The 115343-nt window shown below is 59.9% G+C and carries 91 protein-coding genes and 1 pseudogene (2 of these 92 only partly in view); 48 read left to right on the forward strand and 44 right to left on the reverse strand.

Going from position 1 to position 115343, the window contains the following annotated elements; genetic code table 11:
• Nucleotides 1-882 carry the 3' portion of a FecR domain-containing protein gene (locus tag AB4N82_RS04580; protein ID WP_032886417.1) on the forward strand. The gene continues 60 nt to the left of window position 1, outside the view, so only the last 882 of its 942 coding nucleotides appear in the window; its start codon lies beyond the left edge, outside the window; it ends in the stop codon at nt 880-882.
• A gap of 91 nt (nt 883-973) precedes the next feature.
• Complete coding sequence (fecA, locus tag AB4N82_RS04585; RefSeq protein ID WP_122764776.1) at nt 974-3313, forward strand: TonB-dependent Fe(3+) dicitrate receptor FecA; 2340 nt, start codon at nt 974-976, stop codon at nt 3311-3313.
• A gap of 176 nt (nt 3314-3489) precedes the next feature.
• Here fecA and AB4N82_RS04590 read toward each other — a convergent pair whose 3' ends face one another.
• On the reverse strand, nt 3490-4362 hold the full coding sequence (locus AB4N82_RS04590; RefSeq protein WP_122755636.1) for a LysR family transcriptional regulator: 873 nt from the start codon (nt 4360-4362) through the stop codon (nt 3490-3492).
• Between the two features lie 104 nt (nt 4363-4466).
• Here AB4N82_RS04590 and AB4N82_RS04595 point away from each other — a divergent pair, with 104 nt between their 5' ends.
• The gene (locus tag AB4N82_RS04595; protein ID WP_122764775.1) at nt 4467-5978 is read left to right on the forward strand and encodes an MFS transporter; all 1512 of its coding nucleotides are present in this window, start codon (nt 4467-4469) and stop codon (nt 5976-5978) included.
• 50 nt (nt 5979-6028) lie between these two features.
• On the opposite strand, the gene AB4N82_RS04600 is transcribed toward AB4N82_RS04595, so the two are convergent.
• Together AB4N82_RS04600 and AB4N82_RS04605 are read right to left on the reverse strand one after the other, a co-directional pair.
• Nucleotides 6029-6439, reverse strand: coding sequence for an HPF/RaiA family ribosome-associated protein (locus AB4N82_RS04600; protein WP_027604683.1), 411 nt, complete (start codon nt 6437-6439; stop codon nt 6029-6031).
• Nucleotides 6440-6652: 213 nt separating this feature from the next.
• A complete protein-coding gene (locus AB4N82_RS04605; RefSeq protein WP_095183904.1) occupies nt 6653-7600 on the reverse strand; it encodes a LysR substrate-binding domain-containing protein in 948 nt (315 codons plus the stop codon).
• 137 nt (nt 7601-7737) lie between these two features.
• On the opposite strand from AB4N82_RS04605, the gene AB4N82_RS04610 reads away from it, so the two are divergent.
• The 3 genes from AB4N82_RS04610 to AB4N82_RS04620 all read left to right on the forward strand — a co-directional run bounded on the left by AB4N82_RS04610 (nt 7738) and on the right by AB4N82_RS04620 (nt 11077).
• A complete protein-coding gene (locus AB4N82_RS04610) occupies nt 7738-9114 on the forward strand; it encodes an L-serine ammonia-lyase (RefSeq protein WP_122764774.1) in 1377 nt (458 codons plus the stop codon).
• A gap of 60 nt (nt 9115-9174) precedes the next feature.
• Entirely contained in the window at nt 9175-10464 is a 1290-nt protein-coding gene (locus AB4N82_RS04615; RefSeq protein WP_122755633.1) for a serine/threonine transporter, read from the forward strand.
• A gap of 298 nt (nt 10465-10762) precedes the next feature.
• On the forward strand, nt 10763-11077 hold the full coding sequence (locus tag AB4N82_RS04620; RefSeq protein WP_032886408.1) for a DUF3509 domain-containing protein: 315 nt from the start codon (nt 10763-10765) through the stop codon (nt 11075-11077).
• Here AB4N82_RS04620 and AB4N82_RS04625 read toward each other — a convergent pair.
• Nucleotides 11074-11562 carry a phosphate-starvation-inducible protein PsiE gene (locus AB4N82_RS04625; RefSeq protein ID WP_057724703.1) on the reverse strand — a complete coding sequence of 163 codons (489 nt, stop codon included), beginning with the start codon at nt 11560-11562 and terminating at the stop codon, nt 11074-11076. The genes AB4N82_RS04620 and AB4N82_RS04625 overlap by 4 nt on opposite strands.
• A 248-nt stretch (nt 11563-11810) precedes the next feature.
• On the opposite strand from AB4N82_RS04625, the gene AB4N82_RS04630 reads away from it, so the two are divergent.
• Entirely contained in the window at nt 11811-12071 is a 261-nt protein-coding gene (locus AB4N82_RS04630; protein ID WP_003171979.1) for a YebG family protein, read from the forward strand.
• A 54-nt stretch (nt 12072-12125) separates the two neighbouring features.
• Here AB4N82_RS04630 and AB4N82_RS04635 read toward each other — a convergent pair whose 3' ends face one another.
• Entirely contained in the window at nt 12126-13145 is a 1020-nt protein-coding gene (locus tag AB4N82_RS04635; RefSeq protein WP_032886406.1) for a Glu/Leu/Phe/Val dehydrogenase family protein, read from the reverse strand.
• A gap of 185 nt (nt 13146-13330) precedes the next feature.
• On the opposite strand from AB4N82_RS04635, the gene AB4N82_RS04640 reads away from it, so the two are divergent.
• Nucleotides 13331-14134, forward strand: coding sequence for a SirB1 family protein (locus AB4N82_RS04640; protein ID WP_032886404.1), 804 nt, complete (start codon nt 13331-13333; stop codon nt 14132-14134).
• A gap of 24 nt (nt 14135-14158) precedes the next feature.
• Here AB4N82_RS04640 and AB4N82_RS04645 read toward each other — a convergent pair whose 3' ends face one another.
• From AB4N82_RS04645 to hmgA, 4 genes are all read right to left on the reverse strand, one after another.
• Entirely contained in the window at nt 14159-15529 is a 1371-nt protein-coding gene (locus AB4N82_RS04645; protein WP_122764772.1) for an MFS transporter, read from the reverse strand.
• 96 nt (nt 15530-15625) lie between these two features.
• Nucleotides 15626-16261 (reverse strand): maleylacetoacetate isomerase, encoded by a 636-nt coding sequence (gene maiA / locus AB4N82_RS04650; protein WP_122764771.1) that lies wholly within the window; start codon nt 16259-16261, stop codon nt 15626-15628.
• Between the two features lie 12 nt (nt 16262-16273).
• A complete protein-coding gene (fahA, locus tag AB4N82_RS04655) occupies nt 16274-17560 on the reverse strand; it encodes a fumarylacetoacetase (RefSeq protein WP_099601174.1) in 1287 nt (428 codons plus the stop codon).
• 3 nt (nt 17561-17563) lie between these two features.
• Nucleotides 17564-18847 carry a homogentisate 1,2-dioxygenase gene (hmgA, locus tag AB4N82_RS04660; RefSeq protein WP_460104515.1) on the reverse strand — a complete coding sequence of 428 codons (1284 nt, stop codon included), beginning with the start codon at nt 18845-18847 and terminating at the stop codon, nt 17564-17566.
• A gap of 120 nt (nt 18848-18967) precedes the next feature.
• Between hmgA and AB4N82_RS04665 the strand changes: the two genes are divergently transcribed.
• Nucleotides 18968-19747 carry an IclR family transcriptional regulator gene (locus tag AB4N82_RS04665; RefSeq protein WP_032886396.1) on the forward strand — a complete coding sequence of 260 codons (780 nt, stop codon included), beginning with the start codon at nt 18968-18970 and terminating at the stop codon, nt 19745-19747.
• A 1-nt stretch (nt 19748) separates the two neighbouring features.
• On the opposite strand, the gene dacB is transcribed toward AB4N82_RS04665, so the two are convergent.
• From dacB to AB4N82_RS04700, 7 genes are all read right to left on the reverse strand, one after another.
• Entirely contained in the window at nt 19749-21194 is a 1446-nt protein-coding gene (dacB, locus tag AB4N82_RS04670) for a D-alanyl-D-alanine carboxypeptidase/D-alanyl-D-alanine endopeptidase (RefSeq protein WP_122764973.1), read from the reverse strand.
• A 242-nt stretch (nt 21195-21436) separates the two neighbouring features.
• Nucleotides 21437-23854, reverse strand: a complete 2418-nt coding sequence (locus tag AB4N82_RS04675; protein WP_460104517.1) for a TonB-dependent siderophore receptor — start codon at nt 23852-23854, stop codon at nt 21437-21439.
• Between the two features lie 108 nt (nt 23855-23962).
• Nucleotides 23963-24898 (reverse strand): glutathione S-transferase family protein, encoded by a 936-nt coding sequence (locus AB4N82_RS04680; RefSeq protein ID WP_122764769.1) that lies wholly within the window; start codon nt 24896-24898, stop codon nt 23963-23965.
• A gap of 76 nt (nt 24899-24974) precedes the next feature.
• The gene (locus AB4N82_RS04685) at nt 24975-25250 is read right to left on the reverse strand and encodes a GIY-YIG nuclease family protein (RefSeq protein ID WP_122764768.1); all 276 of its coding nucleotides are present in this window, start codon (nt 25248-25250) and stop codon (nt 24975-24977) included.
• 36 nt (nt 25251-25286) lie between these two features.
• On the reverse strand, nt 25287-25757 hold the full coding sequence (locus AB4N82_RS04690; RefSeq protein ID WP_032886392.1) for a nuclear transport factor 2 family protein: 471 nt from the start codon (nt 25755-25757) through the stop codon (nt 25287-25289).
• Nucleotides 25758-25853: 96 nt separating this feature from the next.
• On the reverse strand, nt 25854-26489 hold the full coding sequence (locus AB4N82_RS04695; RefSeq protein ID WP_032886391.1) for a response regulator: 636 nt from the start codon (nt 26487-26489) through the stop codon (nt 25854-25856).
• Nucleotides 26490-26695: 206 nt separating this feature from the next.
• On the reverse strand, nt 26696-27052 hold the full coding sequence (locus AB4N82_RS04700) for a hypothetical protein (protein WP_050442825.1): 357 nt from the start codon (nt 27050-27052) through the stop codon (nt 26696-26698).
• A 521-nt stretch (nt 27053-27573) separates the two neighbouring features.
• Between AB4N82_RS04700 and AB4N82_RS04705 the strand changes: the two genes are divergently transcribed.
• The 8 genes from AB4N82_RS04705 to AB4N82_RS04740 all read left to right on the forward strand — a co-directional run bounded on the left by AB4N82_RS04705 (nt 27574) and on the right by AB4N82_RS04740 (nt 35242).
• A complete protein-coding gene (locus tag AB4N82_RS04705) occupies nt 27574-28197 on the forward strand; it encodes a DUF1120 domain-containing protein (RefSeq protein ID WP_122680330.1) in 624 nt (207 codons plus the stop codon).
• A gap of 44 nt (nt 28198-28241) precedes the next feature.
• A complete protein-coding gene (locus tag AB4N82_RS04710) occupies nt 28242-28856 on the forward strand; it encodes a DUF1120 domain-containing protein (protein ID WP_095183894.1) in 615 nt (204 codons plus the stop codon).
• A gap of 30 nt (nt 28857-28886) precedes the next feature.
• Nucleotides 28887-29507 (forward strand): DUF1120 domain-containing protein, encoded by a 621-nt coding sequence (locus tag AB4N82_RS04715; RefSeq protein ID WP_122764766.1) that lies wholly within the window; start codon nt 28887-28889, stop codon nt 29505-29507.
• Between the two features lie 69 nt (nt 29508-29576).
• A complete protein-coding gene (locus tag AB4N82_RS04720; RefSeq protein ID WP_122752437.1) occupies nt 29577-30200 on the forward strand; it encodes a DUF1120 domain-containing protein in 624 nt (207 codons plus the stop codon).
• Between the two features lie 28 nt (nt 30201-30228).
• Nucleotides 30229-30924 (forward strand): fimbria/pilus chaperone family protein, encoded by a 696-nt coding sequence (locus AB4N82_RS04725; RefSeq protein ID WP_122752436.1) that lies wholly within the window; start codon nt 30229-30231, stop codon nt 30922-30924.
• Nucleotides 30925-31007: 83 nt separating this feature from the next.
• Entirely contained in the window at nt 31008-33455 is a 2448-nt protein-coding gene (locus AB4N82_RS04730) for a fimbria/pilus outer membrane usher protein (protein WP_122764765.1), read from the forward strand.
• A gap of 3 nt (nt 33456-33458) precedes the next feature.
• Entirely contained in the window at nt 33459-34577 is a 1119-nt protein-coding gene (locus AB4N82_RS04735; RefSeq protein WP_460104523.1) for a DUF1120 domain-containing protein, read from the forward strand.
• A gap of 17 nt (nt 34578-34594) precedes the next feature.
• Nucleotides 34595-35242 carry a DUF1120 domain-containing protein gene (locus AB4N82_RS04740; RefSeq protein ID WP_122764764.1) on the forward strand — a complete coding sequence of 216 codons (648 nt, stop codon included), beginning with the start codon at nt 34595-34597 and terminating at the stop codon, nt 35240-35242.
• Here AB4N82_RS04740 and AB4N82_RS04745 read toward each other — a convergent pair.
• The 5 genes and pseudogenes from AB4N82_RS04745 to AB4N82_RS04765 all read right to left on the reverse strand — a co-directional run bounded on the left by AB4N82_RS04745 (nt 35239) and on the right by AB4N82_RS04765 (nt 40874).
• A pseudogene (locus tag AB4N82_RS04745) lies at nt 35239-36504 on the reverse strand (CynX/NimT family MFS transporter). The gene AB4N82_RS04740 and the pseudogene AB4N82_RS04745 overlap by 4 nt on opposite strands.
• Before the next feature lie 200 nt (nt 36505-36704).
• Entirely contained in the window at nt 36705-37469 is a 765-nt protein-coding gene (locus AB4N82_RS04750) for an amino acid ABC transporter ATP-binding protein (RefSeq protein WP_003171943.1), read from the reverse strand.
• A gap of 11 nt (nt 37470-37480) precedes the next feature.
• Nucleotides 37481-38578, reverse strand: coding sequence for an amino acid ABC transporter permease (locus AB4N82_RS04755; RefSeq protein ID WP_032886381.1), 1098 nt, complete (start codon nt 38576-38578; stop codon nt 37481-37483).
• Nucleotides 38579-38588: 10 nt separating this feature from the next.
• Nucleotides 38589-39770, reverse strand: coding sequence for an amino acid ABC transporter permease (locus AB4N82_RS04760; protein ID WP_032886379.1), 1182 nt, complete (start codon nt 39768-39770; stop codon nt 38589-38591).
• Nucleotides 39771-39842: 72 nt separating this feature from the next.
• A complete protein-coding gene (locus AB4N82_RS04765; protein WP_010212954.1) occupies nt 39843-40874 on the reverse strand; it encodes an amino acid ABC transporter substrate-binding protein in 1032 nt (343 codons plus the stop codon).
• Nucleotides 40875-41221: 347 nt separating this feature from the next.
• Here AB4N82_RS04765 and AB4N82_RS04770 point away from each other — a divergent pair, with 347 nt between their 5' ends.
• Nucleotides 41222-41878, forward strand: a complete 657-nt coding sequence (locus AB4N82_RS04770; RefSeq protein ID WP_122764763.1) for an alpha/beta hydrolase — start codon at nt 41222-41224, stop codon at nt 41876-41878.
• A 96-nt stretch (nt 41879-41974) separates the two neighbouring features.
• Nucleotides 41975-43438 carry an ATP-dependent RNA helicase RhlB gene (gene rhlB, locus AB4N82_RS04775; protein ID WP_177326431.1) on the forward strand — a complete coding sequence of 488 codons (1464 nt, stop codon included), beginning with the start codon at nt 41975-41977 and terminating at the stop codon, nt 43436-43438.
• A 131-nt stretch (nt 43439-43569) separates the two neighbouring features.
• Here rhlB and moaE read toward each other — a convergent pair whose 3' ends face one another.
• From moaE to AB4N82_RS04800, 5 genes are all read right to left on the reverse strand, one after another.
• On the reverse strand, nt 43570-44019 hold the full coding sequence (moaE, locus tag AB4N82_RS04780; RefSeq protein WP_032886375.1) for a molybdopterin synthase catalytic subunit MoaE: 450 nt from the start codon (nt 44017-44019) through the stop codon (nt 43570-43572).
• Between the two features lie 2 nt (nt 44020-44021).
• Nucleotides 44022-44264, reverse strand: a complete 243-nt coding sequence (gene moaD / locus AB4N82_RS04785; protein WP_032886374.1) for a molybdopterin converting factor subunit 1 — start codon at nt 44262-44264, stop codon at nt 44022-44024.
• The gene (gene moaC / locus AB4N82_RS04790) at nt 44261-44734 is read right to left on the reverse strand and encodes a cyclic pyranopterin monophosphate synthase MoaC (protein ID WP_032886373.1); all 474 of its coding nucleotides are present in this window, start codon (nt 44732-44734) and stop codon (nt 44261-44263) included. The genes moaD and moaC overlap by 4 nt, the downstream gene beginning before the upstream one ends.
• Nucleotides 44735-44823: 89 nt before the next feature.
• Nucleotides 44824-46218 carry a PhoH family protein gene (locus AB4N82_RS04795; RefSeq protein ID WP_032886372.1) on the reverse strand — a complete coding sequence of 465 codons (1395 nt, stop codon included), beginning with the start codon at nt 46216-46218 and terminating at the stop codon, nt 44824-44826.
• A gap of 347 nt (nt 46219-46565) precedes the next feature.
• Nucleotides 46566-47690, reverse strand: coding sequence for a polysaccharide deacetylase family protein (locus tag AB4N82_RS04800; RefSeq protein WP_122752431.1), 1125 nt, complete (start codon nt 47688-47690; stop codon nt 46566-46568).
• 119 nt (nt 47691-47809) lie between these two features.
• Between AB4N82_RS04800 and yaaA the strand changes: the two genes are divergently transcribed.
• The 13 genes from yaaA (at nt 47810) to AB4N82_RS04865 (ending at nt 65912) form a co-directional block, all read left to right on the forward strand.
• Nucleotides 47810-48589 (forward strand): peroxide stress protein YaaA, encoded by a 780-nt coding sequence (gene yaaA, locus AB4N82_RS04805; RefSeq protein ID WP_095183885.1) that lies wholly within the window; start codon nt 47810-47812, stop codon nt 48587-48589.
• An 873-nt stretch (nt 48590-49462) separates the two neighbouring features.
• Nucleotides 49463-50779, forward strand: coding sequence for a nucleotide sugar dehydrogenase (locus AB4N82_RS04810; RefSeq protein ID WP_095183884.1), 1317 nt, complete (start codon nt 49463-49465; stop codon nt 50777-50779).
• 83 nt (nt 50780-50862) lie between these two features.
• Nucleotides 50863-52344, forward strand: coding sequence for a mannuronan synthase (gene alg8, locus AB4N82_RS04815; protein WP_032886367.1), 1482 nt, complete (start codon nt 50863-50865; stop codon nt 52342-52344).
• A gap of 37 nt (nt 52345-52381) precedes the next feature.
• Nucleotides 52382-53548 carry an alginate biosynthesis protein Alg44 gene (locus AB4N82_RS04820; RefSeq protein WP_032886365.1) on the forward strand — a complete coding sequence of 389 codons (1167 nt, stop codon included), beginning with the start codon at nt 52382-52384 and terminating at the stop codon, nt 53546-53548.
• A gap of 131 nt (nt 53549-53679) precedes the next feature.
• Nucleotides 53680-55062, forward strand: a complete 1383-nt coding sequence (gene algK / locus AB4N82_RS04825; RefSeq protein WP_122764762.1) for an alginate biosynthesis TPR repeat lipoprotein AlgK — start codon at nt 53680-53682, stop codon at nt 55060-55062.
• Nucleotides 55059-56543, forward strand: a complete 1485-nt coding sequence (locus tag AB4N82_RS04830; protein WP_032886361.1) for an alginate export family protein — start codon at nt 55059-55061, stop codon at nt 56541-56543. The genes algK and AB4N82_RS04830 overlap by 4 nt, the downstream gene beginning before the upstream one ends.
• On the forward strand, nt 56543-58111 hold the full coding sequence (algG, locus tag AB4N82_RS04835; RefSeq protein ID WP_032886358.1) for a mannuronan 5-epimerase AlgG: 1569 nt from the start codon (nt 56543-56545) through the stop codon (nt 58109-58111). The genes AB4N82_RS04830 and algG overlap by 1 nt, the downstream gene beginning before the upstream one ends.
• An 11-nt stretch (nt 58112-58122) precedes the next feature.
• A complete protein-coding gene (locus AB4N82_RS04840) occupies nt 58123-59571 on the forward strand; it encodes an alginate O-acetyltransferase (RefSeq protein WP_032886487.1) in 1449 nt (482 codons plus the stop codon).
• 8 nt (nt 59572-59579) lie between these two features.
• Complete coding sequence (locus tag AB4N82_RS04845; protein ID WP_122764761.1) at nt 59580-60689, forward strand: mannuronate-specific alginate lyase; 1110 nt, start codon at nt 59580-59582, stop codon at nt 60687-60689.
• Nucleotides 60690-60907: 218 nt separating this feature from the next.
• Nucleotides 60908-62440, forward strand: a complete 1533-nt coding sequence (locus tag AB4N82_RS04850; RefSeq protein ID WP_032886355.1) for an MBOAT family O-acyltransferase — start codon at nt 60908-60910, stop codon at nt 62438-62440.
• A gap of 11 nt (nt 62441-62451) precedes the next feature.
• A complete protein-coding gene (locus AB4N82_RS04855) occupies nt 62452-63639 on the forward strand; it encodes an alginate O-acetyltransferase (protein ID WP_122764760.1) in 1188 nt (395 codons plus the stop codon).
• A 16-nt stretch (nt 63640-63655) separates the two neighbouring features.
• Nucleotides 63656-64312: an alginate O-acetyltransferase AlgF gene (locus tag AB4N82_RS04860; protein ID WP_032886353.1), complete on the forward strand. Its 657-nt coding sequence runs from the start codon at nt 63656-63658 to the stop codon at nt 64310-64312.
• A 148-nt stretch (nt 64313-64460) separates the two neighbouring features.
• The gene (locus AB4N82_RS04865; RefSeq protein ID WP_032886351.1) at nt 64461-65912 is read left to right on the forward strand and encodes a mannose-1-phosphate guanylyltransferase/mannose-6-phosphate isomerase; all 1452 of its coding nucleotides are present in this window, start codon (nt 64461-64463) and stop codon (nt 65910-65912) included.
• A 202-nt stretch (nt 65913-66114) separates the two neighbouring features.
• Here the strand turns inward: AB4N82_RS04865 and AB4N82_RS04870 are convergent, their stop codons facing one another.
• The 6 genes from AB4N82_RS04870 to AB4N82_RS04895 form a co-directional block, all read right to left on the reverse strand.
• Nucleotides 66115-68472 carry an RHS repeat domain-containing protein gene (locus AB4N82_RS04870; RefSeq protein WP_241089527.1) on the reverse strand — a complete coding sequence of 786 codons (2358 nt, stop codon included), beginning with the start codon at nt 68470-68472 and terminating at the stop codon, nt 66115-66117.
• A 347-nt stretch (nt 68473-68819) separates the two neighbouring features.
• The gene (locus tag AB4N82_RS04875; RefSeq protein WP_122764758.1) at nt 68820-71594 is read right to left on the reverse strand and encodes an RHS repeat domain-containing protein; all 2775 of its coding nucleotides are present in this window, start codon (nt 71592-71594) and stop codon (nt 68820-68822) included.
• Nucleotides 71595-71596: 2 nt separating this feature from the next.
• Nucleotides 71597-76147 carry a SpvB/TcaC N-terminal domain-containing protein gene (locus tag AB4N82_RS04880; protein ID WP_122764757.1) on the reverse strand — a complete coding sequence of 1517 codons (4551 nt, stop codon included), beginning with the start codon at nt 76145-76147 and terminating at the stop codon, nt 71597-71599.
• Nucleotides 76144-78720 carry a Tc toxin subunit A-related protein gene (locus AB4N82_RS04885; protein ID WP_460104535.1) on the reverse strand — a complete coding sequence of 859 codons (2577 nt, stop codon included), beginning with the start codon at nt 78718-78720 and terminating at the stop codon, nt 76144-76146. Before AB4N82_RS04885 ends, AB4N82_RS04880 begins: the two co-directional genes overlap by 4 nt.
• Before the next feature lie 80 nt (nt 78721-78800).
• Complete coding sequence (locus tag AB4N82_RS04890; RefSeq protein ID WP_460104537.1) at nt 78801-80933, reverse strand: neuraminidase-like domain-containing protein; 2133 nt, start codon at nt 80931-80933, stop codon at nt 78801-78803.
• Nucleotides 80934-80966: 33 nt separating this feature from the next.
• On the reverse strand, nt 80967-84896 hold the full coding sequence (locus tag AB4N82_RS04895) for a Tc toxin subunit A (protein WP_122764755.1): 3930 nt from the start codon (nt 84894-84896) through the stop codon (nt 80967-80969).
• A 191-nt stretch (nt 84897-85087) separates the two neighbouring features.
• Between AB4N82_RS04895 and AB4N82_RS04900 the strand changes: the two genes are divergently transcribed.
• The 5 genes from AB4N82_RS04900 (at nt 85088) to AB4N82_RS04920 (ending at nt 88863) form a co-directional block, all read left to right on the forward strand.
• A complete protein-coding gene (locus AB4N82_RS04900; protein ID WP_095183880.1) occupies nt 85088-85552 on the forward strand; it encodes a multidrug transporter in 465 nt (154 codons plus the stop codon).
• 14 nt (nt 85553-85566) lie between these two features.
• The gene (locus tag AB4N82_RS04905; RefSeq protein WP_122764754.1) at nt 85567-86379 is read left to right on the forward strand and encodes an SDR family oxidoreductase; all 813 of its coding nucleotides are present in this window, start codon (nt 85567-85569) and stop codon (nt 86377-86379) included.
• 91 nt (nt 86380-86470) lie between these two features.
• A complete protein-coding gene (locus AB4N82_RS04910) occupies nt 86471-87826 on the forward strand; it encodes an AAA family ATPase (protein WP_122764753.1) in 1356 nt (451 codons plus the stop codon).
• Nucleotides 87819-88448 carry a retron system putative HNH endonuclease gene (locus AB4N82_RS04915; RefSeq protein WP_122764752.1) on the forward strand — a complete coding sequence of 210 codons (630 nt, stop codon included), beginning with the start codon at nt 87819-87821 and terminating at the stop codon, nt 88446-88448. The genes AB4N82_RS04910 and AB4N82_RS04915 overlap by 8 nt, the downstream gene beginning before the upstream one ends.
• Before the next feature lie 13 nt (nt 88449-88461).
• Nucleotides 88462-88863, forward strand: coding sequence for a DUF4440 domain-containing protein (locus tag AB4N82_RS04920; protein WP_099601160.1), 402 nt, complete (start codon nt 88462-88464; stop codon nt 88861-88863).
• Between the two features lie 100 nt (nt 88864-88963).
• On the opposite strand, the gene AB4N82_RS04925 is transcribed toward AB4N82_RS04920, so the two are convergent.
• From AB4N82_RS04925 to AB4N82_RS04940, 4 genes are read right to left on the reverse strand one after another with little or no spacing between them, the layout of a single operon-like run.
• Nucleotides 88964-89824 (reverse strand): efflux RND transporter periplasmic adaptor subunit, encoded by an 861-nt coding sequence (locus tag AB4N82_RS04925; RefSeq protein ID WP_095183877.1) that lies wholly within the window; start codon nt 89822-89824, stop codon nt 88964-88966.
• A gap of 10 nt (nt 89825-89834) precedes the next feature.
• Entirely contained in the window at nt 89835-90035 is a 201-nt protein-coding gene (locus AB4N82_RS04930; RefSeq protein ID WP_032886341.1) for a DUF1656 domain-containing protein, read from the reverse strand.
• Nucleotides 90025-92202, reverse strand: a complete 2178-nt coding sequence (locus AB4N82_RS04935; protein ID WP_032886340.1) for an FUSC family protein — start codon at nt 92200-92202, stop codon at nt 90025-90027. The genes AB4N82_RS04930 and AB4N82_RS04935 overlap by 11 nt, the downstream gene beginning before the upstream one ends.
• Nucleotides 92203-92212: 10 nt before the next feature.
• Nucleotides 92213-93724 (reverse strand): efflux transporter outer membrane subunit, encoded by a 1512-nt coding sequence (locus tag AB4N82_RS04940; protein WP_122764751.1) that lies wholly within the window; start codon nt 93722-93724, stop codon nt 92213-92215.
• A 182-nt stretch (nt 93725-93906) separates the two neighbouring features.
• On the opposite strand from AB4N82_RS04940, the gene AB4N82_RS04945 reads away from it, so the two are divergent.
• The 5 genes from AB4N82_RS04945 (at nt 93907) to AB4N82_RS04965 (ending at nt 98393) form a co-directional block, all read left to right on the forward strand.
• Nucleotides 93907-94875 carry a LysR family transcriptional regulator gene (locus AB4N82_RS04945; protein WP_027604744.1) on the forward strand — a complete coding sequence of 323 codons (969 nt, stop codon included), beginning with the start codon at nt 93907-93909 and terminating at the stop codon, nt 94873-94875.
• 213 nt (nt 94876-95088) lie between these two features.
• Complete coding sequence (locus AB4N82_RS04950) at nt 95089-96063, forward strand: 2-hydroxyacid dehydrogenase (protein WP_032886485.1); 975 nt, start codon at nt 95089-95091, stop codon at nt 96061-96063.
• Nucleotides 96064-96152: 89 nt separating this feature from the next.
• Nucleotides 96153-97055 (forward strand): chemotaxis protein CheV, encoded by a 903-nt coding sequence (locus tag AB4N82_RS04955; RefSeq protein WP_032886338.1) that lies wholly within the window; start codon nt 96153-96155, stop codon nt 97053-97055.
• 3 nt (nt 97056-97058) lie between these two features.
• A complete protein-coding gene (locus tag AB4N82_RS04960) occupies nt 97059-97541 on the forward strand; it encodes a GNAT family N-acetyltransferase (RefSeq protein ID WP_122764750.1) in 483 nt (160 codons plus the stop codon).
• A gap of 108 nt (nt 97542-97649) precedes the next feature.
• On the forward strand, nt 97650-98393 hold the full coding sequence (locus AB4N82_RS04965) for a YkgJ family cysteine cluster protein (protein ID WP_122764749.1): 744 nt from the start codon (nt 97650-97652) through the stop codon (nt 98391-98393).
• Nucleotides 98394-98421: 28 nt separating this feature from the next.
• Here the strand turns inward: AB4N82_RS04965 and AB4N82_RS04970 are convergent, their stop codons facing one another.
• Both AB4N82_RS04970 and AB4N82_RS04975 read right to left on the reverse strand, forming a co-directional pair.
• Entirely contained in the window at nt 98422-99195 is a 774-nt protein-coding gene (locus AB4N82_RS04970; RefSeq protein ID WP_095183873.1) for a transporter substrate-binding domain-containing protein, read from the reverse strand.
• A gap of 166 nt (nt 99196-99361) precedes the next feature.
• Entirely contained in the window at nt 99362-99595 is a 234-nt protein-coding gene (locus AB4N82_RS04975) for a hypothetical protein (RefSeq protein ID WP_032886334.1), read from the reverse strand.
• A 213-nt stretch (nt 99596-99808) separates the two neighbouring features.
• On the opposite strand from AB4N82_RS04975, the gene AB4N82_RS04980 reads away from it, so the two are divergent.
• The 6 genes from AB4N82_RS04980 (at nt 99809) to AB4N82_RS05005 (ending at nt 109301) form a co-directional block, all read left to right on the forward strand.
• Entirely contained in the window at nt 99809-100975 is a 1167-nt protein-coding gene (locus AB4N82_RS04980; protein WP_032886333.1) for an efflux RND transporter periplasmic adaptor subunit, read from the forward strand.
• A complete protein-coding gene (locus AB4N82_RS04985; protein WP_460104545.1) occupies nt 100972-104061 on the forward strand; it encodes a multidrug efflux RND transporter permease subunit in 3090 nt (1029 codons plus the stop codon). Before AB4N82_RS04980 ends, AB4N82_RS04985 begins: the two co-directional genes overlap by 4 nt.
• A gap of 8 nt (nt 104062-104069) precedes the next feature.
• Nucleotides 104070-104747 carry a heavy metal response regulator transcription factor gene (locus tag AB4N82_RS04990; protein ID WP_032886331.1) on the forward strand — a complete coding sequence of 226 codons (678 nt, stop codon included), beginning with the start codon at nt 104070-104072 and terminating at the stop codon, nt 104745-104747.
• Entirely contained in the window at nt 104737-106101 is a 1365-nt protein-coding gene (locus tag AB4N82_RS04995) for a heavy metal sensor histidine kinase (protein ID WP_122755608.1), read from the forward strand. The genes AB4N82_RS04990 and AB4N82_RS04995 overlap by 11 nt, the downstream gene beginning before the upstream one ends.
• 287 nt (nt 106102-106388) lie before the next feature.
• Nucleotides 106389-107717: an OprD family porin gene (locus tag AB4N82_RS05000; protein WP_099601153.1), complete on the forward strand. Its 1329-nt coding sequence runs from the start codon at nt 106389-106391 to the stop codon at nt 107715-107717.
• Nucleotides 107718-107804: 87 nt separating this feature from the next.
• On the forward strand, nt 107805-109301 hold the full coding sequence (locus AB4N82_RS05005; RefSeq protein WP_099601152.1) for a sensor domain-containing diguanylate cyclase: 1497 nt from the start codon (nt 107805-107807) through the stop codon (nt 109299-109301).
• 154 nt (nt 109302-109455) lie between these two features.
• Here the strand turns inward: AB4N82_RS05005 and lpxC are convergent, their stop codons facing one another.
• The 6 genes from lpxC to murC all read right to left on the reverse strand — a co-directional run.
• Entirely contained in the window at nt 109456-110367 is a 912-nt protein-coding gene (gene lpxC / locus AB4N82_RS05010; protein ID WP_003171886.1) for a UDP-3-O-acyl-N-acetylglucosamine deacetylase, read from the reverse strand.
• A gap of 112 nt (nt 110368-110479) precedes the next feature.
• Nucleotides 110480-111685: a cell division protein FtsZ gene (gene ftsZ, locus AB4N82_RS05015; protein WP_095183868.1), complete on the reverse strand. Its 1206-nt coding sequence runs from the start codon at nt 111683-111685 to the stop codon at nt 110480-110482.
• Between the two features lie 66 nt (nt 111686-111751).
• Complete coding sequence (gene ftsA / locus AB4N82_RS05020) at nt 111752-113014, reverse strand: cell division protein FtsA (RefSeq protein ID WP_032886326.1); 1263 nt, start codon at nt 113012-113014, stop codon at nt 111752-111754.
• 15 nt (nt 113015-113029) lie between these two features.
• Nucleotides 113030-113899 carry a cell division protein FtsQ/DivIB gene (locus AB4N82_RS05025; protein WP_032886325.1) on the reverse strand — a complete coding sequence of 290 codons (870 nt, stop codon included), beginning with the start codon at nt 113897-113899 and terminating at the stop codon, nt 113030-113032.
• A 4-nt stretch (nt 113900-113903) separates the two neighbouring features.
• Nucleotides 113904-114860: a D-alanine--D-alanine ligase gene (locus tag AB4N82_RS05030; protein WP_099601151.1), complete on the reverse strand. Its 957-nt coding sequence runs from the start codon at nt 114858-114860 to the stop codon at nt 113904-113906.
• Nucleotides 114857-115343: the 3' end of a UDP-N-acetylmuramate--L-alanine ligase gene (gene murC, locus AB4N82_RS05035; RefSeq protein WP_032886323.1), read on the reverse strand. 959 nt of this gene lie beyond the right edge of the window; 487 of the gene's 1446 nt are visible here — the last part of the coding sequence; the start codon falls outside the window, past its right edge; its stop codon occupies nt 114857-114859. Before murC ends, AB4N82_RS05030 begins: the two co-directional genes overlap by 4 nt.

Genomic DNA, 115343 nt, shown 5'->3' on the forward strand with positions numbered 1-115343 from the left:
GGCGCGCTCAACCCACGCCAACAGGCCGCCTGGCAACACTGGCTGAATGCCCACAGCGAGCACCAGCGCGCCTGGGACCATATCCAGCGCGTTAACCAGCGCCTGCGCGGCATGCCCTCGCCCCTGGCTCACGCCGCGTTGAATGCGCCGACGTCTACCAGCCGGCGGCAGGCGCTGAAGTTGCTGTTGATCCTCGGCGCTGGCTCGGCAGCCGCCTGGAGCCTGCGCCAGCAGCATATTCTGCCGCCCCTGACCGCCGACTACCGCAGCCCGGTGGGCCAACGCCGCAAGGTGCAACTGGCCGACGGCAGCCAGTTGCAGCTCAATACCGGCAGTGCCGTAGATGTACATTTTGATGGCCAGCAACGGCTGATCCGACTGCTCGAAGGCGAGATCATGCTGAACGGCATCGCCGGCAACACGCCATTGCGCGTCCTTACCGGCCAGGGCCTGCTCAGCAGCCAAGCGGCGCGCCTGAACGTACGTCAGTTCAACGACCACACCCAGCTGGCGGTGCTCGACGGCCAAGTCGAGGTGATGCCCAACACCTACAGCGGCCTGCCGCTGACAGTCGAAGCGGCGCGCCAAGTCAATTTCACCCGCAAAGGCTGGGACACCCCGCGCCCCACCGACGCCAACAGCGGCGCCTGGGCCGACGGCATGCTGGTGGCTGCACACATGCGCCTGGAAGATTTCCTCGGCGAACTGGGCCGCTATCGTCGCGGCCAGGTCAATTGCGATCCGCAGGTTGCCAATTTATTGATCTCCGGCAGCTACCCGCTGGACGACAGCGAACGCATTCTCAACCTGTTGGAAGTCAGCCTGCCGGTGAAAGTGCGGCGCTTTACCCGCTATTGGGTGACAGTGCAGGCGCGCGCCTGAAATTATTTTATGTACCTGTGAGCCGTTTTCCACACCTCGCGTGACAGAGAAGGAAAGCCACCTTGATCCTTCCTTCTCAGGACCGCTCTTCATGCCCCAGCAGCCGACCCTAATCGCCCGCACCTTGCGCCAACTGTTACTGGGCGCCTGCCTCAGTTTCGCAGTATTGCCCCCGGTGATGGCCGCCGACCCCAAGCCTTATCACATTGCCCCGACGTCGCTGGAAGCGGCCCTCAATCAGTTTGGTCGCGAAGCCGGCGTATTGATTTCCTTCGGTTCCGAAATCACGGCGGGCATGCAGAGCCGTGGTTTGTCCGGCAGCTACAGCACCACCGGAGGCCTGCAAAAACTGCTGGAAGGCACAGGCCTGGAGGCCCGCCCTGAAGGTGACAACGCCTTCAGCCTGCAACCGGTAAACGCACCGGCTGCGGTAGAGCTGGCGACTTCCAGCGTGGTCGGCGACTGGCTCGGCGATGCGGCACAAACCAATGTGTTCGAACACCCCGGCGCCCGCGATGTGATCCGCCGCGAAGAGTTCGAACGCCAAGGCGCCACCCAAGCCAAGGACGTGCTCAACCGCATCCCCGGCGTCAACGCTCCGGACAACAACGGCACCGGCAGCCACGACATGGCGCTGAACTTTGGCATTCGCGGACTCAACCCGCGCCTGGCGTCGCGCTCCACCGTATTGATGGATGGCATCCCCGTGCCCTTCGCGCCGTATGGCCAGCCGCAACTGTCCTTCGCACCGATCAGCATGGGCAACATGGACGCGGTGGACGTGGTACGTGGCGGCGGCGCCGTGCGTTACGGCCCGCAGAACGTCGGCGGCGTGGTCAACTTTGTGACCCGCGCGATCCCGGATGCGCCAACGGTCAAGGGCGGCTTGCAGACTGAAACCAGCCCGTCATCCAGCCATGACGGTTTCAAGACCGCCGGCAACCTGCTGGCCGGCGGCACGGCCGACAATGGCCTTGGCGGCGCGATTCTGTATTCCGGCACCCGGGGTGGCGACTGGCGCGAAAACAGCAACACGCGCATCGACGATTTGATCCTCAAGGGCAAATACCAGCTCGACGACGCCAATAGCTTCAACGCCATGGCGCAGTACTACGAAGGCCAGGCCGATATGCCCGGCGGTTTGAACGTGGCGAACTACAAGGCCGATCCGTACCAGTCCACCCGCCCCTACGACAAATTCTGGGGCCGCCGCACGATGTTCAACGTCGGCTACCGCTACGAACAGGATCGTCGAGAATTCACCGTCAACAGTTTCTTCACCAAGACCCTGCGCAGCGGTTATCTGGACCAGGGCACGTTCCTGTCGCTGTCCCCGCGTGAGTATTGGGTGCGCGGCGTGGAAACCCGTTTCGCCCAAGGCTTTGACCTCGGCCCGACCAGCCATGAAGTGGGCGTCGGCTACCGCTACATCAACGAAGCCGGCCACGAGTTGCGCTACCGCACGCCGATTTCAGCCAACAACCAGCAAATCCCCACGACTGACAGCCGCAACGACCGCGACACCCGTGGCGGCACAGAAGCCAATGCGTTCTTCGTCGATGACCGGATTGATATCGGCAAGTGGACCATCACCCCGGGCATTCGCTACGAGATGATCGAGTCCCAGCAGAGCAATAATCTGACCAACGTCAAATACAAAGGCGACTACAACACCGCGCTGCCGGCGTTGAACGTGCTCTATCACCTGACCGACGACTGGAACCTGTATGCCAACACCGAAGGTTCATTCGGCAGCGTGCAGTACAGCCAGATGCCCAACCGCGTCACCAGCGGTGAAGTCAAACCGGAAAAAGCCCGCACCTGGGAACTGGGTACCCGCTATGACAACGGCACCTTGCGCGCGGAGATCGGTGCGTTCCTGATCAACTTCGATAACCAGTATGAAAGCAACCAGACCAACGACTCGGTAATCGCCCGGGGTGAGACACGCCACCAGGGTATCGAAACCAGCGTCAACTACGCCCTCGATGGTTTGAGCCCGGCGTTGGCCGGTTTCGATGTGTACGCCACCTACGCCTACGTCGACGCCACCATCCGCGAAGACGGCCCGAACAAAGGCAACCGCGTGCCCTTCTCGTCCAAGCACAAAGGCACCCTCGGCGTGGGTTACACCGAAGGGCGCTGGAAACTCAATGTGGACAGCAGCTACCAGAGCAGCCAGTTCGCCGATAACGCCAACACCGAGGCCGAGACCGCCGACGGCGCCAACGGACGCATCCCCGGCTACATGCTGTTCAGCAGCCGCGCGGCCTATGATTTCGGCCCGCAACTGTCGGACTTGAACGTGGCGGTCGGCGTGAAGAACATCTTCAACAAGCAATACTTCACGCGCTCGTTTGACGATAACAACAAGGGCAAATACGTCGGTGAGCCACGCACGGTGTACGTGCAGACCTCCATCGCGTTCTAACTGCCCAAGCAACACACCACCTGTGGCGAGCGGGCTTGCCCCGCGTTGGACTGCGTAGCAGGCCCGGCCTTTTCAAACAAAGAGCTGGGGTCGCTTCGCAACCCAACGCGGGGCAAGCCCACTCGCCACAACAAACCCGTTTGCCTTAATAGCATGCTCGCCCTGACCCGCCGGTTCTAACTGCCCGCCAGGCAACTGGGGGTGGCTTCGACCAATGCATCGATTGCACACCGTGTCTTGGCCGGCATATGCGTGGCAGTGGGCCAGATCACATGGATGGGCGCAGGTTGCTCGCGATAGTCGGGCAATACTGCGACCAACTTCCCACGCAGCACATAGTGCGCAATCAACCAACTCGGCAACCAAGCCAGGCCGACGCCCGCGATGGCGGCATCGGCAACAGCCTGGAGGTCGTCCATCATTAACGGCGAGGCCACGCGATTGCGGTGCGGGGTGCTGCTGCGGTAGGCGATGCCGCGATGGCCGGCAAGGTCTTCGATGCATTCAATCGGCCCAACGCGCTGCAAGTACGCCGGTGACGCCGCCAGTCCCACGGCCTGCTCGCCCAGCCGACGCGCACTGAGGCGGTCGGTGTCGGGGAGCGGGCCGATCCGCACGGCGACGTCGAAGCCTTCCTGTGCCAGGTCCACCAGCCGATCGGCGAAGCTGATCTCGATTTCCAGTTCCGGATAACGCGCCATCAATCCCCACAATGCCGGGGCCGCGTAGTGGTGCCCGAAGGCCAGCGGCAAGCTGGCCCGCAAGCGGCCGCGTGGCTGTTGCCGGCCGCTTTCCAGCACCGATTCGGCAGCCTCGAGCTCCGCCAATGCCCGCAGGCAATGTTCGTAGTACGCCTGGCCGTCCTCGGTCAAACGCTGGCGGCGGGTGGAGCGCTGCAGCAGGCACGTGCCCAAGCGTGCCTCCAATCGCGCCAGGCCCTTGCCAACCGCCGAGCGTGTGAGATTCAGGCGTTCGGCGGCCTCGGTCAGGTTGCCGCTTTCGACGATTTGCAGAAACAGCTCAACGCCATCAAAACGCGGTGTGGCCATGGTTCTATTGTCGCCCTTGATTCCCCTATTAGCAGAAAACTTATCACGAATAACGAACCCTATTCCCCTGAAAATATCCCGATACCCATCCACAGGAGAATCCCATGCCACCCGTCGCCACGTTAACCGCCACCAGCCGCCCGCGCACCGCCAGGAATGGGCTGGCCCTCACTGCCGTGTGCCTCGTCGCGCTGATGTTCGGCCTGGAGATTTCCAGCGTCCCGGTGATCCTGCCGACGCTCGAGCGAGAGTTGGGCACGGGCTTCCAGGACGCCCAATGGATCATGAACGCCTACACCTTGGCCTGTACCAGCGTGCTGATGGCGGCGGGCACATTGGCGGATCGCTTTGGCCGTCGCCGCATGCTGGTGTTATGCCTGTGGGTGTTTGGCCTGGCCTCGCTGGCCTGTGGGCTGGCCGAGGAGGCTTCGCTGCTGATCACGGCGCGGTTTGTTCAGGGCATCGGTGCCGGAGCGATGATGATTTGCCAGTTCGCCATCCTGTCGCACCTGTTCAGCGAACCGGTAGCACGGGCACGGGCCTTTGCAATATGGGGCGTGATTGCTGGCGTGGGCCTGGGCTTCGGACCGATGATCGGCGCATTGATCCTGGCGGTGGCGGATTGGCGTTGGGTGTTCCTCGTGCACGTGCCGCTCACCCTGTTCACCCTGGTGCTGCTGCACATCAGCGTGCAGGAGTCCCGCGACCCGGCCGCCCGTCGCCTGGACATCGCCGGTATGCTCACCTTGACCGTGTCGGTGTTTGCCCTGGTGTACTTCATCACCCAAGGCAGCGAGCACGGCTTCGGCGCACCGGCCATGCTCGGTTGGGCGGCGTTGTCGGTGCTCGGCTTGCTGCTGTTCATCGCGGTCGAGCTTCGCAGTGCACACCCAATGTTCGACTTCTCGGTGTTCCGCATCCAGCGTTTCAACGGCGCGTTGATGGGCTCTATCGGCATGAACTTCAGCTTCTGGCCGTTCATGATCTACCTGCCGTTGTACTTCCAGGCGGGCCTGGGTTACGACACCTTGACCACCGGCGCAGCCCTACTCGCCTACACCTTGCCGACCTTGCTGGTGCCGCCGCTGGCCGAGCGCCTGGCGCTGCGCTATGGCGCCGAACGCATCATCCCCCTGGGCCTGGGCCTGATGGGCGCGGGCTTTCTGGCCATGGCCGCCGTCAACGGCGCCGAGCACCCACGTATTGAGCTGGTGCTGCTCAGTTGCGTGATCGCCGGCGTAGGCCTGGCGCTGACCAACTCGCCCACCACCAACACCACCACTGGCTCGGTGTCGGCGGATCGCGCAGGCATGGCCTCAGGCATCGACCTCAGTGCGCGGCTGATCACCCTGGCGCTCAACATTGCCCTCATGGGGTTGGTGCTGTTGCTGGGGATCAGCCATCACCTGGCCGAGGTGCTGCCCCCTGCCACGGCAATGGATTGGCCGGTTATCAGTCAAAACATTGCCGCAGGAAAACTCGAGTCAATGGGGCTGACAGTCAACGACGCTCAGGCAGCACTGCGCCACGGCGCCGGTTGGGCGATGCTGTTTGCCGGGTTGGGTGCTGGCGGGCTGGCGATGCTGAGCCGGTATTTTTTCCGACGCAGGCGCTAAACGAAAACGGGCCTGCAGATGCAGGCCCGTTTGAGGGGGTCAAAAGAAAGTTAGCCGTTGATGACAGCGTTTTCGTTTTCCAGGAATTCCTGTTCCAGCGCGTCTTCATTCACTTTGTTGATTGGCTGGTTTTTCGCGGCAGCGCGGGGCTTGCCTTGCAGTCTGCCAAACAGATGCTCCAACGCGTGGTCCAGCTTGGTGGCCGCACTGTCGATCGCTTGTTCCAGGGTATCGCCCTTGGCGGATACCGACAGTGGTTGATGGCCTTTTGGCCGCGCTTCCAGGCGGCAACTTAAATCGTGGGGACCGGGCTTGTCGCCGTTCTCATCCCGCAGATAGACCTCCACTCGGGTCAGGTCTTCTTCATAACGTTCGAGCGTGCTCTCAATGGTAGTACGTACCCACTCCTCCAGTCGGATGCTGCTTTCAATATGGTTATCGCTATTGACTTGGATTTGCATAGTTCTTCCCTTATTTCAGCTAGCTCGCGAGAGGTCACAAACTGCAACACCGGGGTGGTGAAACCATGACCTCTTGATTACACAATTGAGCAGCCAGACGAACAATTCAACCCCTTTGCAAAGATAAATCCTACATTACAAATTAAGCCTGACTACGGGCAAAAACGCTGTTAGGGTGGGGAGTTAGTTACATCTTCTTACGCTCTGTAAACGTCATAATTGCCCCTCTCCCAACGGGTGCAATCCGCGAAAAATCCCCGCTTCCTCTACCAGCCAGTCATGCACCGCGCGCACGCCCGGATGGCTCAGTGCGCCTGGCGCATACAGCAGCACATAGCGCTTGTGGTTGGGCACCGCGAGGCCGAACGGCACGATCAAGGTGCCGCGCTCCAGCTCATCGTTGAGCAAAGTACGCCGCGCAATCGCCACGCCCATACCGGCGATGGCGGCTTCTATGGTCAAGTGGTTGCGGTTGAAGGTGTGGCCGCGGCGAACATCGGCGTCGTGGTAGCCAATTGCATTCAGGTAAAACTCCCACTCGGCATACTCATAACTCCCACGCCAGGCGGTGATGTCGTGCAGCAGCGGGAAATGCACAAGGTCGGCCGGGCCATGCAAGGGCGGACGACCGCGCAATAGGCTTGGCGCACACACCGGAAATATCTGCTCATCCAGCAAGGCTGTGGATAACAGCCCAGGGTAGCTGCCGTCGTTCAAGTCGATAGCCAGGTCGAAGTCCCCCTCATGCAGGGCAATGCTGCTGTCCTCGGCAACCATGCGCAGTTGGATGTCCGGAAAGCGTTGCTGCAAGCGTGGCAAACGTGGGGTGAGCCACTTGCCAAGAAACGACGGGATCGAGCGTAGGCGCAAGGTGCCGCTGATCATCCCCGCATCGAGCCGCTGCAATTCGGCATCAATGCTGCCGTAAGCCTCCCCCACCGTAGCCGCCAACCGCTGCCCCTCCGCACTCAACTCCACACCCCGCGCCCGTCGATGGAACAGCCGAAACCCAAGACGCTCCTCCAACTGGCGGATTTGTTGGCTCACCGCCCCCGGTGTGATGTGCAGTTCTTCGGCGCAGCGGGTGAACGAAAGATGCCGCGCAGCGCAGGAAAACACGTGTAACCAGACATAAGTCTGGCCATGGAGAGGGCGAGCCATAGGGTTTAGTCCTGCTAAAGGGTGTCTTAGGATAATTCGTTGGTCAGTGCCGATCCAGAGGCTCAGTATCGCGCCAATTGCGCTCGTCCTACAAAACATGGCAGCGATTCCTACTCCATTGCTTGTAAGGGTTTAGCATGGCTATCAGTGTTTTTGATCTATTCAAGGTGGGCATCGGCCCGTCCAGCTCCCACACCGTCGGCCCCATGCGGGCAGCGGCGACCTTCGCCCAAGCCCTGACCGACCAGCGATTGCTTACCGACACCCGACGGGTTGAAGTGCGTTTGTACGGCTCGCTGTCCGCCACCGGCGTCGGCCATGCCACCGACCGCGCCTGCGTAATGGGCCTGATGGGTGAATGGCCGGACCGTATTGACCCCACCTCGATCAACAGCCGTATCCAGCAACTGCGCGAGACCGACCGCTTACTGCTGGCAGGCACCCAGGACATTGCCTTCAACTGGCACACCGATCTCCTGCTGCTGGAAGAAAGCCTGCCCTACCACCCCAACGCCATGTCCCTACACGCCTATGGCGACAGCGGACTGCTTAGCGAGCAGACGTATTACTCGGTGGGCGGTGGTTTCATCATCGAAGCTGCCGAAGCAGCGTCAGGCATTGCGCCGACCAGCGATGTTGAATTGCCCTACGACTTTTCCAGCGCCGTCGAACTGCTGGCCTTGTGCAACAAGCACGGGCTGCGCGTTTCAGAGTTAATGATGGCCAACGAGCGCGCGTGGCGCAGTGACGAACAGATTCGCAGCGGCCTGCTGCATATCTGGTCGGTGATGCGCGAATGCGTGGAGCAAGGCCTGCGCGATGAAGGCATCTTGCCCGGCGGCCTAGATGTGCCACGGCGCGCGGCGAAATTGCACCGCAGTTTGTTGGAAATCGGCAAACCCAATGTCATCACCTCGACCTTGTCGGCCATGGAATGGGTCAACCTGTTCGCCCTTGCCGTCAACGAAGAAAACGCCGCCGGCGGACGCATGGTCACCGCACCCACCAACGGCGCGGCGGGGATCATCCCGGCGGTGCTGCATTACTACATGAAGTTCAACGCCGACGCGTCCGACGACGACGTGGTCAATTTCTTCCTGGCCGCCGCCGCCGTCGGCATCCTGTGTAAGAAAAATGCGTCGATCTCCGGTGCCGAAGTCGGCTGCCAGGGCGAAGTCGGCTCGGCCTGCGCCATGGCCGCCGCCGGCCTTGCCGACATCCTCGGCGCCACCCCCGAACAACTGGAAAACGCCGCCGAAATCGGCCTGGAACATAACCTCGGCCTGACCTGCGACCCGGTCGGCGGCCTGGTGCAAGTGCCGTGCATCGAGCGCAACGCCATCGCGGCGGTCAAGGCCATCAACGCCACGCAAATGGCCCTGCGCGGCGACGGCAAACACTTCATCTCGCTGGACCGGGTGATCCGCACCATGCGCGATACCGGCGCCGACATGCATGACAAATACAAAGAAACTTCACGGGGCGGCCTGGCCGTGAGCTGGGTGGAGTGCTGAGGAGCATTCCCTGACTGCCCCAACGTGAGCCCGCGCAAAAATAATAACGAGGCAATAACGATGACCGATGTACGTACACCTGCTGCCGAAAATCCTGTTGAGGTAGAAAACACCGTAACAACCGGCTGGACCAAGCACGACACCACTTGGATGCTCGGCCTCTATGGCACCGCCATCGGCGCAGGCACTTTGTTCCTGCCGATCAACGCCGGCGTCGGCGGCTTCTGGCCACTGATCGTGCTGGCGTTGCTGGCCTTCCCGATGACCTTCTTCGCCCACCGTGGGCTGACGCGCTTTGTACTGTCAGGCACATCCGGCGACATCACCGAAGTGGTCGAAGAACATTTCGGCGTCGGTGCAGGCAAGCTGATCACTTTGCTGTACTTCTTTGCGATCTTCCCGATTTTGTTGGTGTACAGCGTCGCGTTGACCAACACCCTGGGCAGCTTTATGGAACACCAACTGCACATGACACCGCCGCCCCGGGCGATCCTGTCGCTGGTGCTGATCCTGGGTTTGATGGCGATTGTGCGCTGTGGCCAGGGCGTGATCGTCAAGGCCATGAGCGTGCTGGTGTACCCGTTCGTCGCCGCCTTGCTATTGCTTGCGCTCAGTCTGATTCCCAACTGGAACGGCGCGTTTTTCGCTTCTGCCAGTGAGGGCATGCCGCTGCCCGTGTTCTTCAAGACCCTGTGGCTGGCTATCCCCGTGATGGTGTTCTCGTTCAACCATTCGCCGATCATCTCCGCGTTCGCCGTCGACCAGAAACGCGTGTACGGCCCGCTGGCCGAGCGCAAAAGCAGCGGCATCCTCGCCACAGCCCACGGCATGATGGTGCTGACGGTGATGTTCTTCTGCTTCAGCTGCGTGCTGGCTCTGTCACCGGCGGACCTGGCGGCAGCCAAGGCGCAGAACATTTCGATCCTGTCGTACCTGGCCAACCACTTCCAAACCCCTGTGATCGCTTACGCCGCGCCGTTGATCGCGCTGGTGGCCATTACCAAATCCTTCCTTGGCCACTACATCGGCGCCAGCGAAGGCTTCCAGGGCTTGATCGTCAAATCTCTGCGCGGGCGTAACCGCTCCCTGTCGTCCAAGTGGCTGGAACGTAGCACCGCCCTGTTCATGGTGCTGACCTGCTGGGCCGTGGCCACCTTCAACCCAAGCATCCTGGGCATGATCGAAACCCTGGGCGGGCCGATTATCGCGTGCCTGTTGTTCCTGATGCCGATGTACGCGATCCAGCGCGTGCCAGCCTTGCGCCAGTATTCGGGCCAGGTGTCGAATGTATTTGTGGTGGTGATCGGCGTGATTGCGCTGTCTGCGATCGTTTTCTCTGTACTGCCCTGAAACAGGTCACCGATTTCAATAACAACCCAAAACAATTGTGGGAGGGGCTTGCTCCCGATAGCGGTCCTTCAGCCAATAAATGCTCGGCTGAAGGACCGCTATCGGGAACAAGCCCCCTCCCACATTGGGATCCCGGTGCCTGGAAAGCCGCTGTACGGCACGCCCCTTGCTGTACAGCTGATGAGGTAAACGGAATTTGTACAACCTCAGCGACGGAGTGGCCGGTGGTCAGGAGACGCGAACTAATCACGACACCGGTCGTCAATGACTGCATGTTCTTATCAGGCGGTAACGCACCATGGACAATCCTTTTCAGATCATCACCGACACCTTCACCCCAAAATACCGCGTCAACCTGAGTATTCAACGGCTGGACGGCAGCATCATGCTCACCCTCTCGAATGAGGATGGCGTGGTGGCCAAGCGCATGATCAGCGCCGCACAACGCAACGACCCGCAACGGCTCAAACGCCTGGTGCAAAGCATCCAGTTCGGCATTGCCATCGAGCAAGGCCACAGCGCCATGGAGATCCTGGCGGTGATGACGGATGGCGATCACAAATTATTGCAGCGACCGCCCACCCGCCCCCTGCCCTTCAGCGTCGGGCTTTAAAGCTCGCCCTTCTCGGTTTCCAGGCTCGCCTCGCCCTTGCGACGCGGGCCTTCGACCTTCACCGACGGGAATGCCGACGAAGCGTAACGCACCACCAGAATCGCGAACGCCAACAGCAAAATCCCACCGCACAGGTAGATGATGCCCACGTCTGGCGGATTGTGGTGGGACACGTTGGAGATCAGCAGACGCGTCAGCGCAGTGATTGCCACGTAGATCAGGAAGCGCACTGGCATGTGGTTGGTCTTGAAATAAATCCCGACCATGGCGCCCAATTCCAGATAGATGAACAGCAGCAAGATGTCATCGATCTTGATGTGTCCGTTCTCCAGCATCCCCAGAAATTCCATCACCGCCGCCCAGGCGGTCACCGCACCAATGGCGAACAGCGCCAGGTAGTGGAACGACTCCACAAACAGATTGCCCAGCGATTCAGCCAGCCCATGGACTTGCTGGCGCAGCTTTTCGGCCCAGTTGATTTTCACGAGGGTACTTCCTTAGGTCGATTCGACCGGATAATGCGGGTTGGACGTGACGGTTGTTCTGCATGCAGAAAAAAGGCCAGAGGCAGGGATAAGATGATGGCGGGGTGACATGAGACACGCCAAACCTGTATTTACGGGCTACATTAAAAAACTGCTACCCAAACCACACGGTTTGGCTTACCCTTTTAGCTGTATATAAATACAGTAGTCGCAAAAGACAACTATCGTGAAGGCATGTGAGGTGGTGAATGGCCGTCGAAGTGGTATACCGCAGCAGCCGAGATCTGGAGCGTTTGTTCATGGATAAAGCCGAAGCTGACCGTCATGACAAAATGCTTGAACTCGCTGAGTTGCTGGCAGAAGTGTTGCAAAAAGCCGTGCCGTCCCTGAGCGAGCAGCAGGTGGAAGAAGCCGGGATCTACATGGCGAAGAATCGCGATGTATTTGCCAAGGCGTTCAAGAGCCAACCGGATGCGTTGTCCGAGTTGCTCAACGCAGCGGCGGAATAAAGTCCGAATTGAACAGGCCCTGAATCAATGATTCAGGGCCTTTTTAATGCCTGATCATCCGTAAAGCAGGCGCTCGGCGAGTTCATCAGCCACACGTGCTGGGGAGCGTTTTTCCGCCTGGGCGTGGGCGTAGATTTCGGTCAGGCGTTTGCCGATGTTGGACAGGTGCGCGGTGATGGTCGGCAGTTCGGCGCCGCTGTGCTTGAGGGCAACATATATCAAGCCACCGGAGTTGATCACATAGTCCGGGGCGTAGAGGATGCCGCGCCCTTCCAGTTGGTCGGCCACTTGCAGGTTGGTCAGTTGCGCGCTGGCGGACCCGGCCACGGCGGCGCAGCGCAGTTGCCCGACGCTGGTGCGGTTGAACACTGCCCCAAGGCCACAGGGCGCGAGGATGTCACAGGGCGTGCTGAGCAAGGCGTCGTTGGCGATGGGGTGCGCGCCCAGTTGTTCCATGGCCAGTTGCACTTTGCCGTGGTCGATGTCGCTGACCAGCAATTCAGCGCCGGCGGCGTGAAGTTGTTCAGCCAGTGCGTAACCGACGTTGCCCAGGCCCTGGATTGCCACGCGCAGCCCTTCAAGGTTGTCGCTGCCCAGGCGGGCCATGGCAGTGGTGCGAATACCGGCGAACACGCCCATGGCCGCATGGGGCGATGGATCACCGGCGGCGGTGGTGCTGGTAACGAAGCGAGTGTGCTGGGCGATGCAATCCATATCGGCCACCGAGGTGCCACTGTCGACAGCGGTGATGTAGCGGCCGTCGAGTTGTTCCACACAACGCCCAAAGGCTTCAAACAGCGCCGCACGGTTTTCCACATGGGCGGGGCGCAGGATCACCGCGGTGCCGCCACCCACCGGCAACCCGGCCAGGGCGGCCTTGTAGCTCATGCCCTGGGCCAGCCGCGCAGCATCGGCCACGGCGCTTTCGTCGTCGGGGTAAGCGATATATCGACAGCCGCCCAAGGCAGGCCCCAGGCGGCTGTTGTGAATGGCGATGACCGCCTTGAGCCCCGTGACCGGGTCGACGCTCAGGTGCAGCGATTCAAGGCGGGTGCTGTGCATGAGAGCAAACATCGTCAAGCTCCCGAATCACTTCTGGTGTCGCCAAGTATAGGCTTGCGGTAGAAAACTGCCGAAGTGCACTGGAATAAGCCGCCCGGTTTTGCAGGGCTTGCGACATAAGCGCGCGGGAAATTTCTTAAGGCACTGGACGGATATTCCCAGCAAGGCTAAAACGAGGGCATCCGCCGGAGAAAGCAATGAAGCCCCGCCAAGCCTTTTTCGCCTGCCTGCAACGTTCGCCGCCGGCGCTGTTCGAAGCGGCGTTATGGATCGCCGCCGAGCACGATCCTTTGGTGAAGCCGCTGGAGATCCTGCAGAACCTGACCTCACTGCAACAACAGATCAGCCTGAGCATGCCCATGTTGCCAGCGGATGAACTGGGTCAACCGCTGCTGCGGTGCATGAATGACCTGGGGTTCGCCCAGGATGACTTCACACCGCTGCGCCCCGCCGCCGCCCTGCTGGACAAGGTGCTACAGCGCAAACGCGGGCAGCCCTTGGCCATGGGGTTGATTGCCATGGAGTTGGCACGACGCCTGGATATTCCGATGGTTGGCGTCAATTTCCCTGGGCACTTCCTGCTGCGAGTGCCCGGTGCCGATCACCTGCTGGACCCGTGCGGCGGCCGACGCCTGTACCCCAACGATTGCCGAGAGCTGCTGCAACGCCAATATGGCCCCAACCTCACGTTGCAGGCGGACCACCTGCACACCGCCGATCCGCGTTCGATCCTGCAAAGGCTTTCGCGCAACCTGCGCCAATTGCATCTCTCCAACGACAACCCGCTGGCCGCCCTGGTAGACGCCGAGCGCGTGCTGGAACTGGGCAGCGCCAACGCCGCCGACTACCTCGCGCGGGCCAGTCTGTATCAACGCCTGGACTGCCCCAACGCCGAGCGCTTTGACTTGGAACACGCCCTGATGCTCAGCGAAGACCCGATCCAACGCCTGCGCCTGACCGAGCGCCTGGGGCACCTGCCGCCCAACTCAGTGGTGCATTGAATAGCGTGACCATCGGGAGAATCCTCAGTGATTCGCCGGCGCTTTCAGAATATCGCCAGGCAGGGGGCTTACAGGCGCATCGCGCCCTGGCGAACGCACCTGAATAATCAACAATGCCGCCATCAAAGCCGGAATCGCGCAAAAGAAGAAAATCTGCTGCACCGGAATATGCATCGCCAGCAACATGCTGCCAAACAGCGGCCCCAGGATCGAGCCGAAACGCCCCACGCCCAACGCCCAGCCCGTACCGGTGGCGCGCACGTGTGCGGGGTAGAAATTGCTGGCGAAGGCATTGAGGGTCAGTTGCCCACCGATGATGCAGAACCCGGCCGCAAACACGCAGGCCACCAGGTAGCGCGGGTTGTCGTGGTTCAGCCCCAGCAGAATGGTGCACACCGCCGCTGCCGCCAATACGCCAGACAGCAGGCGCACCTTGCTTTTGAGCCGGTCGGCAAACCAGGCCATGCCGATAGCGCCCAAGGTGCCGGCGAACAGAAACATCGACGTCACCAGGTTGGCTTCCTTCAACGCCAGGCCGCTCTCCAACAGCAGCGACGGTAACCAACTGATCATGAAATACAGCAGGATCAGGCTGACAAAAAAGGTCGACCAAATCAGCACGGTCGGACGCGCATAGCCGTTGCGAAACAGCTCCACCACCGTCAGTTTGCTGCCCTGTTCTTGCAGGTTTTCTGCCGCGCTCGCCAGCGGCGGCTGCCAGTCGGGCAGCATACGCCCGGTCACTTTGCGCAATCGCACGTACGGTGGAGCATCTCGTAGCAAGCGCGGCAAGGACTCAGGCAACAGCCACACCAGAAACGGAAACAGCAGCAACGGCGTGACGCCACCGGCCAGGAAAACCGCCTGCCAGCCGAAGTTGTCGATAAACCCCGCCGCCACGAACCCACCGGCCGCACCGCCGAACGAGAAACCACACGCCGCTAAGGTCACCATCAAGGTGCGCAGGCGCGGTGGGGAATACTCCGACATCAACGCCATGGCGCTGGGCATCGCACCGCCCATGCCGATACCGCAGATAAACCGCGCAGCCATGAGGGAAGTCAGTGAGTTGGCGAACACCATCAGCAGGGTCAGGCAGGCATAGATCAACACGCAGCCCAGCAGGATGCGCCGCACGCCAAATCGGTCAGCCAGAGGCGTTACCAGCAGCGAGCCCAATGTGAGCCCCAACAGGTTGGCGCTGAACACGGGGCCGAACGCGGCTTTTTCCAATCCCCAATCCGACGCCAGGGCCGGCACCACGTAACCTAGCACCTGGGCATCGTAGCCATCGGTGACCAGTAGCAGCGCCAGCAACAGGAGGATCAACCACTGATAGCGCGACACCGGACGGGCGTCGAGTGCCGCGCGAAAGCTGGCAATCTGATTGTGCATCGCAAGGTACCTGTTTATTTTTATTTGAAGTGACACAAATCCAATGTGGAAAGGGGCTTGCTCCCTCTCACATTGGGTTCTGTGCAAACCTGAACATCACGGGGTATCAGGTTGATTCGCGGGATGGGCCTGAATAAACGCCGGATGCTGCGCCGCCAACCCGGCCACCCGCCCAATGTGCGGATAAGCCGCCAACGGCACCTTGAAGCGCTCCGCCGCATAGAGCTGGGGAATCAGAAACGCATCCGCCATCCCAGGCTGTTCGCCAAAGCAAAACCCGGTATCGCCAATCAACTGTTCCACCGCGCCCAGCCCCTGGCTGATCCAGTGGCCGATCCACTCCAACACCTTGGCCTCATCGTGCCCCCATTGGCGCAGCAGGTTCTGGGTGCTGGAGTTGTGCAGCGGGTGGATATCACAGCCGATGATCGACGCCACCGCGCGCTCGTGCGCGCGGGTGGCCAGGTCTTTGGAGAGCAGCGGCGCCTGTGGATAACGTTCGTCCAGGTACTCGATGATCGCCGGCGACTGAATCAACAGCTCGCCGTCATCGGTGCGCAAGGCCGGCACACGGCCTTGCGGGTTGATAGCCAGGTACTCCGGCTGACGATTGGCACCGCCTGCCGGGGCCAACAGGTTCACCGGTATCGCCGTGAAATCCAGGCCCTTGAGGGCCAAAGCGATACGCACCCGGTACGACGAAGTGGAACGATAGTAGGTATAGAGTTCCATCACCCTGCCCTCTTAACGTGCGGCGACCACAGTGCCACGGCATTCGCCGAAGCCGATGGAGGCGAACCCTTCGCGGGTGCAGCGGGCACGCAGGATGACTTCATCACCATCCTCCAGGAACCTGCGCACTTCGCCCGACGGCAATTCGATGACCTTCTTGCCGCCTTCGGTCATCTCCAGGAGGCTGCCGAACTGCCCGGCCTCAGGGCCGGACAAAGTGCCGGAACCGAACAGATCACCCGCCTGCAACTGACAGCCGTTGACGCTGTGGTGTGCCACCAACTGCGCGACGGTCCAGTACATATGCAGGCTGTTGCTCAGGGCCAGGCGATGGGCCGGCAATTTCTGTTCGCGCATGGCAGCGGTGGTCAGCAGCACTTCCAGTTCGATATCCAGCGCACCGGCTGCCTGATCACGTTTATCCAGCAAGTACGGCAGTGGTTGCGGGTCGCCCTCGGGACGAGCGGGTTGCGCCTTGCGGAACGGCTCCAGCGCTTCGGCCGTGACGACCCAGGGCGAAATCGTGGTGATGAAGCTTTTCGACAGGAACGGCCCCAGCGGCTGGTATTCCCAGGCCTGAATGTCCCGCGCGGACCAGTCGTTGAGCAGGCAGAAGCCGGCGATGTGCTCGGCGGCATCGCCGATGGCAATCGAGTCGCCCATGGCGTTGCCCTGGCCGATCCAGATGCCCAGCTCCAGCTCGTAGTCCAACCGTGCACAGGGGCCGAAGGTCGGCTCGGTCTGGCCAGCGGGCAGGGTCTGGCCCTTGGGACGGCGCACATCGGCGCCGGAAGCACGAATGGTCGAAGCGCGGCCGTGATAACCGATCGGCACGTACTTGTAGTTGGGCAGCAAAGGGTTGTCGGGGCGGAACAGCTTGCCGACGTTCTGCGCGTGCTCGATGCCTACATAAAAGTCGGTGTAGTCGTTGATCCGGGCCGGCACATGCATCTGGCAATCGGCGGCAAGGTGCAGCACCTGCGCCTCACGCGCTTGCAGCGGGCTGCCTTCACCGAGCAACTCCAACAGGCGTTCCCGCAGGGCAACACGCGGGCCACGGCCCAGTTCGAAAAACGCGTTCAACTGCCCGCCCGCTGTCGCTTCAACCGCTCGGCGTGCCTCACCTTCGAATGCATCCAAAGCGGCCTGCAGGTCGAAAATATAGTCGCCAATCGCCACGCCACTGCGGGGGGCCGAACCGTTGATGCTGAACACGCCCAGTGGCAGGTTCTGCAGTGGAAAGTCGCGGTGACCGTTGGCGCAGGCCACCCAGCTGCGGGTAGAAGTGGGCTGAGTCATGGGTTATCTCCGGTTCGGGTTGAAGGTGTTGGGCAGCGAGGCCCAGCACGCGTCGTAAGCAGGTTGTAGTTGCGGGCAGTCCAGGGCGAACTGAGTGGGACGCAGCACTTGGCTGGTCTCGAACATGAAGGCCATGGTGTTATCGATCTTGTGCGGCGCCAACTCGACGTTGATGGCCTTGGTGCAGGTCTCGCCGTCCGGACCGTGAGCGCTCATGCAACTGTGCAGTGACGCGCCGCCCGGCAGGAAGCCTTCGGCCTTGGCGTCGTAGGCGCCCTGGATCAGGCCCATGTATTCGTTCATCAGGTTGCGGTGGAACCACGGCGGGCGGAAGGTGTTTTCGGCCACCATCCAGCGTGGCGGGAAGATCACGAAGTCGAGGTTGGCCAGGCCGTGCACGCTGGTAGGCGAGGTCAACACGGTAAAGATCGACGGGTCCGGGTGATCGAAACTCACGGTGCCGATGGTATTAAAGCGGCGCAGGTCGTATTTGTACGGCACGTTGTTACCGTGCCAGGCGACCACGTTCAGCGGTGAATGGTCGAGTTCACAGGCCCACAGTTCACCGAGGAATTTCTGAACCAGGGTTGTAGGCTGCTTCAGGTCTTCGTAGTGGGCAACCGGAGTGAGGAAGTCGCGTGGGTTGGCCAGACCGTTGCTGCCAATTGGGCCAAGGTCCGGCAGACGCAGCGGCGCGCCGTGGTTTTCCGCCACATAACCGCGTGCGTGCGCATCCAGCAGTTCGACGCGGAATTTAAGACCGCGCGGCAACACCACGATTTCCAGCGGCTCAACATCCAGCACACCGAGTTCGGTGGCGACACGCAAGCGGCCCTGCTCGGGGACGATCAACAGTTCGCCATCAGCATTGAAGAACACGCGTTCCATCGAGCGATTGGCACGGTAGATGTAGATGCTGATGCCTGAAGGCTTTTCTGACCCGGAGTTAGCCACCATCCCAACAAGGCCGTCGATGAAGTCCGTCGACTCACTCGGAATATCCAGCGGGTTCCAGCGCAGACGATTGGGCGTCACCGCGCCCAACGGGCCACCGGCCAGTTGCCGTTCCAATTTGACGAACGCCGGGTGATTGGCCGACGGCTGGATGCGGTACAGCCAAGTGCGGCGGGCTTCGCTGCGCACCATGGTGAAGGCAGTGCCGGAGAACAGTTCGGTATACAACCCGTAGGGCGCTTTTTGCGGGGCGTTCTGGCCGACCGGCAATGCGCCGGGAAGTGCTTCGCTGGCGAATTCGTTGCCGAAGCCCGAAAGGTATTCGAGGTTCATGGAGCATCCTCTGTACGGAAGTTGTTTTTATCGTAATCGAGTTACGCATAACGTAATTTGATCACTATCGACCGTCAAGCTATAAAGACGCCCATTCATCTCTCGGATCCTCGCCCTTCCATGGAAAAGCCTCGCGACACCGGTAAACAAAAAGTCCGCTCGGCCGAAGTGGGCACCGATATCCTCAAGGCCCTGGCCGAGTTGTCGCCCGCCACGTCGCTGTCGCGCCTGGCCGAACATGTGCAAATGCCGGCAAGCAAAGTTCACCGCTACCTGCAGGCGTTGATCGCGTCGGGTTTTGCCGAACAGAACACCGCCACTAACCACTATGGCCTGGGCCGCGAAGCGCTGCGGGTGGGCTTGGCGGCGCTGGGCAGCATGGACGTGCTGAAAGTCGGCGCGATGCCCCTGGCCGAGTTGCGCGATGACTTGAATGAAACCTGCTTTTTAGCGGTGTGGGGCAACCAGGGCGCGACCGTGGTGCACATCGAACCGGCGGTGCGTGCGGTTACGGTGGTGACGCAGTTGGGCTCGGTATTGCCGTTGCTCAGTTCGTCCACCGGGCTGGTGTTCAGCGCGTTCCTGCCAACGCGGGAAACCGTGGAATTGCGCGAGCGTGAGATCCAGGCCGGTATCGCCCATGCCCTGGCGGACGACCAAACCTACGCCACCACCTGCGAGCAGATCCGCAGCCGTGGCCTGCACTTTGTGCATGGCCTGCTGATGCCGGGGGTGGACGCGCTGTCAGCGCCGGTGTTCAACGCGGTCGGGAACGTGGCGGCGGTGATGACCGTGGTCGGCCCCACCTCGCTGTTCCACGCCGACGAAGATGGCCCGGCGGCGCAGCGTCTGCTGGCGGCGACCCAGGCCGTGAGTTGGCGGATGGGCTATCAACCCTGAGCTAGTCGTGCCATTGAGTCAGGGCCTGCACGACACGGTTCTCCAACGCGCGGATGGGCGCGGCGTCACTCACGTAGTTATTGCTGATCATCGAGAACACCAGGCGCCGCCCCTCGGCATCGGTGATATAGCCGCTCAACGATGACACGCCGGCCATGGAGCCGGTCTTGGCGTGCAGGTTGTTTTCAGCTGCGGTGCCGCGCAAGCGATAGCGCAGGCTGCCGCCGGTCATACGGTCGGCGTTGCCGGCAATCGGCAAGGCGTTGTACCAGGTCTCGAACCACGGTTGTTTCGCGGTCGCGAGCAGCAGGTCCGTGAGGTTCTGCGACGACATCAGGTTACGCCGCGACAAACCCGAGCCGTCCACCTGGACCAGCGTCGACGGGTGCATGCCCTGGCGTTTCATAAACGCCGCTACCGCTGCCACACCCGCCTGCGCTGTGCCCGCGTTGGCGGTCTTGCGCCCCATGGCTTTGAGCAACGCCTCGGACATGTTGTTGTTCGAGAGTTTGAGTAGCGGCGTGATCAGTGCCTGCAACGGTGCCGACTGATGCTCCGCCAGCACCCTGGCCGTCGCCGGGCTTGCACCGCCAATCACCCTGCGCCCCATCACCTGGATGCCCTGCTGCGCCAATGCCTGCTCGAACAGATTGGCCACCAGTTGCGTCGGCTCCCACACACTGACCCACTGCCGGCTTTGTTTGCCCGGCGCCAGCGCGCCAGTGAGTTGCAGCACGTTGGTGCCGTGCTGACGAGTGATGCCATAGCTGTTGCCGGGGCCGCTGATGGCGCGGTTACTGAGTTGTACGTAATCAGTAGGCGGGCTTATAGAAACATTCACCGGCTGGCCGGAAATGACCGACGCCTTGGCCGTGACGATCAAGGTGCCCGCGTCAAAATCCGTATTGGGCGATACCGTCAGCGCGGAAATCTGCGCACCGTAGTAGGTGCTTTCGTCATCCTGGGCCCAATCAACGCCCAGGCGCTCGGCGTCGAACCAGGTGTCGTCGAACACCAAGTCACCCTGCACCTGGCGCACGCCCTGGCTCGCCAGTTGGGCGGCCAATGCCTGGTAGTCGGAAAACTGTGTGGTCGGGTCGCCAAGGCCACGCAGGTACAGGTTACCGGTCAGGCGCTCACCTTGTTGCGGGCCGTCGCTCAACAGTTGCGTGGAGAACCGATACTGGGGCCCCAGCACATCCATTGCCGCCGCCGTGGTCAGCAATTTGAGGTTGGACGCGGGAACCAGGCGTGTGCGCGGGTTGTGCTGATACAGGGTGCTGCCACTGCGGGCGTCGCGCACCATGACGGAAACCGTGGCGCCGTTGAGGACAGGATCGGCCAGCAGGTGATCCAGTGTTGAAGGCGTGGACGGCGGCGAAACACTCGCACAGCCGCCCAGTAAAACGCTCAGGCACAGCAGGTGTAGCCATCTTCCAAAGTGCATCAGTACCGTGTTCCGCAAAGCCATTAATGGCCGCAACGCTAACAGCTCCGTACCTTTGTGGCGAGCGGGCTTGCCCCGCGCTGGGTGGCAAAGCCGCCCTTACTGATGCCGCCGCGTTCTTTCAGGAACACCGCAGAGTCTGTTTTGGGACTGCTTCGCAGCCCAACGCGGGGCAAGTCCGCTCACCACAGGAAGCCTGCCCACCACAAGGAGCACACTTGCCATAGGGAGCCCGTCAGGTTTTAGAACTCCAGGGTACTGGACACCGACACCTGCCGCGCATCACCAATGGACACAAACAACCGGCTGGCCGCGGAGGTGTAGTAGGTGCGGTCGAACATGTTCTTCACGTTGAGCTGGAACTTGACCTTCTGCCCTTCGATCTTGGTGTCGTAGGTGGCAAACGCGTCGGCCACGGTGTAACCCGGCAGATCGAAATCGTTGGCGGCGTCGCCGGCGCGTTCGCCGACGTAGCGTGCACCCGTGCCCACGCGCAGTTGATCGCCACCAAAAATGCTGCCGAAGTCATAGGCCACCGACAGCGAGCCGGTGTGCTTGGCCACGTTTTGCAGGCGGTTGCCTTGCAGGGTCGGGTCTTTGTCCTTGATGTCTTCGGCGTCGGTGTAGGCGTAGCTGCCGATCACGCTCCACTTGTCGGTCAACTGGCCGCTGGCATGCAGTTCCAGACCACGGGACCGCACCTGGCCAGCGATGCTGTAGATGGTGTTCGCGAGGGATCCCACCGACACCAGTACGTTGCGCTTGTCGATATTGAACAGTGCCGCGCTGGCTGTGATACGTCCTGGAATATCGAGCTTGGCGCCAAACTCCCACGACTTGGATTCTTCTGGCGTAAGGTCACCGGTCAGCGTGCTGCCATCGGCCAGGGCGGCGATGGTGGAGTTGGGTTTGAACGACTCGGTGTAGCTGCCGTAGAACGACAACTCATCGGTGTAGCGATACACCAGCCCCGCACGCGGCACCCAGGCCTGGCCGTTGCCATTGGTGTTGGCCTTGAACGGCACGCCTTTGCCGGCGTATTGGTCGTACATCTGGTAGCGCGCGCCCGCGACAAAAATCCACTGGTCGGTGAGATGAATCGCGTCCTGGAAGAACAGCGAGTCGCTGCGCAACAGGTCGGTCTGGGCGCTGTCGGCGGCGCTGACCGTGGTGCCCGCGACTTCGTTACCGTACACCGGGTTGTTGTAGTTGAACGTCGTGCGCGAGGCCTGGCGAATCAGGTCGGCGCGGTAGACCTTGCGGTACTCATCGTCCATGCCGAATACCAGATCATTCTGCAGGCCGAACACATTGACCTTGCCTTCCAGGCTGACGGTGGTGAAGCGGTCGGTGGTGATCGCGCCCTGAGTGCCGTCCATCTTGCGGGTCAGGGTTCCATCCGTGTTCACCGCGCTGACGCGCACTTGGCTGGCGTCGTAGGTTTCGCGATTCCAGCTGTAGCCGAAGTGGGCTTTCCAGTCGTCGTTCAGGTCGTGGTCGGCTTCGAAGCGGTAAAGGTCGGAGCGGCCTTCCATGTTGTTGAACGGTTCATCCAGGCGCCGGGTGGATGGAATGTCCAGCGGATGATTGGACTTGTCGATGGCGGTGCCACGGTCGAACGGCGAGAGAAACTCGCGGTGTTCGTAGGCGAACAAGAGCTGGGTGCTGTCGCCGTACCAGGCCAGGGACGGCGCGACCAAGGTCTCGCGGTGGGTGCCGAAATTGCGCCAGTAGTCCTCGTCTTCATGATCGACGATCAGCCGATAGGCCAGGCCCGAGTCACCGATGGGACCGGTGGTGTCGAGGCCGCCACCGCTGCCGTTTTTGCCGTTGCCAAAGGTCGAGCCGCGCACGGTCAGGGCAGTGGATTGGGTCAGTTCGGGCTTTTTGCTGACGATGTTCACCACGCCCCCCGGATCCTGGATGCCATACAGCAGCGACGACGGGCCCTTGAGCACTTCGACACGCTCCGCCGTGGCATTCAAGGCGCGGCCCTGCACCACCGGCATGCCGTCACGCATGATCGAGCCGTTACGGTTGTCGCCAAAGCCGCGCAGCATCACGGCGTCCTGGGTGCTGGCCAAGGTGTTGGCCTGGGTGATGCCGCTGATGTTGCCCAGGGCGTCATCCAGGTTGCGTGGGGTCTGGTCGCGCAGCACTTGGGCCGGCACCACGTTGACGGTTTGCGGGGTTTCCAGCAGCAGGGCACGGGAGCGCATCACCGAACTGGTGGGTGGCGGCTGGTAGCTGGCGCTGTCCTGGGTTTGGCCGACGCCACTGATGGTGGTAGCGCCAAGGTTGACTGCGCCATCGGTCGGCACCGGCTCAAGCGCCAACGTGCGGGCGTCGATCTGGCGGAAGGTGAAGCCGGAGTTGCCCAACAAGCGTTGCAGGGCCTGGGTCGCGCTCATCTGCCCGCTCACGGCCGGGGCGCTGAGGCCGTAGGGCGCTTCATCGGTGTAGATCACGCTGATTCCGGTGACCCGGCTGAAATCACTCAGAGCCTGGGGCAGCGGTTTGGCAGCCAGGGCAAACGTGAACTGAGCGCTTTGCTGCTCCTGCGCCTGAGCCACGCAAAGGGGCAGCAAGGCCAACCCCGATACCGCCAATACCGAGGCTCCCAGCCACTGTTTAACCAAACCGCCCGCCGTCGACTTCATGCTGTGAGAACCCGTGTAGAAAACGCTGTTAATGCGAATAGATCGCAGTTTCAAGCACTACACGGATGGGCCACCGGTTTACCTCACGTTTATTTGCAAATATTTTTCTTATTGCGCCTGAATGCGAAAACCAAAGCGCGGGAAGTGCACGTGCACGGTGCCGCCACGCGGGTCGGTGCGGCGCAGGATCAGCTCTTCGCGCCCGGCAAAGAGCAATTCGCCGGCGACCGGGTCGACGCCGTAGTCGATGGCGCCGATGGTCACCTGCTGGCCGGCCTTGACGCCATTCAAGTCCTCGAACACCTCGTCCGGCAGCGGCGCCGGTGTGGCGTCGCGCGCAATCTCCAACGCCTGCTCGGCAGTCATCTGGCTGGACGTGCCGTGACCAAAACCAAGCACACGCCCCAGCCACGCAGATACGGCCGGATACGCGTCTACCAACGGCGCGGTTACCGGCGTGGCCTTGAGGAACCACAACGGATGGGCCATAGCAAAGTCGGCAATCGACGGCTCGCCAAACAGGAAGTCCCCCGACTCACGCTGCAGTTGCTGCTCCAGCCGCGCCATGATCGCCGGCCATTGGTGCTTGGCCAGCTCAGTCGGCAGCTTGCTCGCGGTGCCGCCACTGAACAGCGCGGCGCGGTCGGCAAGAAACGCCTTGATCGCTTCCGGTGGCAGCTTGCCAAAACGCACCGCCACCGATTCTGGCTGGAACACCAGGCTCACCGCGTGGGCAAACACCACGCTGTCGGCCCAGGTGGCGAAGGTTTGGGTGATCATTTCCTGGCCCAGCGGGAACAGCGCCGGCGCAGCTTTTTCCTGCTCAAGGCGACGGGCGATCAAGGCGGTGTCGCAATAGATATCGGCGCCCACTTGCAGCACTGGGGTTTTGCGATAGCCGCCGGTGAGGGCCGTCAGGTCCGGCTTGGGCATCACCGGCGAGATATGCACCGAATGCCAGGACAAACCTTTGAAACCCAGCAGCAGCCGAGCTTTTTCCGCGAATGGAGAGGTTGGGTAGTGGTGCAGGATGAGTTCAGACATGCCGGGGTCCACTTGGAAAAATGAACCCGCAGCTTAGCGCGCAACGGGCTATGGCGGCGTGATGGGAACCCATCAGTCAGATCAATGAGCCCTGCGCCGCCAAACACTCCTTGGCACTCTTCTTCAGCTTCTTGATCAACCGCTCCTGGCGCAGCGCCTCGCCCTTGCTTGCGCATTGCTCGGTGTAAACCAGCGCCACGGCCGGGCTGGACAGGAAGAACCGCGCGCCCTTGCCGCTCTGGTGCGTGGCGAAGCGGCGCAGCGGATCATTGCTGATGCCGCAATACAGCGAGCCATTGGCGGCGCGCACCAGGTAGACGAACCAGGGCTTGGGTGGAGAAAGATCAGTCACAGGTCATGTCGGCAAGCCAGAGGAGCGCCAATCTTATCAACGCCCGGCCTGAAATGCCTTGAGGCCTTTGCGTGCCTGGGCGCGGACGGCATTTTTCAAGGCCGGCGACCAGCCCAGCAACAGGCCTTTGATGCCCAACGCCTGGCGCGACCAGCGCCACAGGTCGAAGTGGTCGTGGTGCTCACAGATCTTGCCGTCGCGGAACACGAACCGCGCGCCGATATCGTTGACCACGGTGTTGCCGGTGGCACTGAACAGGTAAGTCGCCACCCAATGCGCACTGCCGGTGGTGTCATCGCTGCGTACATGGTCGAACGTCAGGGAGAAATCCTTGGCCCGCGTGGTCAGCATGCGCCACATGTCGCCCGCATCACGGCCGCGCAGTTCGCCGAAGGCCGGGTCGCTGAACACAACGTCGTCGGTGTAGCAGGCGGCCATGGCCTCGGCGTCCAGGCGCTGGAAGGCGCTGTAAAACTCAGTAATCAAGGCGTTGTGGGCATCACTCATGGGCAGCTTCCAAACCTGGGGTTGTAGGCCGCTCAAGATAGTCTGCGCACCGGCAAAACTCTATCGGCATTTGCACAGGTGATGACGGCCCAAACCCTAGGGCACCATGCCGCAACTGCGGGCGTAGGCGAACAGGTCGACGTCGGTGGAAATGCACAGCCGGCTCATGGCCGTGCTTTTCTGTTTGCTGATCGTGGAAATACTGCGATTGACCCGCGCGGCGATCTGGCTGACGGTCATACCGCTGGCGAGCATGCGCACCACTTCGCGTTCCTTGCTCGACAATTGCGGCTGTTGCGACTGATCCCCCGTGCCAGCCTCCTCCATCTGCGCGCGCAGGCATTCACTGGCGAAGGTCTGGCCCTTGATCACGGTGCTGATCGCAACCGGCAGCTCCCGGGCCGACGCGCTCTTGGCGACGATCGCCCGCGCGCCATGGGCGAACGACGCACGCAGCGTCGCGACATTGGCAAACATCGTGACCAGGATCACCGGCAAATCCGGATACTGGCGGCGTAACAGGCCCAGCAGTCCGTAACCGTCCGCCTGCTGACCGCCCGGCATGGCGAAGTCGGTCACCAGCACATCACAGGCGACGGTCTCCAATAACCGGAGCAATTCATCGGGCCCATCGGCCTCGCCAACCACTTTGCATTTACCGCCCGCCTCAATCACCACCCGTTGGCCGATACGCACAATGGGATGATCGTCGGCAACAATTACACGAAGCATAAATACCCACGAATGATGGCAAAATGAATTCGCGCAAAAATACCCCTGTCCAAGCGGCTCAACAACTACCTGACGTGACACGTTTCGGACCGCGCCCAGCAATTGATAGCCAATAACTTCATGCCTACAAGATAAAAAGAAATTACCTACATCCAAAACCTAGTACACATCCGAACAGCATCTTGCGAACTTCCAGGCAGCACTATTCATAACCGACTCAGATAACGGATGTAGACATGCAAGTTGCGCTGAAACGCTTGCAAATGCGGGGTACTGGCCAAGACGCCTCGGGCTTTGACATGCGCGATCAGTTGCTCGCCACTCAATTCCAGGTCAGCGCCCCCCACGAACGCCAGACTCCCCACCAAACGGTGCAGGCGCTCTACCACCAATGGCGCATCGGCGCTGGCCCGGGCCTGGTCAAGCAAAGCGTCATCTTCCCGTGCTTCATTGATCAGGCTCACCAGCACGCGGTTCACCACCTCATCACTGCCGAAAATCTCGATCAGGCTGCTGCGTGTCGGCCAGGCGGTATGGCGCGCACCATCAGCGGGGCCCTCCATCAACGGTGGCGAGAGTAAAGGTGTCAACTTCAGGACAGGTACTGGATTAAAAAATACCCTTGTCACCAGACTCACCTCAATGCGCTTACATTAATTTTCAAGCCCATGGGTTCTCGGCACACATCGTGAGTGGGTGAAAGGCTTTAACAGCCAACCGAGAACAACGTGCGACACTTGCGTGACACTCACATGACCATTAATAAGCAGCGACAAATAACGGTTTACCTATGAACCTGGCGATACAACAACTACGAAAAACACCAACTTTCCTACAAATTTGATCATTAATTCCCACGCACTTAGGTAGGAATAACGCCGGCCAGGATTGTCGTAAAAGTTGTATTTCCCCGCCCCCGCCCGGCAGCTAAATTGCCGTCACCCCGCAAAGAGGGAATGGACTTGCTGCCACCGGCGAGCCCAATCAAACACAACCAGCCGCCCTGATCATCGTCCTCCTTGAAAGATCGGACGATGCCGTGTGCGCGCCTTTATCAGCCAGCCCTGTAGTGGAATGTATTGAAATGAACAAATCCCTGACCCTGTTGAGCTCTGTCCTGCTGCTCGCCAATGCGCTGCCGACGTTTGCCGCCAGCAGCGTGGACATGACAGTAACGGGCGTAATCACGCCCAGCGCCTGTACGCCCAGCCTGCCGGGAGCTGTCGATTTCGGAAAGATCTCAGCCAAAGACCTGAATGCCGACGCCCAAACCCGGCTTCCTGACCAAACCATAAAACTGTCGGTCAGTTGCGAGGGTTCGACACTGTTTGCCATCACGCCCTTCGACAACCGCACCGGTTCCTCTACCCAAAACAGTGCTTTTGGCCTGGGCCTGATCAACGACACCGAGAAACTGGGCAGGTATTACCTGAGCATGCGCAACCCTGTGGCCGACGTCGCCTCAACCTTGCTGAGTTCGCGCGGCGAAGGTCGCTGGGGAGAGCTGTATGACGACGATGCGGTTGTGCCTAACGCCTTGATCGCACTGGGTAGCTTCGACGCTACCAACGGCTGGCTGCCGCACCCACTGCAAGACATGAGTGTGGAAGTGGTGCTCAACACCGCCATCGCGCCGGCCAAATCTCTAACACTCACCAACGAGGTGCAGTTGGATGGTTCGGCGACCTTTGAAGTGAAGTACCTGTAACGCCCACCCAACGTCCTTCCACCCCGCTCAATGGTGATTGCCCTATGAACCTATGTGCCACTCGCACTGCGCTGCTATTGCTGTTCACTCCCGTCGTGTTTGCCTCCAGCAATACCGACCTCAGCGTGAGCGGCACGATTACGCCCAGCGCCTGCGCGCCGCTGATTTCCGATGGCGGCATGGTCGACTTCGGAAAAATGTCGGCAAAGTCGCTCAATGCCGACCAGCACACCTCCCTGCCCAACCAAAGCATGCATGTGAGTGTGCGCTGTGAAGGCCCCACTTTTTTCACCCTCAACACCATCGATAACCGCGCCGGCACGTCGGCCAACCATGATCGGTGGCATGGCTTGGGGATGACGCCCAATGACGAAAAAATCGGTGGGGCAAGCTTTCACCTTTACACCCCCGTTGCGGATGGCGTCGCGGTACGCATGATTAATTCAGAGGATGGCGGCGTCACCTGGAGACCCGCCAATGAGTTGAATCACCTGTGGCTGACCACGATTGCGAAAAGCGGTGAAGAGACGCCCATCGCCGCCCAGGAGTTTGACGCCGAGATCCGTCTGTATACCCACGTTGCCCCTTCGGAACGCTTGACCCTGTTGGACGAAGTCCCCATCGACGGTCACGCCACCATCCAACTCAAGTACCTGTAATTACCCATTATCGAAAGGAATCAGTTCGCCATGAAAACCCTGCTCAGTACCGTCGCAGCCAGCGTGATGCTGGTGACCGGCGCGACCGCCTTCGCAGCCTCCACCGTCGACCTGGCGGTCAAGGGCCTGATCGTTCCCAGTGCCTGCACGCCCAGCCTATCCGGCGGCGGCATCATCGATCACGGCAAAATCTCCGCCAAGGACCTGCGCCCGAACAACCCCACGCTCATCGGCACGCACACCCTGATTATCGAAGTGAATTGTGATGGTCCGACCACGTTTGCCCTGAACTCAATCGATAACCGGGCAGAATCGGCACTGATGAGCACGCTGTTCGGCCTGGGCCTGATCAACGGCACGCAAAAACTGGGGTGGTTCACGCTGATTCTGCAGAACGCCATCGCCGACGGCGCCCCAGTGAAAACCATCGCCTCCGGTGATGGCGGCAAGACGTGGTACGAAGAAAGGTTCTGGGACCCAGGCCTCTACATGTCGGTGGCAGCCACAAGTGACACCTCGACGCCAGTACCCGCCACGGAATTGGTGGCTGACCTGCAGGTGAACACCTCGATCGCCCGCACCGACGGCCTGGACCTGACCAACGAGGTCACCCTGGATGGTTCGGCCACCCTGGAAGTGAAGTACCTGTAACGCCAGGGCGACCATGCCCAGGCATGGTCGCCTTTACGTACGGCCACCGTCCTCCAGCCAGTGATCCCCATGAACCTGCAGCCCAATCTTTTTGCCGTCCTGCTCACACTGACGTTCGCCGCACCGACAAGCGCAGCATCGATAGTCGACGTCACGGTGACCGGCAGGCTCACCCCGGACGCCTGCCACGTCGAGCTGTCGGAAGAAGGCATTGTCGACCACGGCAAGATTCCCACGCATACCCTCAACAGCGATGAATTCACCGTGCTGCCAAGCCAGCTACTGGAACTCTCCGTGCAATGCGCGCGGCCCATGCTGTTTGCGCTGGCGGGCATCGACAATCGCGCGGAATCAGCACTGACGCCGGATGTTTTCGGCCTGGGTCGAAATATTCATGCCCCCGATGAGCGCATGGGCAGTGTGGCGCTTTTCTATCGCAACCCGGTGGGCGATGGGCAGCCCATGCAGGTGCTGGTGTCCACCGATGGCGGTGAAACCTGGGCCGCGCGGCCCGACGCCGAGCCAAAGGCCTATGCCGGTTTCGCGCTACCGGGTGACCGTCAGCCGGATTTCATCCGCCAACTGGACGCCCAATTGCACGTAGAAACGTCCATCAACTTTTCAAACTACCTGACCCTGGATCAAGAGGTGCCCTTGGACGGGTCGATCGTCCTGGATCTGCGCTACTTCTGATTCTTCTTTTGCCCAATGGAACCCCGTCATGACGACGTTACTTTTGAACATCGCGGCCCTGACACTTCTGTTCAGCCTGAATGCCAGGGCCGACGGAATGGTCCCCGACACCTCCGTGGTGATCGTGCATGAAAGCGAGGGCGAGGCCAGTGCTTCGGTGACTAACACCGACAGCCAACTGGCCCTGCTGCACGTCACCCTCGAAAACATTCCGGAAGACACAGAGCCGTTGTTGGTAGTCACTCCCCCGCTGGCACGCGTCGACCCCGGCAAATCGCAACTGGTGCGTTTCATTTTGCAGGCGCAGCAGCCGCTGATGACGCAGCGGCTCAAACGGGTGATTTTCGAAGGCATGCCCACCGGCCGAGCCGCCACCAAAGCAGGGCATGCCCGCGTCGGCGTGACCGTGCGCCAGAACCTGCCGGTGATCATTCATCCCGAAGGGCTGGCGCCCAATCGCACGCCCTGGACCGGTTTGACCTGGGCCCTTGAGAACAACCAATTGCAGGTCAGTAATGACACGCCGTATGTGGTGCGACTGGCCCAGGAACTGAGCCTGCTTCCGGGTAACGGCAAGGCGATGCTGCCGCGCACCTACGTGTTGCCGGGCGAGCGATTGCGTGTACCGGTAACCGGCACCGGCGCCCAAACTGTCCGGCTGCAACCGGCCACCCTCTATGGCTTCGCGGTGGCCGCCTACGAAGCCCCTATCACCGTGCTCTAACGAAAAAAACAGACGCTCGCGCCTGTAAATACGAAGTGACGGCGCAATGACCGTCACCGCGACGCACAGACGTCCAACACTTAATGCCTTTGGTAAAAACAGTCGTGAATGATCGTGACGGCAAAGCCGTGCCCGCCGCACCCACCCACCTTGCCCTGCCGGCGTGGCTGTTAACCTGCGCCCTGCTCCCTGAAGTGACCTGGGCCGATGCCGATTCCGGTTTCGATTCCAAGACCCTGAGCCAGCGCGGCATTGATCCGCAACTGGCCAGCCTGCTGCTGGAAGCTCCGCGCTTTACCGCTGGCAAACACGCGGTGACGCTGCGGGTCAACGGCCAAAACCGTGGTCGTCTGCAAGCCCGTTTCGATCAACAGGGTGCTCTGTGTTTCGACCGCACGTTACTGGACGCCGCCAACCTGGTGATCCCGGACGACAGCGGCAAATGCCACGACTTTCTCGCCCAATTTCCCCAGAGCCTGATCGAACCCGACCCGGCCACCCTGACGGTGTCGCTGGTGGTGCCGACCGAGGCCCTGCGACCGCTGAAGCAGGATGTCTCGGGGTATCAGGCCGGCGGCGTCGCGGCCTTGCTCAACTATGACCTGAGCGGTTTCTACAATCAGTTGGGCGATGACACCAACCGCTTCGGCTCGGCCAATACCGAAGTTGGCTTCAACGCCGGCGACTGGATCGTGCGCAGCCGCCAGGTGCAGACCTGGCAGGACGGCCTGTCGCGCAGTACCCACCTGGAAGCCTACGCCCAGCGCACCTTCGCCCAGCATCAGGCGGTGCTGCAAGCCGGGCAGATCAGCCTCTACAACCCGGTGCTGTCCGGGGCGCAGATCAATGGCGTGCAGGTGTTCACCGAGCAGGCACTGCTGGACCAGGAGCAAGGTGCGACCATCGAGGGCATCGCCAACAGCCCGGCGCAGGTCGAAGTGCGGCAGAACGGCGCGTTAATCCACTCAACGGTAGTCCCCGCCGGCCCGTTCGCCTTGCGCGATGTGCGGCGCTTGAACACCCGCTCGGACGTCGAAGTGACTGTTCGGGAAAGCACCGGCGAGGAGCGCCGTTTTACCGTGCCGGCAGCGATGCTTGGCCTGGGCCTGCCGGCAGCCGGTTATTCGGTGGGCGCAGGTCGCGTACGCAATATAGGTGACGCCAAAGGCGATGACCCCTGGGTTGTCAGCGCCGGCTGGAACGGCGCCGTGCACCCGCAAGTCTCGGTGGGCGGCGGCCTGCTCGCGGCCAGCGAATATCGCGGCGTGGGCGCAAGCCTGGCCTGGCTGCCAGGGCTCGACAGCCAAGTGCAACTGGCCAGCCAGTTCTCCGATGCGCAGTCCCACGACAAGGCCCAAGGCATGCAGACCGACCTCGCATGGTCCCAGCGCCTGGGTGAGCAATGGTCATTCAGCGCGGCCAACTCCTGGCGCACGCCGGGCTATCGCGATCTGGAAGAAACCACTTACGACACCCAACCCGACCACCATCGCCGCTCACGTTACCGCGACCAGCAAAGCGTCACACTCGGCTGGTCGCACCCATCGCTAGGGGCGTTCAGCGCCGGGGTGTCGCGTTCCAGCAATTTTGACGATGAGACCAGCAGCCGTGCCCTGGCCTCGTGGGGCACCAGTGTGGGCGGCGTATCGCTGTCCGCCAGCGCCGAATGGCAGATGGGCGGTCGCCAACAGCAGGACAACGCGGTGTACCTGAACCTCAGCCTGCCCCTCGGCGAGCGTCGCCGGGGCCGCGCGTGGGTGCGCAATTCGGGAGGCGAGCATCGCTCGGGAGTCGGGCTCAACGAGCAGATCGACGATCAACTCAGCTACCGCGTCAGCGCCGAATACGACACCCGCGACCGCCAGGTCGAGACCACCGTCGGCGTGTCCACCCTGCCCCGCTACAGCCAGTTGGACCTGAGCTACAGCCGCAGCGACAGTGAACGTTCAAGCTACCAAGGCGGCGCTCGCGGCGCCGTGGTGGCCCACCGCAGCGGTCTGACCTTCTCGCCGTATCCCGTGCGCGACACGTTCGCACTGGTGTCAGTGGGCGACATGAGCGGCATCAAACTCAGCACCCCCAGCGGCCCGGTCTGGACCGACTGGCAGGGGCAAGCGGTGGTGTCCCAGGTCAACGCCTATGGCCGCAGTCCGGTCGAAGTGCAGACCCGTTCGCTACCGCGCAATGCCGACATCAACAACGGCCTGGCGATGATTTCGGCCGGGCGCGGTGCGGTGGATCGTGTCGAGTTCGGCGTGGCGCTCACCCGTCGGTTGCTGCTCACCGCACGCACTGATCAGGGCCAACCGCTGCCGCGCGGCGCGGTGGTAAGCACGGCCGAGGGCGAGTTCATCACCCTGGTCCAGGATGGAAGCCAGGTATTCCTGCCCAACGTGCTGGAGCACACCACGCTGTGGGTCAGCAACGCCGACATCGGGCGCTGTGAACTGCGCTTCGACCTGCCGACCAAGCCCGACCCCACGGTGTATTTCGAAACCGCCGACGCCCGCTGCCATACCCCTGGAGAATGACCGATGCCCATCCTGAGAGTTGCCTGCCTGCTGCTGATAGTGTCCAACTGCGCCCTGGCCGCGGATGAATGCCAGTTAAACCTCAGCGAGGCGCGCCTGGATTTCGGCTCGATGAACCGCGCCGCGCAGCACGACAGCGCCCCCCAGCGTCTACTCGGCGAGCGCCGTCTGAGCCTGACACTCAACTGCGCGCAACCCGGCGACATGAGCCTGTTCTATCGCGCTGTCGCCGCAAGTGCCGAGCGCCTGCAATTCACCAAGCACGGCAGCTACGCCATACAGGTCAGCGACGGAATGCTGGATGGCCAGGCGGTCAACCTAGGGTTGCTGCCCGCCAACGGTCAGCCGCCCGTGGCCACCGGCGCCGCACTCGGCTGGCGGCCGGGGCACGGGATCGCCCCGATGCTCAACGGCACACCGCTGACCGGCAAGCATTTCACGCTGCAACTGAGCGTGAGCGCCTGGGCCGATGCTGCCGCCACACGCGTGCGGGACGCGACCACTTGGGAAGTGACCGGCCGCGTCTCCCACCCGCAAAGCGAGCGAGAGCTGACCCTGCAAGCGCACTTCGCCCCTGTGGCGTGCGTGCCGCTATTGTCCAATGGCGGGCTGGTGAATTACGGCAGGCTGCTGGCCAAGGACTTGAGCGCCACCAGTGAAACGCCGCTGCCCACGCGGACCTTGCAGTTTTCCGTGAGCTGCGACGCCGCCACGCCCTTCGCCCTGAAGATGCATGACAACCGCAACGGTTCCGCCACCGGCGGCACCGATGAAACCGCCTACGGCCTGGACGTGGACTACAGCCACAACAAGATCGGGCGCTACTACGTGAACATCGACCCGGCCGAGTTCAGCGCTGATGCCCTCGGCCCGCTGTATCGCACCGACTCCACCAGTGGTGGGGCGGCGTGGAGCAGCTCCAGCCCGCGCCAAATCCCCATCGCCGCCAACAGCCTAATGGGCTTTACCGACCGCACCGCCAGCACGTTGGGGCCGGTGCCGATCCAGAACCTCTCCGGCACGCTGCGCATCAAGGCCTACCTGGCGCCGATGGAATCGCTGGACTTGCGCAACATGGTGCACATCAACGGCGCCGGCACCCTCGAAATCATTTACCTGTAACCCAAGGGATCAGCCTCATGAAAACGCACAACATCGCCCTTCTTTCCCTGCTGCTGGCCGCAGGCACCGCCGCTCAGGCGGCCTCGCAGGTGGATCTGGCGGTCACAGGCCGTCTCACGCCCACCGCCTGTACGCCGCTGCTGTCCAACGGTGCAGTCATCGACTACGGCAAGATCTCCCATCAGGACCTCAACGTGGACAAGGGCACGCGTCTGCCCATCAAGCCGTTGCAAGTCAGGATTGCCTGCAACGGCGCGAACCGCTTCGCCTTGCGCATGCGGGACAATCGTGACGGTTCGGCGATGGTCAACAGCGAGATTTACTACGGCCTGGGCTTGGACCATAGCGGTAACCGCATCGGTCTGTACTCGATGGCCTTCGACCCGCGCCAGACCATCGTCGACGGCAGCACGCTGGTGTATGGCACCGAGTCCACCACCGGTGGCCTGGCCTGGCGCACTGCCAACCTCAACCCGATCAACATCGGCGCCAAGAGTTACCTTGGGTTCACGGACATCGCCGGCAGCACGGCGGGCCCTTCGGCGATTCAAGAATTGACCAGCACGGTGCAGGTCGAGACCGTGATCAACGCCACGCAAAACCTCGACCTGAGCCGCGACATCGCGCTCGACGGCCTCGCCACGCTGGAGGTGGTGTACCTCTAGATTTTCTCGCTGGTCACCTGCACATACCGCGCCCGCCCGGCGCCAAGGCCCGCGGCGATCGCACCGACACCAAGCACCGCGAAGATTCAGCCAATGGCCGACCAGCCGCCGGTCCAGTCATGCACCAGGCCCACGGCCAATGGGCCGAGCGAGGCCAGGGTGTAACCGAAGCCCTGGGCCATACTCGACAGGTTGGCCGCCACGTGGGCATCAGGGGAACGCAGCACGATCAGGGTCAACGCCAGGCTGAACGTGCCGCCCTGCCCCAGCCCAAGCAAAATCGCCCAGCCCCACAAGCCATCGAGCGGTGCATAGAGGCAACCGAACAGCCCGCCGAGGGTCAGCAGCATCACCACCACAATCGCCAGGCGCTGGTCCTTGCCCCGGGTGGCCAGCCACGGCGCGGCCAGCGAACTGACCAATTGCACAATGATCGAGCCGGACAGCGCCAACCCGGCCTCGGTGGCGCTCAGGCCACGACCGATCAGGATCGACGGCAGCCAGCCAAACACGATGTACGCCAGGGACGATTGCAGGCCCATGTACAAGGTCACCTGCCAGGCCAGTGGGTCACGCAGCAAGCCCTTGACCCGGTACGCCACCTGATGCGCGCCCTGTTTATGCCCGACCTGGGGCAACCAGAACACGGCCGCCATCAGCGCCGGCAAGATCCAGAAGCCCAGGCCTATCGGCCAACTGTCGCCGAAGTAATGACTCAACGGCACCGTTGCGCCTGCCGCCAGCGCCGCGCCCAGGCACAGCGCCATGGTGTACACGCCGGTCATGGCGCCGGCCTGTCGAGCGAAATCACGCTTGACGATGCCTGGCAACAACACGCCGATAATCCCAATGCTTGCGCCGGCAATCAGACTGCCGGCGAACAGGCCCACTTCGCCGAACGAACTGCGTAGCAGGATGCCCGCCGCCAGGCTCAACAGAATTCCCAGCACCACGCGCTCGGCGCCAAAACGCCGCGCCAGGATCGGCGCCAGGGGCGCGAAGAGCCCCAGGCACAACACTGGCAACGTGGTCAGCAGACCGGCCCTGGCGGCTGACAAGCCCAGGCTGCTGGACACTTCACCGAGCACCGGCGCCATGCTCGACAGCGCCGGACGCAGGTTCAACGCCACCAGGACCAGGCTCAGCAGCAACAACCAAGGGCGGTTCAGCGGCGCGGGCGCCTGCTGCACGATGTCGTCGTCTGCTTCGGCGTCGATCAACAGTTCTTCAAGTTCAGTCGTGCGTTTGGCTTCAAGGTTCATGGATCAACTGGGCGCCGAGGATGGCGTAGAAGGAGTGGTACAACTCGCTCAAGGCGGGGTTGCGCGGTTTGTCCAATCATTGGATGAATTTGCCCACAGGCTATTCGGACTTTCCTACGAGGGCAAGGCAACGGTTTTTTTGAACAGGCAAAAATAAACCCGGCGCCAGGCCGGGTTTATGGTTAAGCATCACCTGTCGATCAATGCAGAATCTGGCTCAAGAACAACTTGGTCCGATCGTTCTGCGGGTTGTCGAAGAAGTCATTCGGCGCCGCTTGCTCAACGATTTCGCCTTTGTCCATGAAGATCACGCGATTGGCCACGGTGCGGGCAAAGCCCATTTCGTGGGTTACGCACAACATGGTCATGCCGTCTTCAGCCAGGCCGATCATGGTGTCGAGTACTTCCTTCACCATTTCAGGGTCGAGGGCCGAGGTCGGTTCGTCGAACAGCATGATTTTCGGCTTCATGCACAGCGCCCGGGCAATCGCCACACGCTGTTGCTGGCCGCCGGACAGTTGCCCCGGAAACTTGTGGGCCTGCTCCGGAATGCGCACGCGCTCCAAGTAGTGCATGGCGATTTCTTCGGCCTTGCGCTTAGGCATCTTGCGCACCCACATCGGCGCCAGCGTGCAGTTCTGCAGGATGGTCAGGTGCGGGAACAGGTTGAAGTGCTGGAACACCATGCCGACTTCACGGCGGATCGCTTCGATCTGCTTGAGGTCGTTGGTCAGTTCCACGCCATCGACCACGATGCGGCCTTGCTGGTGCTCTTCCAGACGGTTGAGGCAGCGGATGGTGGTGGACTTGCCCGAACCCGACGGGCCGCACAGCACGATACGCTCGCCCTGCTTGACGTTGAGGTTGATGTCTTTCAACACGTGGAACTGGCCGTACCACTTGTTGACGCCCTGCATCTGGATAATGCCTTCAGGGCTCACAGGCTGTTTGATTGCTTCGCTCATAACAACAACTCCTAACGCTTGTGGCCTGTGTCGAGCTTGTGTTCCAAATGAATGGAATAGCGCGACATACCAAAACAGAAAATCCAGAACACCAGGGCGGCGAACACGTAGCCTTCAGTGGCCATGCCCAACCATTTCGGGTCGGCGGCGGCTTGCTTGACACTGTTGAGCAGGTCGAACAGGCCGATGATGATCACAAGGCTGGTGTCCTTGAACAACGCGATAAACGTGTTGACGATACCGGGGATCACCAGCTTCAAGGCTTGCGGCAGAATCACCAGGCCCATGCTGCGCCAGTAACCCAAGCCCATCGCTGCAGCCGCTTCGTACTGACCTTTAGGGATCGCCTGCAAACCACCACGCACCACTTCGGCCACATAGGCCGACTGGAACAGGATCACGCCGATCAACGCCCGCAGCAGCTTGTCGATGCCCATGCCTTCAGGCAGGAACAGCGGCAGCATCACCGAGGACATGAACAGCACGGTGATCAACGGCACGCCGCGCCAGAACTCGATGAACGTCACGCAGATCACACGAATTGCCGGCATGTTCGAACGCCGTCCCAGCGCCAGCACGATGCCCAGAGGCAAGGCGCCGGCGATACCGACGGTGGCGATCACCAGGGTCAGCATCAGGCCGCCCCACTGGCTGGTCGCCACGTTGGTCAGGCCGAAGATCCCGCCGTGCAACAGGAAGAACGCAATGATCGGGTACAGCACCAGAAAGCTCAGGCCGTAGATCGCCTTGCGTTGGAAACGCGAGATGAACAACGGTGCCACGCCAACGATGGCCAGCCACACGGTCAGGTCTACACGCCAGCGCAGGTCGCCGGGGTAGTAGCCGTACATGAACTGCCCAAAGCGCTGTTGGATGAACACCCAGCAGGCGCCTTCTTTCGTGCAATCGGCGCGGGTCGTCCCAACCCAGTTGGCGTCGAGGATGGCCCAGTGCAGGATCGGCGGCACCACCAGGTAGATCAGGTAGAACGCCAACAGCGTCAGCAGGGTGTTGAGCCAACTGGAAAACAAGTTGGCGCGCATCCATGCCACCGGCCCGAAGACTTTGCTCGGCGGCGGCATATCAGGTTTGAAAGTATGCGTACTCATGGGCGTTTCCTCACCGCTCGATCAGCGCAATGCGCTTGTTGTACCAGTTCATCAGCAGGGAAATGCTGATGCTGATCGCCAGGTACACGCTCATGGTGATGGCAATGACTTCGATGGCCTGGCCGGTCTGGTTGAGCACCGTGCCGGCAAACAGCGAAACCATTTCCGGGTAACCGATACCGGCGGCCAACGACGAGTTTTTCGCCAGGTTCAGGTATTGGCTGGTCAGCGGCGGAATGATCACCCGCAGGGCTTGCGGGATGATGACCTTGCGCAGCGTCGGCCCAGGGCGCAGGCCCAGGGAGCGCGCAGCTTCGGTCTGGCCGTGGCTGACGGACTTGATGCCCGAACGCACGATCTCGGCGATAAACGCTGCCGTGTACACGGTAAGCGCCAGGGTCAGCGCCAGCAGCTCAGGGATCAGCACCCAGCCGCCGACAAAGTTGAAACCTTGCAGCGTGGGCATTTCCCAGTGCAGCGGTGCACCGAAGATCAGGGCGCACAACGCCGGGATCACGAAGAACAGCGCCAGGCCCGCCCAGAATTTGTGGAACGGAACGCCGGTGGCTTCAAAGCGTTTGTTGGCCCAACGCGCCATCGCCACGATTGCCACGATCGCCACCACCACACTGGCCACGAACGGCCAGAACCCATCAGCGGCAAGCGCTGCCGGCATATTCAGGCCACGGCTGCTGACAAAGAAGGTGTCGCCGAAGTTATGGCTGTTACGCGGCCCCGGCATGGTCAGGAACACCGCGAAGTACCAGAACAGGATTTGCAGCAGCGGCGGAATGTTGCGGAACACTTCCACATACACGGTCGCCAGCTTGTTGATCATCCAGTTCGGCGACAGACGCGCCACGCCAATGATGAAACCGAGCAAAGTCGCCAGGACCACGCCGATCACGGTCACCAGCAAGGTATTGAGCAAGCCGATTACAAAGACGCGGGCATAGCTGTCCGATTCGGTGTAGTCGATCAAATGCTGCGCGATGCCGAACCCGGCACTGCGCTCAAGAAAGTCGAAACCCGAGGTAATGCCTCGGTGCTGAAGGTTGGTCTGGGTATTGTCGAAGAGGTACCAGCCCAGCGAGATCACCGCCACAATCGTGATGATCTGGAAGAGCCACGCACGCACTTTGGGATCGCTGAAGCTGAGCTTCTGCTTTGGTGCGCCGATTTGATTTTGCATGAAGTGCCCCGGAAAGAATGGAACAGAACATCACCCGGCGGTTGGCCCACCGGGTGACAGAACCATCAGCGATCAGCGCACAGGGGGTGCGTATTGAATGCCGCCGTTGTTCCACAGTGCGTTCAGGCCACGGTCGATTTCCAGCGGGGTGCTCTTGCCGAGGTTGCGCTCGAACACTTCGCCGTAGTTACCGACTTGCTTGACGATCTGTACGACCCAGTCTTTCTTCACTTTCAGGTCTTTGCCGTATTCGCCGTCAGCACCGAGCAGACGTGCAACGTCCGGGTTCTTGGTGGATTTGGCTTCAGCTTCAACGTTTTTGGAAGTGATGCCGGCTTCTTCAGCGTTGAGCATGGCGTAGCCAACCCAGCGCACGATGGCCAGCCACTCGTCGTCGCCGTTACGCACGACTGGGCCCAGCGGTTCTTTGGAGATGGTTTCCGGCAGAACCACGTAGTCCTTCGGCGCGGCCAGCTTGCTGCGCTGGGCGAACAGTTGGGACTTGTCGGAGGTCAGTACGTCGCAACGACCGGATTCCAGCGACTTGGCGCTTTCGTCGGAGGTGTCGAAGGTGATCGGGGTGTATTTGAGGTTGTTGCCACGGAAGTAGTCGGAAACGTTCAGCTCGGTGGTGGTACCGGCCTGGATGCAGATGGTTGCACCGTCCAGTTCCTTGGCGCTTTTTACGCCCAGCTTGTTGTTAACCAGGAAGCCGATGCCGTCGTAGTAGGTGATGAAGCCTGGGAATTTCAGGCCCATGCCGGCGTCGCGAGAGCTGGTCATGGTGGTGTTACGGGACAGAATGTCGACTTCGCCAGACTGAAGCGCGGTGAAACGCTCCTTGGCGTTCAACTGGCTGAACTTGACCTTGGTCGCGTCGCCGAACACAGCAGCAGCGACAGCGCGGCAAACGTCAGCGTCGATCCCGAGGATCTTGCCGCTGGCATCCGGTACCGAGAAACCCGGCAAGCCGTCACTCACGCCGCATTGCACGAAGCCTTTCTTCTGCACGGCGTCCAGAGTGGCGCCAGCTTGGGCGAAACCACTGACACCCAGTACAGCGGCCGCGGAAACGATGGCCAGGGTGGATTTCAATACCTTCATTCAAACCTCCAAATACGCTCTTGTTGTGTCGGAGCTCGAACCTCAGCGCACCCTTATGAGGCGATATTGACCCGTGTTGGTTTTTTTTAGGGTCAAGCGGCATGAGGCTGTCGCAGTAATTCCAGCGGCTATCCCATAAACGGCAGTCACTGATAGTGTTACCGTCCCGGGATAGTTCTGACATCGACCTACACATAGCAAGCGCCGTACCAGAGTGGTGGCTGAGTCGTTTCAGCCCATGGTCAATAGGAAAAGATTCAACCTTGCGACATTCTCTTAACAGATCAACCTATGACGCACCGTTCCGTCGCACTTAATCGGAGCGCACGCACATTTATGGAGCAAACATGACCGAACCCTTGATTCTTCAGCCCGCCAAGCCCGCAGACGCCTGCGTAATCTGGTTGCATGGCCTGGGTGCCGATCGCTACGACTTTTTGCCGGTGGCCGAAGCGCTGCAGGAAAGCTTGCTGACGACGCGCTTTGTATTACCCCAAGCGCCGACCCGCGCGGTGACTATTAATGGCGGCTACGAAATGCCGAGCTGGTACGACATCAAGGCCATGAGCCCGGCCCGTTCGATCAGCCTGGAAGAGCTGGATGAGTCTTCCAGAATGGTCACCGATTTGATCAAAAACGAAAAAAGCAGCGGAATAGACGCCTCGCGAATTTTCCTCGCCGGTTTTTCCCAAGGTGGCGCGGTGGTTTTCCACACAGCGTTTACCAAATGGCAGGGTGCCTTGGGAGGCGTCATCGCCCTCTCCACCTACGCGCCCACTTTCAGCGATGAGCTGGAATTGTCCGCCAGCCAGCAGCGCATTCCCGCTCTGTGCCTGCACGGCCAGCACGACGAGGTGGTGCAGAACGCGATGGGCCGTACGGCTTACGAACACCTGAAGAGCCGTGGTGTCACCGTGACATGGCAGGAATACCCAATGGGCCACGAAGTGTTACCTCAGGAGATACACGATATTGGCGCCTGGTTGAGCGCTCGCCTAGGCTGATACTCCGCATTTATGTAGCCGTATGACAGACACACTACGCCGCGCCCGATTCTTGCATTACACTGCCCGGCGTACATTCCTTAACCAATTAATGAGATCACCGTGCTCAAAGCACTTAAGAAGATGTTCGGCAAAAGCGAGGCTGAGCCGCTCGCGCCTGTCCCCAGTGCTCCTGTCCCCGCCTCCGGCAGCCGCAATGACGGCCAACAGCCCGACCGGACCGCTCCTATCGCGCAGCCGAAGACGCCGCCGGTGACATCGCCCGAACAGGCAACCCCTCAGGCTGAAGCCGCGCCCGCCCCCAAGCCTCGCCGGGAACGCGCCCCTAAACCGCCGGTGATCCCATGGAAACTCGAAGACTTTGTCGTCGAGCCCCAGGAAGGTAAAACCCGTTTCCACGACTTCAAACTGGCCCCGGAACTGATGCACGCCATCCAGGACCTGGGCTTCCCGTACTGCACGCCGATCCAGGCGCAGGTATTGGGCTTCACCCTTGCCGGCAAAGACGCCATCGGCCGTGCCCAGACCGGCACCGGCAAGACCGCCGCGTTCCTGATCTCGATCATCACCCAGCTGCTGCAAACGCCGCCGCCGAAAGAGCGCTACATGGGTGAACCGCGCGCGCTGATCATCGCCCCGACCCGGGAGCTAGTGGTGCAGATCGCCAAGGACGCCGCCGACCTGACCAAATACACCGGCCTTAACGTGATGACCTTCGTCGGTGGCATGGACTTCGACAAGCAGCTCAAACACCTCGAAGCCCGCCACTGCGACATTCTGGTAGCGACCCCTGGCCGCCTGCTGGACTTCAACCAGCGCGGCGACGTGCACCTGGACATGGTCGAAGTGATGGTGCTGGACGAAGCCGACCGCATGCTCGACATGGGTTTCATCCCGCAAGTGCGCCAGATCATTCGTCAGACCCCGCCGAAAAACGAGCGTCAGACCCTGCTGTTCTCCGCGACCTTCACCGAAGACGTGATGAACCTCGCCAAGCAGTGGACCACCGACCCGTCCATCGTCGAGATTGAAGCGCTGAACGTCGCCAGCGAAAACGTCGAACAGCACATCTACGCGGTGGCCGGTGCCGACAAGTACAAACTGCTCTACAACCTGATCAACGACAACGGTTGGGAGCGCGTGATGGTTTTCGCCAACCGCAAAGACGAAGTACGCCGCATCGAAGAGCGTCTGGTACGTGATGGTGTCAACGCCGCGCAACTGTCCGGCGATGTGCCGCAACACAAGCGCATCAAGACACTGGAAGGCTTCCGCGAAGGCAAGATCCGCGTGCTGGTGGCCACTGACGTGGCGGGCCGTGGGATTCACATCGATGGCATCAGCCACGTGATCAACTTCACCCTGCCGGAAGTACCGGACGACTATGTGCACCGGATTGGCCGTACTGGCCGTGCGGGCGCAGCGGGTGTGTCGATCAGCTTTGCCGGGGAAGATGACTCGTATCAGTTGCCGTCGATCGAGACGTTGCTGGGTCGCAAGATCAGCTGCGAGACACCGCCGACGCACTTGCTGCGAGCTGTAGAACGCAAGCGCCCGTAAGCTGAAACCCGGTCAAAAATGTGGGAGGGGGCTTGCCCCCCGATAGCAGTGGATCAGTCGATACCTAAATTGACTGACACACCGCTATCGGGGGCAAGCCCCCTCCCACATTTGGTTCTGTGTTCGGCTGGCTACTTCCAGCGATCCGCTGCAGCGTGGTCGCTGTCCCGCCCTTCCACCCAGCGCGCACCCTCACTGGTATTTTCCTTCTTCCAGAACGGCGCTCGCGTCTTCAAGTAATCCATCACAAACGCACAAGCATCAAACGCAGCCTGGCGATGGGCACTGGCTGCCGCGACAAACACAATCGGCTCACCCGGCTCCAACGCGCCGACGCGGTGCAATACGTCCAGCTTGAGCAACGGCCAACGCTGCTCTGCTTCCACGGCGATCTTGGCCAGGGCCTTTTCGGTCATACCGGGGTAATGCTCCAAGAACATCCCCGATACGTCGCGACCATCATTGAAGTCGCGTACATAACCGACAAAACTCACCACCGCGCCCACGCCCACGTTGGCCGCGTGCATTGCGTTAACTTCAGCACCGGGATCAAACGCCTCAACCTGCACACGGATGGCCATGCTCAGCCTCCGGTCACGGGCGGGAAGAAGGCAACTTCGTCTCCGGCGTGTACCGGTTCGTCGAGACTGCACAACTCCTCATTGCGGGCGCACATCAGACTTGGCTCGTTGAGGACTGCAAACTCCGGGTCACTGGCCAGCGCCAGGCGCACGGCATCCACGGTGGCAAACTCACCTTCCATCTCCAGCGAATCGAAGCCCACCGATTCGGCGTAGCGCGCAAAAAACAGGACGTTAATACTCATACTTGATCCGCCTTGAAATGCCCGCTCTTGCCGCCCAGCTTTTCCAGCAGGCGAATACTTTCGATGGTCATGCCGCGATCCACGGCCTTGCACATGTCGTAGAGGGTCAGCGCAGCGACGCTGGCTGCCGTCAATGCTTCCATCTCCACGCCGGTTTGCCCGGACAGCTTGCAGCGCGCCACGATATGCACCGCGTCCTCGCCATCGGCACTCAGTTCGACCTTGACGCCGGTGAGCATCAGCGGATGGCACAGGGGGATCAGATCACTGGTTTTTTTTGCTGCCTGGATCCCGGCGATGCGGGCCACGGCAAACACGTCGCCCTTGGGATGGGCGCCGTCGACAATCATTTGCAGGGTGCTTGGCAACATGCGCACCCGCGCTTCAGCCACCGCCTCACGGAACGTCACGGACTTGTCGGTGACGTCGACCATATGGGCGCGACCTTGGGAATCGAGATGAGTCAGCACAGCGATACTCCTGATCAGGAGCCGCGATTGTAAACCCAACACACAACAAAATGTGGGAGGGAGCAAGCCCCCTCCCACACTGACCGCATTTACAAATGAGACTCTGCGTATTCAGCCAGGATCGAACGTGGAACACCCTGCAGCGCAATGTGCACGCCGTTCGGGAAGTCTTTGAAGCGTTCAGTCAGGTAGGTCAGCCCGGAGCTGGTCGCGGACAGGTAAGGGGTGTCGATCTGTGCCAGGTTGCCCAGGCACACCACTTTGGAACCAGCGCCGGCACGGGTGATGATGGTTTTCATCTGGTGCGGCGTGAGGTTCTGGCATTCATCGATCAAAATCAGGCTCTGCTGGAAGCTGCGACCTCGGATGTAGTTGAGGGATTTGAACTGCAACGGCACTTTGCTGAGGATGTAGTCGACGCTGCCATGGGTGTTTTCGTCATCCATGTGCAAGGCTTCGAGGTTGTCGGTGATCGCCCCGAGCCACGGCTCCATTTTTTCCGCTTCGGTGCCGGGCAGGAAGCCAATTTCCTGGTCCAGCCCCTGCACGGAGCGGGTGGCGATGATGCGGCGATAGCGCTTGGTCACCATGGTCTGCTCGATGGCGGCAGCCAGGGCGAGGATGGTTTTACCGGAACCCGCAGCGCCGGTCAGGTTGACCAGGTGGATGTCCGGATCGAGCAGCGCATACAGCGCCAGGCTCTGGTAGATGTCGCGCGGTTTCAGGCCCCAGGCTTCCTGGTGCAACAGGGGTTCCTGATGCAGGTCGAGGATCAGCAGCTTGTCGACCTGGATCTCTTTGATCCAGCCCACGAAGCCCTGTTCGTCGATGATGAATTCATTGATGTGCACGGCCGGCAGGTTGTCGATCAGTTGTACCTGGTGCCAGGTGCGGCCATGGTCCTGACGGGTTTCGACCTTGCTCACGAGGTCCCAGAAGGAACCGGTCACCGTGTGATAACCACGGGACAGCATTGAAACGTCATCGACCAGTTGGTCGGTGCTGTAGTCCTCGGCCGCGATCCCACACGCTCGGGCCTTGAGGCGCATATTGATGTCTTTGGTCACCAACACCAGGCGCAAGTCCTTGTCACGCGCGTGCAGGTCGATCAATTGGTTAATGATTTTGTTGTCGTTGAGGTTTTCCGGCAGCAGGCTGTTGGGCTCGCTGCGCTTGCTCATCAGAATCGACAGCAAGCCCTTGGGCCCGCTCTTGCCACGCTGGATCGGCACGCCGACTTCAACGTCCTCGGGTGACGCTTCGCCCAGGGTCTTGTCGATCAGGCGGATGGCCTGGCGGCATTCGGCGGCAACGCTGTGGTGCCCACTTTTGAGTTTGTCGAGTTCCTCAAGCACGATCATCGGGATGGCGACGTGGTGCTCTTCGAAATTGAGCAGTGCGTTTGGATCGTGGATCAATACGTTGGTATCAAGCACATAAAGGATTGGCTGGTCGGAAGAAGGGGTGCGTCCATGATCATCCATACTCGGTCACCTTTGTGGGAGCCAGTCGACGCAATACCACGACAGTGCTGCGCCTTGATTCGACCACCGACTGCACCTGAGTGACGTCAAGCGCAGTGCCCACATGAGGAGTCTTGGAAGACGCCACCTGTGTTGCAGGTTTCGGCGATCTGACTTCGTAATACCGCAAAACCCATGACAGGAAAAAGCACTTTGACGCTTTTTTGAAGTTTATTTTTCAGGATGACGAATAGCACTAGCCGAGTGCCATGCACCCCGTTAAAGTCGGAAGTCCGCCTGCATCGAAATGTCGCACAAAATCACCCCGAAAACGCCTCATACCCAACAGGGCCGGGCACTTCATCTTTTTAACGAAATGCTTCCCGGCAGTCCTGCCAACCCAAGCCACTCTGCGCCGTTGCCTGTAGCAACAGCGGCAATGCCACCCGCGCTTTGTCTTGAGTGTCGTGAAACACAATCACCCCTTTGCGCCATAGCAACATCAGTGTGAGCACGCGCTGCATCGACTCCTCGGCCTTGAGCTTGCCTGGATCATCCTGGGAATCGATGTCCCACAACGCCACCTGCAAACCCTGGGATTGAAAGAAGCCCTGACTGTCCGCGCGGCGCTGGCCGTACGGTGGGCGGAACAGCGGCACGTAGTTTTCCGGCATCAGGTTCTGTACCAACGACGCACTGCGGGTGACGGAGCTCTGCCAGTCCACCCAATGGCTGTGGGAGCGGTACTGCCAACCCTGGGTGCCGACGCATTGGCCTTGGTACAACGCCTCCACTTGCGCGGCGGAACTGCGCTCCACACGGGTTTGCAAGCTGCTGCCGAGGGCAAAGAACGTTGCGTTCATCTTCTGCTTGCGCAGGTAGTCGGCGAGCCAGTCGGTATTGCCGCTGACCGGTGCAGGGCCGCCGTCGAACGTCAGCAGGAACAGGCGGTCGTTGAATTCGTCGCCATTGCGCTCATGGTCGCCAAACCGAGCAACTTCGCTGCTGATCTGCGGGAAAAGCGCGGCCTTTCTCAGCAGTTCGTCCAGGTAACGTTCATGGAAGGTATGGCTGGGGGCGGCCCAACCTATATAGAAGGAGTCTTGGCTGACTTCGAACTTGCCGGCCTGTTCGCGCAGGTCGTCCATGTTTTCCACCAGGTAGCAGAACGAGGCATCCACCTCGCAGCTCTGCTGGGCGACGGTGTAGTTTTCCAGCAGGCGTTGCCAGAGCTGGCGGCGCAGGTCGTCGATGGCGGCCTGGTTGATGATCCTCAGGCCCAGGCGCTGCTTGAGCGCCGCGTCATCCAGGGACTCACTGGCCAACAGGCTGCGGGCGAACATCAGGATTTCGGCGCGCGAGGCTACGTCGAACAGCGCAGGGCTGCTGAGTTTTTCAGGCCAGGTGCCACGGTCCAGGCTGGCTACATCCACCGGTGCCGCCTGGGCATTCAGGCACAGCAGGCAAGCCGACAACAAAAGCGCTATTCGCACGCAGGGTCTCCCTCTCCAGAGTCACCGGCCATCATAGCGGATCGCGCCTATCGCCATCATAGGTGGAGTCAAAACGCCCGAGCCCCTAGAATCCCCCCACGATTACAGGAGACGACTTCATGCTGACGGTGATTTCCCCCGCCAAAACCCTCGATTTCGAATCAAAACCGGCGACCCCACGCTTCACCCAGCCGCAGTTCCTGGACCACTCCCAGGAATTGATCGAGCAACTGCGTGAGTTCAGCCCAGCGCAAATCAGCGAACTCATGCACGTCTCCGACAAAATCGGCGGCCTCAACGCCGCACGTTTCGGCAGCTGGACCCCGGCTTTCACCCCCGAAAACGCCAAACAAGCCTTGCTGGCATTCAAGGGCGACGTGTATACCGGCCTCAACGCCGACACCTTCACCGATGCCGACTTCAGCTACGCCCAGGACCACCTGCGCATGCTCTCGGGCCTTTACGGCCTGCTGCGCCCTCTGGATCTGATGATGCCGTATCGCCTGGAGATGGGCACCAAACTGGCCAACGCACGTGGCAAGGACCTGTACGCCTTCTGGGGCACGCGCATCAGCGAATGGCTGAACGAAGCCCTGGCCGAGCAAGGCGATGACGTGCTGCTCAACCTGGCGTCCAACGAGTACTTCTCGGCGGTCAAGCGCACAGCCCTGAACGCGCGGATCATCAACACCGAGTTCAAAGACCTGAAGAATGGCCAATACAAGATCATCAGCTTCTACGCCAAAAAGGCCCGGGGCATGATGAGCCGCTTTGTGATTGAAGAACGCATCAACGATCCCGCCAAGCTCAAGCAGTTCGATGTGCAGGGTTATCGCTTCAATGCGGAGCAGTCCAAACCGGACAACCTGGTGTTTTTGCGCGATCACGCACCGGAATAAAGCTCTCAACAGCACCGATGTTCAAATGTGGGAGGGGGCTTGCTCCCGATAGCAGGGTGTCAGTCACTGATTGGGTGACCGATACACCGCTATCGGGAGCAAGCCCCCTCCCACATTTTTATCTGCGTTGAATCCGATAAACGCCAACGTTTTGACGTCAAAAAATATCCTGTCGCATTCCTAACGTTTCTTTCACTCGACATTTCTAAATTTTTTTCGTAGTGGCACCACTTTTTTAAAACACTAGTGGCACAAAACTATCTCTCCAAGCCAACTCCCTATAACTACTGGCCCAAATAGCAAGTGCTATCAATATAGTACTAGTGCCATCCCTCCTAATATTTCAAGAAATTTCAGCGCTCTAGATAGGCGGTCTGGAACTTCGTCCCAAAGCACGGCTCATACCACCGGTAACGAAATTCTCTGTTTCTGTAGGAGATGACTTACATGGCGACCAACGGAAGTAGCGAAGTTGTCATATTAAACTTTGACTCATTGGTCATATTGCCAACCGATTAATTAAGAGCGGCGACAAGGATGATTTGCTTCTCCCTATAAGGCCAGGGCTAAGCCTCCCCTAATGGTCAGTGACATAACCCAAGGCATTGATATTTAAAGGCTTGCCGCCTCTATCAAAGCCCTGCGGCACTGGCGCCAGGCCCTTCTCCCAGGAAGGCCGGCTGCATTTGAGGGCAGGTCCCAACAATAAGGCCAAGTTGCGCACAACTTGAGTGCAATCGTTAGTCACTCATTATTCAACATGCCTGTACGCGGTAAGTCGGCGTCTATTCGCCTAACTTTCGTGGCATTTGTGACGCTTGCAAACATGAACTCCGGCCATTAATTGGCATGATTAACACAGAGGTAAATGCGATGCGCATCAGCATATTTGGTCTAGGTTACGTTGGCGCAGTGTGTGCCGGTTGCTTGTCTGCCCGTGGCCACGAAGTGGTAGGCGTAGACATCTCCAAGGATAAGATCGACCTGATCAACGCTGGCAAATCGCCAATCGTTGAACCGGGTCTGGGCGAGCTGTTGAGCCAGGGTATCGAAACCGGTCGACTGCGCGGCACCACCAACTTCGCCGACGCCATCCGTGATACCGACCTGTCGATGATTTGCGTCGGTACGCCGAGCAAGAAAAACGGCGATCTGGAACTCGACTACATCGAAGCCGTGTGCCGCGAGATCGGTTTTGTCCTGCGTGACAAAGCCACCCGCCACACCGTCGTCGTACGTAGCACCGTACTGCCAGGCACCGTGGCCAACGTGGTAATCCCGATCCTCGAAGACTGCTCCGGCAAGAAAGCCGGCGTCGACTTCGGTGTCGCGGTCAACCCGGAATTCCTGCGTGAATCCACCGCCATCGCCGACTACGACTTGCCACCGATGACCGTCATCGGCGAGTTCGACAAAGCTTCCGGCGATGTCCTGCAATCCCTGTACGAAGAACTCGACGCACCGATCATCCGCAAGGACATCGCCGTTGCCGAGATGATCAAGTACACCTGCAACGTGTGGCACGCCACCAAGGTGACCTTCGCCAACGAGATCGGCAACATCGCCAAGGCCGTCGGCGTCGATGGTCGTGAAGTGATGGAAGTGGTCTGCCAGGACAAGACCCTCAACCTGTCCCAGTACTACATGCGCCCAGGCTTTGCGTTCGGCGGCTCGTGCCTGCCAAAAGACGTGCGCGCCCTGACCTACCGCGCCAGCACCCTGGACGTGGAAGCGCCGCTGCTCAACTCGCTGATGCGCAGCAACGAGTCCCAGGTGCAGAACGCCTTCGACATCGTTGCCGGCCACGACAAACGCAAAGTCGCCCTGCTGGGCCTGAGCTTCAAGGCCGGTACCGACGACCTGCGTGAAAGCCCGCTGGTAGAGCTGGCAGAAATGCTGATCGGCAAAGGTTTCGACCTGAGCATCTACGACAGCAACGTCGAGTACGCCCGTGTCCACGGTGCGAACAAAGATTACATCGAAGGCAAGATCCCGCACGTGTCGTCCCTGCTCAACTCGGACTTCGACGACGTGATCAATAACTCCGACGTGATCATCCTCGGTAACCGTGACGAGAAATTCCGCGCCCTGGCGCAGAACGCACCGCACGGCAAGCAAGTGATCGACCTGGTGGGCTTCATGTCCAAAGCCACCTGCGCGACCGGTCGCACCGAAGGCATCTGCTGGTAACAGCAACGGCAAGTTTCAGGCGGCGCGCGTTTCCATCCCCAGCGCTCGCCGCCTGAAACCTCCTTCACCTTCGGAAGATGCTTATGTCCAAGTTAAAACACGTACTACTGCAATCCGCCGGCTGGCTGTTCTTCCTCAGCCTGCTGATGGGTCTCGCCCTGCTGTTGCCGGCGAGTACGTTCGACTCCGAGTCGAAGAATTTTATTTTCCTGATTGGCGCCGTCGGTATCTGGCGCTATTCGATGGGTGCTACGCATTTCTTTCGCGGCATGCTGTTCTTGTACGTGGTCTACCCGCACCTGCGTCGTAAAGTGCGCAAGCTGGGCAAGTCTGCCGACCCGTCCCACGTGTTCCTGATGGTTACAAGCTTCAGGATCGATGCGCTGACCACCGCGCAGGTCTACAGCTCCGTGATCCGCGAGGCCATCGAATGCGGCTTCCCCACCACCGTGGTCTGCTCGCTGGTGGAAATGTCCGATGAGCTGCTGGTCAAGAGCCTCTGGGAGAAGATGAACCCTCCAGAGCACGTGAAGCTCGACTTCGTGCGCATCGCCGGCACCGGCAAGCGCGACGGCCTGGCCTTCGGTTTCCGCGCCATCTCCCGCCACTTGCCGGACGACCGCGCCGTGGTGGCGGTGATCGATGGCGACACCGTGCTTGCCGAAGGCGTAGTGCGCAAAACCGTGCCGTGGTTCCAGCTGTTCGGCAATGTCGGCGGCCTGACCACCAACGAGTTCTGCGAAGTACGCGGCGGCTACATCATGAGCGAGTGGCACAAACTGCGCTTCGCCCAGCGCCACATCAACATGTGCTCCATGGCCCTGTCCAAGCGCGTGCTGACCATGACCGGTCGCATGTCGGTGTTCCGTGCCAGCGTGGTCACCGACCCGGGCTTTATCGCCGACGTGGAAAGCGACTCGCTGCAACACTGGCGCCTGGGCCGCTTCAAGTTCCTCACCGGCGACGATAAGTCCAGCTGGTTCAGCCTGATGCGCTTGGGCTACGACACCTTCTACGTGCCGGACGCCGCGATCAACACCGTGGAACACCCGCCGGAAAAGAGCTTTATCAAGGCCAGCCGCAAGCTGATGTTCCGCTGGTACGGCAACAACCTGCGCCAGAACTCCCGCGCCCTCGGCCTGGGCGTACGCCGCCTCGGTCTGTTCACCAGCGTGGTGCTGTTCGACCAGCGCGTGTCGATGTGGACCTCCCTGCTCGGCCTGACCGTGGCGATTATCGCCACCTTCAAATACGGCGGCGCGTTCATCCTCGCGTACCTGCTGTGGATCGGTATTACCCGCCTGATCCTCACGCTGTTGCTGTCGTGTTCCGGCCACAAGATCGGCCCGGCTTACCCGGCGATTCTCTATTACAACCAGATCATGGGCGCGCTGGTGAAGATCTACGTGTTCTTCCGCCTTGATCAACAGTCCTGGACTCGCCAGGACACCAAACTGACCCGCGATTTGGCCAGCTTTCAACGTTGGTTCAACACCTGGTCGTCTCGGACCATGACCTTCTCCGCCGGCAGCATTTTCGTCGCCGTGTTGCTGATGATGGTCTGACCCTGCCAAGCCTGAATTAACTAGGAAATCGAAAATTATGAACAGCCAAGCAAACGTCAATGTTGTCCACGAATCCGAAGCCCAACGCCAACACGCACGGGTAAAAATCCCGGCCAAATTGCGCTTCTTCGGCAATGACGGCAAACCCACCGAGGCGCGGGTTCTGGACCTGTCCGCCGGTGGCCTGGCATTCACTGCAACCCAACCGCTCAACGTCGGTGAAGTGCACAAGGGCCGCCTGCAGTTCGTGATCGATAACCTCGGTCTGGCGATGGACGTCGAATTGCAGATCCGCTCTTACGACCGCCAGAGCGGCCGTACCGGTTGCCAGTTCCAGAACCTGGAACAGCAGGATATTTCCACCCTGCGCCACCTGATCACCTCGCACTTGTCCGGCGACATCGTGTCCATGGGTGACGTGCTGGCGACCCTGCAACGCGACAACTTCACCAAGGCGCGCAAGGTCAAGGACAGCGGCAGCGGCATGACCGCACTCGGTCGCCTACGTGCAGTGACGTTCAGCGCGGGGATCTTCATCGTGGGCCTGGCGGCGTTCGGGTTTGTCTTCAAGTCGGTGTACGGCATGTACTTCGTCAGCCACGCCCAGGCCGGTCTGGTCAGCGTGCCGGGTATGAACGTGACGATGCCGCGCGACGGCACCGTGCAAAGCCTGCTCAAAGGTGACGCGATCGCCGCCAAAGGCGCGCCGCTGGCGACCTTCAGCACCAGCATGCTGGATGTGCTCAAGGGCCATTTGGACGAAGACCAGCTGCAACCGGCCAAGGTTGAAGAACTGTTCGGCAAGCAAATGACCGGCACCCTGACCTCGCCGTGTGATTGCGTGGTTGCCCAGCAAATGGTCGCCGACGGTCAGTACGCCAGCAAAGGCGATGTGATCTTCCAACTGGTGCCACGCGGCGCTCCGGCCAACGTGGAAGCGCGTTTCACCTATCGCCAGTTCGGCGACGTGCGCCCAGGTACGCCAGTGAGCTTCCAGGTTGCCGACGAAGACCAAGTGCGTACCGGCACCATCGTCAGCAGCACCAGCCTGAACAGCGCCGATCTGTCCTCCGACATCCGCGTACAGATCAAGCCTGATGCACCGCTGGACAGCGCATTCGCCGGCCGCCCGGTGGAAGTCACCAGCGACCGCGGCCCATCGCTGAACTGGCTGATCGATAAAGCCATGGCTGCCGGACTGTAAGCGAGGAGATGCCTGTGATGACGCGCCTAAAAACACCGCAATCCCTGTGGGAGCGGGCTTGCTCGCGATGGGATCAGCGCGGTTTGCCTGACGGACCGGGTCGCCTGTATCGAGAGCAAGCCCCCTCCCACATGGGTTCGGTGGCGTTGCTGGCTATTGCGGTGAGCCTCGCCGGTTGCGCCGGCCTGCCCGACCAACGCCTGGCCAATGAAGCGCTTAAGCGTGGCGACACCGTCACCGCGCAGCAGAATTACCAGCAACTGGCAGAACTGGGTTACAGCGAGGCCCAAGTGGGCCTGGCCGATATCCAGGTAGGCACCCGCGATCCGGCGCAAATCAAACAGGCCGAAGCCACTTACCGTGCAGCGGCGGACACTTCGCCGCGCGCCCAGGCTCGCCTGGGGCGCCTGCTGGTGGCCAAGCCTGGCTCCACCGAAGCCGAGCACCATGAAGCTGAAGGCCTGCTGAAAAAAGCCTTTGCCAATGGTGAAGGCAACACCCTGATTCCACTGGCGATGCTGTACCTGCAATACCCGCACAGCTTCCCGAATGTGAACGCCCAGCAGCAAATCAGCAAATGGCAGGCCGACGGTTACCCGGAAGCCGGCCTTGCCCAAGTGCTGCTGTATCGCACCCAAGGCACCTACGACCAGCACCTGGATGATGTGGAGCGCATCTGCAAAGCCGCGCTGAACACCACCGATATCTGCTACGTCGAGCTGGCCACGGTCTATCAGAAACAAGCCGCGCCGGAAAAACAGGCCGAATTGCTCAAGCAGATGGAAGCCGGTTACAGCCGTGGCACCGTCACTGCCCAGCGCGTCGACAGCGTCGCCCGTGTGCTCGGCGATGCCACCCTTGGCACGCCGGACGAAAAAACCGCCCAGGCCCTGCTGGAAAAAATCGCCCCTGGCTACCCGGCGTCCTGGGTCAGCCTCGCGCAACTGCTCTACGACTTCCCGGAACTGGGCGACGTCGACCAAATGATGAAGTACCTCGACAACGGCCGCGCCGCCGACCAGCCTCGCGCCGAACTGCTCCTGGGCAAGCTCTACTACGAAGGCAAGTGGGTACCGGCCGATGCCAAGGCCGCCGAAGCACACTTCGAAAAAGCCGTGGGCAAGGAAGTCGCTGCCGATTACTACCTCGGCCAGATCTACCGCCGTGGCTACCTCGGCAAGGTCTACCCGCAAAAAGCCCTGGACCACTTGCTGACCGCGGCGCGAAACGGCCAGAACAGCGCCGACTTCGCCATCGCCCAACTGTTTTCCCAAGGCAAGGGCACCAAGCCCGACCCATTGAACGCCTATGTCTTCAGCCAATTGGCCAAAGCCCAGGACACCCCGCAAGCCGTTGAGCTGGCCACCCAGCTCGAAGCACCGCTGACGCCGGAACAACGCGCCCAGGGCCAACGCCTGGTGCAACAGGAACTGGCCGCCCGCGGCACCCTGGCCCAGAGCACGTTGCAACTGCACGCCCTGGATGAAGAAGACGACGGCGAGGAATCCCTATGAAGCTCAATCCATTCGTCAAGGCCGGTATTGGCCTGACCTTCGCCCTGCTGTGGTCGTGCCCGACCCTGGCCGCGCTGACCGAAGCCAAGAACTTCGGCCTGGAAGTGAAAATCACCGGCCAGTCCGAAGATGACCGCGACCTGGGCACGCAAAAAGGCGGCGACGTCAACGGCGTCGGTATCGACCTGCGCCCGTGGATCTACGGTGAAAGCGGCAACTGGAGCGCCTACGCCATGGGCCAGGCGGTTGCATCGAGCGACATCATCGAGACCGACACCCTGCAACAGTCGGCCGACGACGAAAACCAGCAAACCACCAACAACGACCGCAAGACCAAGAAGAACTACTTGGCGATGCGCGAATTCTGGGTCGGCTACAGCGGCTTCACGCCCTACCCTGGCGAGATCCTCAAACTCGGTCGCCAACGCCTGCGCAATGACGACGGCCAATGGCGCGACACCAACATCGAAGCGCTGAACTGGACCTTCGACACCACCTTGCTCAAAGCCAACGTGGGCGTCGCCGAACGCTTCAGCGAATACCGCACCGACCTCAAGGAACTGTCGCCTGTCGACAAGGACCGCCAGCACCTCTACGCCGACGCCGCTTACCAGTGGACGCCAGGTCAGTGGATCGGCCTGCGCGGTCATCACACCCATGACAACGGCAAGCTCGACTACCCGGAACCGGGTCAACCCACCGACTCGTTGGACAAGCGCGAAAACGGCGACCTGACCTGGCTCGGCATCGAAGCCAACAGCGACGCCTACAACTGGCGCAACACCAACACCGTCAACTACTGGGCGAGCGTGACGGGCATGCGTGGCGACCGCGACAAAGTCAACGCGTTGAAGTCCGACGGTTCGAGCCCCGATCAGGCCAAGCGCAGTGACAATCTCAGTGGCTGGGCCACCGATATCGGCGTGCGCCTGCGCCTCGACCCGCAGTGGCAAGTGGGTGCGGCTTACTCCCGCGCCAGCGCCGATTACGAGCAGAACGGCCTGCAAAGCAACCGTTCGAACTGGACCGGTACTCAGTCCCGCGTGCACCGCTTCGGCGAAGCGTTTCGCGGCGAGATGAACAACATGCAGTCCATGAGCCTGTTCGGGTCCTGGCAGTTGCGCGAGGACTACGACGCCAGCCTGGTGTACCACAAGTTCTGGCGCGTGGATGGCAACAAGCCGGTGAGCAGCAACGGCATTGCCGCGCTGGATAACACCACCGACGCCGCCGGTGACATCGTCGCCAGCACCTCCTTGCCACTGGCCGACGGCAAGAAAGACCTCGGTCAGGAGATGGACCTGGTCGTCACCAAGTACTTCAAGAAAGGCCTTCTGCCGGCCGCGCTCAGCCAGTCGGTTGACGAACCTTCGGCCCTGGTGCGTTTCCGTGCCGGTGTGTTCAAACCGGGCGACGCTTATGGCAGCAAAGTCGACTCCTACATGCACCGCGCCTTTGTCGACGTGGTCTGGAAATTCTGATGGGAGCCTGCGCAATGAATGCTCAAAGCCTACTCGTCGCGGCAATGCTGATGGCCAGCGCCACAGCGTTCGCCGATACGGCGGCCAAGGCGCCGACCATCGCCAAGGAACTGCAACAGGCCAAGACCTACACCATTTCCAGCCCGCCTACGGCGCCGCTGGAAATGGCCAAGCCGACCCTGCCGGACCTGTCGGGCTACACCGCCGCCGCGATGGAAAAGAAGATCGTGCGCAGCAAGCCCGGCAAAATCAGCATCCGCCGCATGATGCAGGAAGACGCCCTCAAGGACTTTATCGGCGGCGACAACAAGATGGCCGAATGGGTGGTGCGCCAACACGGCATTCCACAGGCGATCTTTGTCGACGACGGCTACATGAACCTCAAGGACTTGCTGGGTAAAGTGCCCAAGCAGTACTTCAGCGAAACCTCGCCGGGTGTGTTCCTGGCCAAGTTGCCGATCGTGGTCGGGCGCAAAGGCATCCTGGACATCGATAACAAGACCCAGGAGCTGCGCCTGTCCCAACAGGCCGGTTCGTTCCTGATCAACGACGGCCAGTTGTTTGTGCGTGACACCAAAATCACCGGTTGGGACGAAAAGGCCAACGGCCCGGCGCTGTTCAAGTCGCCGAAGGAATTCCGCCCGTTCCTGCTGGCCTGGGGCGGCACCGAGACGTACATCTCCAAGACCAAGATGGCCAGTTTCGGCTACGCCAACAGTAAGTCGTACGGGGTGAGTATTTCCCAGTACACGCCGAACATGGCCAAGGTGCTCAAGCGCCCTGAACCGACCGGCTGGATCATCGACTCCGAGTTCTCGGACATGTGGTACGGCTTCTACTGCTATGAGACCACGGGCTTCGTGATCAAGGGCAATACCTACAAAGACAACATCGTCTACGGCATTGACCCCCACGACCGCTCCCACGGCCTGATCATCGCGGACAACACCGTCTACGGCACAAAGAAGAAGCACGGCATCATCATTTCCCGAGAAGTGAACGACAGCTTCATCTTCAACAACCGCAGCTACGACAACAAGCTTTCGGGCCTGGTGATCGACCGTAATAGCGTCAACAACCTGATCGCCGACAACGAGATCTACCGCAACCACACTGACGGCATCACCCTCTATGAGAGCGGCGACAACCTGTTGTGGGGCAACAAGGTGATCAGCAACCGTCGCCACGGCATTCGTGTGCGTAACAGCGTGAACATCAAGCTGTACGAAAACACCTCGATGGCCAACGGCCTGACCGGCGTGTACGGCCACATCAAGGATTTGACCGACACCGACCGCGACATCGCCCTCGACCCATTCGACGCCAAGGTCTCGCTGATCGTGGTCGGCGGTGAGCTGGCAGGGAACGGCAGCGGGCCGCTGTCCATCGACTCGCCGCTGAGCATTGAGCTGTATCGCGTGTCGATGCTGGCGCCGACCAAATCCAGTGGCATCAGCTTCTCCGGCGTCCTAGGCGAACGCCAGGAAGAAATTCTCGACCTGCTGGTACGCCAGCAGAAAGCCGTGCTGATCGACCCTGTCGAACGCCAGACCGAAATGCAGGACTGAGGATGACCCTTATGCACCCACACATGATCAAACTGCTGAGCCTCTCGGGTCTGACCCTCGGCCTGCTCGCGGCCAGCCAGGGCGTACGCGCCGACGAACTGAAGGCACCGACCTTCACCGCCGAACCGTGCTGCAGCCTGTGCCCGGCCGCCCATGACGCGAAGAACTACACCACGCGCTACCAGCAGAACTTCACCACCCTGGTAGAAGCCCAGGGCGACTGGCTGTTCCGTACCCAGGAAGACTTGCGCACCGAATTCGACACCAGCCCCGCCGGCTACAAACGCATGCAACAACTGCACGATGCGTTCAAGGCCAAGGGCGTGGAACTGGTGGTGGTCTACCAGCCGACCCGTGGCCTGGTGAACCGCAACAAACTCAACCCTGAAGAGAAAGCCAAGTTCGACTTCGACAAGGCCCTGGGCAACTACAAAACCATGCTCGGCCGTTTCGCCAAGATGGGCTACGTGGTGCCGGACCTGTCGCCGCTCACCAATGAGCAACTGCCGGATGAACTGCCGGCCCACGATTTCTACTTCCGTGGCGACCAGCACTGGACCCCATACGGCGCCCAGCGCACTGCGAAAATCGTCGGCGCCAAAGTGCGTGCGATGCCTGAGTTTGCCGATATTCCGAAGCGTGAATTCGAGACCAAGCGCTCCGGGCGCATGGGCAAGACCGGCACCCTGCACAACATGGCCGGGCAATTGTGCGGCACCAGCTACGCGATCCAGTACATGGACCAGTTCACCACCGAGCCCAAGGGCGAAGCCGGTGACGGCGACCTGTTCGGCGACTCGGGCAACCCGCAGATCACCCTCGTGGGCACCAGCCACAGCGGCAAGAACTACAACTTCGCCGGCTTCCTGGAGCAGGAAATCGGTGCCGACATTCTCAACGTGGCCTTTCCCGGCGGCGGCCTGGAAGGTTCGATGATCCAGTACCTGGGCAGCGAAGAATTCCAGAAGACCCCGCCGAAAATCCTTATCTGGGAATTCTCGCCGCTGTATCGCCTGGACCAGGAGACCATCTACCGCCAGATGATGTCGCTGCTCGACAACGGCTGCGAAGGCAAGACCGCGCAGATGACCGCGAGCACTACATTGAAACCCGGCAAGAACGAATTGATGGTTAACAGTTCGAACAAAGACCTGCGCAACGCCAACCATCAGGTTGATATCCGCTTCGCCGATCCATCGGTGAAAACCTTGCAAGCCACCCTCTGGTACATGAACGGGCGCCACGAGGACATCAAGATCGAGAAACCCGAAACATCCGATACAGACGGGCGTTTCGCCTTTGAACTGCGCACCGATGAAGACTGGGCCTCGCAGAACTTGCTGGCCGTGGAAGTGCAGGGCCCCGAAGCGGGCGCTGCCGCGCAGAAGGTCGAAGCGAAAATTTGCACACGCAACGTATTCCCAAGCGGCGGTCAGAAGACTGCCTCACTCGGGCAATGAGGTTACTTATGCAGAAGTTATGGATTCCATCGTTGCTGGGCCTGGCGATCTTCGCCGGCTCGGTCAACGCCGCCGCCCCACTGCGTCCGCCCCAGGGCTACTCCGCACCAATCGAAGCGTTCAAGACGGGCGACTTCAAGGAAAACTGCGACACCATGCCGACGCCCTACACCGGGCCTCTGCAGTTTCGCAGCAAGTACGAAGGCTCCGACAAGGCCCGCTCCACGCTGAACGTGCAGTCGGAAAAAGCCTTCCGTGACAGCACGGCCGACATCACCAAGCTGGAAAAAGACACCAGCAAACGCGTGATGCAGTTCATGCGTGACGGTCGCCCGGAGCAGCTTGAATGCACCTTGAACTGGCTGGTGTCGTGGGCCAAGGCCGATGCGTTGATGTCCAAGGACTTCAACCACACCGGCAAGTCCATGCGCAAATGGGCACTGGGCAGCATGGCTTCGGCCTATGTGCGTTTGAAGTTCTCCGACTCGCACCCGCTGGCCAATCACCAGCAGGAATCGCAGCTGATCGAAGCCTGGTTCAACAAACTGGCCGACCAAGTGGTGAGCGATTGGGACAATCTGCCCCTGGAAAAAACCAACAACCACTCTTACTGGGCCGCCTGGTCGGTGATGGCTACGTCCATCGCCACCAACCGTCGCGACCTGTTTGATTGGGCGGTCAAGGAATACAAGGTCGGCGTGAATCAGGTCGACGACCAAGGCTTCTTGCCCAACGAATTGAAGCGTCAGCAACGCGCCCTGTCGTACCACAACTACGCCCTGCCGCCGCTGTCGATGATCGCCAGTTTTGCCTTGGTCAACGGTGTTGATCTGCGCCAGGAAAACAACAGCGCGCTCAAACGCCTGGGCGACAAAGTGCTGGCCGGGGTCAAGGATCCGGAGATCTTCGAACAGAAGAACGGTAAAGAGCAGGACATGAAGGACTTGAAGCAGGACATGAAATTCGCCTGGCTCGAACCCTTCTGCACCCTCTACACCTGCGCGCCAGATGTGGTGGAGCGCAAACACGGGATGCAGCCGTTCAAGACCTTCCGCCTCGGGGGTGACCTGACCAAGGTCTACGACCCGTCGCACGAAAAAGGCAACAAAGGCAGCTGATGGAACACGGTTAGAAATGTGGGAGGGGGCTTGCTCCCGATGGCGGTGTAACAGTCGCCCTCTGTGTTGAATGACACACCGCTATCGGGGGCAAGCCCCCTCCCACACTTGAACCGCGCTTGCCAGTGAAATTGTTGTACCGCCCCCCCGTCTTTTCGTGGGGGGGGGTTTGGGGGGGCTGCGGCCCTTGACTGTTGGTTAAACATGGAGAGATCGGGATGGTTTTCTCGTCCAATGTGTTCCTGTTTCTGTTCTTGCCGATCTTTCTCGGCTTGTACTACTTGAGCGGGCAACGCTATCGCAACCTGCTGCTGCTGATTGCCAGCTACGTGTTCTACGCCTGGTGGCGAGTGGACTTCCTGGCGCTGTTCGCGGCGGTGACGCTGTGGAACTACTGGATCGGCCTCAAGGTCGGTGCAGCCGGCGTGCGCACCAAGCCGGCCCAACGCTGGCTGCTGCTGGGCGTGGTGGTCGACCTGTGCATCCTCGGCTACTTCAAGTACGCCAACTTCGGCGTCGACAGCATCAACGTGATGATGAAGTCAGCCGGCCTGGAGCCGTTCATCCTGACCCACGTGCTGTTGCCGATCGGGATCTCGTTCTACATCTTCGAGTCCATCAGCTACATCATCGACGTGTACCGTGGCGACACTCCGGCGACGCGCAACCTGATCGACTTTGCGGCATTCGTGGCGATCTTCCCGCACTTGATCGCCGGCCCGGTATTGCGTTTTCGCGACTTGGCTGACCAGTTCAACAACCGCACCCACACCCTCGACAAGTTTTCCGAGGGCTGCACGCGGTTCATGCAGGGTTTCATCAAGAAGGTCTTTATCGCCGACACCCTCGCGGTGGTGGCCGACCATTGCTTCGCCCTGCAAAACCCGACCACGGGCGATGCCTGGCTCGGCGCGCTGGCCTACACCGCGCAGCTGTACTTCGACTTCTCCGGCTACAGCGACATGGCCATCGGCCTGGGCTTGATGATGGGTTTCCGCTTCATGGAAAACTTCAAGCAGCCGTACATCAGCCAGTCGATCACCGAGTTCTGGCGCCGCTGGCACATCAGCCTCTCTACCTGGCTGCGTGACTACCTGTACATCACTCTGGGCGGCAACCGTAAAGGCACGCTGACCACCTACCGCAACCTGTTCCTGACCATGCTGCTCGGTGGCCTGTGGCACGGTGCGAACATCACTTACATCGTGTGGGGTGCCTGGCACGGCATGTGGCTGGCGATTGAAAAAGCCATTGGCCTCAATACCGCGCCGCGCAGTTTCAACGTCCTTCGCTGGGCCTTCACTTTCCTGCTGGTGGTAATGGGCTGGGTGATCTTCCGCTCCGAAAACCTGCACGTCGCCGGCCGTATGTACGGAGCGATGTTCAGCTTTGGTGAGTGGTCGCTGTCGGAACTCAACCGCGCCAACCTCACCGGCCTGCAAGTGGCAACCCTGGTGGTGGCGTACGCAACCTTGGCGTTCTTCGGCCTGCGCGATTTCTACACCAATCGTCCTGCTGAAAAAACCAAGCCTGTCGACCCAAGCCTGATCAAGGCGGTACCCGGCGACAACCCCGGCAGCATCCACCAGCCAGGTTTCACCGTTGGCCAGGACGCCGCCGTGCAACCGGCCTACTGGACCGCTGACTGGCCACGCTACGCCATGCGCGCTGCGGTGCTGCTGCTGTTCGTGGCGTCGATTCTCAAACTGTCGGCGCAGAGTTTCTCGCCGTTCCTTTACTTCCAATTCTGAGGGAGCCGACCATGACCCGTTCATTACGCGTCCTCTATATCAGCCTGTTCATGGTGCTGCTGTTGGCCCTGGGCGCCTGGTCGCTGCGTAGCTTCTTTGGCTTCAGCACCAACGCCGAGGCCACGGTGCTCAACGGCCGCTGGACCAAGGCCGTCGAGACTCACTACGACGACGAGTTCCCGATCAAGCGCCTCGGCACCAACCTCTGGGCGGCGCTGGATTACAAGCTGTTCAATGAAGGCCGCCCTGGCGTGGTGCTGGGCCGCGATCACTGGTTGTACAGCGACGAGGAGTTCAACCCCGCCGTCAACGAAGACCAGAACCTGCAAGGCAACTACGCGCTGGTCGAAGGCGTACGCCAGAAGCTTAAAGCCCAAGGCATCCAACTGGTGATGGCGATCGTGCCGGCCAAGGTGCGCCTGTACCCGGAACACCTGGGTGAAGTAAAACCGGCGAGCATCCACGCCAATCTGTACCAGGACTTCCATGCCCGTGTTGCCGCAGACAACATCCCTGCTCCCGACCTGCTCGGCCCGTTGCAACAGGCCAAGTTGAGCGGTAAGCAAGTGTTCCTGCGCACCGACACCCACTGGACACCGGACGGTGCCGAAGTCGCCGCCAAGCAATTGGCCAAGACGATTGCCGACAAGACCCCGCTGAGCGGCGAGCCACAGCGCTTTGTCACCGAGGCTGAAAAGACCGAGCCACACAAAGGCGACCTGCGTCTGTTCCTGCCCCTGGACCCGCTGTTCGAAAACCTGATGCCGCCCAAAGAACCGCTGGAAAAACGCGTCACGCACCTGGCCGAAACCAAAGGCGACGACGCGCTGTTTGCCGACAGCGAAACCCCGGTGGCACTCGTGGGCACCAGCTACAGCGCCAACCCGAACTGGAACTTTGTCGGTGCGCTCAAGCAAGCCTTGGGCAGCGACGTCATCAACTACTCCGAAGACGGCCACGGCCCGATCCTGCCGATGCTCAGCTACCTGAAAAGTGATGACTTCAAGAACAGCCCGCCACAGGTGCTGATCTGGGAGTTTCCTGAACGTTATCTGCCCGTAAACAACGAAATCGGTGATGCCGACCCCGCGTGGGTTGCGCAACTTAAACAAGCCGGTTCGCGCCAACAGAACATGGCACTGAACACCCCAGCTATTAAAAATCAGAAATCCGAGACGCCCGACCGGGCGCAAAACTGAAAGAGAGGTAACTCACATGACTTTCACTACAACTCCTCGTCGTCTCGCTAAAACCCTGGCTATTGCTGCCGGTCTGAGCTTCGTATCCCTGTCCGCCTTCGCCGGTGGTGATGCCGCGCTCTACGGCCCTACCGCGCCAAAAGGTTCGAGCTTCGTACGTATCTATAACGCCAGCAACCAGGAAGTCAGCGCTACCGTCGGCAACACCAATCTCAACGAGGTTGCGCCACTGGCCAGCAGCGACTTCAGCTTCATGCCGGGCGGTGACTACAGCGCCAAGGTTGGCAGCCAGAGCCTGCCGGTCAAACTCGCCGCCGATCACTACTACACCTTGGTCAACAGCGGCAGCGGCCAACCTCAACTGATCGAGGAACCGCCGTTCAAGAACAAGCAAAAGTCTCTGGTGCGCGTGCAGAACCTCAGCGACAAGGCCCTGACCCTGAAGACCGCCGATGGCAAGACTGATGTGGTCAAGTCGGTGGCTGCCAAAGGCCGTGGCGAGCGCGAAATCAACCCGGTGAAAGTAAGCCTGGCGTTGTATGACGGTGACAAGAAAGTCGGCGATGTGAAGCCGGTTGCGTTGGAACGTGGTGAAGCGGCGGTGCTGTATGTCACCGGCTCGGGTTCGAGCTTGTCGCCAGTTTGGGTCAAGCGCCCGGTGTCGACCCGCTGATTAGCTTTTGAAATTGACGCTCCCCCTTGTGGGAGCGGGCTTGCTAGCGAATACGGTGGTTCAGTAACAGATGTGCTGACTGAATCACCGCCATCGGGAGCAAGCCCCCTCCCACAGGCTCTGACCCAATTGATTCAAGGAGAAACACATGATCCCAGTAATCCTTTCCGGTGGTAGCGGCTCACGTCTTTGGCCGCTTTCCCGCAAACAGTTCCCAAAACAATTCCTGGCCCTGACCGGTGAGCACACGCTGTTCCAGCAAACCCTGGAACGCCTGGTGTTCGAAGGCATGGACTCCCCGATCGTGGTCTGCAACAAGGACCATCGCTTCATCGTCAACGAGCAACTGGCCAACCGTAAACTGGAATGCCAACGCATCCTGATGGAACCGTTCGGTCGCAACACCGCGCCGGCCGTGGCCCTGACCGCGATGATGCTGGTCAACGAAGGCCGTGACGAGCTGATGCTGGTGTTGCCTGCCGACCACGTGATCGACGACCAGAAAGCCCTGCAACGCGCCCTGGCCCTGGCCACCGTGGCTGCCGAACGTGGCGAGATGGTGCTGTTCGGTGTACCGGCGACCCGTCCGGAAACCGGCTACGGCTACATCAAGTCCACCAACGATTCACTGCTGCCCGAAGGCGTTAGCCGCGTGCAGCAGTTCGTGGAAAAACCCGATGAAAAACGCGCCGTCGAGTTCGTCAAAAGCGGCGGTTATTTCTGGAACAGCGGCATGTTCCTGTTCCGCGCCAGCCGCTTCCTGGAAGAGCTGAAAAAGCACGATCCGGACATCTACGACACCTGCGTGCTGACCCTGGAACGCAGCCAGCAAGATGCCGACACCGTGTCCTTCGACGAAGCCACCTTCGCCTGCTGCCCGGACAACTCCATCGACTACGCCGTGATGGAAAAAACCCAACGCGCCTGCGTCGTACCGCTGAGCGCCGGTTGGAGCGACGTGGGTTGCTGGGCTTCGCTGTGGGCGGTCAACGATAAAGACGCCAACGGTAACGTCACCAAGGGCGACGTGGTAATCCAGGACAGCAAGAACTGCATGATCCACGGCAACGGCAAACTGGTGTCGGTGATCGGCCTGGAAAACATCGTCGTGGTGGAAACCAAGGACGCGATGATGATTGCCCACAAGGACAAGGTCCAGGGCGTCAAGCAGATGGTCAACACCCTCAACGAACAGGGCCGCAGCGAAACCCAGAATCACTGCGAAGTCTATCGTCCGTGGGGCTCCTACGACTCGGTGGACATGGGCGGTCGCTTCCAGGTCAAGCACATCTCGGTCAAGCCGGGCGCCTGCCTGTCGCTGCAGATGCACCACCACCGCGCCGAACACTGGATCGTGGTGAGCGGCACTGCCGAAGTCACCTGTGACGAGAACGTGTTCCTGCTCTGCGAGAACCAGTCCACCTACATCCCGATCGCCTCGGTGCACCGCCTGCGCAACCCGGGCAAGATCCCGTTGGAGATCATCGAAGTGCAATCGGGCAGCTACCTGGGCGAAGACGATATCGAGCGTTTTGAAGATATCTACGGTCGCTCGACGCCGGTTGAACGTGGCGTGTCGGTGAAAACTATCGCGCAGTAAAACAGTCGTACAAGAAGCCCTCACCCAGCCCATTGCGTCCCCTATCCGCAGTGGGTTGGGTGGGGGCTTTTTTCTGCAACCCTTGCCTTCTCCCCAACCATTGCATCGTCTACGCCGTCATGGAAAAACCCAGCGCGCCTGTGTGGTGGTAGATACATCCGGCTATTCAGCGCATGCCTCGCAAGCACGTTGAACGCTAGAACTAAGCCTTTTGTTTTCTAACCCGCGTCCAGGTTTCACCAATTTTTTTCCACAGTGCTGAACGTGATGGATTCAGTTTCATTTTTCCCGGTTCATCGTCGATCGTTTCAAATCCAAAATAAGAATAAATATTCTTGCTCGCGTCGCCAGCATTGTCCGAGCCAGCACTGACGTCGATCAATGTGACAACACCTTCGAGGCCTGCCCGTTCAGACTCGTTGACAGCGTGCTCAATCAAGAGAGCGCCGTTCCCTCGCGTCTCGATGTCGGCAGCTACCGTCTCAATTTTCTTTGCGTTGCTTTGTACGTCAAGGGTCAATGACATGACGCCAACCGGCTGCCCCTCGTCATTTTTCAATACGTATTTATCGCCAGCCCGAGCATATTCGCTAAACATAACGGCTGCCTCGTTGGCTCTTTTTACTTTTTCAGCAGTGTCTTTTATAAGCGTTTCCAAACTCGCCTTTTCATTCTGTACCGCCTCTTTTTGCAAATTTTTCTTGCCACTATTGTTGATCTTCTTCAGGTCGGCCTCTGCGGACTTCTTCCTTTTATTCTCGACCTTCGCTAGCCCCTCCATTCGCGTCACCAAACCCTCTGATATTTCCTTGAATTCATAATCATCCACTTTCTCCGGCACCTGCGGAAGCAACCCCTGCCGGTCAATTAACGTACAAGGGTTGTTTCTGACAAATCGAAAATAATTCAACCCATCAATATTCCCCGCTGGATCGGGGTTGATCCAGCGACTCAACCACGGTGCGTAATAGCGCAAGCCGTAGTAATACAACCCCGTTGCATCCCGCTCCTGACCCGAATAGCGCAACGTGCGATAACTTTCTTCGCTCGAATCCCCACGTTCGGTGTACGCCGTACTGCCGAACGGATGATAAGCCTCCCGACTGACGACCTTGGCTTGGCTGTCCAATTCAAGCGAACAGGATCCCAGGTGATCACTGAGGTTGTAGCGGTACTGATCGTTGGCAAGCTGTCTGGGCGCAGGCGTGTTCCAATGCAGCACCTGAACCGTAATGCGCCCGGCTCGGACGGCGATGACATTCAGGCTGGCGCCATCGACGTTACGTATTTCCAGCCCCGGTAAATACCGGGTATCGCTGACCACCGCGCGGGCATTGGTTTGCAATGAGCGGACCTTGCGCTGGCGCATGCCATCGGCACCGTAGACGTACTGCTCCAGATCGTTGAGCGGCGACTCACGCGTCACGGGCGTGACTTGATGAAGCTGATTACGGCTATCCCACGTCAATTGACGCCCAGGCTCTATCTCCAGCAGGTTGCCGTTGTGATCAAACGCTGCGGCGATTTCAGCGTCTGTGGGTGGTGCTCCGTTGCGTTCAGGTAGACAGCGGTTACTGTGCTTCGCCGCAGTCAGGACGCGACCATGTTGTTGCGGCCCGTGATGGATCAACTCAAGCAGATTGCCGCTCTCGTCATAGCGATAGGTTTGAAGGTAGTTGCCCACGGCCTGGCGATCTCCGATGGCGTAGGGTCCCTTGTTAGCCGCCCCCGCTTCCCACCCGGTCGCACTTATCAGTTGGTAAAGGCTGTCGTAGATGTAGCAGTTGATCGGTTCGATACGCTGGTTCGCGAAATATCGAAGCGGCAGGGCTTTGTTCTCGATACTCAGGAGGTTGCCCACCGGGTCGTAGTCGTAGTTCAAATCCTGCAGCACGTCATCGTTCTCACGACTGGCCCGCGAACACAGCAACCGGCCGTCCCAGGGACGATATCTCCATTCACTGACGACACCGTTACCCAAGGTTTGCCGCTCGACCTGACCTGCTGCGTTGTAGTCAATGCGACTGACCAACTGGGGTTGCGGCTCATTGCTCAGGTGCAGCCAGACATCGCGCAGCAGACCATCAACCGTCTGGTTGAACTGCTGACGATTGCCTAGGGCATCGGTCTGGACTATTAGCTCGCCCAAGGGATTGAACTCAAAAGCACTCTGAGCCCCAGCCCCAGGCTCCAGCAGGGCATCACGTTCATGGACCGGCATCGGCCAGTCCGGCGTCTGCAGCCCTTGCAAAAAGTGCTGCTGCTGATCGAGCACAGCGCCCGTTAAACCCAACTCATTAAAGTGCCGCGTCCCAGCAGGGTCATCTTGCCGAATCAATCGGCCGCATTGGTTGTGGTCGGCAAAAACCTGGCTGGCGGGGCCGTAAGACCAGCGTTCGGTGCAGGCCGATCCTCCAGCGGACGTGAGCTCGAAGACCTCAACCGGACGCAATTGATCGTCGTACTCAGTCCGACGTTGACTCCCCCGACCATCCCACGTCTGCACAGACTGCCCGGCCTCGGCGAACAGATTGACCCTTAACCCTGCGTCAACGCTCACGGTACTCAGGGGATTACCGGATAGCGAATAAACCGTCTCAAGGTTAGCTGGCCCAGCTGCCAAGCGTGGGTCCCACTGTGCCACCAACCGGCCTGCTGCATCATATGAGTTGCGATCTACGCGGGGGGTTGCGGGCGCTGAAGGGACGCTTCGGCAATAGTGCACTGTATGAATCAGTAACCCGCGTGGCTCGACCACATTAAGGCTAGGTGTTTGCTGGTGCATAGATAGGTCCATCGCCACATGACTCCCTGCGCTGTGCTGCTTCCCATCCACGCATCCCAACTGCCATCTCAATGCTCGTAGATGCTGTGCATGGGGGCCGCGTAAACAAGTTCCACATAAACTTAAAAAACGGCCCTGCGTCGGCGCCCAGCGCCTGAAGTGCTACGCTCAGGCACTGGCGAAGGAGGGGGCGTCAAAACCTGCATATCACTTCGCGCGCGCAGCTCACGTTCTAGCGCTTGCCTTAACCGCGGTGTCGTCGAGGGGTTTGCAATGAACGCACTTGCTATATCCCTCTTAAACTCGGTAGGAAGTTGATAAAACATATTAACCCTATCTTTATTAAGTTCGAACGACTCCTTATTAGTCCGCCCCACCTCTGCACCACCACTCACCGCACGTGAAGAACGCCCCAAATCCAGAAAACCTAAGCGATCAACGATATTATCTGCTGAAGCTATTAAGCCCATCTTATTGGTATTCAATGAGCGCGACGCACCATAAATCATGCTGGTATCATGATTTTGTATAACCTCATGAAATTCTAACTTATCAAGTCTTAAGTGCGAGAGATCATTCAGCGTAAATCCAACCAGTTGCTCTTCTCGTTCACCCAACTTTCGCATCAACTGAACATGCGCCACCCTCAAAATGCCATCGGCATCTCTTTCGCTATGCACGATGGGGCGCCCTTGGTCATGCATGTCGCCCTCGTATTCAGCGGCCCAATCACTTCTGATTTCTCTATCGCGCCTCGTCACAGACAACGGGTAAATATCCACCTGACCGGTCTCAAGATTGACAACGCCCGAGAAAGAATTACCTGACTGGGACCGACTTAAATAAAACTTCGAAGCCTCGCTCAGCGCCAGCGCTGGGAAATCGAAATTTACAACTACCTGTCCTTTTACGGGTGTTTCATTTGAAAACCTGGAATCTTTGAAGTGATAAATCATGTCCCCTTGCAAATCGACATATACAACAGGGCTATTACGTAGGAAACAATAAAGATTCAGCCCATCAATATCACCCGCAGGATCTGGGTTCAGCCATCGCTGTAACCACGGAACGTAATACCTGAACCCATAATAATAAAGACCTGTCACATCTTGCTCTTTCCCCGAATAACGCAACGTGCGGTAACTCTCTTGGCTCGAATCCCCCCGGGCAATGAACGCCGTAGTACCAAAGGGATGATAGACCTCTCGACTGATCACCCTGGCCGCACTGTCCAACTCCAGCGAGCAGGAACCCAAGTGGTCAGCAAGGGTGTAGCGGTACGAGTCGTTAGCGAGCTGTCGGGGCGCAGGACTTTCCCAATGCAGCACTTGCACACTGACGCCTGCGGCCTGGACAGTGATTACCTGCAAGACAGCGCCATCGGTAATACGTGTTTCCAAGCCTGGTAGATAGCGGGTCTCGTGGATCAGGAGACGGGCATTGGTGTGCATTGAGCGCACCTTGCGTTGGCGCATGCCATCCGCACCGTAGACGTACTGTTCGACATCGTTGAGCTGCGATTCACGTGCCAACGATGTGACTTGATGCAGCTGGTTGCGCACGTTCCAGCGCAAGTACGGGCCGTTATGCAAGGCCAGCAGGTTGCCGTTGTGGTCAAATCCAGCGGCGATTTCCGCTTCGGTGGGGGGAAGGCCATCCTGTTCAGGCAGGCATCGATTGCTGTACTTCGCGGCTGTCAGCAAGCGGCCATGTTGCTGCGGGCCATGATGAATCAGCTCCAGCAAGTTACCGCCGGTGTCGTAGACATAGGTCTGACGGTAAGTGGCCACAGCCGTGAGGTCTTCGCGGTGACCAGGGCCCCTATTGTCGCTACCAGCCTCCCAACCTGTGGCCTCGATCAATTGGTAACGACTGTCGTAGATATAGCGGCGGATCGGCTCGATACGCTGGTTGGCAAAGAAGCGCACCGGCAACGCCTTGTCTTCAAGACTGATGATGTTGCCCACCTGATCATAAACGTAGCTCAAGTCTTGCAGCGCTTCACCATTAGAGCGCTGCGCGTGCAGTCGTATGAGTCGGCTGCTGTGTTCGTCGTAGTACCATTGGCTGATCACACCGTTGTCAGAAACCTGTCGCTCTATCTGCCCATGAGCGTCGTAGCCGATATCCCTTACCAGGCGTTTAGGTTTGACCTCCCCCTTGAGCAGCAGCCCAACCTCACGCAATTGACCATCGACTGTTTGCTGAAACTGCTGGCGATTACCTCGGGCATCGACTTGCGCCGTCAGCTCACCCAGGGCGTTAAAGTCAAAGGCTGTGAGCGCCCCAGCAACTGGCTCCAGCAAGCTATTGCGGTCGTTCAACGATAGCGGCCAATCCGGCTCATCAAGCGTTTGCAGAAAATGCTGACGCATCGCCAGACACTGGCCCGCCACACCGTATTCCTCGTACAGGCGTGTACCCGCAGCATCGTCGTTTCGAATCAGTTGTCCGCACTGGTTGTGATGAACGAAGTTCAAACCAGCGTCCGCGTACTCATACCGATACGTGCAGCGGGGCTCATAGACGGCGACGGGCCGTAATTGGTCATCGTACTCAGACCGCTGCTCGCTGCCGCGCCCATCCCAAGCCCACACTCGTCGCCCAGTCTCAGCGAACAGGTTGACGCGCCACCCTGAGTCAACACTGCGGACTGCCAGTACGTTGCTGTTCAGGGCATAGGCAGTTTCCAGGTTGGCCGGGGCCGAAGCGTTTATTGCCAAGCGCGGGTCCCACTGTGCGACAGATCGACCGGCACAATCGTAGCGGGACAGCTCACTTCGGGTTTGCGGTAGTTGATCCAGTTCACTGCGCCAATAGGTCACTGTTCGAACCGCTAACCCGCGTGGGTCGATCACGCTCAAGGTCGGGGTATGCGTGTGTATGGAACGCTCCATCACTACTCTCCACCTGTCATGGCGCGGGCGGCCTTAACCTCTTCCCAAGTGTCGTTTTCATCTTCATAGATGCTGTACCAGGGAAAATAGGTATGGCGCCGCAGATACTCGTCTTTCGCCAGCACGGTTCGGGTTGGGCGCCCCAGTGGGTCATAGAACTGCCGGTCGAAAAAACCGAACATCCTGAAGCTGACGTCGTTGATATAACGATGATGATCGGCAAAGTAAGGGCGATAGATCCGCACTGCCTGCCCTTTGTTGTTGTACTCCACGCGTTCGCTGACTCGCCAGCGCGCGACATTTTGTAGGGTGATCGGTTGGCCCCCCTTGTCCAACGCCAGTTCCCCGTCCTCCAGTACAGAGTAGGCATAGCCGGGCTCGACCTTTTGCTTGAGCTGCAGCGTCCTGCCGAAGCCATCCCAACAGGCGCAACTGATGCGAATCTGCCGTTCCACATCGCCTGGGTAACGATCCGCCTGTAACGTAGCCGCATGCACCGGCTCCCTGCGAACGCCGGCGATTAAGGTGTGCAGACGCTGCCTGGCCTGGCCCGGCGCCTCGACACCGTCTAATTGGCGAGCAGAGGCCCGGATGTGGCCACTGGGCAACAGGGCGCCCTGACAGACGCATGCTTGGAACCAGTCAAGATCCTCAAGATCGGCCTCAGGTACTCGCCCCATCCAACTGAAGGCATCTTCGAAATACGCTACCGCGACGTCCTGCAACGCGTCGACCGGCGCTTCGATGGCGTAGTCGGGGAGTTCATTTTCCGGACGTAAATACTCGACGACGGACCCGAAGCCGACAGGCGTGCCCCGCTCGGCACCTCGAAAACTGCTGACCTGCAACTGGCCAAACGCCCCGTAGTGCGCTTCGTGGACATTCTGGTTGGGGTCTGTGATCTGCACAGGCAGCATCTGGCGGTAGTCGATCTTGTCGACTTGAGTCCGGCACCCGTCGGGTAATTGCACCCAAGTATTCAGGCACCAAAAGCTCTCATACCCCAAATCAGTCACACCATGGCTCATGGTCTGCCGGACCGAGAGCACATTATAAAAACCGTCCAGCCCGGCATATGTGTTGAAACCGCGCTTGATCGACCAGAGAGGCTCCTGCGCAGGTGTGCCTGATTCAAGGATCCACGGCATCTTGTGGTATCCCACTTCCAGCAGCTTGTGCTCAAGGTCAAAAGGCATTTCGCCTTGCTCGTTTCTCAGTAAGTCATAGGCAGACAACGCAACAGCGTCCAACTCAGCAAGCTCCAAATGGTCAAGCAGTGCTTGAAAGCTGGCCGAGCCACGCGGCAGAGGTTGGTATTGCGTGAGGGCGGATGGATCGCGATAAAGCTGAATCGACTGCCCGACCAAAACCCGCCCGGCCTGCGGGTTCAGCGGGTTATCTGCGCCCATACGAACAGCGGCTTCGTAGCAAACGGTAGACGGCTCCAACCCTGCCGTTTTGTCGAGCGTCCAGGCGTTGTTGCGCAGTTGGTAAGGCAACGCCAGGTGCCAGCCCTGCGGGTCCGTCAGATGAATGAAGCCGGCCAAGGTTTCACTCACGTAATAAGCTTGCTGCGACTGATCGTGGGCATCGCACCACCAGCGCTTTTCTACAGAAATTTCGTCCGGTGGCCGTTGGCAGGCCGGGTCATCCATGGCGTTCATTCTTCGCGCGTAGCTGACAGTGAGCGCTTTGGTCTGGCAACCAAACGCGTCCCAATGTACGCCAAGGGAATGCTGGCAACGGGGATCTTCGACCTGTTGTTCGTAGTGATAGGTGATGGACTCCACACGCAAAGCGAGCACCGTGGCATGCGGTGCATAGTTTTCTCCCGTCGGCCGGTTGTACTTGCGAACCAGGTAGCGATGCTGCTCGACGGTGTAAGGAACAATCTGTGCGTCACCCGGTGCATATGTCTCCACACGTAATACATGCCCCGCCAGCGCCACATTCATGGTCTGGAGATCGGCGTCAGAGGGTTCGACGATCTGATCAAGTGTGTCTTGCTCGTCATAGCAACTCAGCAGATGGTCCCCCAGAAGGCGCGCGTCGTGGTCCCCGTTGAAATACTCATCACTGCGGTTCTGAATTTTGCGTCCCGTGTAAAACCAGGTCTTGCTGAGCAGCGGTGCGCTGAACCCCTCATTTTCCGGCCCATCGAAAAAGGTCTCGCAATCCGTTGATAACAACAGGCCAAACCCCCGAAACTGTCGCCCCTGAGGGTCGTAGTAGCCCTCGCGATAGACAAAACGACGGTTCAACTGATTACCGGTGATTTCATCGTAGTGTGTCTGGGTACTGACGACCGGTACGGGAAAAGGTAGCCAACACTCGGGCATCCGGTGTGTGTCCAGCAGGTGCTGTTTTTCGTCCAGCCATTCCTGGGCAGAGCTGCGATACGTAATCGCCGTCGCCGCCCCCATGTTGTTATTGGTTGCGCAGAGCAAATAGGGTTTGGCACTGACAAAGTCGTAGCGCCAATGCCGGGGGGTCATGTGAGGAACAGTCAGCACCAGGCTGGAACAACCCAGCCCCTGTAAATCGGCAGCGCTCACTTGGCAGAAGCGGTCATAGCGCACGCCTTCAGGCCACAGCAGGATGATCGGCTCCGCCGTGAAACCGTTACCGCAACGGTTCAGGTAGATCAGTGCACAGTCGGTCCGAAGGTAAATCAGGTCGGCAGCGCCGGAACCGTCGAGGTCCGCCAGCAATACACGGGAAGCGTCAAATTCGTCATAGGCAAAGTCCAGTGTGCTAAACACAAACCCCTGGCCGAACCGCCCGCGCCCGAGGTTAGGCCAACACTCAAGCCGGTCATGGCGGATACGGATCAGATGCTGCTTGCCGCTGCCCAGCACATCGCTGAACGCAACCAGTTCGCCAGGGCTGTCGCTCAATAGCGGCAGCGCGTCCTCCTCCGGCCGACGGGTTACATCAATCCCTGGTCCGAAACCTCGCGCACGCTGGCTCGCATACAACCGCACGCTACGCGGGCCAATCATCGCCAGGTCGATCAACCCATCGCCCATCAAGTCCGCCCACTGCCCTTTGGGATGAAAAAACTCCTGGGGGAACGCTTGCAGCGTCGTGAAACTTGACCAACTGCGGTCAGGCTGACAGCTGAAAAAACCGGCCCAGCCGGGCTGGGCCATTACCCAATCGAGCGACCCGTCACCCGTGACATCGCCAAGCCACTGATTCACGGATCGCGTCAGGTCGGCCACTGGAATCTGCGCCAACTCACGCCACTCACTGAAGGCCACGTCATCAGCATTGGCGGGCGGCTGCGCACGCAGTGGCTCACGGTAATACCAAGCCTTATCGTCTCGGTACAAGACCCCCGGCAAGCCTTCACCGTAAAGGTCCACCAATTGATAGCGCTGCCCATCATTCAGACCAGGCATGGGGTCAAAAGGCTGGAATCTATGCGGCTCGAACAGTGGGTCAAAAGGGTTGTAGATGAACTCCAGCGGAGGGCGACTCTCGGCCCTGCCCCCGTGGCCATAGGCTTGATTGTGGGCCGCGCAAAGATGGTTGTATCCAAGCTCGGTTTCCCGATATTCCAGTAGCAGACGCTTGACCAGCACAGGCTCTGGTCCCAGGTCCGGGAAGTGGTGAAACATCAGTACTTGCCGACACAAACGCTGCGTTCTGAGCTCAAAGCCGAAGTCAAAGTTGGAAAATGCATCACTACGCCCCTTCCACGGTCTCGCCGGGGCATAGGTTGGAATCGCGCCCAAGGTATCAGGGCGCTCCCCGTAGTCGAACACGAGATGAAACAACCATTGCACATCCTGCCAGCCTTCCGTGCGCCAGGAATAAAGCTGATCACTGGCGCCAACATTGCCGTAGCTGACGCGGCTCAAGTAGCGCTGTGCGCGGTAGTCACGGGGTAGCTGTGCATCAGGCGCCTGATCGTCAGGCTTGTATTCGTAAACGATGTGTTCGCCACGACAATTGAGGCTTTCCTCCAGCAACCAGGCACCGACGTGGGCTGGACTGTCGGGGTCGGCGCGACGCGAGGCAGTGGTTTTACCATACAAGTGCAGACTGCCATCTGCGCTGTGCACCAGCCAGAAACCGGCCGGGTCAGCGTCCTGGGTCCAGTGTTCGATGCGGGCAAAACTGTGTTCGACTCGTGGCCAATACCGCACAACGAGATAGTCGCCCACAGGCAACCCGCGGTAGTGGGTCACACGCGCCCCTGTCACAGCGCCGCTGTTGGGGTCGCGCTCAGGCATCCACAGATCACCCTCGGGACCGACGAACAGGTCGTCATCGGTATACACGGGCACACCTACACTAGTTCGCCGAGTGACCGCGTTGACCGTCTTATTCCATCCAATACCAAAAGGACCATTGCCCACGCTGCTGCTGTAATTCAGGGCCAGGGTTGGGGCAAAACCACGCCCGGGAGAAATCGGCAACGGCAGCGCCAGTGACACCGCGCCATGGGCCCCCACGGGGCCCAGCCCATCGCCAAGACTTCGAATAGCGCCACCACCCTTGGGCAATGAGGGCGGGGTCACCGTCAGCGGCTCATCAGGGTTCATGAGGTGGCCTTGGACGTGTAGCGCACGTGCACGATGATGTCGTTCAGGCTCTCCAGCATGGGCTGCTGCTGCTGGTGATTGGGAAAGTGCAACAACCAGCGCGATACCGCACCGGTGCCCTCGAATGGCAAGTAACGTTCATCGTTGAAATCGAAGGTGAACAAGCCATCATCATCCACGCCTCCCGACAGCACCACCTGCTGGCTGGCCCGTAGGTTCTCCTTGAGGCTGCCACCTTTCATCTGCACGGCGCTGTAGGTTTGGGTCAGGGTGGCGCGGATATCTTCGTAAGGTCCCAGGATCACCGGTAGAGAAATGCTGACCCGCTTGATTCGCCGCAAGATATGCCCCGGGAAATCGTTGTCGAACAGCGGTTGTGTGAGTTCGAATGCCACACTCCCGTCTTCGATCAAGCGCGCCTTGATCGTCGTCCAGTCTTGATTGAGAGCCGACGCAGAGTCTTTCTCAGGCAGTTGGCGCAAAGATACCGTCTTGGTGATTTCCAGGTGCCGCTCATTGCGCGACAGATAGGCGGCATCCATTTTCAACAACTGTAGCTTCAATGCCTCCCCCGCTCCCAGACCTCGGTAGCTGTCGTTCCACGCGCCAGTCTGAATGAAACGGCTGGTGTAATCGGCGATTTCAAACTGCCAACTGGCCTCGGCCGCCAGGCACAACGAAAGGGTTGCGTCATAGGCCTGGTAGTAGAACGTTGCGAACTGACCGTTGAGCCATTGGTAAAGCTGAGTGTTGCTGAATCGGCTCCCCAGAAAGGCGTAGGTGGCCAGCGTGTGGGCCTGGGCGGCCTGGGTTTGTCGCAGTTGCAGGTCCGTGGCGAGGGACTGGGCGGCAAGTAGTTGGAGTTGCGCGTCGATCTGCTCGATCTCAAGGGCTGCCTGGTCGCGGGCAAGTTTCCACTCCTGATGGCGACGGCGAAACTGTTCGGTACGATCCGCCGCCTCGGCAGCACCATGACTTAATGCCGCAACACCCTGTGCTACCGCGGACACCATTTTCGGTATCCCCTCGAGCCGCCACCCCCCCATCGCGGCTCCCGCTATCACTCCGTTGGCGAGCCCCGCGACGACCCCGCCGACTCCGCCAGCGGCGTTGGGTGCAATAATCACCCCCCCGGCAACGGCGTTGGCGACGGCGCTGACGCTTTCGGCCACGCGCCCCGCCAGGTGCAGACTCCCAGCAGTGATTTCTCCGGCGTTTACTACTTCCTCCGACAACTGTGCATAGAACTTGTGACGCTGCTGCGCAATGGCCTGACTGGCCAACAGCGCCTTCTGGCTCTCTTCATCGACGCGCTGCGCCTGCAGTTGCAGGTCAATGGCAAATTGCGCGAACTCCCAGGCTTGCTGATATTGCAGTTCCTGAAGCTGGGACTGCTCCTTGCGCTCAATCAACGATAAAAGGGTGCTGCCGAATTGGATCAACGTCTGCACGGCATTGCTTGCGCGCTCGTGCATCACCCGGAAGCGGTAGTGCGGCACATCTTGAGCCAGCAAACGCGTGCTACCTCCCGTGGCCGCGCCCTGGCCGTAGGCAGCCAACAAATCACGCGGATTCAGCGGCGCGGCGAACAGCGGCAGCGAGAGTGGCTTGCCATCCAGGGTGCGGTTGTTACGCAGGTTATCCAGGCGCGACTCGGCGATATCCCACGCACGGACCAGATGAGTGTTGATGGGCAGGCGCAGGTGGTCGCTATCCAGTGCGACCAGCGTCGGGTCGGGAGAGAACGTTCGCAGGTACAGCGGCGGTTCAACGAACTGGTACAGCGAATGACCCTCATTGGCCTGCGCACTGTCATCGCGCAGTTGGTCCTGCCCGATCAGGCGCCGCTCAAAGTCTCGCAATTGCGAGTTGGTGGAGTTACTCAAGGCTTGCAAGGTCATGGGCGTCCACGAATTCACCAGATTGATATCCGGCCGAGACCCCAGCAGGTCCAGCACGCGCACGTACCACAGCTTGGCTTCACCGAGGCTATCAGGGGTCAGTTGCCGATAAGCCGCATCACCCCGGTCCAACAAGTTTTTCAGGTAATGCAGGTATATCGCCTTGCGGTAATGCACGGGGTGGCTGCTGGCAATTCCGTCGGGGTCGGCGGGTTTGCGCGTGGCGTGGTCCATCTGCAGTGTGTCAGCCACCAACGGACGAACGTTCCAGTAATTCGGGCGGCCGCCGCTGTCTTGCTTACGGCTTGGGTCGAAAATGAATCCCAACCAGCGTTCGGACTCATCAAATTGCAGCTCCAGGTTCAGGCGCTGACTGACCAGAAAAGGCAAATGCAGGAACAACTCCCAGAAGTACTTGCCGTTGGCACCGTGGAAGTCCATATGGTTGACTGCTGCGGGGGGCTGCAGGGGAGGTTCTTCGAGGCCTTGGGTTTCCCAGGTTAGGAGATTTTCCAGGGCGATGTTGGCACGGTTGATCAACTCGCGGGCGAACAGGGTATTCATGCGGATGGGTTGGCGGGGGCCTTTCGCGTCGTCGCTCTGAGCAATACCCGAGCCTGTGAAGTCGATGAATTCGGCAATACCCTGAGTAACGCTTGAACGTATAGTCATTCGAGGAGCAATTAACAGCGTAGAGACAAGCGGTACAAACTCCAACTCTACCTCGGTGAGCTTAAGAGCCCCGCCCATGCTCAATGCCCCCTGATATGTCGACACACCATGAATGAACGGGATTTTTTTCGTGCCGACAGGCCAACTCCCCCCCAATCCGGCAACAACGTTTCAGAGCTAATAGGCACTATCGTTTTATAACTATCTGGTGGAATCCGAACCGGAAGACCACCTGACATGAAAAGATATGAATCCCCAGGATTTAACGCTGCTGGCTGAGCCAAATTAGTAGGCCGCCGCACGGTACTTTTATACGAATACGGTTCCACATTTGCGAATACCCACGAGACACTCCAAACATGCCCACCACTTTCACCGGGAAGGAACCCTTTTACTTCTCGAATATCAGTTGGAGAATGCTTGAGCAAAAAAATTGCTTCACGCCTGACAACCTTTCCTGCCAGAGAGGTGACAGCCCCGCCCGTTTGAGCAGGCAGCGAGCAGTAATGCGAATTTGAATTATCCTGAACATAAGAAACATGCCGAGAGTCTTGCTGCACTAGATAAAACACATACTGCCCAGACTTCCCACCAAATACATCCCGAACAACTTCAATTTGCGACCCTGGCAAAAGCGTTAAATACCCGCCTGTCACGCTGGGGACTTCGGAAAACACCAATGTAACCCTACTATGGATACCACCGCCATTAGATAAACTAATCACCACTCGCGGATCAATGGCAGGAAATACAGCAGAAATCCTAGTAGAAAACTCAAGACTGGCACTCTCCGAATTATATTTAACATCATACGCTGTTAAAACTTCTATTCTTGTTTGCCAGCCTAAATAATCCCAAAAAGTTGTACCTGGATTATAGGAAACTGTATGAATACTCTTAATATCAATTTTCAGGGCAGGCATTTTAAATTGAAACCTGCCCACATTATCTCTCGCATATGCCCTGGCAACTCTTAGAACATTAAATTTTTTAGCACCTACTTCCCCAACACTGCTACCGGATACATAACCCAGACTGGGAAATAGCGGCGTCACATTAAAGCTCTTATCAATCCATGCCGTCTTTAAAAACGCATATTGATCTTGAACACCGTCCGTGGCGTTACCCGCACGGTACCCTGCATACATCGCCACAAACATCGACTCGGGTGAAGCCGAACTGTCCACTACAACAATGTTTTCAACCAGGGTCTGCACGTTCTGAGTCTTGAATTCCGACGCCTCACTCCACGCCTGAATCACCGTCTGCGGCATACTCCAACTGTCATCGTATTTTTTGTAGACCATGTTCAACCGCAACATCGGATTGGCCCTCACGGTCGTGACTGGTGCCCCCGGCTCCGGCGGTTTGTTATGCTCGATGCTTACCGCGTCCGGGCTGCTGTCCACATATTCCACCCAGAACACAAACAATCGGTTATTGAACAGAACCGGTCGAATCGTACGTTCAATGGCACTCGCCGAGATCGGCAGCGCAGCTTTGTGCCAGTCCGACCACGCGCCCGGTTGCGGATAATCGAACTTGGGCCGATTTGGATTGGTCCCGGTGAGGTCCTTGTAGGTACGCTGAGACATATCCACCGAACGCCAGTAGTACGCACCTTCGACTCTAGATTTACCGACGAAGTAATACATGCCGTTCTTGAAATCGTCGGTGTTGATATAGCCGTTGATGATCGTCAGGTTGGCCACTTCCTCGAAGCTGGCCAGATAGTCCAGTACGGCTTTCTGGGTTGTATCGATATGGATTTTGTTCTGATTGAGGTCGTTTTCCAGTTGCTGGAAGTACATCGATTTGCTCAGCCGCAACGAAGGGTCAATGTAGGCCTCGGGGTAATATTGCAATAGCTGATTGGCGGCCCAGATCGAAAACTGGCTGAAGATATCGCGCCACTGGATAATCAGGTGGTCTTCCATGACCTTGGATTCATAACCCGGCTCCATGCCCATCAACGCACCGTTGATGTACTGCTGCAGGCTGGCAATAGCCGACGCCACCGGGCTGGTAGGCACGTCTTGGCTGACCTGCACGTCCAGTAACTTGAACTCGTAAAGATCATTGGCTGTCTTGATCTTGTCGGCCAACCCAGCGTCAACAAATTCCGCCGTATTGGGCACAACCTCATTAAGGTAATAAGCCACCAACGCGTCGCGCAGGGTTTCGTTGAGCTGGCTGTCGATGGACTTGGACATAAAAACGCCTCGCGCAATGGATGACGCTGAGTGTTAACGACGGGCCGCCACTGCCGCTTCACCGACCGCCTGCCACGCCGTCAGGGCACTGTCGGCGTGTAGGGCGGTAGCGGCCAACAGATCCGTGGCGGCCAACCCACTGGTCGCGCAGGCCGCCTGGCACCGCCGCACCCAATCCACCTCAGCCATGGACGTGGCGCGACCGGAGGGCAGCTCCTGAAATAGCCGACGAATATCTGCCGTGTTCCAACCCAGCAGGTTGGCCAATACTTGGGCGCTTTCATCGTTGACTTCAGCGCGTAGCGTTTGGGTCTTCAGTCGCGCCTTTGTCGGGTTGACACTGATGAAATAGCCAAGCAACGCATCTTCGGGCTGGCGCTGGCTCTTGAACCACTGGCTGTAACATCCCAGCAAAAAGAAACTGGACCATGACAAGTCGGACCCACCGGTGCCCCCCAGCCATTCAGGCCGTACAAGAAACAGGCGCAGCGCGCGGGTACTAAGCCCTAAATGCAGGGCCGCTCGCGCATGGCGAAGCAGCGCCTTGAGGTGCTCGATCAATCTGGGCGTCGCATCGGATAGCACCAGTGACAGCAATTGGTACACAGTGCTCCCTGCCCAATGCGCCACTGCCTGGGTGCGATCCATCGGCAAGCTGCTGAGTTCCTGAACAAGGCCTTCTATCAATCGTAATTGCCTGTCACGGCCGTTCAGTAGCAGCGCTCCAAGTTTTTCCAGGCTAGCGGCCCTGACCTCTTTATCCAGGGCCAGGGACTTGAGTGCCTCCGCCAGCGCAACTTGCAACTGCGCCTGTGTGGTATCGACGACATCAAGCGGCAAGGCTTTGACCAAACCCTGCTCATCCAACAGCGGTAGCAAAACCGTAGGCCAGTTAATAACGTCGCCCGGGGCGCGAGACTTGGACGTTTTTTCATGGGTGGGCAGGTTCAGCGCCTGGATCATCTGATCAGTGATGAGCACTTCGCGCGTGTCGCTGGCCAGCTTGGACAGGCGCTCCTTCAACCCTTCCAGCGGTAGATAATCACTTGGATCGAGGCCCAGAAGCTGACGTACCTGAGTGACACTTTGCTTGCTGTCCTTAAGCCAGGTCACCGCCCAGTCCATTTGCATCAGCACATCGAGGATGTCTGGCGGTTGCCTCGAGGAATCACCCCAGGCAATACCCGTAATGATCAGGTCACGGTTGGGGAGACTGCCGCATTTCACCCGCATAAAGCTGATACGTTCTGGCTGCTGGGTGAGCGCTTCCCAGCCCGCCCGCGAGATGCGTTTGTCAGCCAACGAAACAGACTGCCCGGCTCTCAAAGGAAGCAGGGTCAGCACACCTGTTCCTGCTGGTTCTCTAAAAAACTCGCGCACATCGGGGGCCGCCGGTAAGCGGAGCAAGGTGAATACGCGAGAAATACCACTGTTCTCGAAATCCGCCCCTTCATCGACCCACAGCTCTGAGCCTGGTAATAACTTTAAATAATCTCCAGAATCTTCGCTGTTGAGCACCAAAGCCAAGCGAATGCTCAAACCATTGGCGCTATCAGACGCCGAAATCAGCAAAGGTTTGTAGGGCTGCAATCGTGCTGGTGGCGCCAACCGCCCAGTGCACACAGCTCGACGAAAGTCCACGCCACCCAACAAGTCAGATAGCCCCCAACCCTCCTCTTGAGAAAGCCCAAACAATTTCGGTATGCGGGCTTGACGGTACAACGACGAGACCGTTTCCAGGTCACGTCGCAAAGGGCCGACGAAAAGCTCTGTTTGTGCACACAGTCGAAAAAGCGACGACTCCGTAGGTTGGAGGCCAAGACCAGCACACAACTGTGCAATAGTTTTTTTCGACGCCGCCTCGGAGCCCTCGGCGTTGAAGGGCTTCTGGTCCAACACCAGTGGGCTGTCAAACAGCGCCACCGAGTTGAACCGTTGGTCAAACAACGACACCGCATCACCCGTGGCATAGGGGGTGAGGTGGTGCATAAAAGCCGCGAACTCTTCGGGCGTGACCCGGTAACGCTCACTGAGATAGCGGTAGACCCCAAGGGTACGCAAGGTGTTGAGATTGAGGTCCATGCCCAGGTTGAACTCACCCTCGCTACGAATCGCACTGATGATCAGCGTATCCAGGTGCGCGAAGGGAATATCGAGCCAACGCTGCAAGCGGATCATGCGCTGCAAGCGGTCGAAGCGCTGGGGCGACGTCTTGGTCAGGTACCAGGACACACTCTCGCCGTAGCGCTGCTCCCTCAGGCCCATTGAGTTGTCGAATTGATCACGGCGAATAGACGCGGCGGTGGCGGGCACGACGCTGTCATAGCGATCGGAACCATGGCCATTCACATAACAGGCGCCGTAGTGCGAAGGGTGTGGATAGGCCATACGTTCAACACCACCAACGCGTTGCGGGTTGGTACTGGGGCAATTAGGGGATAGGCGTGGAAAATGGGTACGCTGGGATAACAATGCCTCAACCTGCTCAGCATTCAACTCGGTTTGCTGCATGAAGCGCTTGAGTTCAGTCACCTCCTCACTACCTGCACTGGCGGCAGTCTCCAAGCCATAGCTGCTTCGCCAGAACATCTGCTGTTCAGTCGACCAGTTCACCCATTCATCCAGCACCATTGTCACGCTATAGGCCGCCAGACCGTTGGGGGCCGACGAGGTGCCAGTAGTGGGGGTAATTGTGAATGTAGCGCTGTACCCGGGATTGAGCGGAAACGGTATGTCAGATTCCAACCGGATGCTTGGGCAGCGCGTTTCTGAATCGGCAGGGTGCAGATAATTGAGCCGGTAGAGATTGGTGTTACTGGTCGCACGCAAAGCGAATGTGAACGTGCTTTGAAGCTCTGTCCCCGCGCTCGCGTTCACAAAATTGAGCTTAACCGTATTGGGTGTCCGATAGTCCGAGCTCAAGACGTCGGCAGGCGGGGTGGCACTCACAACAGCAGGCTGCCCGAGGCGCAACAGAAACCCTGCGACAGTTGGCTTATGCGGCACTAGGTGAGAGGTACCCGGGGCGGTCCAGAGCATATTCGAATCTAGATTGGCCTTCGACAAATAAAACGTCGTAAACAACGACGGCTCAATCAATAATTGCTGCTGCTGCGGACTCAATCCGGACAACAGCAACTGCGCCTCATGAGCCGTGGTCTGCACCGCGCCATACAGATTGCCGTGAGGTTGAGTCGGCGGTAGCGCATAACTGATCCGGTAGTTCAACTCCCCCAACTGCAACTTGCTCGCAGCTAACCCCAACCGACATTGGTGGTGAGGAAAGCTGTAGGGGAAGATAAACGGATGACGTCGATTGGCGAGCAGTTCGTATATTGGTGCTCCCCCCGGAATACTCTGCACATACCTCGAAATATCATCTTTGAGCACCTCATTGACCTGCTCCAGCATCGGTCTGGAAGTAAAGGTGCTTTGCTGGTCGATGAGCAACGTGGCGATATCCGGACGACGCGTCGCCAGCTTGATCTTGGCGTGTGTGCCGGCCCCTGACGTTTCCAACGTACGCGTGGCAAAGTGATACAACTCGCGCAAGTAGGCTACCGGTGAGTCAATCGCAGCAAGGGCGCCCACACTGCAGAACTCATCCCAGTTTTCCTTGAACAGGTTCGGATAACTTGGACCTATGTCGGTTAGCGCCCGAATGCCCGTGCGCTGAGTCAGATGCTGGTCTTTTCCGCTGGACAACCGATGTTCGCGATACAAGCGACCAATCTGCACGGCGTAACACATGGCATTGTCGTAAGCCAGCGCACCGTCGGCGTCGCAGATCTCGCCCAGGCGCTCCATGAACTGGGGCTTGGACTGGCCAATGATGTCGAATACCGACTCGATACCCAACTGCCGCATCGCGGTGATGAAATTGACTGTACCCCGCGCTTTTTTATTCTTCGCGTTTGCTGCGCTGACGAGGTTGAGCAGCAATTTTTCATTTTGGCGTTCCATGCATATCACCACCAAGCCGGGGGGGGGTCTGTGGACAACACTAACGCGCCCCCCAGGATCGCGAACCTGTGAAATCTAACAGGCACCCTGCGTTGCTCGACCAACGGTCAACCTCCGCAGAACCGAACCGAAGATGGTCAACCCAGGGCTTGCTTGAGTAGGATGGTTGTTCCCCTCGTGAGGTTGCCTCCATGTTCTTCGGCGTTTTACTGATCATCACCTGGCTGATCCTGCTGCTGCGCTACCCGGCCAAGGCCCTTCCGGTTTCCCTTGCTGCCTTAGCAGGCCTGGGTCTCGTGGCCGTCTGGGTGGTGTGGCTGGACAGCCGCGAAGCTTCGCAACTGGCCCGCCTTGAACTGCGCATCACCTACGCCCCGCAGGACTGCCCCGCCGACCGCCCGCTGAAACTGACCCTGAACAACGGCAACGACGTGCCGCTGACCGAACTGCGCTGGCGCGTCGCCGCCTATGCGCCGGGCGACACGGTCAACCTGGCCGATAACGTCTATGCTGCCCCGCGCTATCGAGGCCCCGGCGAATTGCAGGCCGGCGCGACGTGGGACGATTGTCTTCCCACCCCACCGCTGCGCCCCGGTTACCGCCCGCAAACCCTGGAATTTCGTGCCGAGCACCTGCAAGGCAGCTTCTCGGACTGACAAAGGACTGATCCATGCCCAACGTACTCATCACCGGATGTTCCAGCGGCATCGGTCGCGCCCTGGCCGATACCTTCAAGGCTGCTGGCTTCGACGTATGGGCCAGCGCCCGCCGCCAGGACGACGTCGACACCCTTAGTGCCGCCGGTTTCAACGCCCTGCAACTGGACGTTAACGACAGCGCCGCCCTGCAACACCTGGCCGAGCAGTGGGGGGAGTTGGACGTGTTGATCAACAATGCCGGCTACGGCGCCATGGGCCCGCTGCTCGATGGCGGCACAGAAGCGATGCAGCGGCAATTCGAGACCAATGTGTTTTCCATCGTCGGCGTGACCCAGGCGTTCTTTCCCGCACTGCGTCGCAGCAAAGGCCTGGTGGTAAATATCGGCAGCGTTTCCGGCGTATTGGTCACCCCGTTTGCCGGCGCCTACTGCGCCTCCAAGGCAGCAGTGCATGCCTTGAGCGATGCTTTGCGCATGGAGCTGGCACCCTTTGGCATCCGAGTGATGGAAGTGCAACCCGGCGCCATCGATACAAGCTTTGCAAAAAACGCCGGCGCCCAGGCCGAGCTGTTGATCAACGAAAAATCGCCGTGGTGGCCGTTGCGCGAAGGTATCCGTGCACGCAGCCAGGCCTCTCAGGACAAGCCCACCCCGGCCAGGGTGTTTGCGGCGGATGTGCTCAAGGCGGTGCAACAACCACAGCCTCCGCGCCTGTTGCGCTCGGGCAACGGCAGCCGGGCGTTGCCGTTGATGGCGGCGTTGTTGCCCAAGGGGTTGCTTGAGACCGTATTGAAAAAGCGCTTCGGCTTGCGCCGCGTGCTGTAAGCGAGCGGGAAGCCCACCTGCCAAAACCCGGGATGAGTGCCATAATCGCCGCCTCCCTCTAGACACTGACTGGCCCCACAAGGGTAATGCGATGGAAATCAGAAAAATTCGACTGAATAACGTCGGCCGTTTTACCGACTTGGAAGTCGCCTTTGCGCCTACCGAAAAGCATCCATCGAAGGTGACGGTGTTTGTGGGGAACAATGGAGCGGGCAAGACGACTATTTTGAAGTCGATAGCGACGTCGTTAAGTTGGCTGGTAGGACGCATTCGTACCGATAATGGCGGTGGCAGTCCTATCCAAGAGGATGTGGTCAAAAATGGTGAACGATTTGCCTCAATTGATGCTGAAGTCGGCGGCGTACCTCACCAGTCAACATCAGCTTCCGCGACTTACTCGTGGACACTCGCTCGCACCTTGCGAGGGCATAAAGCAAAGGTGAATAGTTCTCTGGCCAAACTAACTGAGCTGGCTGAATTCTATCGTTTTCATATCGGGTTGATTGACGACAACAGCTCACTTCCGCTTGTGGCCTTCTACCCTGTCGAAAGATCTGTCCTTGACGTTCCACTAACAACCCGAAAATCCGAAAAACCATTCGATCAATTTGATGGGTACGAAAACGCTCTAAATGGTGGCGTAGATTTCGGACGTTTTTTTGAATGGTTCCGTGACAGGGAAGATACTGAGAACGAGCAAGGAATATCCTCAGCCGTAATGGAACAGTTAAAAAAAATCTCTAGCTCGGATGAAAAACTTGTATCTGAACTGAAAAATCTGCACCTAGCGTCACGCGACCCTCAGCTAAATGCTGTGCGATCCGCCGTATACAAGTTCATGCCTCACTTTAAAAACCTTCGAGTCCAACGCAAGCCTAGATTGCATATGGCCATCGACAAGTTAGGCAATACACTCAATGTTTCTCAGCTTTCTCAAGGGGAGAAATCACTGATGGCACTTGTCGGCGACATTGCTCGCCGCTTGGCAATCATGAACCCGTCATTGAGCAATCCACTTGAAGGCGCCGGCATCGTCCTAATCGACGAAGTAGACCTCCATCTTCATCCTCAATGGCAGCGCCGCCTTATTCACCAACTCACCGAAACCTTCCCCAACTGCCAATTCATCCTGACCACCCACTCCCCTCTGGTGATCAGCGATACCAAGGACGTCCTGTGCTACGTCCTTGACGACGGCGAATTGGAAGAACGCAACGGCCTCTACGGTCTCGACGCCAATCAAGTACTGCTCAGTGTCATGGACACCGATGTGCGCAATAGCGAAGTTCAGGCACGCCTTGATCGCTTACTGGAACTGCTGCAAGACAAAAAACTGAAACAAGCCAAGACACTTTTCAACGAGCTGTCTGCCGAGCTTGAACCTGGTCATATCGAACTTGCCAAAGCCGCCCTGCTGATTCGCAAGTTGGAGCTGCGCAGTGCGTAAGATCACCAAAGGAGACGAACCGGCAGCCTTGACACAATGGAAGCGCAAGCACCCGATGGGCAGTTACTTAGATTTAAGTGCTGAAGAAAGAACTCGCATCCGCCAAGCCTGCGTGGAAGAACAACATGGCTTGTGCGCATATTGCTGCCACGAAATCACATCAGACAGCGCCCACAACGAACACGTTGAAGCCAGAGAGTCCGCCCCCCACCGCTCGCTGGATTTTTCCAACATCGTCGCCAGTTGCAACCGCAGCAAACAGTGCGGCAGAGCCCACGCCCATAAGGTTTTGCCACTAACATCCCTGATGGATGAGTGCGAAACCGAGCTGAAATTTTATCTTTCTGGCCGTGTAGAAGGCCTGAGCCCCAGGGCCGTGACCTCCATCCAAGTGCTGAACCTTGGCGACTGTCGCGAAAACAACCGCGCTTTGTTCGGCGCCAGAAAGTCGATCCTGGATGCACTGCTCTACGACAGCGGGATGGAGGGCGATGATCTTGAGGTGGCCGACTTCGACTTGCTGACGCTGCTCAAGGAGGAACTGGAACAGCCCGACACCAACAACCGTCTAAAACCCTTCTCCCCCGTTCTGGTGAACGTGATTCGTCAGCTCGGCGCCTGATAACGAGTACTCAATGATCGATTACAGCGATTTTTTTGAAGAAGTGATCCAGACCCACGTCGAGATCGAGCAATGGTTTGCCGGGGTTGCGCCAGAAGGCACCCTGCAAAACCTGCTTGCGCGCTTCTCGCCAGAGTTCAGCATGATCGCCCCCGCCACCGGCACACGCGTCAATGCCGCCGGGGTCAACGCGCTGTTCACTCGCCTGGGCGGAATGCGCCCGGGATTGAAAATCACCTTGAGTGAAATGACCGGGATTGACCGACATGCGCGCGGGGCCACGGTGACTTATCGGGAGCTTCAGGTGGATGACAGCGGCACTAGGACCGATCGCCGCGCGACCGTGGTGTTTGAGAAGCAGGCGAGTGGCGCGCTGTTGTGGCGGCATTTGCATGAAACATTTATCAAGGCCTGACTTGGTCAAATGTGGGAGGGGGCTTGCTCCCGATTGCGGTGCATCAGTCAGCTTATACGTAGCTGACCCACCGTTATCGGGAGCAAGCCCCTCCCACATTTCAGTTCGGCGTTTGGTTAACGATCACGGTGCAGGTGATGCCCGCCGCCAACAAAACGCCTTCCGGCACTTCATCAATGTGAATTCGCACCGGCACGCGCTGGGCCAGGCGCACCCAGTTGAAGGTCGGGTTCACATCGGCGATCAGCTCGCGGCTCTCAGGGTTGTCACGGTCGTAGATGCCTCGGGAGATGCTTTCTACGTGGCCCTTCAACGTCTCGCCGCTCATCAACTGCATATCGGCTTTGTCACCGACGTTCACATGGGGCAGCTTGGTTTCTTCGAAGAAGCCATAGACCCAGAACGAGTTCATATCCACCACGGCCAGCTTGGCTTCACCGATGCGCGCGTAGTCGCCACGATGCACGTTGAGGTTAGTGACGTAGCCATCCACCGCCGCCACGACCTGGGTGCGTTTCAAGTTGAGTTCGGCCGCTTCGAGTTGTGCCAGCGCGTGCTGGTAATCCGCCAGGGCCGAGTCGGCGATGTTGCTGGCGTCATCGCGGTTTTCCTTGGAGATCACCAAGGCGTCGAGGTCGGCGCGGCGGTGGGCGTTGACCTTGCGCATCTCCCAGGTGGCTTTGCGCGAGGCCACCAACGATTGCGCTTGCTTGACCGCAATGCGGTAGTGCTCGGGGTCGATCTGCATCAGCAGGTCGCCCTTTTTGACCAATTGGTTATCGCGCACGGGCACGTCGATCACTTCGCCGGTAACGTCCGCTGCGACGTTGATGATGTCGGCGCGTACCCGGCCGTCGCGGGTCCATGGGGTTTCCATGTAGTGCACCCACAACGTGCGGCCAATCCAGATCGCCAAAGCCAATACCAGCAGGGTCGCAAGCAGGCTGAAAAACTTTTTCATCGGGGCATTCTCAACGGTAGACGGTCAGCGCCAGGGCGCCGAACAGGCAAACGAACAGGCTCAGGCGCAGCAACGCCGGGTGCCAGAAAAAACGGTACAGGTCGAAGCCGGCCAAGAAGCGGTCCAGCGCCCACGCCAGGCCTGCAGCGATCAGGAACATCAAGGTCATCGTCGGCATGTAGAGGCCGTGGAACGCGATTTCACGGGGCATGGGGGGATCCTTTAAGGGCCGCCAGCGGCGATTGCGGGTCGAGCAACGAGGTGCGGATAAAGTGCAGGTAGCTCTTCACCCGGCGCAGCGCCGAGGTGTCGAAGTGTGGGGCGAAGGGTTCGTCGGTGGCCTGCACGCGGCTGATCGCGTGGTCGACGGCGATCAGGCCGCGCTCCAGATTGCTCGCGCTGGGTTGCAGGAACAGTCGCACCAGCGAGCGGCCCATCACGCGGATCGCCTGGCGCCACGGCTGGGACTCGGCATACGCCGGGTGCACTGGCAGGATCGCTTGTTCCTTGCGCAACTCGATGATCGCGTGACCGACTTCCAGCACAACAAACATCCAGCGCAGCAAATCACGTTGTACCTGCGGCTGACCGACGGCGAGGCCATAGGCTTGGTGCAACAGGTCACGGGTGCGGCTTTCAAAACTCGACGCCAACCCCTTGAGCTTGCCGCTGATCGCGTACACCACCTGCTCGCGCAGATCCTGCTCCAGGCGGCGCCACAGCCAGCGGCTGTTGGGCGGCAGGATGATCGCGCCGGCGGCCGCACACACCAGCATGCCGATGATCATGGCGATGTAGTCGTTGATGAAGGTATAGGGGTTGTAAACCGTGAGATTGTCCGGCACCGAGCCCGTGCTGAAGAAAATCAGCAGGCCCACGCCAACGCCTGCGTACTGCGGGCGTGAGGCGAGGAAAGCACCGAGGATGATCACCGGCGCGAGCATCACGCACAGCAGCGGGAAGCCGTCGATCCACGGGAACACGAAGAACATTTCGACAAAGCCCACCAACGCGCCGATCAAGGTGCCGCAGGCCATCTGGAACGCCATGCGTTTCGGGTTGGGCGTGGCGGCTGACAGGCCGACGGTGGCGGCGGCAATCAGGGTCATGGTGGCGCCGCTGGGCCAGGCGGTCGCCACCCAATAACTGCCGAGTACGATCAGGATAAACGACGCACGAATCCCCGAAGCGGCGCAGGCCAGCCAATTGGTTTTCGGCGTGTAGGCTTCGTCCCAGTCTTCCCGCGCATGGCTGTGGTCGGCCAGTGAGGCATGGGTTTGCGCGTAGTTGTGCAGGTCGTCGACGAAGCGGTAAAGCAACTCGTAGGCGGTATGGAAATCCAGTTGCTCGGCCTCAGTGGGCTCACCTTCCTGGAAGGCCGTGCGCAGGCTGCGTACCTTGGCCGGCAGGCCGTCTTTGTAGGCCGACAGTTGGTTGACGAGGCGTGCCGCATCGGGGCTGGTTAATGCGCGACCGGAGAACCCATCGAGCACTTCGGCAAGGTCCTGCAGGCCGGGCTTGATCGCCGCCGCCACGTGATCCGCAGCATCCGTGCGCAGCCGTTCGAGCAACTGGTGCAAGGCATTGAAGCGCGTGGTGATGCTCATGAATTCGCTGTTGAGGCGACTAAGCCGGCCATTGCGCCGGCGCATATGCGGGTCTTCGAACACGGTAACGCTGCGCAGCCCTTCCAGGCCCACGGCTTCGGCGATGAAGCGCACGTTGCTGGCCTCGAAGCCTTCACGCTGGCTGCGCCCGCGCAAGCCATCGGTGACGAACTGCGCGAACACCCCGAAGCGCTGATACAAGGCATTGCGCATGGCGGCGCTGGAGGTCTGCGGCAGAATCGCAGCGCTCACCAGCGTGGAGCAGATAATTCCCAGGGAGATTTCCAGTACTCGCCAAACGGCCGCCATAAAGGCGCCATCCGGATGGGCCAGCGCCGGTAGGCCAACCATCGCCGCCGTATAACCGGCCAGCACAAACCCATAGGCGCGGAAGTTACGGTTGCGCGTCGCACCGGCGGTGCAGATGCCGACCCAGATCGCCAAGGCGCCCAGAAACAGTTCGGTGTTTTGCGCAAACAAGGCGATCAACAACACCATCACCGCCGAGCCCGTCAGGGTGCCGAGGAAGCGGTAAAAGCTCTTGGCGAACACCTGGCCGCTCTGCGGCTGCATCACGATAAACACGGTGATCATCGCGGTGCGCGGTTGCGGCAACTCCAGGCGCATGGCCAGCCACAGAGTGAGGAACGCGGCGATCAACACCTTGAAGATGTACACCCAGGTCACGCCGTCGCTGCGTGCCCAGTCGAAAAAACCACGGCGCCACTCAAGGGAATGCAGCCAGCGCAGCGGTGCAGGCAAGGGAGTCATTACAACCTACTCAGTGATCGAATACGGCGAGGGCCGCCGGGGTTTTGCTCGGGAGGGTCTTGGCGTTCTGCGGTGCGTCCTTGCCTGCTTCGAGGCCACCGCCCAGGGCGGTTACCAGTTCGGCGTGTGCGCTCAAACGCGCGGCCTGGACCTGCTGCTCGATCTGTTGCTGGCGAAACAACAGGGTCTGGGCGTTGAGCACATTGAGGTAATCGGTGAGGCCGCGCTGGTAGGCGATCATCGCGATGTCATAGGTTTTCTGCGCCGAGGCCACCGATTGCGCGGCGAAGCCTTGTTGCTTGTCCATGGATTCTCGGCGGATCAACTGGTCGCTGATGCCCTTGAGCGCATTGATCAGGGTCTGGTTGTAACGAGCAACGGCGCTGTCGTAACCAGCGCTGGCTTCACCCAACTCGGCACGCAAGCGGCCGCCGTCGAAGATCGGCAAGGTGATCGCCGGACCGACGTTGTAGTTGAATTTCTTGCCCGCCAGAAACTCCAGCATGCCGCCGCCGGTGGCCATGTAGCCGAGGCTGCCGACCAGATCCACGTTGGGATAAAAACCCGCGTGAGCCACATCGATGCCACGGGCCTGGGCCGCCACTTGCCAACGGCTGGCGACCACATCCGGGCGCTGGCCGAGCAACTGCGCAGGCAGGGTGGACGGCAGTTTCAGTGGCGCGGCAAGGGACAGGCTCGGCCGTTGCAACTGCGCGCCCTCCCCCGGGCCTTTACCCGCCAAGGCCGCCAGTTGGTTACGGCTCAGGGCGATTTCTTCGTCGAGGGCGTCCAGTTGGCGGTGGGTTTCCGGCAGCGGGGTTTCGGCCTGGCTTACATCGAAGTGGGTGCCGATCCCGGCATCAAGGCGTTTGTTGGCCAGGTCGAGGATCTGCTGCTGCTGGGCCAACGTAGCGGCGACGATATCGCGGTTGGCGTAGTGCAACGACAGCTGTATATAGGCGCGCACCACGTTGTTCTGCAATTCCAACTGGGCCTGGCGCGCCTCGGCAGCGCTCATGTGCGCCAGGTCGACGGCACGCTCGGTGGCGTTGCTTTCGCGGCCCCACAGATCGAGGGCGTAGCTCAGGCCCAAGGATGAGTTGTTATCCCAGGTGTTGGCGCCGCTCAGTTCGCCGGGGCCGTAGAACTGATCCTTGGGCCAGTTGTGGCGCTTGAGGGTGGTGTCGCTGCTGATCTGCAACGACTCGGCCGACTCGGCAACCCCGGCCATCGCCCGCGCTTCTCGCACCCGCGCGGCGGCGATGGCCATGCTCGGGCTGCTGTGCGTGGCGAGTTCGACCCAATGGTTGAGTTGCGGGTCGCCGTAGGCTTGCCACCATTGTGCGGTGGGCCAATGGGCGTCCTGGGCGGCGCTCTGGATCGCTTCGTCGGTGGCCAGGGTATTGGCGTTCAACGCGTGGCCTTGGGGGGCGATTCCTCCGGTTCCGATGCAGCCGCTGATTGCTAACGATAAGGCCCAAACACTGAGAGTCTTCAGCTCTCTGCTGATGCGACGCGGCACGGCAAGCGAATTCCTGAGGTGGTGATGCGGGGAAGGTGGCGCAATTCTAGGGGGCGGGAGGAATGGCGATAAGCTGGCATTCCTGTGAATCTTTGTTACCGTTCAAGCGATAATCCGTTGGTAGGGATCACTGGACGGCGTAACTTTCTGTCACAATTTGTTATCTCCCCTGAGAACACTCCATGGACACTTTGCAAAACATGCGCGCCTTCAGTTGCGTGGCCGAAGCCGGCAGCTTCACCGCCGCTGCCGCCCAACTGGACACCACCACGGCCAACGTCTCGCGCGCGGTCTCCAATCTGGAGGCCCATCTGCAAACCCGCTTGCTCAACCGCACTACCCGGCGCATTGCCCTTACCGAAGCAGGTAAACGCTACCTGCTGCGCTGCGAACAGATCCTGGCCTACGTCGAAGAAGCCGAGGCCGAAGCCAGCGACGCCCATGCGCGCCCCGCCGGACAGTTGAAAGTGCACACCATGACCGGTATCGGCCAGCACTTCGTAATCGACGCCATTGCCCGCTACCGCCGCACCCACCCGGACGTGACCTTCGACCTGACCCTGGCCAACCGCGTGCCGGACCTGTTGGACGAGGGCTATGACGTGTCCATCGTGCTGGCCAGCGAACTGCCGGATTCAGGCTTCGTCTCCCAACGCCTGGGCATCACCTACAGCATCGCCTGCGCCTCGCCCGACTACGTCAAGGCCAAGGGCTGTGCACAGCGCCCCCAGGACTTGCTCAACCATGCCTGCCTGCGCCTGGTCAGCCCAGTGATTCAGTTGGACAAGTGGACCTTCAACGGTCCCGAAGGCCAGGAAAGCGTGGCGATCAATACCTCGCCGTTTCTGGTGAACTCTGCGGACGCGATGAAAACCGCGATCACCAGCGGCATGGGCGTCGGCCTGTTGCCGGTGTATGCGGCCATTGAAGGCCTGCGTAATGGCACCTTGGTGCGGGTCATGCCCACCTACCGTTCCCAGGAGCTGAACCTGTACGCCATCTACCCCTCGCGCCAGTACCTGGATGCGAAGATCAAGACCTGGGTGGAATACCTGCGCGGTTCGTTGCCGGAGATCCTGGCGGCGCATCAGGCGGAGCTGGTGGCGTACGAGTTGAGTGGCAGCCTGAGCGGTGCGCGGCTGGCGAACTGATTGCTACCAGGCGATACAGGTCAAATGTGGGAGGGGGCTTGCCCCCGATGGCAGTGGATCGGTCAATACATCTGGCGACTGACGCACCGCTATCGGGAGCAAGCCCCCTCCTACATGTTTCCCTGCCCACTTTAGGTCTGCCGTGTCCTGACAACAGTGGCAAGGAATGTTAGCTTGCTTGGCATTCTTCCGTAGTCGATGAGCCCGCCTGCCATGAAAAAGACTGTCCTCGCCTTCAGCCGCGTCACCCCAGCCATGATCGAACGCCTGCAACAGGATTTCGAGGTGATCGCGCCAAATCCAAAGCTGGGCGACATCAATGCGCAGTTCAATGAAGCCCTGCCCCACGCCCACGGTTTGATCGGCGTGGGTCGCAAGTTGGGCCGTGCGCAGCTCGAAGGCGCGAGCAAACTGGAGGTGGTGTCCAGCGTGTCAGTGGGCTACGACAACTACGACGTGCCGTACTTCAACGAGCGCGGGATCATGCTCACCAACACCCCTGACGTACTCACCGAAAGCACCGCCGACCTGGCGTTCGCCCTGCTGATGAGCAGCGCGCGCCGAGTGGCAGAGCTGGACGCCTGGACCAAGGCCGGTCAGTGGAAAGCCAGCGTCGGCGCGCCGTTGTTTGGCTGTGATGTACACGGCAAGACCCTGGGCATCGTCGGCATGGGCAATATCGGCGCGGCCGTGGCCCGTCGCGGGCGCCTGGGCTTCAACATGCCGATTCTGTACAGCGGTAACAGCCGCAAGCTGGAGCTGGAACAGGAGTTGGGCGCGCAATTCCGTAGCCTGGACCAGTTGCTGGCCGAGGCGGATTTTGTCTGCCTGGTGGTGCCGTTGAGCGACAAGACCCGTCACCTGATCAGCACGCGCGAGCTGGGGCTGATGAAATCCAGCGCGATTCTGATCAACATCTCCCGTGGCCCGGTGGTAGACGAACCGGCGCTGATCCAGGCCCTGCAGGACCAGACCATTCGCGGCGCCGGGCTGGATGTGTATGAGCAGGAGCCACTGGCGCAGTCGCCGTTGTTCCAATTGAGCAACGCGGTGACCCTGCCGCATATCGGCTCGGCAACCAATGAAACCCGTGAGGCCATGGCCAACCGCGCGTTGGACAACCTGCGCAGTGCTCTGCTGGGCGAGCGTCCGCAGGATTTGGTGAACCCGCAGGTCTGGAAGGGCTGATGTTAAGGGCCCTGATCGCGCCTACAGTTTCCAGCGGCTGGGTCGATAACCTTTCATAGATCGTCATCCCTGATCCACAGAAGGTTTTTATGTCCACCACCAAAGCCCGCGCAGACTCACTCTCACTTCTGCTCTTTACCTTGCGCAGCGGCAAGCTGATGGCCATCAACCTGCTGAAAGTCAGCGAAATCATTCCCTGCCCGCCGCTGACCAAACTGCCGGAGTCTCATCCGAACGTTAAAGGCATCGCCACCCTGCGCGGTGCCTCGCTGTCGGTGATCGACCTGAGCCGCGCCCTGGGCGAACGGCCCTTGGAAGACCCGAACGGCGGCTGCCTGATTGTCACTGACGTGAGCCGTTCCAAACAGGGTCTGCATGTGCAGGCGGTGAGCAAGATCGTGCACTGCCTGACGACCGACATCCGCCCGCCACCCTACGGCTCCGGCGGCAACCGTGCGTTTATCACTGGGGTGACTCAGGTGGAAGGCGGACTGGTGCAGGTGCTGGACATCGAAAAAGTCATCCACGGCATCGCGCCGGCACCGATTGAAGCGGCGCCCACCGACTTGACCATGGAAGAAGCCGAAGTGCTCGGCAATGCGCGAATTCTGGTGGTGGATGACAGCCAGGTCGCCCTGCAGCAGTCGGTTCATACCCTGCGCAACCTCGGCCTGACCTGCCACACCGCGCGCAGCGCGAAGGAAGCCATTGATGTGCTGCTGGAACTGCAAGGTACCGCCGCGCAGATCAATGTCGTGGTGTCGGACATTGAGATGTCCGAGATGGACGGTTACGCCCTGACCCGCACCCTGCGTGAAACGCCAGACTTCCAGCATCTGTACGTTTTGCTGCACACCTCCCTGGACAGCGCGATGAACAGCGAAAAAGCGCGCCTGGCCGGCGCCAACGCGGTACTGACCAAGTTCTCATCCCCCGAACTGACCAAATGCCTGGTGGTGGCTGCGCAAACCGTGGCGCAACAGGGTCTGTAATCGGTGACGGCGTATTACCAACTGCTGCGCCGCGACCTCACTGCCGGCCTGCCCGCGCCACAATGGCCGGTCGGGACCGTACTGGACCATTACCGTGACGCGTTGGCGCCAGCGATTCACGCCGTACTGCGCATGACCCAGGATCAGGGCGGTGGTCGTGTCGCCAACCTCGATGAATGGCGGCAACAGTTCGTGACCGATGCCGAATTCGACCCCACGCTGTGCCTGGTCGCCAGCAACGCCGACGGTATCCTCGGCGTAGCCCAGTGCTGGACCAGCGCCTTCATCAAGAACCTCTCCATACATCCTTGCGCTCAAGGCCAGGGGCTGGGCCGCGCGTTATTGCTGCACACCTTCCAGGTGTTCAAGCAACGTGGTGAACCTTATGTGGACCTCAAGGTACTGGAAAGCAACCTACGCGCCCGGCAGCTGTACGAGAGCGCGGGTATGGTGTTTGTACTGCGCGATGTGGTCGAAGAGGACTGACAGGCGCTGGCGCATAACTTGCTTCCAGAGAATCGTACCGGTGGAAAGAGGTAAAAACCCGTCACCGTAACTGCGTGCCCTCTGACCTAGCCTGGTGACAGATCCGCCATGAACACCCATTTTTCCTGCGTCGGTTGCGGTAAATGCTGCACCGACCACCACGTCCCCCTGACCCTCGCCGAAGCCCGTATGTGGGCGGCGGACGGCGGTAACGTCATTGTTCTGGTGGAGGGATTCCTCGGTAGCGGACTGGGCCTGCCCCAACAGCAACGCGAGCACGCCGAACGCCGTTCGGTGGTGGTGCCCAGCGGCAACACCGAAGCATTTGTGGCAATCACGTTTGCCGCCTACAACGCCGGGCGCTGCCGGAATCTTGACGAAGACAACCTGTGTCGCATCTATGAGCGTCGACCGTTGGTCTGCCGCATCTACCCGATGGAGATCAACCCGCATATCCCGCTCAACCCTGCCGCCAAGGATTGCCCGCCAGAATCCTGGGAACAGGGCCCGGCGTTGATCATCGGCGGCGAACTGATGGACCAGGAACTCGCAGCGCTGATCCAGCGTTCGCGCCAGGCAGACCGCGATGACGTGCAGACCAAGGAAGCGGTGTGCGCCTTGCTGGGCATTCGCACCACAGCGCTCAAGGGGGATGGGTTTACCGCGTACTTGCCGGACATGGGCGCATTTTCCCAGGCGATTGAGTTGGCAATTGATCTGCCGTCCGTGGCCAATGAGTGGGTGTTTCATGTGTCCGGGCTGGACATCGCCGAACAGGTGCTGGACGCCGGGGCGCAGATTGCTACCGAGGTGCCGGCCAACTACGCGTTTATTTCGTTGCGGGCTGCATAGTCTCTTTATCGACCTAACCCAAAAGCGCTCATGGCGCAGCGTCTAACCGGTAATGCCGGATTATCCGCTGATACTCACCATTCTGTTTCAGCTGTTCGAGGGCACAGTTGAGTTCCTTGCGCAGTGCGGTGTCGGGCTTACGCACCGCAATCGCCACGCCATCCCCCAGCAGTGCGGCCGAAATGGGCGGGCCCAGGAAGTCGAAATCCCGACCTTCGTCGGTGTCGAGCAAGGCTTCGCGAATTTCTACGGTGCCTTGCAGGGTTGCGTCGATTTCGCCGGCTATCAGACTGCGGACCAAATCATTATTGAGCCAGAAGCTCTTGACGATGACGCCCCTGTGCGCCCACTTCGTACGGGCAAACGCTTCACGATTGCTCCCCAGCAATACGCCAACCCGCTTGCCCTTGAGCGACTTAACATGGGGCAGCAGGCCTGATGTGCTGCGGCCCACCAGCCGGGTGGTAAAGGGATAGAGGTTATCGGTGAAGCTTACCCAACGCCGCCGTTCCGACGTAGGCGCCATCCCCATGATCGCGTCGAATTTTCTGGCTTCAAGGGAGAGGAAGTCTTCGACAACCACTTGGTCGACCCAAACGCAGCGCGCATTCAACTGCACGCACAGGGCATTGCCCAACTCGATATTGAGGCCAACCAACTGCCCTTGCGGGTCGCGGCTCTGGAAGGGGGGGAATTGCGCAGCAACGGCGAAGCGGATTTCGCGACGCGTTTGATCATCGGCCGCAAGGGCATCAGCCGAAAACAACAGGGCAAGCACTACACAGATGTGTATCAGGGCCAAGGGAAACGTCCTTTTCCGGAAAGACCAGCGTCGCCTCGCTCCCCCCATGAACATCGGGGGCAGAGCAAAGGCTGTGCAAGCTTTCAAGAAACGGCAGTGGACCTACAATCAGAAAGATCAGCAGAAGCTGTAGGCAACAATCGACACAATGTGCCGCTTGTTAACCTCAGCGTTTACCCATCGAACGACGGGTGCCCGGCGGCGCCATGCCCGGTGACTTGGTGTGGCCGTTTTTGGCACCGTTCTTGTACCAAGGCTGGGCGGCATTCTTGGCCCCAGCCAGCTCACCCGGCTTGAACGGAAACTTAAACGCCGGGATCTCGGCTTTTTCAACGCCTTCAGCGCTGGCCGGATCGACGATGTCGGTCGCGTCAACAGGGGGTTGTGTCGGGGAAGTCATGGAAGCTCCGGAGCGTGCAGAAAATGATGCGGGGCCGGCTTGCGGGCCACACTGGCGCGCAGTATACCTGCGCGCCTGAGATCTTTAACCACCGCCTGTACGAATGGTCGGAGTTTGCTGACAGCGCTGTCAGTTAGCAGTCACCCTGCTGACCGGGTTGAAGGGCTATAAAGATCACTCACTCTCCCCATCCTTTGCCCCGGCGCCTCACCCATGCAGATTCAACGAAAAACCGCCCTGATTGTGGGTGTCCTCGTGGTCGTAGCGATTGCAGCCTGGGCGCTGACCCGGCCGGCCAAGACCAAGCTGGCAGTACCGACCGCGATCCCGGTCCGGGTGGTGAGCGTGGTGCAACAGGATATCCCGCGTTTTGTCAGCGGCATTGGCACGGTGTTATCGCTGCACAGCGTGGTGATTCGCCCGCAAGTCGACGGCATCCTGACCCAATTGCTGGTCAAGGAAGGCCAACGGGTCAAGGTCGGCGACCTGCTGGCGACCATTGATGACCGCTCGATTCGCGCCAGTCTCGACCAGGCCAAGGCGCAGTTGGGCGAGAGCCAGGCGCAACTGCAGGTAGCGCTGGTCAACCTCAAGCGCTACAAGGAGTTGAGCATCGACGACGGCGTGTCCAAGCAGACCTATGACCAGCAACAAGCTCTGGTCAACCAGCTCAAGGCCACCGCCCAAGGCAACCAGGCCGCAATCGATTCGGCCCAGGTCCAGCTTTCCTACACCCAGATCCGCTCCCCCGTCAGTGGCCGCGTCGGTATTCGTAACGTGGACGCGGGCAATTTCCTGCGCACCAGTGATACCCAGGGCTTGTTCTCAGTGACCCAGATCGACCCGATTGCCGTTGAGTTCTCGCTGCCGCAGCAGATGCTGCCGACCCTGCAAGGCCTGATCGCCGCGCCTGCCCCGGCGAGCGTCGACGCTTACCTGGGCGCTGACACCGACGGCCAGACCGGCGACTTGCTCGGTGAAGGCCATTTGAGCCTGATCGACAACCAGATCAGCTCCACCACCGGCACACTGCGCGCCAAGGCTGAGTTCAGCAACGCCTCCCAGCGCCTGTGGCCGGGGCAACTGGTGACCATCAAAATCCAGACCGCCCTCGACAAAAATGCCCTGGTGGTGCCGCCGACCGTGGTGCAACGCGGCCTGGATTCGCACTTTGTGTACCGGGTCAAGGGGGACAAGGTTGAGGTGGTGCCGGTGCAGGTCACCTATCAAAACAGCGATGTGAACATCATCACGGGTGTGCAAGCCGGTGACGTGCTGGTCAGTGATGGCCAGTCGCGACTCAAGGCCGGTGCTCAGGTGGAGGTGCTCAAAGAACCACCGCAAGTGATCCAGACCGTCGATGCCAAGGTGCAGCCATGAGCCGCTCGCCTTCAGCCTGGTGCGTCGACCACCCGGTCGCCACCCTGCTGCTGACCTTCGCCCTGGTACTGCTCGGGATGATTGCCTTCCCTCGCCTGGCCATCGCCCCACTACCGGAAGCGGAATTTCCGACGATCCAGGTCACCGCACAATTGCCCGGCGCCAGCCCGGACACCATGGCCTCATCGGTGGCCACGCCGTTGGAAGTGCAATTCAGTGCCATCCCCGGCATGACCCAGATGACCTCCAGCAGTGCCCTGGGCTCAAGCCTGCTGACCCTGCAATTCACACTCGACAAGAGCATCGACACCGCCGCCCAGGAAGTACAGGCGGCGATCAACACCGCGTCGGGCAAGCTGCCCAGCGACATGCCGAGCCTGCCGACCTGGAAAAAGGTCAACCCGGCGGACAGCCCGGTACTGATCCTCAGCGTCAGCTCCGACAGCATGCCGAGCACCGAGCTGAGTGACTACGTGGAAACCCTGCTGGCGCGGCAGATCAGCCAGATTGACGGTGTGGGCCAGATCAACATCACCGGCCAGCAACGCCCGGCGATACGCGTGCAGGCCTCGCCTGACAAACTCGCCGCCATCGGCCTCACCCTGGCCGATGTGCGCCTAGCAATCCAGCAATCGAGCCTTAACCTGGCCAAGGGCGCGATCTATGGGGAAAACAGCGTTTCGACCTTGTCGACCAACGACCAGCTGTTTCACCCGGAGGACTACGCCCAACTGATCGTGTCCTACAAGGACGGTGCACCGGTTCAACTACGCGATATCGCCAAAGTCATCAACGGTTCGGAAAACGCCTACGTGCAAGCCTGGTCCGGTGATACACCCGGCGTAAACCTGGTGATCTCGCGCCAGCCCGGCGCAAACATCGTCGAAACCGTGGACCGCATCCAGGCTGAACTGCCGCGCCTGCAAGGCATGTTGCCGGCTTCGGTGCAGGTCAGCGTACTGACCGACCGCACCAAGACCATCCGCGCCTCGCTGCATGAGGTGGAAGTGACGCTGCTGATCGCCATCCTGCTGGTGGTGGCGGTGATGGCGTTGTTCCTGCGCCAGTTGTCGGCGACGCTGATTGTGTCCAGCGTGCTCGGCGTGTCGCTGGTCGCCAGTTTCGCGGTGATGTACCTGATGGGGTTCAGCCTGAACAACCTGACCCTGGTGGCGATTGTCATCAGCGTGGGCTTCGTGGTGGACGACGCCATCGTGGTGGTGGAGAACATCCACCGCCATCTGGAAGCGGGCCTCGACAAACGCGAAGCGGCCATCAAGGGCGCTGGGGAGATCGGCTTTACGGTGGTGTCCATCAGCTTCTCGCTGGTGGCGGCGTTTATTCCGCTGCTGTTCATGGGTGGCGTGGTCGGGCGCTTGTTCAAGGAGTTCGCGCTGACGGCGACGTCGACCATCCTGATTTCGGTGGTGGTCTCGTTGACCCTGGCGCCAACCTTGGCCGCGCTGTTCATGCGCGCCCCGACCCACCCCGCCCACGACAAACCCGGCTTCAGCGAACGCCTGCTGGCCGGATACTCGCGCAACCTGCGCCGCGCACTGGCCCATCAACGCACCATGGCCGCCATTTTTGTGGTGACCCTGGCCCTGGCCGTGGTCGGCTACGTGTTTATCCCCAAGGGCTTCTTTCCGGTACAGGACACCGGTTTTGTGCTCGGCACCAGCGAAGCGGCGGCCGATGTGTCGTACCCGGACATGGTCGCCAAGCACAAAGCCTTGGCTGAGATCGTCAAGGATGACCCGGCGGTGCAGGCGTTTTCCCATTCGGTGGGCGTGACGGGCAGCAACCAGACTATCGCCAACGGGCGCTTCTGGATCGCCCTGAAAGACCGGGGTGATCGAGATGTTTCGGCCAGCCAGTTCATCGAACGCATCCGCCCGAAACTGGCCAAAGTGCCGGGCATCGTGCTGTACCTCCGTGCCGGCCAGGACATCAACCTCAGCTCCGGCCCCAGCCGTGCCCAGTACCAATACGTGCTCAAGAGCAACGACGGCCCGACGCTCAACACCTGGACCCAGCGCCTCACCGAAAAACTGCGTGCCAACCCGGCGTTTCGCGACCTCTCCAACGACCTGCAACTGGGCGGCAGCATCACCCACATCAGCATCGATCGTCAGGCGGCCGCACGCTTTGGCCTGACCGCGACCGATGTCGACCAGGCGCTGTACGACGCCTTCGGCCAGCGCCAGATCAACGAGTTCCAGACCGAGATCAACCAGTACCAAGTGGTGCTGGAACTGGACACCCAACAACGGGGCAAGGCCGAGAGCCTGAACTACTTCTACCTGCGCTCGCCGCTGACCAATGAAATGGTGCCGCTGTCGGCACTGGCCAAGGTCGACCCGCCCACCGTGGGGCCGTTGTCCATCAGCCATGACGGCATGTTCCCGGCTGCCAACCTGTCGTTCAACCTGGCGCCCGGCGTGGCGTTGGGTGATGCGGTCGTCATGCTCAACCAGGCCAAGAATGAAATCGGCATGCCGACGACCATCATCGGCAACTTCCAGGGCGCGGCACAGGCGTTCCAAAGCTCGCTGGCCAGCCAGCCGTGGCTGATCCTTGCGGCGCTGGTGGCGGTCTACATCATCCTTGGGGTGCTGTATGAGAGCTTCGTGCACCCGCTGACGATTATTTCCACCTTGCCCTCGGCCGGTTTGGGCGCGTTGATCATGTTGTGGTTAATGGGGCAGGACTTTTCGATCATGGCGTTGATCGGCCTGGTGCTGTTGATCGGCATCGTGAAGAAGAACGGCATCCTGATGATCGACTTCGCCCTGGAGGCCCAGCGCGTGCGCGGGCTACCGCCGGAAGAAGCGATCTATGAAGCCTGCGTGACGCGGTTCCGCCCGATCATCATGACGACACTCGCCGCCCTGCTCGGCGCGGTGCCGCTGATGGTCGGCAGCGGACCGGGTGCAGAAATGCGCCAGCCGCTGGGGATAGCCGTGGTCGGCGGCCTGCTGGTGAGCCAGGCGCTGACGCTGTTCACCACGCCGGTCATATACTTGTACCTTGAGCGTTTTTTCCACCGGCCCAAACCAGCTGCCGAGCTGGCGACCACACACTGAGGCGGGTCATGCGCGTACTGATTGTTGAAGATGAAGAAAAAACCGCCGACTACCTGCACCGCGGCCTGACGGAACAGGGCTACACCGTCGATGTGGCCCGCGAAGGCGTCGAAGGTCTCCACTTGGCGCTGGAGAACGATTACGCGGTGATCGTGCTCGACGTGATGCTGCCCGGCCTCGACGGCTTTGGCGTGCTGCGTGCATTGCGTGCGCGCAAGCAGACGCCAGTGATCATGCTCACTGCCCGCGAGCGCGTCGAAGACCGCATACGCGGGCTGCGCGAAGGCGCCGACGATTATCTGGGTAAGCCGTTCTCGTTTCTCGAACTGGTGGCGCGCCTGCAAGCCCTGACCCGGCGCAGCGGTGGTCATGAGCCAGTGCAAGTCACCGTTGCCGACCTGTGGATTGACCTGATCAGCCGCAAAGCCAGCCGCAACGGTGTGCGCCTGGACCTGACGGCCAAGGAGTTCTCGCTGCTCAGCGTGTTGGCGCGGCGCCAGGGTGAAATTCTGTCCAAGACAGCGATTGCAGAGATGGTTTGGGACATCAATTTCGACAGCGACGCCAATGTGGTCGAAGTCGCGATCAAGCGCCTGCGCGCCAAGCTGGATGGGCCCTTCGAACACAAACTGCTGCACACCATTCGTGGCATGGGTTATGTGCTGGAGAACCGCAGTGCCGTCTAATTCCATCGCCCTGCGCCTGAGTGGCATGTTCACGTTGGTGGCGCTGCTGATTTTTGTGTTGATCGGTGGCGCGCTGTACCAGCAGGTCGACCGCAGCCTCGGATTGTTGCCGGGCGCGGAACTGGATGCGCGCTACAGCGTGCTGGAGTCCTCGGTGAACCGCTTCGGCACGCCGGACCATTGGGTGAAGATCAAGGCCAAGCTCAAACTATTGAGTGAGGAAGACAAGCGCATCCGCTTCTGGGTAGTCAGCACTGATCCGAACTTCGAGTATGGCGAACCGGATGCGCAGATCCGCGCCTTCGCCGAGGGCCCGAGCGGCAAGCGCGATTTGCATCTACCGGGCTACACCCATCCGTTCAAAGTGCTGGTGAGCCAGTTTCCAGCCAAGGACCAGCGCCCGCCGTTGCGCTTCATGATTGCCATCGACACCGAGAACTTCCGCGCCACTCAGCATCACTTGCTGGTGGCATTGGTCAGCCTGGCGCTGGTTGGCGTGGTGCTGGCTGCGCTGTTGGGGTTCTGGGTGTCGCGCATTGGCCTCAAGCCCCTGGGTAGACTCTCGGATGAAGCGCGCAAACTCGCGCCGCCAAAACTCTCCGGACGCCTGCAACTGTCGCCGCTCCCCCCGGAGCTCAAGCAGTTCGTCAACTCGTTCAACTCCACCCTCGACCGCGTAGAGCAGGCCTACTCGCGCCTGGAATCCTTTAACGCCGATGTGGCCCATGAACTGCGTTCACCGCTGACCAATCTGATCGGCCAGACCCAAGTGGCGCTGACCCGTGGGCGTTCGGCCGAGCATTATCTGGAAGTGCTGGAGTCGAACCTGGAAGAGCTGGAACGCCTGCGTTCGATCATCAACGACATGCTGTTCCTCGCCAGCGCCGACCAGGGCAGCAAGGCCACCAAGCTGATCGAAAGCTCCCTGGCCGATGAGGTGGCGACCACGCTCGACTACCTGGACTTCATTCTCGAAGACGCTCAGGTGCGGGTGCAGGTCCACGGCGACGCCCAGGTACAGATCGAAAAAGCCCACCTGCGCCGTGCGCTGATCAACCTGTTGAGCAATGCGGTTCAGCACACGGCGCCGGGGCAGGTGATCGACGTGAACATTGACGTGCTGGAGCATCAGGTGGCCATCGCCGTGACCAACCCCGGCGAGGCAATTGCCGGCGAGCACCTGCCGCGGTTGTTCGAGCGGTTCTATCGGGTGGACGCCTCGCGTAGCAACAGCGGGGCGAATCATGGATTGGGGCTGGCGATCGTCAAGGCGATTGCGTTGATGCACGGTGGCGACGTGTTTGTGCGCAGCGAACAGGGGGGCAATACCTTCGGCATTACTCTGCCGGTGTAGGCCGCCCACATGGAATCAGATCCAATCACTGTTGCGATTTGGGCAACAGTCATTCTCTTGTTACACTCTATATCGTACCGCTCACCTGCGTTAATTTGACGCATCGATGAGCGCGGCGGCAAAGGCAGCTACCCGTTTACCCGAATTTCCCTCGACTTATTTCCAGGGCTCTACACTGGGAATCTGTCTTAAAGCCGCTGATATCAGCGGCTTTTTTTTGCCGTAAAAAAGGCCAGGCACACCCCCACGACATTGGCCGTTTTCGATAGACCAAAGGAGCCTTACCGGTGAAGAACTCGCTGACGTTCACCCCGTTATTCCTCGCGATTGCAGCAACGATCGTCCCCCTTGCCCACGCGGCAGACACTACCCCTACTGAAGGTTTCATCGAGGGCTCGCACCTCAACATCAACACCCGCAACTACTACATGAACCGCGACCGTCGTGACATTCATACCGATGACAGCAAGGAGTGGGGCCAAGGCTTTCTCGGCACTTTCGAATCCGGCTACACCCAAGGCACCGTCGGCTTCGGCCTGGATGCCCACGCCATGCTCGGCCTCAAACTCGACGGCGGTGGCGGCACTGACGGCTCCAGCATTCTTCCCTACGGCAGTACTGACGGCAGCGGCAAAGCCCCCGGATCGTTCTCCACCGCTGGCGCTACTTTGAAGATGCGTGCCTTTGATACCGAGTTGAAGGCCGGTGATCTGTTCCTCAACAACCCGGTCATCGCGGGCGGCCAGACGCGCATGCTGCCGCAGACTTTCCGCGGCGTGAGCCTAAGCAATCACAGCTTCGACGGTTGGATGTTCGAAGGCGGCCAGGCCAGCTTCACCAAGCTCTACAACCAGAGCGGCCACCGTCGCATTGGCACCAGCTACGGCGCCCTGCCGACTAACACCGACAGCCAGCACATGAACTGGGCCGGCGTTTCGTTCAGCGGCATTCCCGGCCTGACCAGCAACCTGTACGCCTCCGAACTCAAGGACGTGTGGCACCAGTACTACTACGACCTGGACTACACCTACGCACTCAATGACCTGGTCAGCCTCAACCCGGGTCTGCACTACTACCACACCCAAGACACCGGCCAGTCGTTGCTCGGCGGCATCGACAACAACACCTACAGCCTGCATTTCACCGTGGGCGTGGGTAATCACAGCGTCACCGCCGCTTACCAGCGGGTCAACGGAAACACGCCGTTCGACTACATCGCTCAGGGCGACAGCGTGTACCTGGATAACTCCCAACAATACTCGGACTTCAACGGCCCCAACGAGCGCTCGTGGAAGCTCAAGTACGCCTATGACTTCGCCGGCCTCGGCATGCCCGGGCTGACCTCGGCGGTGTCCTACATCAGTGGCAAGACCGACCTGACCAAGGTCGACCCGCAAAGCCGAGGCTACAGCGCCTGGTACAGCGCCGATGGCAAAGACGCCAAGCACTGGGAACGGGATATCGACGTGAAATACGTGGTGCAAGGCGGCAAGGCCAAGGATTTGGCCATGCGTTTTCAATGGGCAACCAACCGCGGCAGCAATGGTTATTCGGCGGTTGACCGGGACGTGGATGAATATCGGGTGATTATCGACTACCCGATCAACGTGTTCTGACCCCTGGAATCTTTCTTTTTAGCCAATGATTTAATTTTCATCGGGTAGAACTAAACTGCCAGCATTCATACCGCTGAAGTCTGCCCGATGAGTCAACGCCCTGTTCGTACCTCGCCTGCACATCCTGAGCTTTTTCTGATTCTGGGCAGCGGCCTCACGGTCGCCCTGATTGTGATTATCGTTGCGGCGTTGTTGGTCCGCGAACACGCCAGCACCCTTCAGGAAGCCAAACGTTCAACCACCAACATTGCCCAACTGATCAATGCCGACGTGCTGCGCAACGTTGAATTGTATGACCTGGCACTCAAAGGGCTGATTGCGGCCAAACAACGTGAAGACCTGTCCCAGGTGGCCGCGAGTATCCAGCATCTGGTGCAGTTCGACCTCGCCACCGCAGCGCCTTTCAAGGGCGAAGTGCTGTTATTGGACCCCACCGGCGCCGTTATCGCAGACTCATCAACGCTGCAGCCGACGCCGCGTAATTTTTCTAACCGCGATTATTTCCAGGTGCACGTAAAGGACAGCCAGGCCGGTTTGTTCATCAGCCGACCGTTCAAAATCCATTGCGACTGTGACCAGGTCTGGCGCATGGCATTCAGCCGGCGAGTATCAGGACCCAACGGTGAGTTTGCCGGCGTTGCGGTCGCGACCATGCGTCTGGCGTATTTCGACCAACTGTTCAACACCCTGACCATCGGCAACGGCAGCAGCGTCAACCTGCTCAACAACAAAGGCATTTTGTTGGCCCAACAGCCGCTGCTCGAACGCGACATGATCGATAAGGACTTGAGCGAGCGACCGAACTTCAAGCGCATGCTGAGTGAAGGCAGTGGCAGCTTCCAAGCCATCTCGGCTCTCAGCGGCAAGGAGCGCCTGTACACGTTCACCAACGTCGGGGAATTACCGCTGATCGTGGTAGTGGCACTGTCCAGTGAAGATGTATTCGCCCCTTGGAAACGCGCCGCGCTGCTGACCAGTGGCGCCACCGGCATCCTGTGTATAGGTCTGTTGTGGCTGACCTGGATGCTGCGTCGTGAACTGCGACGACGCTACCGCGCAGAACGGGTGCTGTCAGAACTGGCAGCCACCGACGCCCTCACCGGCCTGCCCAACCGCCGCATTCTGGATGAACGCCTGCGCCTGGAATGGGACCGCGCCCAACGCTCAACGGAGCCGATGACGCTTCTGATGATTGACGTGGACCACTTCAAGGCATTTAACGATCGCCATGGCCATAAGGGGGGCGATGAAGCCTTGCGCTCCGTGGCCCAAGTGATCGGCGGCAACATTCGTCGCCCTGCTGATCTGGCGGCGCGCTATGGCGGTGAGGAATTTGCAGTGGTGCTTCCGATTACCGATGCCAAGGGCGCACAGGTAATCGCCGAGCACATCCGCAGCAGCGTCGAACACTTACCGCGGATAGCCGGGGATGAGCGGCCGATTACTGTGAGTATTGGTATGAGCACCTGGGATAAGCACAGTCGTATGTCGTTGGAAGCATTGCTGCTGAGTGCGGACCAGGCGTTGTATGAGGCCAAGCATACGGGGCGTAATCGGATCGTGGATGCAGCGACGCTGTCATGAGGCATCAGACTAATGTCCACAGAAGACTTGCTGTCACAGCCTAACTCACCACAACAGGCCCGCTTGCCACAGCAAGTCTGTTCACCAGAAAAACAGCCATAAAAAAAGGCCACCCGAAGGCAGCCTTTAAAAACTAAAGAAAGAGAGTTGTTACTTACACCGCCGCAACGGGACGCATGTAAGAGATCGGTGCGGTGCTGGCATCTTCGAAGGTCACGACTTCCCAAGCGTCTGTCTGCTCAATCAACTTGCGCAGCAGCTGGTTGTTAAGGGCGTGGCCCGACTTGAAGCCTTTGAACTCGCCTATCAGGCTATTGCCCAGCAGGTAGAGGTCACCGATTGCATCGAGGATCTTGTGCTTCACGAATTCGTCTTCGTAGCGAAGGCCATCTTCGTTCAGTACACCATCCGCGTCGACCACAATGGCGTTTTCAACGCTGCCGCCGAGTGCGAGGTTGTGCTTGCGCAGGTACTCGATGTCACTCATGAAACCAAAGGTACGGGCGCGGCTGACTTCTTTTACGAACGAAGTGCTGGAAAAATCCACGCTTGCACTTTGGGTGCGGTCACGGAATACCGGGTGATCGAAATCGATCTCAAAGCTCACTTTAAAGCCTTCGAACGGGACGAAGGTGGCGCGCTTGTCGCCGTCTTCTACTGTCACTTCCCGCAGAATGCGTATGAACTTCTTGGCTGCGTCCTGTTCTTCCAGGCCGGCAGATTGAATCAAGAATACGAAGGGTCCAGCGCTGCCATCCATGATAGGGACTTCGGACGCGGAGAGCTCGACGTAGGCGTTATCGATGCCCAGGCCAGCCATGGCCGAGAGCAAGTGCTCCACCGTGTCCACTTTGACGTCACCGTTGACCAATGTGGTCGACATAGTGGTTTCGCCAACGTTTTCCGCGCGAGCAGGAATCTGCACCACAGGGTCCAGGTCGGCACGAACAAACACGATGCCGGTGTCGACAGGTGCAGGTTTGAGGGTCAGGTATACCTTCTCCCCGGAGTGCAGACCTACACCTGTGGCACGGATAATATTCTTCAGGGTGCGTTGTTTAATCATGGCTTGGACCGCTTGAGCGCAAATTGCGAACTGGTATCAACAAAGGCTGGCGATAATAGCAGACCAGACCTTTGCTGAACACCAATCACCTTCATAGCCCTGATACATTCCATCAATCGGCCTGACGACGCAGGAATGCCGGGATGTCCAGGTAGTCCAGGTCATCTTGCGGATTCGGGCTACGGGACGCCGCAGCACCGGCCTGAGCCTGGTTGCGCATCACGGTCGGACGATCCAGGTCACGGTAGTTCACCGACGGCATTTCCGGGCGCACAGGCGCTGGAGCTGCAGCCGATTGGCTGGCGTGGCTGGCATGGTTTGTATGAACGGTGTTGTCGATAACCTTTACAGGCTTCTCGATTTTCGCGCCCAGGCCGGTAGCAACCACAGTCACGTGCAGTTCGTCGCGCATGTCTGGATCGATAACGGTACCGACTTTGACCATCGCGTGCTCGGAAGCAAAGGCTTCGATGATGCTACCCACGTCGGAGTACTCACCCAGGGACAGGTCAGGACCGGCAGTGATGTTCACCAGGATGCCGCGTGCGCCTTGCAGGTTCACGTCTTCCAGCAGCGGGTTGCGGATGGCCGCTTCGGTGGCTTCACGTGCACGGTTAGGACCGCTGGCGCAGCCAGTGCCCATCATCGCCATGCCCATTTCGCTCATGACAGTACGTACGTCGGCAAAGTCGACGTTGATCATGCCTGGGCGTTTGATGATGTCGGAAATACCGCGAACGGCACCGGCCAGTACATCGTCAGCCTTGGCGAACGCAGACAGCAGGCTTGCGTCCTTGCCCAGGATGGTCAGCAATTTCTCGTTAGGAATGGTGATCAACGAGTCGACGCTTTCAGACAGCAGACGGATACCTTCGTCGGCGATCTGCATGCGCTTGCGACCTTCGAACGGGAACGGACGGGTCACGACTGCAACCGTCAGAATGCCCATTTCCTTGGCCACTTCGGCAATGATCGGGGCCGCACCGGTACCGGTACCGCCGCCCATGCCAGTGGTGATGAACACCATGTTGGTGCCTTGCAGCACTTCGGCAATACGCTCACGGTCTTCCAAAGCGGCTTGACGGCCAACTTCCGGATTGGCGCCAGCGCCGAGGCCCTTGGTCACAGCAGTGCCCAATTGCAGGATGGTCCGCGCGCCGATGCTTTTCAGCGCCTGGGCATCAGTGTTGGCGCAGATGAATTCAACGCCTTCAATGTTGCTCTTGACCATATGGTTGACAGCGTTGCCGCCGCCACCGCCGACACCGATCACTTTGATGACCGGGCTGGCGGGGATGTTGTCTACGAGTTCGAACATGTTCCCTCTCCTTTCGTTATCTCTAGTTTTTTCGCCTACTGCTTACATCGGTGTTGCGGTAAAGCTTTAGAAATTGCCTTTTACCCAAGCCTGCAACCGTTCGAACAACGGCGCTTTGGCCTCGTCGTCGCTGCGGTAGCTGTCACGGATGCTCGGGCCCGACAGGGAAATGCCGTCGGTCTGCTTTTGCAGTCCGTACAACAGCAAGCCCACACCGGTGGAATAAATTGGGTTGCGCACCACGTCTCCCAGGCCTTTGACGCCATGGGGCACGCCCAGGCGGACCGGCATGTGGAAGATTTCCTCGGCCAGTTCGACCGCGCCTTCCATCTTCGAGGTTCCACCCGTCAGCACGATGCCGGCCGGGATCAAATCTTCGTAGCCACTGCGACGCAGTTCAGCCTGGATCAGGGTGAACAGCTCGTCGTAACGCGGCTCGACCACTTCGGCCAAAGCCTGGCGCGACAGTTCGCGCGGTGGACGGTCGCCCACGCTCGGAACCTTGATGGTTTCGCCGGCACCGGCCAGCTTGGCCAGGGCGCAGGCGTAGCGGATCTTGATTTCTTCGGCGTACTGGGTCGGTGTACGCAACGCCATGGCGATGTCGTTGGTAACCTGGTCGCCTGCAATCGGGATTACGGCGGTGTGACGGATCGCACCCTCGGTGAAGATCGCGATGTCAGTGGTGCCGCCGCCGATGTCCACCAGGCACACGCCCAGCTCTTTCTCGTCGTCGGTCAGTACCGAGTACGCAGACGCCAGTTGCTCAAGAATGATGTCGTCGATTTCCAGGCCGCAGCGGCGCACGCATTTTTCAATGTTCTGTGCAGCGTTGACAGCGCAGGTCACCACGTGGACCTTGGCTTCCAGACGTACGCCCGACATGCCCAGAGGCTCGCGAACGCCTTCCTGGTTATCGATCACGTAATCCTGCGGCAGGGTGTGCAGCACGCGCTGATCGGCCGGGATCGCCACGGCCTGGGCGGCGTCGAGGACGCGCTCAAGGTCAGCGGCGCTGACTTCACGGTCACGGATCGCCACAATACCGTGGGAGTTCAGGCTACGGATATGGTTGCCCGCGACGCCGACAAACGCCGAGTGAATCCGGCAACCGGCCATCAGCTGCGCTTCTTCGATAGCGCGCTGGATCGATTGCACAGTGGACTCGATGTTCACCACCACGCCCTTCTTCAGGCCCCGGGACGGATGCGTGCCAATACCGACGATTTCGATCGCGCCGTCTTCCCCGACCTCGCCCACCAGCGCCACCACTTTGGAGGTGCCGATATCGAGACCGACGATCATTTTGCCGCTTTGCACGTTTGCCATGGGTCCTGCCTCTTCTTAATTCTTCGCGACAGCGGGTTGCGCTGCCGTGGGCGCAGCCGGTTCACGCCAGCCGACGGCAAGGCCGTTGGCGTAACGCAGGTCGACGCTCGCAATGTTCGTAATCTGTTCTTTCAAGGTCTTGTCGTAGATGGCAATGAAACGGCGCATCTTTTCCACCAAGCGGTCGCGTCCCAGCAACAACTGGATGCCCGGGCCGGAACTGCCTGCCCCGGTCGTCAAAAACCAGCTACCCCGTTCACGCAGTTCCAGGCGTGCAATGGAGAAGCCCATTGGCCGCAGCATCTGGCTCAAGGCCTGGTACTGCTGCATTACTTGCTGCTGCGCCCGCTGCGGCCCGAACAGCTGCGGCAGGTGCTCATAGTTGGCCAGCTCACGCGGGGTGAACGCCTGGCCCTGGTTGTTCAACAGCGCTTCATCACCCCAACGGGCCACGGGCAGTTGTTCCTCCAGGCGGATCGTCACCTGGTCCGGCCACACACGTCGGACTTCGGCGTGGGCGATCCACGGCATCTGTTCCAGCTCACCGCGCATACCGGCCAGGTCGATGGTGAAGAAGCTCGCGGCCAGGTACGGGCCAATGCGCTGCTGCACCGCTTGCTGGCTGATGTAGCTCAAGTCACCCTGCACGCTAATCTTGGTGATCGGACGGTCGGCGTACGGCAATAGACGCTGCGCACCTTCGTAAGTGCCGAAACCCAATGCCACCAGAAGCACCGGCCAGAACAGCGCCTTGAGGAAACCAAAGTTGGCTTTCGGCAGGCGCGCCGACATCGGCTCTTTAGCCACCATTCGGCTGGCACCCCGTGGCACCGGCTTGCGGCTCGGTGCTTGTGGGGGCTGATGACGAAGCGATGCGCCTTTCATGTCCTTAGCCTCTTGGCTCAATGCTGGCGGCAAGAATTGCCAGCACCAACTGCTGGAAATCCAAGCCGGCTGCGCGAGCGGCCATAGGTACCAGGCTGTGGTCGGTCATGCCCGGCGCAGTGTTGACTTCGAGGAACCAGAACTCCCCTTGGTCATCCTGCATCACGTCTGCCCGCGCCCAGCCGGCGATACCCAGCGCCTCACAGGCCTTCGCCGTGAGGTCCATCAATTCCTGTTCCTTGGCTGCGTCAAGGCCGCACGGGACCCGATACTGGGTATCGGATGCCAGGTACTTGGCGTCGTAGTCGTAAAAGGTGTGGGGCGTGCCCAATGCGATAGGCGGCAATACTTGGCCACGCAGGGTGGCGATGGTGTACTCGGGACCCTGGATCCACTGTTCCACCAACACTTGCGAATCGTAGGTACTTGCCGCTTTCCATGCGTCGATCAATTCGGCGGCCGAGTTCACTTTGGCCATGCCGATACTGGAGCCTTCATGGGCTGGTTTGACGATCAAAGGCAGGCCCAGTTCCTTGGCTGCAGAAATACAATCGTCTTCGCTGCACAGAACAGCGTGACGCGGGGTTGGAATACCCAGGCTGTGCCACACCTGTTTGGTGCGCAGCTTGTCCATGGCCAGTGCCGAGGCGAGGATGCCACTGCCAGTGTAAGGAATACCGGCGCATTCCAGCAGGCCCTGCATGCTGCCGTCTTCACCGCCACGGCCGTGAAGAATAATGAAGGCGCGGTCGATCTTTTCGGCCTGCAGGCGGGCGAGGAAGTCATCGCCCACGTCGATACCAAACGCATTCACGCCGGCGCTTTGCAGGGCTTCGAGCACGGCGTTGCCGGACTTGAGCGACACTTCGCGCTCGGCGCTCTTGCCGCCGAACAGCACCGCCACACGGCCGAAGTCGGCTGGCGCGATTGTCGAAAATAGGGAGCCGTAGTCAGTGGTCATTTCGACTTCCCCTTCTCGGCGGCAAACAGCGGGCTCGCCAATAGTTTAGGGGCAAGGCCACCGATATCACCTGCGCCTTGGCACAGCAGAATGTCACCAGCGCGCAGCAGCGGTTTGACGATCGGTGCCAGGTCCACACCGCGCTCGATGTAGATCGGGTCAAGCTGTCCACGCTGACGAATGCTGTTGCACAGCTTGCGGCTATCGGCGCCCGGGATCGGTTCTTCACCGGCCGGGTAAACCTCCATCAACAGCAGCACGTTGGCATCGGCCAATACATTGACGAAGTCGTCATACAGATCGCGGGTCCGGCTGTAGCGGTGCGGTTGGTAGACCATCACCAGGCGGCGCTCCGGCCAACCACCGCGCACGGCCTTGATCACTGCGGCAACTTCAGTCGGGTGGTGACCGTAGTCGTCCACCAGCATCACGTCGCCACCCTCTACCGGCAGTTGGCCGTAGACTTGGAAACGACGGCCGACA

Source organism: Pseudomonas sp. H1_D04 (assembly GCF_054683855.1).

Excerpts from the sequence above, each read along its gene's own strand:
- AB4N82_RS04735 (WP_460104523.1), top strand. The coding sequence starts at position 33,459 with ATGCCCATCCTGAGAGTTGCCTGCCTGCTGCTGATAGTGTCCAACTGC.
- AB4N82_RS04910 (WP_122764753.1), top strand. The coding sequence starts at position 86,471 with ATGGAAATCAGAAAAATTCGACTGAATAACGTCGGCCGTTTTACCGAC.
- AB4N82_RS04860 (WP_032886353.1), top strand. The coding sequence starts at position 63,656 with ATGACTTTCACTACAACTCCTCGTCGTCTCGCTAAAACCCTGGCTATT.
- AB4N82_RS04695 (WP_032886391.1), bottom strand. The coding sequence starts at position 26,489 with ATGCTTCGTGTAATTGTTGCCGACGATCATCCCATTGTGCGTATCGGC.
- AB4N82_RS05030 (WP_099601151.1), bottom strand. The coding sequence starts at position 114,860 with ATGACCACTGACTACGGCTCCCTATTTTCGACAATCGCGCCAGCCGAC.
- fahA (WP_099601174.1), bottom strand. The coding sequence starts at position 17,560 with ATGACTCAGCCCACTTCTACCCGCAGCTGGGTGGCCTGCGCCAACGGT.
- AB4N82_RS04615 (WP_122755633.1), top strand. The coding sequence starts at position 9,175 with ATGACCGATGTACGTACACCTGCTGCCGAAAATCCTGTTGAGGTAGAA.
- AB4N82_RS04925 (WP_095183877.1), bottom strand. The coding sequence starts at position 89,824 with ATGAAAAAGTTTTTCAGCCTGCTTGCGACCCTGCTGGTATTGGCTTTG.
- AB4N82_RS04595 (WP_122764775.1), top strand. The coding sequence starts at position 4,467 with ATGCCACCCGTCGCCACGTTAACCGCCACCAGCCGCCCGCGCACCGCC.
- AB4N82_RS04715 (WP_122764766.1), top strand. The coding sequence starts at position 28,887 with ATGAAAACCCTGCTCAGTACCGTCGCAGCCAGCGTGATGCTGGTGACC.
- AB4N82_RS04845 (WP_122764761.1), top strand. The coding sequence starts at position 59,580 with ATGCAGAAGTTATGGATTCCATCGTTGCTGGGCCTGGCGATCTTCGCC.
- AB4N82_RS05025 (WP_032886325.1), bottom strand. The coding sequence starts at position 113,899 with ATGAAAGGCGCATCGCTTCGTCATCAGCCCCCACAAGCACCGAGCCGC.
- AB4N82_RS04875 (WP_122764758.1), bottom strand. The coding sequence starts at position 71,594 with ATGGAGCGTTCCATACACACGCATACCCCGACCTTGAGCGTGATCGAC.
- AB4N82_RS04865 (WP_032886351.1), top strand. The coding sequence starts at position 64,461 with ATGATCCCAGTAATCCTTTCCGGTGGTAGCGGCTCACGTCTTTGGCCG.
- AB4N82_RS04930 (WP_032886341.1), bottom strand. The coding sequence starts at position 90,035 with ATGCCCCGTGAAATCGCGTTCCACGGCCTCTACATGCCGACGATGACC.
- AB4N82_RS04850 (WP_032886355.1), top strand. The coding sequence starts at position 60,908 with ATGGTTTTCTCGTCCAATGTGTTCCTGTTTCTGTTCTTGCCGATCTTT.
- AB4N82_RS04855 (WP_122764760.1), top strand. The coding sequence starts at position 62,452 with ATGACCCGTTCATTACGCGTCCTCTATATCAGCCTGTTCATGGTGCTG.
- AB4N82_RS04895 (WP_122764755.1), bottom strand. The coding sequence starts at position 84,896 with ATGGAACGCCAAAATGAAAAATTGCTGCTCAACCTCGTCAGCGCAGCA.
- ftsZ (WP_095183868.1), bottom strand. The coding sequence starts at position 111,685 with ATGTTCGAACTCGTAGACAACATCCCCGCCAGCCCGGTCATCAAAGTG.
- ftsA (WP_032886326.1), bottom strand. The coding sequence starts at position 113,014 with ATGGCAAACGTGCAAAGCGGCAAAATGATCGTCGGTCTCGATATCGGC.
- AB4N82_RS04725 (WP_122752436.1), top strand. The coding sequence starts at position 30,229 with ATGACGACGTTACTTTTGAACATCGCGGCCCTGACACTTCTGTTCAGC.
- AB4N82_RS04920 (WP_099601160.1), top strand. The coding sequence starts at position 88,462 with ATGATCGATTACAGCGATTTTTTTGAAGAAGTGATCCAGACCCACGTC.
- AB4N82_RS04990 (WP_032886331.1), top strand. The coding sequence starts at position 104,070 with ATGCGCGTACTGATTGTTGAAGATGAAGAAAAAACCGCCGACTACCTG.
- algG (WP_032886358.1), top strand. The coding sequence starts at position 56,543 with ATGGGAGCCTGCGCAATGAATGCTCAAAGCCTACTCGTCGCGGCAATG.
- AB4N82_RS04905 (WP_122764754.1), top strand. The coding sequence starts at position 85,567 with ATGCCCAACGTACTCATCACCGGATGTTCCAGCGGCATCGGTCGCGCC.
- AB4N82_RS04730 (WP_122764765.1), top strand. The coding sequence starts at position 31,008 with ATGCCTTTGGTAAAAACAGTCGTGAATGATCGTGACGGCAAAGCCGTG.
- AB4N82_RS04950 (WP_032886485.1), top strand. The coding sequence starts at position 95,089 with ATGAAAAAGACTGTCCTCGCCTTCAGCCGCGTCACCCCAGCCATGATC.
- AB4N82_RS04755 (WP_032886381.1), bottom strand. The coding sequence starts at position 38,578 with ATGAGTACGCATACTTTCAAACCTGATATGCCGCCGCCGAGCAAAGTC.
- yaaA (WP_095183885.1), top strand. The coding sequence starts at position 47,810 with ATGCTGACGGTGATTTCCCCCGCCAAAACCCTCGATTTCGAATCAAAA.
- AB4N82_RS04750 (WP_003171943.1), bottom strand. The coding sequence starts at position 37,469 with ATGAGCGAAGCAATCAAACAGCCTGTGAGCCCTGAAGGCATTATCCAG.
- AB4N82_RS04740 (WP_122764764.1), top strand. The coding sequence starts at position 34,595 with ATGAAAACGCACAACATCGCCCTTCTTTCCCTGCTGCTGGCCGCAGGC.
- AB4N82_RS04810 (WP_095183884.1), top strand. The coding sequence starts at position 49,463 with ATGCGCATCAGCATATTTGGTCTAGGTTACGTTGGCGCAGTGTGTGCC.
- AB4N82_RS04830 (WP_032886361.1), top strand. The coding sequence starts at position 55,059 with ATGAAGCTCAATCCATTCGTCAAGGCCGGTATTGGCCTGACCTTCGCC.
- AB4N82_RS04945 (WP_027604744.1), top strand. The coding sequence starts at position 93,907 with ATGGACACTTTGCAAAACATGCGCGCCTTCAGTTGCGTGGCCGAAGCC.
- AB4N82_RS04705 (WP_122680330.1), top strand. The coding sequence starts at position 27,574 with ATGAACAAATCCCTGACCCTGTTGAGCTCTGTCCTGCTGCTCGCCAAT.
- lpxC (WP_003171886.1), bottom strand. The coding sequence starts at position 110,367 with ATGATTAAACAACGCACCCTGAAGAATATTATCCGTGCCACAGGTGTA.
- AB4N82_RS04820 (WP_032886365.1), top strand. The coding sequence starts at position 52,382 with ATGAACAGCCAAGCAAACGTCAATGTTGTCCACGAATCCGAAGCCCAA.
- AB4N82_RS04890 (WP_460104537.1), bottom strand. The coding sequence starts at position 80,933 with ATGTCCAAGTCCATCGACAGCCAGCTCAACGAAACCCTGCGCGACGCG.
- AB4N82_RS04965 (WP_122764749.1), top strand. The coding sequence starts at position 97,650 with ATGAACACCCATTTTTCCTGCGTCGGTTGCGGTAAATGCTGCACCGAC.
- AB4N82_RS04760 (WP_032886379.1), bottom strand. The coding sequence starts at position 39,770 with ATGCAAAATCAAATCGGCGCACCAAAGCAGAAGCTCAGCTTCAGCGAT.
- AB4N82_RS04880 (WP_122764757.1), bottom strand. The coding sequence starts at position 76,147 with ATGAACCCTGATGAGCCGCTGACGGTGACCCCGCCCTCATTGCCCAAG.
- dacB (WP_122764973.1), bottom strand. The coding sequence starts at position 21,194 with ATGCACTTTGGAAGATGGCTACACCTGCTGTGCCTGAGCGTTTTACTG.
- AB4N82_RS04645 (WP_122764772.1), bottom strand. The coding sequence starts at position 15,529 with ATGCACAATCAGATTGCCAGCTTTCGCGCGGCACTCGACGCCCGTCCG.
- AB4N82_RS04840 (WP_032886487.1), top strand. The coding sequence starts at position 58,123 with ATGCACCCACACATGATCAAACTGCTGAGCCTCTCGGGTCTGACCCTC.
- AB4N82_RS04590 (WP_122755636.1), bottom strand. The coding sequence starts at position 4,362 with ATGGCCACACCGCGTTTTGATGGCGTTGAGCTGTTTCTGCAAATCGTC.
- moaE (WP_032886375.1), bottom strand. The coding sequence starts at position 44,019 with ATGGCCATCCGTGTGCAGGTTGAGGCGTTTGATCCCGGTGCTGAAGTT.
- alg8 (WP_032886367.1), top strand. The coding sequence starts at position 50,863 with ATGTCCAAGTTAAAACACGTACTACTGCAATCCGCCGGCTGGCTGTTC.
- AB4N82_RS05005 (WP_099601152.1), top strand. The coding sequence starts at position 107,805 with ATGAGTCAACGCCCTGTTCGTACCTCGCCTGCACATCCTGAGCTTTTT.
- AB4N82_RS04700 (WP_050442825.1), bottom strand. The coding sequence starts at position 27,052 with ATGGAGGGCCCCGCTGATGGTGCGCGCCATACCGCCTGGCCGACACGC.
- AB4N82_RS04765 (WP_010212954.1), bottom strand. The coding sequence starts at position 40,874 with ATGAAGGTATTGAAATCCACCCTGGCCATCGTTTCCGCGGCCGCTGTA.
- AB4N82_RS04610 (WP_122764774.1), top strand. The coding sequence starts at position 7,738 with ATGGCTATCAGTGTTTTTGATCTATTCAAGGTGGGCATCGGCCCGTCC.
- fecA (WP_122764776.1), top strand. The coding sequence starts at position 974 with ATGCCCCAGCAGCCGACCCTAATCGCCCGCACCTTGCGCCAACTGTTA.
- AB4N82_RS04885 (WP_460104535.1), bottom strand. The coding sequence starts at position 78,720 with ATGACTATACGTTCAAGCGTTACTCAGGGTATTGCCGAATTCATCGAC.
- AB4N82_RS04795 (WP_032886372.1), bottom strand. The coding sequence starts at position 46,218 with ATGGATGATCATGGACGCACCCCTTCTTCCGACCAGCCAATCCTTTAT.
- AB4N82_RS04680 (WP_122764769.1), bottom strand. The coding sequence starts at position 24,898 with ATGTCTGAACTCATCCTGCACCACTACCCAACCTCTCCATTCGCGGAA.
- maiA (WP_122764771.1), bottom strand. The coding sequence starts at position 16,261 with ATGGAACTCTATACCTACTATCGTTCCACTTCGTCGTACCGGGTGCGT.
- AB4N82_RS04640 (WP_032886404.1), top strand. The coding sequence starts at position 13,331 with ATGAAGCCCCGCCAAGCCTTTTTCGCCTGCCTGCAACGTTCGCCGCCG.
- AB4N82_RS04690 (WP_032886392.1), bottom strand. The coding sequence starts at position 25,757 with ATGAGTGATGCCCACAACGCCTTGATTACTGAGTTTTACAGCGCCTTC.
- AB4N82_RS04605 (WP_095183904.1), bottom strand. The coding sequence starts at position 7,600 with ATGGCTCGCCCTCTCCATGGCCAGACTTATGTCTGGTTACACGTGTTT.
- AB4N82_RS04620 (WP_032886408.1), top strand. The coding sequence starts at position 10,763 with ATGGACAATCCTTTTCAGATCATCACCGACACCTTCACCCCAAAATAC.
- AB4N82_RS04600 (WP_027604683.1), bottom strand. The coding sequence starts at position 6,439 with ATGCAAATCCAAGTCAATAGCGATAACCATATTGAAAGCAGCATCCGA.
- AB4N82_RS04720 (WP_122752437.1), top strand. The coding sequence starts at position 29,577 with ATGAACCTGCAGCCCAATCTTTTTGCCGTCCTGCTCACACTGACGTTC.
- AB4N82_RS04675 (WP_460104517.1), bottom strand. The coding sequence starts at position 23,854 with ATGAAGTCGACGGCGGGCGGTTTGGTTAAACAGTGGCTGGGAGCCTCG.
- AB4N82_RS04770 (WP_122764763.1), top strand. The coding sequence starts at position 41,222 with ATGACCGAACCCTTGATTCTTCAGCCCGCCAAGCCCGCAGACGCCTGC.
- AB4N82_RS04955 (WP_032886338.1), top strand. The coding sequence starts at position 96,153 with ATGTCCACCACCAAAGCCCGCGCAGACTCACTCTCACTTCTGCTCTTT.
- moaD (WP_032886374.1), bottom strand. The coding sequence starts at position 44,264 with ATGAGTATTAACGTCCTGTTTTTTGCGCGCTACGCCGAATCGGTGGGC.
- AB4N82_RS04980 (WP_032886333.1), top strand. The coding sequence starts at position 99,809 with ATGCAGATTCAACGAAAAACCGCCCTGATTGTGGGTGTCCTCGTGGTC.
- AB4N82_RS04630 (WP_003171979.1), top strand. The coding sequence starts at position 11,811 with ATGGCCGTCGAAGTGGTATACCGCAGCAGCCGAGATCTGGAGCGTTTG.
- AB4N82_RS04635 (WP_032886406.1), bottom strand. The coding sequence starts at position 13,145 with ATGTTTGCTCTCATGCACAGCACCCGCCTTGAATCGCTGCACCTGAGC.
- AB4N82_RS04975 (WP_032886334.1), bottom strand. The coding sequence starts at position 99,595 with ATGACTTCCCCGACACAACCCCCTGTTGACGCGACCGACATCGTCGAT.
- AB4N82_RS04710 (WP_095183894.1), top strand. The coding sequence starts at position 28,242 with ATGAACCTATGTGCCACTCGCACTGCGCTGCTATTGCTGTTCACTCCC.
- algK (WP_122764762.1), top strand. The coding sequence starts at position 53,680 with ATGGGTTCGGTGGCGTTGCTGGCTATTGCGGTGAGCCTCGCCGGTTGC.
- AB4N82_RS04665 (WP_032886396.1), top strand. The coding sequence starts at position 18,968 with ATGGAAAAGCCTCGCGACACCGGTAAACAAAAAGTCCGCTCGGCCGAA.
- AB4N82_RS04935 (WP_032886340.1), bottom strand. The coding sequence starts at position 92,202 with ATGACTCCCTTGCCTGCACCGCTGCGCTGGCTGCATTCCCTTGAGTGG.
- AB4N82_RS04900 (WP_095183880.1), top strand. The coding sequence starts at position 85,088 with ATGTTCTTCGGCGTTTTACTGATCATCACCTGGCTGATCCTGCTGCTG.
- AB4N82_RS04985 (WP_460104545.1), top strand. The coding sequence starts at position 100,972 with ATGAGCCGCTCGCCTTCAGCCTGGTGCGTCGACCACCCGGTCGCCACC.
- hmgA (WP_460104515.1), bottom strand. The coding sequence starts at position 18,847 with ATGAACCTCGAATACCTTTCGGGCTTCGGCAACGAATTCGCCAGCGAA.